The organism is Aquibium sp. ELW1220 (assembly GCF_030398385.1).
Lineage (GTDB): Bacteria > Pseudomonadota > Alphaproteobacteria > Rhizobiales > Rhizobiaceae > Aquibium.
Map to the genome: position 1 here is coordinate 8,525 of NZ_JAOAOQ010000002.1, position 113,075 is coordinate 121,599.

At 66.2% G+C, this 113,075-nt stretch carries 110 protein-coding genes and 2 pseudogenes (1 of these 112 cut by a window edge); 53 read left to right on the forward strand and 59 right to left on the reverse strand.

Annotated features, from left to right (window positions below; translation table 11 throughout):
• Nucleotides 1–635: pseudogene (locus tag N1F91_RS01980) on the reverse strand (hypothetical protein); the annotation flags it as partial.
• Here N1F91_RS01980 and N1F91_RS01985 point away from each other — a divergent pair.
• The gene (locus N1F91_RS01985) at nt 540–2,060 is read left to right on the forward strand and encodes a MobA/MobL family protein (RefSeq protein WP_289989796.1); all 1,521 of its coding nucleotides are present in this window, start codon (nt 540–542) and stop codon (nt 2,058–2,060) included. The pseudogene N1F91_RS01980 and the gene N1F91_RS01985 overlap by 96 nt on opposite strands.
• 49 nt (nt 2,061–2,109) lie before the next feature.
• Here N1F91_RS01985 and N1F91_RS01990 read toward each other — a convergent pair whose 3' ends face one another.
• The 6 genes from N1F91_RS01990 to N1F91_RS02015 all read right to left on the reverse strand — a co-directional run bounded on the left by N1F91_RS01990 (nt 2,110) and on the right by N1F91_RS02015 (nt 7,675).
• Entirely contained in the window at nt 2,110–2,313 is a 204-nt protein-coding gene (locus N1F91_RS01990; RefSeq protein ID WP_289989797.1) for a hypothetical protein, read from the reverse strand.
• A 1,582-nt stretch (nt 2,314–3,895) separates the two neighbouring features.
• Nucleotides 3,896–4,798 (reverse strand): LD-carboxypeptidase, encoded by a 903-nt coding sequence (locus N1F91_RS01995; protein ID WP_289989798.1) that lies wholly within the window; start codon nt 4,796–4,798, stop codon nt 3,896–3,898.
• Nucleotides 4,795–5,631 (reverse strand): M15 family metallopeptidase, encoded by an 837-nt coding sequence (locus N1F91_RS02000; protein WP_354670513.1) that lies wholly within the window; start codon nt 5,629–5,631, stop codon nt 4,795–4,797. The genes N1F91_RS01995 and N1F91_RS02000 overlap by 4 nt, the downstream gene beginning before the upstream one ends.
• A complete protein-coding gene (locus tag N1F91_RS02005) occupies nt 5,516–6,232 on the reverse strand; it encodes a hypothetical protein (protein ID WP_289989802.1) in 717 nt (238 codons plus the stop codon). Before N1F91_RS02005 ends, N1F91_RS02000 begins: the two co-directional genes overlap by 116 nt.
• A gap of 247 nt (nt 6,233–6,479) precedes the next feature.
• Nucleotides 6,480–7,451: a hypothetical protein gene (locus N1F91_RS02010; RefSeq protein ID WP_289989804.1), complete on the reverse strand. Its 972-nt coding sequence runs from the start codon at nt 7,449–7,451 to the stop codon at nt 6,480–6,482.
• Entirely contained in the window at nt 7,448–7,675 is a 228-nt protein-coding gene (locus N1F91_RS02015; protein WP_289989805.1) for a hypothetical protein, read from the reverse strand. The genes N1F91_RS02010 and N1F91_RS02015 overlap by 4 nt, the downstream gene beginning before the upstream one ends.
• Nucleotides 7,676–7,866: 191 nt before the next feature.
• On the opposite strand from N1F91_RS02015, the gene N1F91_RS02020 reads away from it, so the two are divergent.
• Nucleotides 7,867–8,685, forward strand: coding sequence for a hypothetical protein (locus N1F91_RS02020; protein ID WP_289989808.1), 819 nt, complete (start codon nt 7,867–7,869; stop codon nt 8,683–8,685).
• Here N1F91_RS02020 and N1F91_RS02025 read toward each other — a convergent pair.
• The 3 genes from N1F91_RS02025 to N1F91_RS02035 form a co-directional block, all read right to left on the reverse strand.
• Complete coding sequence (locus N1F91_RS02025) at nt 8,671–9,363, reverse strand: hypothetical protein (protein ID WP_289989809.1); 693 nt, start codon at nt 9,361–9,363, stop codon at nt 8,671–8,673. The genes N1F91_RS02020 and N1F91_RS02025 overlap by 15 nt on opposite strands.
• A 336-nt stretch (nt 9,364–9,699) precedes the next feature.
• Nucleotides 9,700–10,533, reverse strand: a complete 834-nt coding sequence (locus tag N1F91_RS02030; RefSeq protein WP_289989811.1) for a DUF3883 domain-containing protein — start codon at nt 10,531–10,533, stop codon at nt 9,700–9,702.
• Between the two features lie 68 nt (nt 10,534–10,601).
• On the reverse strand, nt 10,602–11,516 hold the full coding sequence (locus N1F91_RS02035; protein WP_289989813.1) for a GntR family transcriptional regulator: 915 nt from the start codon (nt 11,514–11,516) through the stop codon (nt 10,602–10,604).
• A gap of 148 nt (nt 11,517–11,664) precedes the next feature.
• Between N1F91_RS02035 and N1F91_RS02040 the strand changes: the two genes are divergently transcribed.
• The 5 genes from N1F91_RS02040 to N1F91_RS02060 are packed head-to-tail and all read left to right on the forward strand — an operon-like array spanning nt 11,665 to nt 16,999.
• A complete protein-coding gene (locus tag N1F91_RS02040) occupies nt 11,665–12,795 on the forward strand; it encodes a C45 family peptidase (protein WP_289989815.1) in 1,131 nt (376 codons plus the stop codon).
• A 19-nt stretch (nt 12,796–12,814) separates the two neighbouring features.
• Entirely contained in the window at nt 12,815–13,756 is a 942-nt protein-coding gene (locus N1F91_RS02045; protein WP_289989817.1) for an ABC transporter permease, read from the forward strand.
• Between the two features lie 17 nt (nt 13,757–13,773).
• Complete coding sequence (locus N1F91_RS02050) at nt 13,774–14,586, forward strand: ABC transporter permease (RefSeq protein ID WP_289990324.1); 813 nt, start codon at nt 13,774–13,776, stop codon at nt 14,584–14,586.
• 27 nt (nt 14,587–14,613) lie between these two features.
• The gene (locus N1F91_RS02055; protein ID WP_289989818.1) at nt 14,614–16,239 is read left to right on the forward strand and encodes an ABC transporter ATP-binding protein; all 1,626 of its coding nucleotides are present in this window, start codon (nt 14,614–14,616) and stop codon (nt 16,237–16,239) included.
• 25 nt (nt 16,240–16,264) lie between these two features.
• Nucleotides 16,265–16,999 carry an MOSC domain-containing protein gene (locus N1F91_RS02060; protein WP_289989821.1) on the forward strand — a complete coding sequence of 245 codons (735 nt, stop codon included), beginning with the start codon at nt 16,265–16,267 and terminating at the stop codon, nt 16,997–16,999.
• A gap of 287 nt (nt 17,000–17,286) precedes the next feature.
• Here N1F91_RS02060 and N1F91_RS02065 read toward each other — a convergent pair whose 3' ends face one another.
• From N1F91_RS02065 to N1F91_RS02105, 9 genes are all read right to left on the reverse strand, one after another.
• Nucleotides 17,287–18,852 (reverse strand): ABC transporter substrate-binding protein, encoded by a 1,566-nt coding sequence (locus N1F91_RS02065; protein ID WP_289989823.1) that lies wholly within the window; start codon nt 18,850–18,852, stop codon nt 17,287–17,289.
• 79 nt (nt 18,853–18,931) lie between these two features.
• A complete protein-coding gene (locus tag N1F91_RS02070; RefSeq protein WP_289989825.1) occupies nt 18,932–19,780 on the reverse strand; it encodes an alpha/beta hydrolase in 849 nt (282 codons plus the stop codon).
• Between the two features lie 369 nt (nt 19,781–20,149).
• A complete protein-coding gene (locus tag N1F91_RS02075; RefSeq protein WP_289989828.1) occupies nt 20,150–20,923 on the reverse strand; it encodes an SDR family oxidoreductase in 774 nt (257 codons plus the stop codon).
• Nucleotides 20,920–21,711: an SDR family oxidoreductase gene (locus N1F91_RS02080; RefSeq protein WP_289989829.1), complete on the reverse strand. Its 792-nt coding sequence runs from the start codon at nt 21,709–21,711 to the stop codon at nt 20,920–20,922. Before N1F91_RS02080 ends, N1F91_RS02075 begins: the two co-directional genes overlap by 4 nt.
• Before the next feature lie 105 nt (nt 21,712–21,816).
• The gene (locus tag N1F91_RS02085) at nt 21,817–23,205 is read right to left on the reverse strand and encodes a transaminase (RefSeq protein WP_289989831.1); all 1,389 of its coding nucleotides are present in this window, start codon (nt 23,203–23,205) and stop codon (nt 21,817–21,819) included.
• On the reverse strand, nt 23,205–24,692 hold the full coding sequence (locus tag N1F91_RS02090) for an aldehyde dehydrogenase (protein WP_289989832.1): 1,488 nt from the start codon (nt 24,690–24,692) through the stop codon (nt 23,205–23,207). The genes N1F91_RS02085 and N1F91_RS02090 overlap by 1 nt, the downstream gene beginning before the upstream one ends.
• Nucleotides 24,685–26,175, reverse strand: a complete 1,491-nt coding sequence (locus N1F91_RS02095; RefSeq protein WP_289989834.1) for a tripartite tricarboxylate transporter permease — start codon at nt 26,173–26,175, stop codon at nt 24,685–24,687. Before N1F91_RS02095 ends, N1F91_RS02090 begins: the two co-directional genes overlap by 8 nt.
• A gap of 7 nt (nt 26,176–26,182) precedes the next feature.
• Entirely contained in the window at nt 26,183–26,722 is a 540-nt protein-coding gene (locus N1F91_RS02100) for a tripartite tricarboxylate transporter TctB family protein (RefSeq protein WP_289989836.1), read from the reverse strand.
• Between the two features lie 58 nt (nt 26,723–26,780).
• Entirely contained in the window at nt 26,781–27,722 is a 942-nt protein-coding gene (locus N1F91_RS02105; RefSeq protein ID WP_289989838.1) for a tripartite tricarboxylate transporter substrate-binding protein, read from the reverse strand.
• Between the two features lie 161 nt (nt 27,723–27,883).
• Between N1F91_RS02105 and N1F91_RS02110 the strand changes: the two genes are divergently transcribed.
• Genes N1F91_RS02110 through N1F91_RS02125 form a run of 4 tightly spaced genes read left to right on the forward strand, consistent with a single transcriptional unit; the run spans nt 27,884 to nt 31,944 of the window.
• Complete coding sequence (locus N1F91_RS02110) at nt 27,884–28,651, forward strand: IclR family transcriptional regulator (protein WP_354670518.1); 768 nt, start codon at nt 27,884–27,886, stop codon at nt 28,649–28,651.
• Nucleotides 28,652–28,668: 17 nt separating this feature from the next.
• Nucleotides 28,669–29,910 carry a Tm-1-like ATP-binding domain-containing protein gene (locus N1F91_RS02115; protein WP_289989841.1) on the forward strand — a complete coding sequence of 414 codons (1,242 nt, stop codon included), beginning with the start codon at nt 28,669–28,671 and terminating at the stop codon, nt 29,908–29,910.
• On the forward strand, nt 29,907–30,602 hold the full coding sequence (locus N1F91_RS02120) for an HAD-IA family hydrolase (RefSeq protein ID WP_289989843.1): 696 nt from the start codon (nt 29,907–29,909) through the stop codon (nt 30,600–30,602). Before N1F91_RS02115 ends, N1F91_RS02120 begins: the two co-directional genes overlap by 4 nt.
• Nucleotides 30,595–31,944: an aspartate aminotransferase family protein gene (locus N1F91_RS02125; RefSeq protein WP_289989845.1), complete on the forward strand. Its 1,350-nt coding sequence runs from the start codon at nt 30,595–30,597 to the stop codon at nt 31,942–31,944. The genes N1F91_RS02120 and N1F91_RS02125 overlap by 8 nt, the downstream gene beginning before the upstream one ends.
• A 158-nt stretch (nt 31,945–32,102) precedes the next feature.
• Here the strand turns inward: N1F91_RS02125 and N1F91_RS02130 are convergent, their stop codons facing one another.
• A complete protein-coding gene (locus tag N1F91_RS02130) occupies nt 32,103–32,630 on the reverse strand; it encodes a phosphatidylglycerophosphatase A (protein ID WP_289989847.1) in 528 nt (175 codons plus the stop codon).
• 267 nt (nt 32,631–32,897) lie between these two features.
• On the opposite strand from N1F91_RS02130, the gene N1F91_RS02135 reads away from it, so the two are divergent.
• From N1F91_RS02135 to N1F91_RS02175, 9 genes are all read left to right on the forward strand, one after another.
• Nucleotides 32,898–33,881 (forward strand): TRAP transporter substrate-binding protein, encoded by a 984-nt coding sequence (locus tag N1F91_RS02135; RefSeq protein ID WP_289989848.1) that lies wholly within the window; start codon nt 32,898–32,900, stop codon nt 33,879–33,881.
• Between the two features lie 121 nt (nt 33,882–34,002).
• Complete coding sequence (locus N1F91_RS02140) at nt 34,003–34,563, forward strand: TRAP transporter small permease (protein ID WP_289989850.1); 561 nt, start codon at nt 34,003–34,005, stop codon at nt 34,561–34,563.
• Nucleotides 34,560–35,834, forward strand: coding sequence for a TRAP transporter large permease (locus tag N1F91_RS02145; RefSeq protein WP_289989852.1), 1,275 nt, complete (start codon nt 34,560–34,562; stop codon nt 35,832–35,834). Before N1F91_RS02140 ends, N1F91_RS02145 begins: the two co-directional genes overlap by 4 nt.
• Nucleotides 35,835–35,841: 7 nt before the next feature.
• Nucleotides 35,842–36,612, forward strand: a complete 771-nt coding sequence (locus N1F91_RS02150; protein WP_289989855.1) for an IclR family transcriptional regulator — start codon at nt 35,842–35,844, stop codon at nt 36,610–36,612.
• Nucleotides 36,609–38,681 carry a hydantoinase/oxoprolinase family protein gene (locus N1F91_RS02155; RefSeq protein ID WP_289989857.1) on the forward strand — a complete coding sequence of 691 codons (2,073 nt, stop codon included), beginning with the start codon at nt 36,609–36,611 and terminating at the stop codon, nt 38,679–38,681. The genes N1F91_RS02150 and N1F91_RS02155 overlap by 4 nt, the downstream gene beginning before the upstream one ends.
• 2 nt (nt 38,682–38,683) lie before the next feature.
• A complete protein-coding gene (locus N1F91_RS02160; protein WP_289989858.1) occupies nt 38,684–40,252 on the forward strand; it encodes a hydantoinase B/oxoprolinase family protein in 1,569 nt (522 codons plus the stop codon).
• A gap of 18 nt (nt 40,253–40,270) precedes the next feature.
• Entirely contained in the window at nt 40,271–40,663 is a 393-nt protein-coding gene (locus N1F91_RS02165) for a cupin domain-containing protein (protein WP_289989860.1), read from the forward strand.
• A 143-nt stretch (nt 40,664–40,806) separates the two neighbouring features.
• Nucleotides 40,807–42,345: an AMP-binding protein gene (locus N1F91_RS02170; RefSeq protein WP_289989863.1), complete on the forward strand. Its 1,539-nt coding sequence runs from the start codon at nt 40,807–40,809 to the stop codon at nt 42,343–42,345.
• A gap of 212 nt (nt 42,346–42,557) precedes the next feature.
• Nucleotides 42,558–43,466: an NAD(P)-dependent oxidoreductase gene (locus N1F91_RS02175; protein ID WP_289989865.1), complete on the forward strand. Its 909-nt coding sequence runs from the start codon at nt 42,558–42,560 to the stop codon at nt 43,464–43,466.
• A gap of 73 nt (nt 43,467–43,539) precedes the next feature.
• Here N1F91_RS02175 and N1F91_RS02180 read toward each other — a convergent pair whose 3' ends face one another.
• On the reverse strand, nt 43,540–43,746 hold the full coding sequence (locus N1F91_RS02180) for a DUF1674 domain-containing protein (RefSeq protein WP_289989867.1): 207 nt from the start codon (nt 43,744–43,746) through the stop codon (nt 43,540–43,542).
• 174 nt (nt 43,747–43,920) lie between these two features.
• On the opposite strand from N1F91_RS02180, the gene htpX reads away from it, so the two are divergent.
• From htpX to N1F91_RS02210, 6 genes and pseudogenes are all read left to right on the forward strand, one after another.
• Nucleotides 43,921–44,940: a zinc metalloprotease HtpX gene (gene htpX / locus N1F91_RS02185; RefSeq protein ID WP_289989869.1), complete on the forward strand. Its 1,020-nt coding sequence runs from the start codon at nt 43,921–43,923 to the stop codon at nt 44,938–44,940.
• The gene (locus N1F91_RS02190) at nt 44,931–46,325 is read left to right on the forward strand and encodes an RsmB/NOP family class I SAM-dependent RNA methyltransferase (RefSeq protein WP_289990325.1); all 1,395 of its coding nucleotides are present in this window, start codon (nt 44,931–44,933) and stop codon (nt 46,323–46,325) included. Before htpX ends, N1F91_RS02190 begins: the two co-directional genes overlap by 10 nt.
• A 116-nt stretch (nt 46,326–46,441) precedes the next feature.
• Nucleotides 46,442–48,151: a heparinase II/III family protein gene (locus tag N1F91_RS02195; protein ID WP_289989871.1), complete on the forward strand. Its 1,710-nt coding sequence runs from the start codon at nt 46,442–46,444 to the stop codon at nt 48,149–48,151.
• Between the two features lie 83 nt (nt 48,152–48,234).
• A complete protein-coding gene (gene purH, locus N1F91_RS02200; protein WP_289989872.1) occupies nt 48,235–49,851 on the forward strand; it encodes a bifunctional phosphoribosylaminoimidazolecarboxamide formyltransferase/IMP cyclohydrolase in 1,617 nt (538 codons plus the stop codon).
• Between the two features lie 62 nt (nt 49,852–49,913).
• Nucleotides 49,914–50,238 (forward strand): annotated as a pseudogene (locus N1F91_RS31080) (type II toxin-antitoxin system RelE/ParE family toxin).
• Between the two features lies 1 nt (nt 50,239).
• The gene (locus N1F91_RS02210; RefSeq protein WP_289989876.1) at nt 50,240–50,560 is read left to right on the forward strand and encodes a transcriptional regulator; all 321 of its coding nucleotides are present in this window, start codon (nt 50,240–50,242) and stop codon (nt 50,558–50,560) included.
• 83 nt (nt 50,561–50,643) lie between these two features.
• Here N1F91_RS02210 and N1F91_RS02215 read toward each other — a convergent pair whose 3' ends face one another.
• Both N1F91_RS02215 and N1F91_RS02220 read right to left on the reverse strand, forming a co-directional pair.
• A complete protein-coding gene (locus tag N1F91_RS02215; protein ID WP_289989878.1) occupies nt 50,644–52,020 on the reverse strand; it encodes an MFS transporter in 1,377 nt (458 codons plus the stop codon).
• Between the two features lie 25 nt (nt 52,021–52,045).
• Nucleotides 52,046–56,776 carry an NAD-glutamate dehydrogenase gene (locus N1F91_RS02220; RefSeq protein ID WP_289990326.1) on the reverse strand — a complete coding sequence of 1,577 codons (4,731 nt, stop codon included), beginning with the start codon at nt 56,774–56,776 and terminating at the stop codon, nt 52,046–52,048.
• Nucleotides 56,777–56,904: 128 nt separating this feature from the next.
• Here N1F91_RS02220 and N1F91_RS02225 point away from each other — a divergent pair, with 128 nt between their 5' ends.
• Nucleotides 56,905–57,471 carry a peroxidase-related enzyme gene (locus tag N1F91_RS02225; RefSeq protein ID WP_289989880.1) on the forward strand — a complete coding sequence of 189 codons (567 nt, stop codon included), beginning with the start codon at nt 56,905–56,907 and terminating at the stop codon, nt 57,469–57,471.
• A gap of 52 nt (nt 57,472–57,523) precedes the next feature.
• Nucleotides 57,524–57,730, forward strand: coding sequence for a DUF1737 domain-containing protein (locus N1F91_RS02230; protein ID WP_126701718.1), 207 nt, complete (start codon nt 57,524–57,526; stop codon nt 57,728–57,730).
• A 66-nt stretch (nt 57,731–57,796) separates the two neighbouring features.
• On the opposite strand, the gene N1F91_RS02235 is transcribed toward N1F91_RS02230, so the two are convergent.
• Nucleotides 57,797–58,219, reverse strand: a complete 423-nt coding sequence (locus N1F91_RS02235) for a metallopeptidase family protein (protein WP_289989886.1) — start codon at nt 58,217–58,219, stop codon at nt 57,797–57,799.
• A gap of 179 nt (nt 58,220–58,398) precedes the next feature.
• Between N1F91_RS02235 and N1F91_RS02240 the strand changes: the two genes are divergently transcribed.
• The 3 genes from N1F91_RS02240 to N1F91_RS02250 are packed head-to-tail and all read left to right on the forward strand — an operon-like array spanning nt 58,399 to nt 64,212.
• Nucleotides 58,399–59,391, forward strand: coding sequence for a hypothetical protein (locus N1F91_RS02240; RefSeq protein ID WP_289989888.1), 993 nt, complete (start codon nt 58,399–58,401; stop codon nt 59,389–59,391).
• Nucleotides 59,333–60,835, forward strand: a complete 1,503-nt coding sequence (locus tag N1F91_RS02245; RefSeq protein WP_289990327.1) for a DUF6504 family protein — start codon at nt 59,333–59,335, stop codon at nt 60,833–60,835. The genes N1F91_RS02240 and N1F91_RS02245 overlap by 59 nt, the downstream gene beginning before the upstream one ends.
• The gene (locus tag N1F91_RS02250; protein WP_289989890.1) at nt 60,832–64,212 is read left to right on the forward strand and encodes an error-prone DNA polymerase; all 3,381 of its coding nucleotides are present in this window, start codon (nt 60,832–60,834) and stop codon (nt 64,210–64,212) included. Before N1F91_RS02245 ends, N1F91_RS02250 begins: the two co-directional genes overlap by 4 nt.
• 78 nt (nt 64,213–64,290) lie before the next feature.
• On the opposite strand, the gene N1F91_RS02255 is transcribed toward N1F91_RS02250, so the two are convergent.
• The 9 genes from N1F91_RS02255 to N1F91_RS02295 all read right to left on the reverse strand — a co-directional run bounded on the left by N1F91_RS02255 (nt 64,291) and on the right by N1F91_RS02295 (nt 71,564).
• Nucleotides 64,291–64,500: a Trm112 family protein gene (locus N1F91_RS02255; RefSeq protein ID WP_289989892.1), complete on the reverse strand. Its 210-nt coding sequence runs from the start codon at nt 64,498–64,500 to the stop codon at nt 64,291–64,293.
• 9 nt (nt 64,501–64,509) lie between these two features.
• Nucleotides 64,510–65,181, reverse strand: coding sequence for an LON peptidase substrate-binding domain-containing protein (locus tag N1F91_RS02260; protein ID WP_289989894.1), 672 nt, complete (start codon nt 65,179–65,181; stop codon nt 64,510–64,512).
• An 89-nt stretch (nt 65,182–65,270) separates the two neighbouring features.
• Nucleotides 65,271–66,233 carry a thioredoxin gene (gene trxA, locus N1F91_RS02265; RefSeq protein ID WP_289989896.1) on the reverse strand — a complete coding sequence of 321 codons (963 nt, stop codon included), beginning with the start codon at nt 66,231–66,233 and terminating at the stop codon, nt 65,271–65,273.
• A gap of 19 nt (nt 66,234–66,252) precedes the next feature.
• Nucleotides 66,253–66,777: a prolyl-tRNA synthetase associated domain-containing protein gene (locus tag N1F91_RS02270; RefSeq protein WP_289989898.1), complete on the reverse strand. Its 525-nt coding sequence runs from the start codon at nt 66,775–66,777 to the stop codon at nt 66,253–66,255.
• 80 nt (nt 66,778–66,857) lie between these two features.
• Nucleotides 66,858–67,661, reverse strand: a complete 804-nt coding sequence (gene hpaH / locus N1F91_RS02275; protein ID WP_289989900.1) for a 2-oxo-hept-4-ene-1,7-dioate hydratase — start codon at nt 67,659–67,661, stop codon at nt 66,858–66,860.
• Complete coding sequence (locus tag N1F91_RS02280; RefSeq protein ID WP_289989901.1) at nt 67,661–68,536, reverse strand: fumarylacetoacetate hydrolase family protein; 876 nt, start codon at nt 68,534–68,536, stop codon at nt 67,661–67,663. Before N1F91_RS02280 ends, hpaH begins: the two co-directional genes overlap by 1 nt.
• Nucleotides 68,537–68,582: 46 nt before the next feature.
• A complete protein-coding gene (hpaD, locus tag N1F91_RS02285; RefSeq protein WP_289989904.1) occupies nt 68,583–69,563 on the reverse strand; it encodes a 3,4-dihydroxyphenylacetate 2,3-dioxygenase in 981 nt (326 codons plus the stop codon).
• A gap of 76 nt (nt 69,564–69,639) precedes the next feature.
• Complete coding sequence (hpaE, locus tag N1F91_RS02290) at nt 69,640–71,163, reverse strand: 5-carboxymethyl-2-hydroxymuconate semialdehyde dehydrogenase (RefSeq protein WP_289989905.1); 1,524 nt, start codon at nt 71,161–71,163, stop codon at nt 69,640–69,642.
• Between the two features lie 8 nt (nt 71,164–71,171).
• Nucleotides 71,172–71,564, reverse strand: coding sequence for a 5-carboxymethyl-2-hydroxymuconate Delta-isomerase (locus tag N1F91_RS02295; RefSeq protein WP_289989906.1), 393 nt, complete (start codon nt 71,562–71,564; stop codon nt 71,172–71,174).
• Nucleotides 71,565–71,718: 154 nt separating this feature from the next.
• On the opposite strand from N1F91_RS02295, the gene holA reads away from it, so the two are divergent.
• A complete protein-coding gene (gene holA / locus N1F91_RS02300) occupies nt 71,719–72,759 on the forward strand; it encodes a DNA polymerase III subunit delta (protein ID WP_289989908.1) in 1,041 nt (346 codons plus the stop codon).
• 135 nt (nt 72,760–72,894) lie between these two features.
• On the opposite strand, the gene N1F91_RS02305 is transcribed toward holA, so the two are convergent.
• The 8 genes from N1F91_RS02305 to hemE all read right to left on the reverse strand — a co-directional run bounded on the left by N1F91_RS02305 (nt 72,895) and on the right by hemE (nt 81,607).
• Complete coding sequence (locus N1F91_RS02305; RefSeq protein ID WP_289989927.1) at nt 72,895–73,779, reverse strand: ParB/RepB/Spo0J family partition protein; 885 nt, start codon at nt 73,777–73,779, stop codon at nt 72,895–72,897.
• 34 nt (nt 73,780–73,813) lie between these two features.
• The gene (locus N1F91_RS02310) at nt 73,814–74,611 is read right to left on the reverse strand and encodes a ParA family protein (RefSeq protein ID WP_289989929.1); all 798 of its coding nucleotides are present in this window, start codon (nt 74,609–74,611) and stop codon (nt 73,814–73,816) included.
• Nucleotides 74,612–74,633: 22 nt separating this feature from the next.
• The gene (gene rsmG / locus N1F91_RS02315) at nt 74,634–75,260 is read right to left on the reverse strand and encodes a 16S rRNA (guanine(527)-N(7))-methyltransferase RsmG (RefSeq protein WP_289989930.1); all 627 of its coding nucleotides are present in this window, start codon (nt 75,258–75,260) and stop codon (nt 74,634–74,636) included.
• Nucleotide 75,261: 1 nt separating this feature from the next.
• The gene (gene mnmG / locus N1F91_RS02320; RefSeq protein ID WP_289989931.1) at nt 75,262–77,130 is read right to left on the reverse strand and encodes a tRNA uridine-5-carboxymethylaminomethyl(34) synthesis enzyme MnmG; all 1,869 of its coding nucleotides are present in this window, start codon (nt 77,128–77,130) and stop codon (nt 75,262–75,264) included.
• A gap of 72 nt (nt 77,131–77,202) precedes the next feature.
• Nucleotides 77,203–78,537 (reverse strand): tRNA uridine-5-carboxymethylaminomethyl(34) synthesis GTPase MnmE, encoded by a 1,335-nt coding sequence (mnmE, locus tag N1F91_RS02325; RefSeq protein ID WP_289989933.1) that lies wholly within the window; start codon nt 78,535–78,537, stop codon nt 77,203–77,205.
• A gap of 92 nt (nt 78,538–78,629) precedes the next feature.
• Nucleotides 78,630–79,895, reverse strand: coding sequence for a transcription termination factor Rho (gene rho / locus N1F91_RS02330; RefSeq protein WP_289989936.1), 1,266 nt, complete (start codon nt 79,893–79,895; stop codon nt 78,630–78,632).
• Nucleotides 79,896–80,042: 147 nt separating this feature from the next.
• Nucleotides 80,043–80,579 (reverse strand): protoporphyrinogen oxidase HemJ, encoded by a 537-nt coding sequence (gene hemJ / locus N1F91_RS02335; protein WP_289989937.1) that lies wholly within the window; start codon nt 80,577–80,579, stop codon nt 80,043–80,045.
• Between the two features lie 2 nt (nt 80,580–80,581).
• Complete coding sequence (hemE, locus tag N1F91_RS02340) at nt 80,582–81,607, reverse strand: uroporphyrinogen decarboxylase (RefSeq protein ID WP_289989939.1); 1,026 nt, start codon at nt 81,605–81,607, stop codon at nt 80,582–80,584.
• 401 nt (nt 81,608–82,008) lie between these two features.
• Here hemE and N1F91_RS02345 point away from each other — a divergent pair, with 401 nt between their 5' ends.
• The 5 genes from N1F91_RS02345 to dnaQ are packed head-to-tail and all read left to right on the forward strand — an operon-like array spanning nt 82,009 to nt 85,674.
• Nucleotides 82,009–82,830 carry a pyruvate, water dikinase regulatory protein gene (locus tag N1F91_RS02345; protein ID WP_289989941.1) on the forward strand — a complete coding sequence of 274 codons (822 nt, stop codon included), beginning with the start codon at nt 82,009–82,011 and terminating at the stop codon, nt 82,828–82,830.
• 30 nt (nt 82,831–82,860) lie between these two features.
• Nucleotides 82,861–83,460 (forward strand): Maf-like protein, encoded by a 600-nt coding sequence (locus N1F91_RS02350; protein ID WP_289989944.1) that lies wholly within the window; start codon nt 82,861–82,863, stop codon nt 83,458–83,460.
• A complete protein-coding gene (locus tag N1F91_RS02355; protein ID WP_289989945.1) occupies nt 83,453–84,298 on the forward strand; it encodes a shikimate dehydrogenase in 846 nt (281 codons plus the stop codon). Before N1F91_RS02350 ends, N1F91_RS02355 begins: the two co-directional genes overlap by 8 nt.
• Entirely contained in the window at nt 84,295–84,888 is a 594-nt protein-coding gene (coaE, locus tag N1F91_RS02360) for a dephospho-CoA kinase (RefSeq protein ID WP_289989947.1), read from the forward strand. The genes N1F91_RS02355 and coaE overlap by 4 nt, the downstream gene beginning before the upstream one ends.
• A gap of 60 nt (nt 84,889–84,948) precedes the next feature.
• Nucleotides 84,949–85,674 carry a DNA polymerase III subunit epsilon gene (dnaQ, locus tag N1F91_RS02365; RefSeq protein ID WP_289989949.1) on the forward strand — a complete coding sequence of 242 codons (726 nt, stop codon included), beginning with the start codon at nt 84,949–84,951 and terminating at the stop codon, nt 85,672–85,674.
• 62 nt (nt 85,675–85,736) lie between these two features.
• Here dnaQ and secB read toward each other — a convergent pair whose 3' ends face one another.
• On the reverse strand, nt 85,737–86,237 hold the full coding sequence (gene secB, locus N1F91_RS02370) for a protein-export chaperone SecB (RefSeq protein ID WP_289989951.1): 501 nt from the start codon (nt 86,235–86,237) through the stop codon (nt 85,737–85,739).
• A 133-nt stretch (nt 86,238–86,370) separates the two neighbouring features.
• Nucleotides 86,371–86,868: an FxsA family protein gene (locus tag N1F91_RS02375; RefSeq protein WP_289989954.1), complete on the reverse strand. Its 498-nt coding sequence runs from the start codon at nt 86,866–86,868 to the stop codon at nt 86,371–86,373.
• Nucleotides 86,869–87,052: 184 nt separating this feature from the next.
• Between N1F91_RS02375 and N1F91_RS02380 the strand changes: the two genes are divergently transcribed.
• From N1F91_RS02380 to N1F91_RS02395, 4 genes are read left to right on the forward strand one after another with little or no spacing between them, the layout of a single operon-like run.
• Nucleotides 87,053–87,760, forward strand: coding sequence for a Tim44/TimA family putative adaptor protein (locus N1F91_RS02380; protein WP_289989955.1), 708 nt, complete (start codon nt 87,053–87,055; stop codon nt 87,758–87,760).
• A gap of 15 nt (nt 87,761–87,775) precedes the next feature.
• A complete protein-coding gene (locus N1F91_RS02385) occupies nt 87,776–88,876 on the forward strand; it encodes a murein transglycosylase A (protein ID WP_289989958.1) in 1,101 nt (366 codons plus the stop codon).
• Nucleotides 88,873–89,433, forward strand: a complete 561-nt coding sequence (locus N1F91_RS02390) for a Smr/MutS family protein (RefSeq protein WP_289989960.1) — start codon at nt 88,873–88,875, stop codon at nt 89,431–89,433. Before N1F91_RS02385 ends, N1F91_RS02390 begins: the two co-directional genes overlap by 4 nt.
• Nucleotides 89,430–89,789: a helix-turn-helix transcriptional regulator gene (locus tag N1F91_RS02395; RefSeq protein ID WP_289989961.1), complete on the forward strand. Its 360-nt coding sequence runs from the start codon at nt 89,430–89,432 to the stop codon at nt 89,787–89,789. The genes N1F91_RS02390 and N1F91_RS02395 overlap by 4 nt, the downstream gene beginning before the upstream one ends.
• Before the next feature lie 18 nt (nt 89,790–89,807).
• Here the strand turns inward: N1F91_RS02395 and N1F91_RS02400 are convergent, their stop codons facing one another.
• From N1F91_RS02400 to hslV, 6 genes are all read right to left on the reverse strand, one after another.
• On the reverse strand, nt 89,808–90,776 hold the full coding sequence (locus N1F91_RS02400) for a DUF1402 family protein (protein WP_289989963.1): 969 nt from the start codon (nt 90,774–90,776) through the stop codon (nt 89,808–89,810).
• Nucleotides 90,777–90,905: 129 nt separating this feature from the next.
• Entirely contained in the window at nt 90,906–92,207 is a 1,302-nt protein-coding gene (hslU, locus tag N1F91_RS02405; RefSeq protein ID WP_289989965.1) for an ATP-dependent protease ATPase subunit HslU, read from the reverse strand.
• 94 nt (nt 92,208–92,301) lie between these two features.
• A complete protein-coding gene (locus N1F91_RS02410; protein ID WP_289989968.1) occupies nt 92,302–93,105 on the reverse strand; it encodes a hypothetical protein in 804 nt (267 codons plus the stop codon).
• Nucleotides 93,106–93,451: 346 nt separating this feature from the next.
• Nucleotides 93,452–94,603, reverse strand: a complete 1,152-nt coding sequence (locus tag N1F91_RS02415; protein ID WP_289989969.1) for a hypothetical protein — start codon at nt 94,601–94,603, stop codon at nt 93,452–93,454.
• 93 nt (nt 94,604–94,696) lie between these two features.
• Nucleotides 94,697–95,221, reverse strand: a complete 525-nt coding sequence (locus N1F91_RS02420; protein WP_289989972.1) for a GNAT family N-acetyltransferase — start codon at nt 95,219–95,221, stop codon at nt 94,697–94,699.
• On the reverse strand, nt 95,211–95,759 hold the full coding sequence (hslV, locus tag N1F91_RS02425; RefSeq protein ID WP_289989975.1) for an ATP-dependent protease subunit HslV: 549 nt from the start codon (nt 95,757–95,759) through the stop codon (nt 95,211–95,213). The genes N1F91_RS02420 and hslV overlap by 11 nt, the downstream gene beginning before the upstream one ends.
• Before the next feature lie 186 nt (nt 95,760–95,945).
• On the opposite strand from hslV, the gene hisB reads away from it, so the two are divergent.
• The 9 genes from hisB to coaA are packed head-to-tail and all read left to right on the forward strand — an operon-like array spanning nt 95,946 to nt 101,435.
• A complete protein-coding gene (hisB, locus tag N1F91_RS02430; RefSeq protein WP_289989977.1) occupies nt 95,946–96,557 on the forward strand; it encodes an imidazoleglycerol-phosphate dehydratase HisB in 612 nt (203 codons plus the stop codon).
• Nucleotides 96,558–96,566: 9 nt separating this feature from the next.
• Complete coding sequence (locus tag N1F91_RS02435) at nt 96,567–97,052, forward strand: DUF2628 domain-containing protein (RefSeq protein WP_289989979.1); 486 nt, start codon at nt 96,567–96,569, stop codon at nt 97,050–97,052.
• 3 nt (nt 97,053–97,055) lie between these two features.
• Entirely contained in the window at nt 97,056–97,706 is a 651-nt protein-coding gene (hisH, locus tag N1F91_RS02440; RefSeq protein ID WP_289989981.1) for an imidazole glycerol phosphate synthase subunit HisH, read from the forward strand.
• The gene (locus N1F91_RS02445) at nt 97,706–97,993 is read left to right on the forward strand and encodes a DUF1330 domain-containing protein (RefSeq protein ID WP_289989983.1); all 288 of its coding nucleotides are present in this window, start codon (nt 97,706–97,708) and stop codon (nt 97,991–97,993) included. The genes hisH and N1F91_RS02445 overlap by 1 nt, the downstream gene beginning before the upstream one ends.
• 4 nt (nt 97,994–97,997) lie before the next feature.
• Nucleotides 97,998–98,753 carry a 1-(5-phosphoribosyl)-5-[(5-phosphoribosylamino)methylideneamino]imidazole-4-carboxamide isomerase gene (gene hisA / locus N1F91_RS02450; protein ID WP_289989984.1) on the forward strand — a complete coding sequence of 252 codons (756 nt, stop codon included), beginning with the start codon at nt 97,998–98,000 and terminating at the stop codon, nt 98,751–98,753.
• Between the two features lie 4 nt (nt 98,754–98,757).
• Nucleotides 98,758–99,315, forward strand: coding sequence for a Uma2 family endonuclease (locus N1F91_RS02455; RefSeq protein ID WP_289989986.1), 558 nt, complete (start codon nt 98,758–98,760; stop codon nt 99,313–99,315).
• Entirely contained in the window at nt 99,312–100,106 is a 795-nt protein-coding gene (hisF, locus tag N1F91_RS02460; protein ID WP_289989988.1) for an imidazole glycerol phosphate synthase subunit HisF, read from the forward strand. Before N1F91_RS02455 ends, hisF begins: the two co-directional genes overlap by 4 nt.
• A 9-nt stretch (nt 100,107–100,115) precedes the next feature.
• On the forward strand, nt 100,116–100,439 hold the full coding sequence (locus N1F91_RS02465; protein ID WP_289989990.1) for a phosphoribosyl-ATP diphosphatase: 324 nt from the start codon (nt 100,116–100,118) through the stop codon (nt 100,437–100,439).
• A gap of 36 nt (nt 100,440–100,475) precedes the next feature.
• Entirely contained in the window at nt 100,476–101,435 is a 960-nt protein-coding gene (gene coaA, locus N1F91_RS02470) for a type I pantothenate kinase (RefSeq protein ID WP_289989992.1), read from the forward strand.
• 121 nt (nt 101,436–101,556) lie between these two features.
• On the opposite strand, the gene N1F91_RS02475 is transcribed toward coaA, so the two are convergent.
• The 5 genes from N1F91_RS02475 to N1F91_RS02495 form a co-directional block, all read right to left on the reverse strand.
• Nucleotides 101,557–101,958, reverse strand: coding sequence for a hypothetical protein (locus N1F91_RS02475; protein ID WP_289989993.1), 402 nt, complete (start codon nt 101,956–101,958; stop codon nt 101,557–101,559).
• A gap of 193 nt (nt 101,959–102,151) precedes the next feature.
• Nucleotides 102,152–102,796: an alpha-ketoglutarate-dependent dioxygenase AlkB gene (locus N1F91_RS02480; RefSeq protein WP_289989995.1), complete on the reverse strand. Its 645-nt coding sequence runs from the start codon at nt 102,794–102,796 to the stop codon at nt 102,152–102,154.
• A gap of 20 nt (nt 102,797–102,816) precedes the next feature.
• Nucleotides 102,817–103,140, reverse strand: a complete 324-nt coding sequence (locus N1F91_RS02485; protein WP_354670519.1) for a type II toxin-antitoxin system RelE/ParE family toxin — start codon at nt 103,138–103,140, stop codon at nt 102,817–102,819.
• On the reverse strand, nt 103,106–103,360 hold the full coding sequence (locus N1F91_RS02490) for a type II toxin-antitoxin system ParD family antitoxin (protein ID WP_289989999.1): 255 nt from the start codon (nt 103,358–103,360) through the stop codon (nt 103,106–103,108). The genes N1F91_RS02485 and N1F91_RS02490 overlap by 35 nt, the downstream gene beginning before the upstream one ends.
• 103 nt (nt 103,361–103,463) lie before the next feature.
• Nucleotides 103,464–104,597 carry a 5-methyltetrahydropteroyltriglutamate--homocysteine S-methyltransferase gene (locus N1F91_RS02495; RefSeq protein ID WP_289990001.1) on the reverse strand — a complete coding sequence of 378 codons (1,134 nt, stop codon included), beginning with the start codon at nt 104,595–104,597 and terminating at the stop codon, nt 103,464–103,466.
• A 192-nt stretch (nt 104,598–104,789) separates the two neighbouring features.
• Here N1F91_RS02495 and N1F91_RS02500 point away from each other — a divergent pair, with 192 nt between their 5' ends.
• From N1F91_RS02500 to N1F91_RS02510, 3 genes are all read left to right on the forward strand, one after another.
• Entirely contained in the window at nt 104,790–105,821 is a 1,032-nt protein-coding gene (locus N1F91_RS02500) for a TRAP transporter substrate-binding protein (protein WP_354670514.1), read from the forward strand.
• A gap of 124 nt (nt 105,822–105,945) precedes the next feature.
• A complete protein-coding gene (locus tag N1F91_RS02505) occupies nt 105,946–106,566 on the forward strand; it encodes a nucleoside triphosphate hydrolase (RefSeq protein WP_289990003.1) in 621 nt (206 codons plus the stop codon).
• Nucleotides 106,567–106,623: 57 nt separating this feature from the next.
• On the forward strand, nt 106,624–107,586 hold the full coding sequence (locus N1F91_RS02510; protein ID WP_289990004.1) for an NAD(P)-dependent oxidoreductase: 963 nt from the start codon (nt 106,624–106,626) through the stop codon (nt 107,584–107,586).
• Nucleotides 107,587–107,624: 38 nt separating this feature from the next.
• Here the strand turns inward: N1F91_RS02510 and N1F91_RS02515 are convergent, their stop codons facing one another.
• The 5 genes from N1F91_RS02515 to N1F91_RS02535 all read right to left on the reverse strand — a co-directional run.
• A complete protein-coding gene (locus N1F91_RS02515) occupies nt 107,625–108,857 on the reverse strand; it encodes an FAD-dependent oxidoreductase (RefSeq protein WP_289990006.1) in 1,233 nt (410 codons plus the stop codon).
• A 331-nt stretch (nt 108,858–109,188) separates the two neighbouring features.
• Complete coding sequence (locus N1F91_RS02520; protein ID WP_289990007.1) at nt 109,189–110,559, reverse strand: aspartate aminotransferase family protein; 1,371 nt, start codon at nt 110,557–110,559, stop codon at nt 109,189–109,191.
• A 55-nt stretch (nt 110,560–110,614) separates the two neighbouring features.
• A complete protein-coding gene (locus N1F91_RS02525; RefSeq protein ID WP_289990009.1) occupies nt 110,615–112,099 on the reverse strand; it encodes an NAD-dependent succinate-semialdehyde dehydrogenase in 1,485 nt (494 codons plus the stop codon).
• Between the two features lie 113 nt (nt 112,100–112,212).
• The gene (locus N1F91_RS02530) at nt 112,213–112,698 is read right to left on the reverse strand and encodes an Lrp/AsnC family transcriptional regulator (protein ID WP_289990011.1); all 486 of its coding nucleotides are present in this window, start codon (nt 112,696–112,698) and stop codon (nt 112,213–112,215) included.
• Between the two features lie 224 nt (nt 112,699–112,922).
• Nucleotides 112,923–113,075: the 3' end of a cyclodeaminase gene (locus N1F91_RS02535; protein WP_289990013.1), read on the reverse strand. The gene runs 840 nt beyond the window's last position; the window shows 153 of its 993 coding nt (coding positions 841–993); its start codon lies beyond the right edge, outside the window; the stop codon is at nt 112,923–112,925.

The window sequence follows — 113,075 nt, forward strand, 5'->3', positions numbered from 1 at the left end:
TCGCGGGTCTCGATCTCGCTCGAGGGAATGCTCCAGACCGTGGTCGGCCAGTTCTCGAAACCCTCGCGGTTGACACGCGGCTTGTGGCCCGACCGCCAGCCAAACAGGCAGGGCTCGTGCGCCCACAACATGATCGAGCGCGTCAGCACCGGCCGGCTCTTGGCCCAGATGATCTGCTGGTGATGCAGCACGTCGAACTTGGTCCAGCACGCCTCCAGCATCGCCTGGCGGCGCGAGGCATGCCAGCAATACCAGGCCGCGTCTGGCTTGATGGCGCAGTCGATGGCAACCTGCATGAAGGCCTCGTAGAACTGCGGCCCCTGAGAGGAGTCGTCCCAGTGCTTCTGCTCGATGTAGTCCTCGGACCAGTTCTTGTTCGCAATCTTCCGGGCCCGCGCCGTGGCGTTCTTTTTCGTCGGATGGTTGGTGCCGTCGTAGTCGACGAGATACGGTGGATCGGTCGCAAACAGCGCCGCGCGTTCGCCGTTCATCAGACGGGTGACGTCGTCGGGACTGGTGGAGTCGCCGCAAAGCAGGCGATGATTGCCGAGGATCCACAGATCGCCACGGCGCGTCACCGCCCTGGCAGGCGCCTCGGGAACATCGTTCTCGTCGGTCAGACCCTCGCTCGGCACGNCGTTTCGCGGGCCGAAGACCACTCCGCCGCGAAACGATCAGCCTATCAATCCTGTAGCAGGATCGTGGACCACGAGGGCCAGGCGTTCGATTTCTCTCGCAAGGCCGCCGAGCATGTCCGGACCATCATGCTCGCGCCTGATGCGGCGCCCGAATGGACACGCGATCCGGAGAAGCTGTGGCAGCGCGCGGCGGCGGTCGAGAAGCGCATGGATGCCCAGGAAGCGCGCATCATCGATTTCTCCTTGCCGCGCGCCGTGCCGGCAGAATTGTGGGAGCCCTGCATCAGTCATGTGTATGAACCCTTCCTTCGTATGGGCATGGTGATGCAGATCGACATCCACGATACGCTCGCGAGTGACGGCGGTCGGAACGCGAACGTGCATGGACTGGCCACGCTGAGGGTGATCGAGGGCAACGAATTCTCCTCGCGTAAGAGCCGGGCTTGGAACGACATCTTTCGGCAGCGCAACGGGCGCGAGGTTCGCGAGCAGTTCGCCGCGCGGCTGACTAGGTTCTGCCAGGATCACGGCATCAACTACCAAGCCGACGCCCGCCCGAATGTGGAGCGTGACCGGCCAGCCCCGGAGCCGAACCTACCGAGATGGAATTTCGAGGCTTTCGAAAGAACAGGCGAGATGCCCGAGGCGCTGGCGGCGCTTCAGGAACATCGAAGACGGCGTCGGGCATGGGAGGCAAGCCGGTCCGAGGAAATCGAAGCCGCGCTGGACTTGACGACCGTAGAAGGCTATCTCCGTCAGCGTCGGCGGCGCCGCCTCTCTCCAGCCGATCCGGCACAAGGGCTGCCAGCAAGGGGAGATCGCCGCGCCGCCATCCTGAGGGCTTGGCATCATGGCGGCTGGATCGGCGCCGATACCATTCCGTCAATCAGCGCCGTCCGCTTCGATGATTCCCGAGGCGTCCTCTGGATCGACCTGAAGGACGGCAGCACGCTCCTTGACCTGGGCGACTCCATCGCCCTTCGCGGCCGGCTCACCTGGAGCGCTGCGCTGGAAACGGCCGCCGCCGCCGAGCGTCACGGCTGGACCGAGGTCCGCGTTCACGGCGACCAAGCCTACAAGGACGCCGCGAGCGTGGCAGCCATGCTGCGCGGCATTACCATACTCAATCATGAACTTTCGCCACATGCTCAGGCGCAGCTTGAGCGTCTGCTTGCCGAGCGTGCCGCATCGGCAGGGCAATCGCAGAACCCGCAACCGTCACAAAAAGCCGATGACAGTTATGAAAGCCGATTTCGCTCGCCCAACAGCCAAGAGGTCCACCGGGCAATCACGAAACGAGCTTTCGTAGCCGAACCGTCTCCGCTTTTGCATGCAGACGCCGAAGCCGCTGCGCTTAACTTGAAGCCTAGCTCCCACAAAACCTGCCTACGCCGGAAAGACGCTTGTCGCCTTCAGAACTAGCCAGCGTTCCCCAAAAGAAAGCAAAAAGGCGGCTAGCGCCGCCTTTTCATCAGAGAGCTACGAGAGCTTCAACTTTCTTGTCGATTTTGGCCTGCAAGCGAGCGGCTGCTTCTGGAGGCAGGTGGCCGTGTTCAATCGCCCGTGCCAGCTTCTTCCGATACATCGTCTTGACTGACGCTACAGTGCGCAAATTCTTCTTCTTCGGTTCGGTAAGGACCTCCACCCGAAGCTGCTTCGATATCAAGGCTGACATATCATATCCCCTTACATCCTCATCACGCGGTGAGCGCAAAGCAGGAGTGCGGTGCACACTACGAACGTTCGATCGTACCCGTCAAGTTGGCAGCAAGGTGGCCATCTTCGCCACTGTGGACTACCAATCGGTAAACGACACAACGAAAAAACGTGAGTGGAGTTCCTCTGGCCTGCTGTTGGTAGAGTGTCAAGTCCGTTGCAATCCACCATGCTGCCGCTAGAAGGCTATATGGGACGGCTTGGAAGCAGAAACAATCAATGCTCGAAGAAACTCTGAGGCTCACGGTGGGCGACACAATCGCGCACATTCTCCCCATGGGCTCTATGGGGTTGGAAGGAGACGAAGATCCTGAGGATGAACCCACCGATGATCAGGACGACCGAAGTTCATGGCGTGAGCTGCCAATATGGCCGACCGACCTATTTGTGGCTGTAGCCCATCTCGTTCACGTCTCGGGGCTCCTCACCTACTTCGATCCGGATCCTGATGCCCTATTCAGGCCAAATGATCGTCCACTGTGTTTCACCCTCACACATAAGGAACGAGTTGAAGCGCAGGCGGCGGGAAAACAATGGGCTAAGGATCCCACGCCATCCCAAACGGTAAACCGTCTTTGGGCTAAGGTGGTAGGAGCTTGGGAGGAACGGATACGTGCTTCCGCGCACTTTCAAAACGCTAGACGGCGCAGCGTCCCAACTTGGTGGAAGGCGGCGCTACAGCTGCTAATAATCGCTGACGAGGCATGCGTCGGGCTAGGCGCTCCACCAACCTCAGAATACCCTGAGCGTTGGCTCGTTGAAATCTTCGAAACAATCCAAGCGAAGCCGTTCGCAGGCGACAAGAAACTAGCGGCGGACGCCTACCAGGCGCGTCGACAACGTAGCAGTTTCGGAGTTGATAGCGATCCAGACGTTGCCTGCGTCCAGCCAAAAAGTCGCATAGCATCTGTGGGGTGTAGCCTCAGAAACCTTACGAAACATGTGGCCTATATCCCTCACGTCGGGAACGTACGCTGCCATTGGCATCAACCGATCGGATCCGACCTGCCTGAGGATCGCGACACTCTCGATATCTTGCTGGTCCCGCTTCCGCTCACGATTGAAGACGCGTCCTTCCACCCAAAAGCTAAAGCAGATCCAGATCCGTCAAAACGCCCCCGGGGTTTTGACACTGACTTCAGTGGCCTTGGTGGAAAGGTCAATCCGCAAGTACGGAGGTCCGCGAGTAATAGCCTTTTGGAAAGACGAGGCAGGGAATCGGAAGGAATTGACACTGGAAGACCATTCGGCGTCGCTCCTGCTCCGGCTAGAAGCGAAGCGGACGGAGGACCAAACTCTGGACGGCAGGCCAAGCGAGAACACTTGGGCTTGGCTATTTCGGGAAGCCATCAGTCTCTAGTCTGGGCGAGGCGCCAGCATGGCATGACGCGGCCATGTTGCTCCTGCGACGATCGCTCGCACTATGCAATGCAAAGACACAGCGCAGCGTATTCTCGGTTTGCCCGCTAGCAGGGTACAACCGATGCCGAAGCGAATACAAAATTCGTTCAAACGGGCGCAAAATATCAACAAATCGAGCACTATGACATCTTGTCCGTCGGATATATTCTGATCACGCTCGGCTCGCAGCTGAGTTCAACTAGGGTGCCCAGCCTAAGGGAGAGGTTGACCTTGCCATGACCACTTCGGAACCCATAGGCGATCGGGAAAGAATAGTCGCCAAGCAGGTCTTGAATGACTGATCTGAGGTCATTGTAGGGATCGGTGCAGTTCGTCATCGCGCCGAATACGACGGCCCGCGCAGACTCAAACACTCCAGCGCTCCTAAGCTGCGTAAGCATTCGGTCGATTCGGTACGGCGGTTCACCAGTGTCTTCCAAAAACACGATGCTCTCAGAGAAGTGGGGGGCATAATTCGTTCCCAATGCGGCGGCAACCAAGGACAAACAGCCGCCAATCATCAGGCCACGCGCGCGTCCGGCCCGGAGAAACTCAATTGGTTCTACTACAGGTTCTTCGCAGAAAATTGCGGTGTGTAGAGACCGGCGGTTCAGCTCGCATTCCCGCGTGTCATCCAATAGTTGCCGCGTTGCAATATTCGGCCCATGTATCGAGATAATATTCGGCCAGAAAGAGGCGGCAGCAAGGTGCAAAGTGGTAATATCGCTATGTCCAACAAGCAGCTTGCGGGCAGGACTCAAATCTGAATCCAAATGCCGAAGCAACCGTGCACTCCCATAACCGCCCCGCGTGCAGAATATTGCCCGAATCCGGTCGTCCACCAAGGCCGAATTGAGGTGAGAAGCCCTGATCCCGTCCGGCCCGGCTAGGTAGAAATGGTGAGTATCGTCAACGCGAACATCCACTTGCAGATGCCAGCTCTGGAGCAGCGATACTGCTGCGGAAAGCAGATCACTATCCGCACCGCGAAACTGCGAAGCGGGCGCTACGATGCAAACGAGATCTCCGGGCTTGAGCCTCATAGCATCGCCACCTTGCCTTGTGGCCAGGTCGCGATCCCACCATACTTAGCCGCCGGAAGTCCAAAAAATGCTGCGGCCCGTCGCGTGCCGAGTTCAAAATGCCAGTACTCGTCCGGGTATGGTGCAAAACCAGCGCGAACCATGGTCCAATAAAGTAATCTCCGCATATCTCGTCTAGTTCGGTCGTTGGCGGATTTGATTCGTCGGAACGTCCCCTCGTAATAGGCGGTAGCCGCGACGTCATCGAACTGATCGAACTCGGCGCCGAGATCTATAAGCGTTCCCTCGACGGTGGCGAGTCCGACGTCCACGGCGGCGCCTGTGCAGTGTGGCGGTGGAGCTAGATGGTACTCCGCCTCGGACCCGGGTAGCGGACTCACGAAGCGAGATATCGTAGCCGCGCGGAGCTCATTCGACAGTGGACAATCCAGCAAATCAGCGGCGAAACGATCAGCTATTTCCTTCTGTGTCTCTAACGACCTGAAACCATCGTATATCAGGATACATAAGTTATCGGGAAGCGTGCGTGTAGCAGCATGCAATACCTCGACAACCCCCGTCCGCAAGTAAACCGATGACCCGGCCGTTGCGAACCCGCGCGCGAAATACGCTGGGCAGACCTTAAGTCTATCTACCGGATCGACTTTGATCATTGGCTCGCCGCATTCATGGATTATCACGTCTCGGTTATCTAAGTCGGACAACGTGGGTATAGGCCTAGTTTGATGCATACCGCACCTCCCATATGTCTGGCTCGTCGCGAACGATGAATGCGGAGTTGGCGTAACTCTCGCAGAGCTCGTCAAACGAGATTCCAGCAGCGAGTGCCGCATCGCAGGCGATCGAACTCTCAAGCAAGCCCGGTATGCCGTTCATCTCGAGTACGCATAGTTCGCCGTTCCCAAGGAGGAGCAAATCAGTGCGGGTTAACCCTACGCAGCCGACCTCCTCATGTAGCCGCAAAACCACTTTCTTGATCCGGGCGGAAGTCTCAGCATCGATGCGGGCAGGGATGACATGCCGATCCCGACCCTCCTTTCCGAATTTCTGTTCCTTTCCCATCACCAGCGCGTCGTCGCGCCGGAGCTCGACTATTGGCAGAAACATTGGTCCGTCCAGGTAGTCGATGACCGTACAGCTTATTTCGGCAACGGCTTGTTCCAGGTGCTGCACCAAGACTCTCCCCTCTCGATCCAACATGCTCGTTGCTGCCGCTATGGCTTCATGATGCGTGTCGAAAATTTCTAAACCTTCGCTTGAACCGGAGAAGTTTGGTTTTACAAGCAGCGGTGGAGCGACCTGCCCAACGCGTCGCTCCTTCTCGGCGTCCGAGAGCTGGCGTGTAAGCACGCATCCGCGTGGGGCGCGGACGGCAGCCTCGACCGGAAAGATCCGGTCGACTACATTCGCGAGGGCGGCCTTGTCCTGCATCATGGACCCCGACCTCGGAGTCGGTCCTGCACACGGAACGCCTAGGACTCTGGCCAATGCAAAAACATGACCGTCCTCACAAGGAGGACCGAATCCCACGGGAACCACCAAGTCGGGTCTGTCGCTCAGCAGATACTCAACCAATTCCATCCCCTCGCGCGAGTGAATCACATGCGTCTTCCAACCGCGTTTGAGCAGTGATTCATTCACCCGGTGGCCGGATATCACACCGTATGGGTCTTCTTCAGTCCTAGAGCCGATCACCACTAGCGCTTTCATCATCATTCTCCATTGCGTCGAGAAGCCTTCTCCCGAGATTGAAGCCGTTGACGCGGGCAAAGCGCATTGCTCTCTCTGTGCTCAAAGCGGCCTCGATCAGGTCCGCAACTCCCTCCTCGTCGACGAGCCGGATTGCTGCTCGGGCTTCCCGCCTAAGCGCGCCATTTCCTCCCCTGGCCGGATTTGCAGCCGTAGAAAGACCTTTGATGGCTTCTGCGGGCCGGAGCGCTGCCAAGAGAGATGGCTCATAACTTGTCGGCTGGTACCACGGCACTCGCAGCGCCTTGATGATCACCCCGACAGCTGGTGCAATACGCAAGCCCCGAGTTGCAGCCGCAGAGCGCACCTGCATGCGCACCGCCCAAAACCTAGCCTCGGTCGCACCCCCGACCGTAATTCGCACCGGAGTGTCATCGGAATCAGCAATGTCAGCGAACATCGAGGGGGAAGCGTGTTCTAAAGCGTAGCGGAGAGACGGTGGTTTACCGGGTCTGTGTCGCGAATCCCGACTCAGCACCCATTCGAGAAGGTCCGGACCAAGGTCAATATCCAGGTCCGGCGGAATTTCGGGATCGCGCCGCGCGAAATCTAGGTAAATCGGACTGTCAACACCCGCGATGCGCAGAGCGCCTGCCAATGTTACCAAGGACATTAGTGCACGCCCGCGATGGAAGCCCTCCGTTTTCGGGGCCGACGTAAACAGCCTAATCTTCGGTATCGATGGTTCAATGAGCAGGCGGACATCGCTTCGGATCGCCTCCGCGACGCAGCCGGCATATCCGAGAACCCGAAAAGGAACATCGGTGCTCAGTGGGCCGACGCCAATCATAAGTTCAATTGGTAATCTGCCTGCTCTCGCGTCATCGATCGCACAGACACTCGCCTCGAGTTCACTGGTTGCTATCGGTGACGCTAACGCTACAGCCTCGCTGAAGACCTTCATGATCGCCCCCCCGCATCGGAAGTGGCCTCAAGAATCTCGCCCGAACTGTTGACGATAAACCGGGCGATGAGGCCGAAAGGGGTTTTCATGTTCGGCCTGAGGATGATCGGTGAATTCGGCGTCTCCCTCTGTTCCGTGCTGTCGCGACGGGACTGAAGGGCTTTGTCGCCTATGAACTGGATGACCGGGGTCCGAATCGAGGCTTCGTTTCCAATACCGCCCATGGCAATTCCTCCTGGCCCTCAAAATCGCCGCAAACGGACGGCTTGTCAACCTCATTTATGCTAAGTGTGTATCTCATTTTATGCACCCGTAAACCGCACTTATATGCGAGCGCGAATAGAGTGCTTTGCGAAGAGTAGTAAGCTAGATTTGATTCGCGTCAGCACGTATCACGGCGGCGAGGGGACCACATATGACAGTCCGGGCATTCGTCGTTTCAGATACTAAATTCGCACAGGAGCTTATCTCGGCGGCGGGAGACGCTGATTCCATCGTGGTCATGCTGGGTTCCCCGACGGGATCAATCGCTACCCATGGCTTAGAATTGATCCGGCAACCTTCCATGACAACGCTGATGCAGATCTTTGCTGCACGCGAAGTACGCGAGGTCACCTTCGCAGCCAGCCTCCTCGCTTCGCCAAACTTGTGGCTTCAAGCAATTTTTCGGAGGCCTGCCGAAGTGTTTGGCCACATTGCCACAGACTGGTTTTCCGCCACGGGACTCGTGAAGCTCCTAATCGCCGAACTTTCTCAATCCCACATTGAGATAGTTGGGCCAAAGGACATTGCAGCCGAACGTTTCTATCTTACGCAAGCTGATGCGCAACGAACGGGGGCAACCCGCGCGACCCCTAACGGTCTCAGAACGCTGGTGGCGCAGAATGCCAAGTTCCGCAGCATTGCAACGACCACCGAGGCTTACATCGTAGGGCGGTTGTTCAACGGGTCTCTTGAGTTTTTGAAGGCTGAGAGCCGAACCACCGACGCACTAATCAGATCTGTCAGCCCTCGCGATCATGAGAGGTTCAGATCGATCATCTTGGTAAAAAGAATCCACAGCGATCATGAAGTTCAAAAGCTAGTCTATCCGGTGATAGGAGAAAGGACCATCGAGCTGGCCCATGAATACGGGATAGATGAAATATATGTAGATGAATTCTGCGCTATACAGGGAAAAGAGAACGTAATCGAAATGTGTCAGATGTGGAATATAAAACTAGCGAGGCTGTAATTCTCTCACCAACCCAATTCTGTTTGCAACAACCTGCTCAATATACTTAACGATATACCTGCTATTGTTTCTCCCAATTTGCTTGAATTTATTATCTTCGAAAAAATAGACAGAGTGAGATACTCCCTTCTTTCCGCAGACGGCAAAAGGAAGCACAGCTATAACGTCACACACGAACGTCTTCGAAATAGACAGCAGCTTGTCATCATCGAGCCAACTGATTAGAGACGCTGTTGCATAATTCTTAGAAGATGCATCGGAGAATGCAAACACAATTTTCGAGACGGAACCTTCAACAGCGCCGTTTTTCATGAATGCCCGCAGCATCGAGAAATTATCCTCCGCCCCTCGAAGTCTATAGTAAGATAAGAATTTATTACAAATAACGTATATCGTCCCCTCTAAAGATATATCCAGCTCGCTAGCTGCGATCAGCTCTGAAAGATCGCTGTTGGTAGAAGGATAGAATCTTTCGATCAGCTCCGATATGAGACGCGTATCAATATCGTACCGCTCCGGAAGGATTTTTCCGAGCGTCGTTAGCTTCTCCGCATCGAAATAATCATGCTCTTTGCTCAGCCCCCTACTAACCGCTTGTCTGGACACAGCAAGAGCTTTGGCAATGTCACTGTTTGTAACGGAGAGGTTGCTTACAAAGTCGATATCACGCTTGCTCATTCGCAGTACGAATCCGATCCGCCGACAGGTTGTGGCTAAAGATTGACGGGGATTAGAATAGCGGTTGACGGTGGTGACATCAAGGCGATCCTTGCCGCCCTAACAGCTCGAAAGTGATGGCTTCCGACGTTCAGAAAGTGGGCCGTAATCTCGAGAGCTTTATTGGGGTTTCCATTCTTGGCAAGGCTGGAACTTGGGACGCCGGACTGGTATACAAGGGACCGTAATATGGGTTACAAATCCTTTGTTTCTCAGTGTTTTGGAACGTTGGTCGGAGAGTCCCCCCCCTCTCCGCCACATCGCACTGGTCCCGCAAACGATGAATGCCGTACCTGTTCAGTGAAACGACGCGCGGAAGCTGGTCGGGGTCAGCGCGACATGCGCCTGAAGCGGGGGATACAGTTCGAAGGCCTTCGGGGTACGGGCGAAGTCCCACAGGCGAAGCAAACACCATTCGCTGCGACGGTCATCCGCGACCGCGAGTTCGTTCGCGGTGATGTGGAAGGGCGTCCGCTCCCAGCCGTTCGTCGTCTTCACCTCGATCAGCCGTTCCCTGCCATTGGGGTGGAACGAGGCGATGTCGAATCCGGCGCCGTCGCCCATCTCCTCCGAGGTCCACTGGACGCGCTCTGCAAGATCGCTCCGACCCGCGATCGTCAGCACTTCGCGCTCGTGCCGCAGCACGAGTTCCTCGCCGGCGCGTCCCAGCGCGCGGTTGCGTTCGTCGCGTTCAGCGACATTGTAACGGCGGGCGATCGCCATCGCCTGCTCGATCTCGTTCGGTTCGGGCGCATTCGACAGCGTCGGCGCCGGACCGATCCACAGCGCCGGGTTCTCGGCCAGCTGATTCATCGCAGCCACCGAGGGTGTTCGCATCGTGCAGTCGGGACGTGCCGCCAGCCAGCGCAGGACCGCGTCTTCCAGGGCGCGCTGAAAATTGAAGGCTGGCCTGTAGCCGACGATCCAGGTTTCGCCGAGGCCCATCAGCACCGCGCTGATGTTCTGGTGCTTGTACTCGATCGATCCCTCACTGCGGCCAATCCGGTCCTGGAGCGCTCGCCTGTGCGCTGTCTTGCTGAACGGCTCGCCCGCCAGTTCCTTAGCCAGCATGGCGAAGTAATCCGCGACGATCGCGTCGTTTTCGTCGTCCTGCCAGTTTCCCGCTGCCATCCCGCGAGCCTAGCGAGGTCCGTGCAGACTGTCACCTTGGCTGTACCGGGTGGACATGCGCCACCCCCTCACCGCCTCGGCAGGCTGAAGTCCGCGGCCTGGCGCAGGTGCTGGCGCAGCAGGGCTTCGGCCCATTCCACGTCGCCGGCCTCCACTGCGTCGAGGATCGCCATGTGCTCGTGGCAGGACTGCTCGATGCGGCCGGGCGGAAGCTCCTCGTAGCCGGCCGATTCCTGCATCCGGCGCAGATTGTTCTGCTGGCGGACGGCGTCGGCGAGGAAGCGGTTGCCCGAGCAGGCCGCCAGCGTCTCGTGGAAGGCGGAGTTGATGCGGAACCACTCGTCGGCGCCGGTGCTGCGGCCGCTGTCGGCGAGCACGCGCTCGTGGGCGCGGCGGATCGGCGCGAGCTGCGCCGGATCGGCGTGGAAGCCGGGCGCCCTGAGCCCCGCGCATTCCACGACCATGCGGAACTCGTAGCTCTCCCTGAAGGCGTCCTCGCCTTCGATCGATTCGGCGAAGCGCCAGCCATGGCCGGGCAGACGCTGCGCCAGCCCCTCGGCCGCAAAGCGCAGCAGGAGCTTGCGCACGGCGCCGCGCGGCAGGTTGTAGCGCGGCATCAGCTCGGCCTCCGACACCTCCTGCGGCAGCTCGCCCCGTGCGCGCTCGCGCATCATCTGCCGGTAGAGCGCCTCGTGCGGCGATGTCGGCAGGACGGCCTCGGGATCGATCGCGGCGAGGTCCTGCGCCACCTGGATGCCGCGCGTTTCCATCGGCTCGAGCACGCCCCGGGCCACCAGAAGGTCGAGCGCTGCGCTGACCGGCGAGCGCGAGACGCCGAAGCTGCGCGCGAGTTCGGGCGCCGAAACGCGCGCGCCGACCGTGGCGCCGCCGTCGCGCAGGCGCTGCAGGATGCGGCGGGCGAGATCGATCTGCAGCGGGCTGGCGCCGTCGGTGCCGGGCTCCTCCTCCGTTTCGCTGTCCATCGATCCTCCTGCTTCGGCCCGCGCCAGTCGCCGGCCCGCCACTATAGAGGCATCGCAAGGCATTGCCTAAGCGTCTTCTGCCCAAAATAATGCTTTTCATGCGCTCATAATGCATTATGGTGTGCACAAACGCAGTCGGAAGCCGCCCATGACCGTCACCCCGTTTCCCCTCGTCGAGATCTCCGGCGCACCGCGCGCACGCGGTCGGCTCTATGGCGAGCAGGCGCGGCAGCGGATCGCCGCCTCGGTGGACCTCTATGCGGGCAGCCTCGGCCGGCTGGGCTTTGCCGCGACCGACGTCGAACGCTTCACGGCGGCCTTCCGGCCGCGGCTCGCCGCTTTCGCGCCCGACCTGGTCGAGGAGATAGAGGGCATTGCCGAGGGCGCCGGCGTCGATTTCGCCGCCATCATGCTGGTCAACGCCCGCACCGAGGTGCTGCAGCTCGCCCGCCGCGAGAAGGGCATCGCCGACGACGAGCCCGACGGCTGCACCGGCGCCGTGGTGCTGCCCGGCGAGACGCGCGACGGCCACCTGATCCACGGCCAGAACTGGGACTGGAGGGCGGAGTGCGCCGAGACCTCGGTGGTGGTGCGCATCCTGCGCGACGACGGGCCGGACCTCCTGACCTTCACCGAAGCCGGCGGGCTCGCCCGCAGCGGCTTCAATTCGGCCGGCATCGCCATCACCGCCAACTACCTGGAATCCGACCGCGACTACCGCGAGCTCGGCATACCGCTGCCCTTCATCCGCCGCCGCGCGCTGGAGGCGCAGCACTTCGCGCTGGCACTGAAGGTGGTGGCGACGACGCCGAAATCGGGCTCCAACAACATGATGCTGAGCACCGCCGAAGGCTATGCCGTCGATCTCGAATGCGCGCCCGACGAGGCCTTCGCGATCCATCCCGACGGCGGCATGATCGTCCATGCCAACCACTGGCAGAGCGCGGTCGCGCTGTCGAAGCTGCGCGAGACCGGGCTCGCCGACGTGCCCGACAGCCTCTACCGCGACAAGCGCGTGGAGATGCTAATGCGGGCGCGCCGGGGCGACATCGTGGCGGACGACCTGAAGGCGGCGCTGTTCGACGATTTCGGCTCGCCCTTCTGCGTCTGCCGGCCGCCGCTGCGCAAGGAGGGCGGCAATCTCTCGGCCACCGTGGCGATGATCGTGATGACCCCGGCGCAGGGCGTCATGGAGATCGCGCCACTGCCGGCGGTGAACCGCAGCTTCACCCGCTACGACCTGACCATGGACGCGCGGGCGAGCGAACGCGCCGCCTGAGGAAGGGCAGGGCCTGCCGATGGGACGCTTCATCCTCACACGCATCCTGAGCGCGATCCCGACGCTGCTGATCGTGTCGCTCACCGTCTTTTCGCTGATGCGGATGATCCCGGGCGATCCGGCCGCGCTGATGCTGGGCGACCTCGCCCAGCCCGGCCAGGTGGAGGCGCTGCGCGAGGAAATGGGCCTCGATCGGCCGGTCGCCGTGCAGTACCTTCTGTGGCTCGGCAATGTGGTGACCGGCGATTTCGGCCTGTCGATCGCCACGGGCGATCCGGTGCTGCCGGAGCTCTGGGACCGCTTCACCGTCTCGGCCACGATCGTCTTCGCCGCCATCCTGCTCGCGACGCTGATTGCCGTTCCGGCCGGGATGATCGCCGCCTGGCGGCAGAACAAGGGCACCGACTTCGCCGTCATCGGCGTCGCGACCGTGCTCCTGTCGATCCCGAGCTTCTGGCTCGGCCTCATGCTGCTGCTGGTCTTCGGGCTCTGGCTCGGCTGGCTGCCGATCGTCGGCTACGTGCCCTTCAGCCGCGATCCGGGGCTGGCGGCGCTCGCGCTGATCCTGCCGGTCGCCACGCTCGTGCTCGCCGAATCCGGCTCCATCGCCCGCATGGCGCGGGCCTCGACCATCGAGGTGGCGCGGCTCGAATACATCACCCACGCCCGCGCCAAGGGCCTGTCTGAGGCCGCCGTGATGTGGCGCCATGCCTTCCGCAACGCGTTCGCGCCGACCTGGACGCTGATCGGGCTGATCCTCGGCAGCCTGCTCGCCAACATTGCCGTCATCGAGACGGTCTTCACCATCCCCGGCCTCGGCCGCATGCTGGTGGACGGCATCTATGCGCGCGACTATCCCGTGGTGCAGGGCTGCATGCTCTACATCGCCTTCATGTACGTGCTGGTGAACCTCGCGGTCGACCTCGTCTACCCGCTGCTCGACCCGCGGGTGACGGCATGATCGCCCGCGCCCGCCGCCTGCCGCGCCTGCGCCTCAACGCGCTGTTGGGCGTCACGGTCGTGGTTCTGCTGGCGCTGCTTGCCCTGTTCGGGCCTTTCATCGCGCCCTACGATCCGCTGAAGCTCGACCTGCCGGCGCGGATGAGCGGCTTCACCGCGCAGCACTGGCTCGGCGCCGACGAGTTCGGCCGCGACGTGGCGAGCCGCCTGATCGTCGGCGCCCGCACCAGCGCCTGGATCGCGCTCGCCACCGTCGCCTTCGCGCTGGCGACGGGCACGGCCATCGGCGTCGCCGCCGGCTATCTGCGCGGCTGGACCGACCGCATCCTGATGATGGTCAACGACGCCTTCCTGGCCTTTCCGGGCCTGCTTCTGGCGCTCGGCTTCATGGCGGTGTTCGGCGCCAGCCGCAACGGCATCATCGTGGCGCTCGGCCTCGCCTACATGCCGGTGGTGGTGCGCGTGGTGCGCTCGACCGTGCTCTCCGTGCGCGAGCGCGAGTTCGTCGAGGCCTCACGGGTGACCGGCAATTCCGAAATCGTGACCATGCTGCGGCACGTCCTGCCCAACTGCGTGGCGCCTGTCACCGTGCTCGCCACGACCATGTTCGGCTGGATCATCCTGTCGGAGAGCGCGCTCTCCTTCCTCGGCCTCGGCGTGCCCCCGCCGGCGCCGAGCTGGGGCAACATGCTGGCAACCGCACGGCCCTACATCAACCAGGCGCCGCATTTGATCGTTCTGCCGGGCCTGTGCATCTCGATCACGCTGCTCGGCGTCAACATGCTGGGCGACGCGGTGCGCGACTGGCTCGACCCGAAGATGAAGACGTAGGAGGCGAGGCTGGCCGAGGCGGGACCCATGCTGGACGTCAAAGACCTCTCGGTCGAGGTCGGCCCCGGCGGCGCCCGCGTCGTCGACGGGCTGGGGTTCCGGCTCGACGCCGGCGACATGCTGGCGCTGGTCGGCGAATCCGGCTCCGGCAAGACCATGGCCGCGCGCGCCGTGCTCGGCCTGCTGCCGCCGCCGCTCGTAACCGCGCCGCAGAGCGTCATCGCCTTCGACGGCCGTGACCTGACACGGCTCGGGGCACCGGCGCTCAGGGCGGTGCGCGGCGGCGAGATCGGCATGGTGTTCCAGGAGCCGATGGTGTCGCTGAACCCGGCCATGACCATCGGCGAGCAGATGGCCGAGGGCCTGCGGCTGCACCGCGCGATCAGCGCGGGCGAGATCCGCGACCGGTCGCTGGCCATGCTGGAACGCATCCGCATCCAGCATCCCGCGCGCTGCCTTGCTGCCCATCCGCACGAATTCTCCGGCGGCATGCGCCAGCGCATCATGCTCGCCTCGGTCATGCTGCTCGAGCCGAAGCTGCTCATCGCCGACGAGCCGACCACGGCGCTCGACACGCTGGTGCAGCGCGACGTGCTCGACCTGATGGTGGAGCTGACCCGCGAGAAGGGCACCGCCGTGCTCTTGATCAGCCACGATCTCGGCATGGTCTCGCACTATGTCCGCGACGTCGTCGTGATGCGCGAGGGCAAGGCGGTGGAAAAGGGCCCGAGCCGCGAGGTGCTGCGCAGCCCGCGCCACGACTACACGCGCAAGCTGGTCGATGCGCTGCCGCGCCGCTCCGCCGGCGGCGCGCGCGGCGCCGTCTCGCCCGAGCCGCTGGTCGAGCTCGAAGGCGTTGTCATCGACTATCCCGGCCGCGCGCGCCTGTTTGGCCGCACCGACGCCAAGCGCGCCGTGCATGGCGTCGACCTCGTGGTGCGGCGCGGCGAGACGCTGGCGCTGGTCGGCGCTTCCGGCTCGGGCAAGACGACGCTCGGCCGCGCCATCGTCGGCCTCGTGCAGCCTTCGGCGGGCACGATCCGCTTTCGCGGCGAGCCGATCGACACGGGCCATGGCGCGACGGCGCGGCGCCAGCGGCGCGACATGCAGATCGTCTTCCAGGACCCCTATTCCTCGCTCGACCCGCGCCAGCGCGTCGGTTCGATCGTCGAGGAACCCCTGAAGCTCGACCGCGGCCTGACGCGCGCCGCGCGGCGCGCCCGCGTGGAGGAGGTGTTCGGCGAGGTCGGGCTGCCGCTGGCCTTCCTCGACCGGCTGCCGCACCAGCTCTCCGGCGGCCAGCGCCAGCGCGTAGCGATCGCCCGCGCCATCGTGCGCCGCCCGGCCTTCGTGGTGGCCGACGAGCCGGTTTCGGCGCTCGACATGACGGTGCAGAAGCAGATCCTGCTGCTCATCCGCTCGCTGCAGGCGCGCTACGGTTTCGCCTGCCTCTTCGTCTCGCACGATCTCGGCGCGGTCGAGCAGGTCGCCGACCGCGTCGCGGTGATGGAGGACGGCCGCATCGTCGAGCTCGGCGAGCGCGACGCGGTGTTCGACGCGCCCGCCCATCCCTACACCCGCCAGCTGCTCGACGCGGCGATGCTGCTCGACCGCAGCTTCGCGGGCGAGGGCCAGGCCGCGCAGCAGGCTTGATCGCCCCCAGCCAGGAGGGACAGGCATGACCGTGATCGGCGAAATCAGCGAGCTCTGGCGCTATCCGGTGAGCTCGACCGGCGGCGAGCGGCTCGCCGAGGCACGGATTGCGGAAGGCGGCATGGCCGGCGACCGGCTCTGGGGCATCGTCGACCTGCGCGACGGCACCGTGGCCGGCCCGGAGACGCGGCGCCACTGGCGCCCGGTGCCCAACCTCGCCTCGCGCCTCGGCCCGGACGGGCCGCAGATCGGCCGCGGCGACGAATCCTGGCTCGATGCCGGCAGCGCAAAGGCCGATGCGCTGGTCAGCGGTTTCCTCGGCTTTCCCGCCGCGCTGCGCCCGCACGTGCCCTTCGGCACGAAGCGCGACGACCACGTGACGCCGCGCTACGGACGCGCCGACCTGCACGTGCTGACGACCGCCTCGATGCGGGCGCTCGGCGACCTGCTCGAAGACCCGGCGCAGATCGACCCGCGCCGCTTCCGGCCCAATCTCGTCATCGACACCACGCCCGCGCTTTCAGGCTTCGTCGAGCATGGCTGGGTGGGCAGGCGCCTCGCCATCGGCGACCTCACGATTTCGGTCGCCGAGCCCTGCGCACGCTGCACCTTCACCGCGCTCGCGCAGGGCGAGCTGGCCTTCGAGCCGGCGGTGCTGCACCAGATCGCACGCCATGGCGAGGGCGGCTTCGGCGTGCTGTGCAAGGTGGAGGCCGCGGCCTCGATCCGGATCGGCGACGCCGTCCGGCTGATCGGCTGAGACGGCCGGCTCTGACGGCTGACTGTCGCCGCAGCTCCAGCGTCGTCATCGTCGGGCTTGTCCCGAGGATCTGCTTGCGTCCTGGCGATCTTGCCGTTGCAAGGAGCGTTCCGAAGCGCCAACCGCGCGGCTGTCGCAGATCCTCGGGACAAGCCCAAGGATGACGGCGGTGCGATGTCGCACGTACCTTCTGGCCGGCAGGAGGCAAAGGAGGTGCGGCCGGACAGACGTCGGAGCCGCAGGCATGATCCCTGCGGCCCCTGCCTTCGACTGCCGTCCCGGACGGACTACTTCGTCTTCCACACGCCCCAGGCGCGGGTCTTGTCGGCGGGCCAGGCGGAATAGCCCTCGACGCCCGGCGCGACCGCGTCGATGACCGGCTCGTAGTAGAGGCCGAGGATCGGCACGTCCGCCGCCATCAGCGCATGGATCTGCTTGAACAACGCCTTGCGCGCCTCGACGTCGGTCGTCTTCGTCGTCTCGAGGTAGAGCTTGTAGGCCTCGTCGTTCTGCCACTGCCGCGTCGGCGTCCTGGACTTGTCGCCGATCAGGATGCCGTAGAGCTGCGACGGGTCGAGCCGCGCCGAATAGCCGAAGGACTGGATCTGGAACTTGCCGGCGAGATAGTTGTCGAGCTGTGCGGCCCAGTCGAGCACCTCGAGTTCGGCATTGATGCCGGCCGCCTGAAGCATGGCCTGCAGCAGGATCGAGTTCTCGTACATGCCCTGGTAGCGCGTGTTGGTCTGGATCTTGATCGGCTCGCCCTTGTAGCCGGCTTCCGTGAGCAGTGCCTTGGTCTTCTCGGGGTCGTAGTCCGGCCAGGCGAGGAAGTCCTCGTCGAAGAAGGCGCTGGCCTGCGCGACCGCCGAAGGATTGGCTTCCGACAGCCCGCTGGTGCGCACCGTGGCGATCTGGCCGAAGTCGACCGCATGCGCGAGCGCCTGGCGCATCTTCACGTTCGACAGCAGCGGATCGTTGGTCTGCAGCAGGATCGGCGTCCAGGAGAGGCCCGGCGTCGACGACACCGTGATGCCGCGGCTCCTGGCCTCCTCGATGCGGCTCGATTCGAGCCCCGGCAGAACGTCGACCTCGCCAGCAAAGAGTGCGGTCTCGGCGGCCGCCGTGTCGGGGATGATGAGGAAGTTGACCGCATCGACATGGGCCGTGCGATCACCGGCGAGCCCGCTCGCGGCTTCCGCCAGCGGCTTGTAGTCGCCGTAGCGCTCCAGCGTGACGAACTGGCCCTTTTCCCAGGTGCCGAGCCTGAAGGAACCGCTGCCGATCGCGGAACCGGCGATCCAGGTGCCGTCCGCGCCGATGTTCTTCGGGCTGGCGATCCAGCCATTGCACTGGACGTTGGCGAGCTGTGCCAGAAACAGCGCGTTGGGCTCGTTGATGCGGAACACCACCGTGCGATCGTCCGGCGTCTCCACCGCCTCGACCTTCAGCCCCTGGCTGCCGTCGAAGAAGGGATTGCAGAACCATTCCTTGCCCTTGGAGACCCGCCAGTCCCAGATCGTCCTGACGTCGGCCGACGTCACCGGCGACCCGTCATGGTAGGTCGCGCCCTCGCGCAGCGTGAAGGAGTAGGCGCGGCCGTCGTCCGACACCGTCCAGGACTGCGCCAGCACGGGTCCGATCGACAGATCGTCGCGAAATCCGACCAGCGTCTCGAAGATGTGGTGCAGCACCGTGTCGGTGTTGGCGTCGCGGTTGAGGCCGTCGGTGCCGCGGATGTCGGCATTCATGCGCACCGTGAGCGTGCCGCCCTTGGCCGGCTCCTGCGCCAGGACCGGAGCGGCGACCAGCAGCGCGGCGCCGGCCAGAAAGGATGAAATCGTCAGTCTTCCCATCGTCTGAAGTTCCCTTGTCTCGTGTTCCCGTTCATGGTCAGGCCGTGCCGGGCTCGTCTGGCGGAGCCCGTGCGATGGTTCAGGCGGGGCGCGCCGCAGCCAGCGTCTCGGCGAAGAAGGCCTTGACGTGCTTGAGCAGCGTGCGGTCGTCGTGGGCGACGCCGGGCTCGACGTCGAGCCGCACGGCGATGCCCTGCGCCTCGAGGCTCTGCTTGAGCGCGCCGATGCGGTCGTTGCGGTTGGCGCCGGCCAGGTCGGCACCCGGCATCCACCAGGGATCGTCGGGCGTGATGGTGATCTCCCAGGTCTCGGTATCGGCGCCGCCGATGACGGCCTGCACCGCGACCTTGCGCATGGCATCGACATCGACCGGCTTGCCGAACAGCGCCTCGAAATTGCGCAGACCGACCCACCAGTCGTGCTCGAAGTCGAGCAGCGTCACCACGCCCGGCGCGCCGATGGAGGCCGCGAGCAGGCGCTCGGGATGCAGATAGAGAAAGCGGTGGGTGAAGTGGCCGCCGCCGGAGAAGCCGTACATCATCACCCGATCGCCTTCGATGCGGTAGCGCTCGCGCATCTCCTCGACCATGTCGAGCAGCACCGCGTCGTAGTGCAGGTCGCCGTGCCGCAGCGCCTTGTAGGTCGACAGGTCGCCGGGAAAGCAGATGTTGGTGGGGAACAGCGGGCACAGCACGATGACGCCGTGCTGCTCGGCGAAATCGGCGAAGGCATCGCGGTAGCGCTGCATGCCGCGCTCGGTGCCGTGCACGATGACCGCCAGCGGGTAGGTCCGGTCGCCGTCTTCCTCGTAGTCCTGCGGGACGTAGGCGCAGTAGGCGAAGCGCTGGTCGAAGCGCGACGCATAGACCGTGGTGTGGCCGAAATCATAGTAGGACAGCGTCTTGCCGTGCCCCGGCACCTTGCGCATGCAACCGCACTCCTTCTGATACGGGAGCACTATTTCATGATTTTGTGATCATGAAAAGCATCTGATTTCGCGGTCGATCGCATTCCATGGCCTTTTGAGCACACAATGAGGATGCGGCCGCACCGGCCTGCAATCGCCTCGCTGCCTCGATGACGTAGCGAATGCCGCGGGGCCGGCGGGGTCGGTGGTGGACTTGGGAAGGGGCCCCTCTCCGCCGGCTTCGAACAAGGCGAGCGGGCGCAGGCGGCCGCTTGCGAACGGCGCCAGGTTTTCTGGCAGGCGTGTCCGGCACGGTCCGCCAGACCGGACTTGCCGCAGTGGGGTGCTGCGGGGTCGCCTGGAAGCGCGCGCCTGCTGCAGGCGGGGCCGTCAGACCGCGCGGTTGTGTGTCGGGGCGCGCCCGCCGCCGTCCGCCACGAGCACTGCGCCCGTGACGAAAGAGGCGTCGTCGGAGGCGAGGAACAGGCAGCAGGCGGCGATCTCCCGCGGTTGCGCCACCCGCCTCAGAGCGATGCGGCTCTCGAGGGCGGCGAACTCTTCCTGGACACTCGTGCCGTTCGCCCGCGCGGCCGCCTCCATCTCCCACTCGCTCATCGGCGTGCGCACCCAGCCGGGTGCGACCGCGTTGACGCGGATGCCGTCCGGGCCGTGCGCGTAGGCGAGGGTACGCGAGTAGGAGACGAGTGCCGCCTTGCTGGCGGAATAGGCGGCGTTGACCGGGCTTGCGTTGAACGCCCCGACGGAGGCGATGTTGACGATCGCGCCGCCGGCGCGCTTGAGCAGCGGCAGGGATGCGCGGCAGACCTTCATGGTGCCGGTGGTGTTGACCGCGAAGCTGCGTTCCCAGACCTCGTCGGCGAGGGTCTCCGGCTCGTCGAGCAGGATGATGCCTGCCGCATTGACCAGAATGTCCAGCCGGCCGCGGCAGGCGTCGATCGCGCGGGCGATTGCCGTCTCGTCCGTCACGCTGCCGTGGACGGCCACGCCTTCGGTCGCGGCGGCTGCGTCGTCGAGCGCCTCTCCGCCGAGACCGAACAGCACCAGCGACGCGCCTTCCTGCGCGAACAGGTCCGCCGTCGCCCGGCCCATGCCGGTCGCGGCGCCGGTGACCAGCGCGATACGGCCGCTCAGTCGTCCGGTCATGAAAGCCCCCAGCGGTCCTCGACGGCGTAGCCGGTCTCCGGAAGCGTCGATCCGCCGTCGACGACGATCGTCTGTCCGGTGACGTATCTGGCCTCGGCAGATGCCAGATAGAGCATGGCGAAGGCGATGTCGTCGGCCTCGCCCATCCGGCCCATCGGGATGTGGCGACCGATGGCGGCCTGCTTCTCGGCCGTCGACAGGGTGCCCCGCCCCGGCTTGGCGATGAAGCCCGGTTCGACACCGTTCACCGTGATCCCATCGCGGGCCAGTTCGAAGGCCGCGCCGCGAACGAAGGCGTTCACGCCGGCCTTGGCCGCCGAATAATGCGCGCCGCCGCCCATCGCCACGCGCGCCGACACCGACGAGGTCACCAGGAGACGGCCGAAGCCGCGGGCGCGCATGTGCGGCGCGCAGGCCTGCACCAGCCAGACGAAGGCGGAGAGGTTGATATCGAGCGCCTCGCCCAACTGCCCCTCGTCGAGCGCATCGATCGACGCCCAGGGACAGCCGCCGGCATTGTGGACGGCGATGTCGAGACGGCCTTCTTCGCCGACGAGGCCGTCGACCATGGCGCGCAACCCGGCCCGGCCGGTCCCGGGCCAGGCGACGGTCCGCACCGAAAGACCGCGTGCCGAAAGGCGGCCGGCGAGGTCCGCGGCCGGATCGGGCGTCCGGTTGCAGATCGCGACGCAGGCGCCTGCCTCGGCCAGCCGCGTGACCGCGGCTGCCCCGATGCCGCGGCCGCCGCCGGTCACAAGCGCCACGCGCCCGGTAAGGTCGAAGGCCATCGGCTCAGAGCGCGTTAATCAATCGAGGATGCGAAAGAATGCCCATCGAAATCCTTGGGATTTTTGGCTTAAGCTGCGCGGAAACGGGCATTCTTTCACATCCTCTCAGGCCGCGCCGTGCGCGACGACCATGTCGGCGAAGCGGGCGAAGGCTTCGGTGTGACGGTCGACATCGGCGTCTGCGGTGGCCGGGCACATCAGGAACATGGTGTGGAACGGCGTCACGAGGATGCCCTCGTTCATGTAGACGGCGTGAAGCAGCGTCTCGAGGTCGCCGCGCCGCGTCGCCGCCACCTCCGCGCCGTTGCGTGGCGGCGCCGGGATGAACATGATTTCAGCCCGCGCGCCGATCTGGGTGACGTGCCACGGCAGGCGGCGCTGCGCGATCACCGCGCGCGCGGCATCGGCCAGCCGGGCGGCGCGGGCGAGCATGACGGCGTAGTTCGCGGGCGTCAGCACCTCCTCCAGCACGGCGCGCATGGTGGCCACGGTCAGGGCATTGCCGGCGAGCGTGCCGCCGATGCCGAAATGCGCCGACTGGCGCTGCCGCGGGTTGACGAAGGGCACGACCTGCCAGAGCCGCTCCGCGACCGTTGCCGAAACGCCGAAGATGCCGGCCGGAATGCCGCCGGCGATCGCCTTGCCCGCAACGAAGATGTCGGGCTCGAGCCCGTTCAGGGCCGTATAGCCGCCCGGCCCGCAGGACAGCGTGTGGGTCTCGTCGATGACCAGCACCGTTCCCGTGCGCCGCGAGAGTTCCCGGACGGCGGCGTGGAAGCCCTCTGCGACCGGGATCATGCCGAAGTTGGTCATCAGCGGCTCCATGACCACGCAGGCCACGTCGCCCGGAGCCAGCGCCTCCTCGAGGGCCGCGACGTCGTTGAACTGCACGACCTTGGAGACGCGCGAATGGTCGACGCCGTTCGGGTGGATCATGTTGCGCATCCGCAGCCGCCCGTCATGCAGCTCGACATGCGCCTCATCGATGCCGCCGTGGTAGCATCCCGAAAACACCAGCACCTTGTCGCGGCCGGTGATCATGCGGGCGATGCGGATCGCGCCGCGGTTGGCATCGGTGGCGGAGGTCGTCAGGGTCCAGTAGGGCAGGCCGAAGCGGCGCGCCAGTTCCTCGCCCACCCACAGGCTGTCCTCCGTCGGCATCATGTGGGTGGTGCCGCGTTCCAGCTGCCTCACCGCCGCCCGCGTCACCGCCGCCGGCGCGTGACCGCACATGCCGCCGGTGTCGCCCAGGCAGAAGTCGACATAGTCGTGTCCGTCGATGTCGCGGACGTGGCAGCCGCGGGCCTCCTCGACATAGACCGGAAAACCGCCCGCCCAGCGCCGCATCCAGTGCGACGGGCCGCCATAGAGGAAATGCTCGCGCCCCCTCGCCCAGGCCTCGGCCGAGCGCGGATGCGTTTCGGCGAAGCGCGCCTGCTCGGCGTCGATGAGCCCGTCGATCGTTCCGGACATCCGGCGGGTGGGAGAGTTCATCACAACGATATCCATGCGGTCTTGAGGTCGGTGAATTTGTCGAGCGCGTGCAGCGACTTGTCGTGGCCGTTGCCGGACTGCCCGATGCCGCCGAGCGGCACGGTCAGATCGGCACCGCCATAGGTGTTGACGTGCACCACGCCGGCCCGGACCGCCCGCACCATCCGGTGGGCGCGCGACAGGTTCGACGTCCAGACGGCCGAGGCGAGGCCATAGGGCGTGGAGTTGGCCAGCGCCACGGCCTCGGCCTCGCCCCTGAAGGACATGACGCCCAGCACGGGTCCGAAGACCTCCTCCTGCGCCAGATGCATGGACGGCTCGATGCCGGCGAAGACCGTCGGTTGCATGTAGAAACCGCCGGTCTCGGTCAGGATCCGGCCGCCGCCGGTCACGAGCCGGCCACCCTCTGCCTCGGCGCGGCGGACGAAATCGAGGTTCTTCGACAGCTGGTCCTCGCTTGCCACGGCGCCCGCTTCGGTGGCGAGGTCGAGCGGGTCACCGACCCGCATCGCGGCGGCGATCGAGGCCACCCTGGCGACGAAATCGTCGTGGACCTGCTCCTCCACCAGCAGGCGCGAGCCGGCGACGCAGACCTGGCCCGAATTGCGGAAGATGCCGTAGGCGGAGACCTTCGCCGCCTGTTCGAGGTCGGGCGCATCGGCGAACACGATGTTGGGCGACTTGCCGCCGAGTTCGAGATAGCAGCGCTTCAGGTTCGACCGGGCAGAGTATTCCAGCAGCCTGCGCCCGACCGGACCCGAGCCGGTGAAGGCCATGACGTCCACGTCCATGTGGAGGCCCAGCGCCTCGCCGCAGACGGACCCCTTGCCGGTGACGACGTTGAGCACGCCCTCGGGCAGGCCGGCCTCGGCACAGAGCTCGGCCAGCCGCAGCAGCGACAGCGAGGCGATCTCGGCCGGCTTGAGCACCACGGAATTGCCGGCGGCAAGCGCCGGCGCGATCTTCCACGCCCCGATCATCATCGGGAAATTCCACGGCACGATGGCCGCGACGACGCCGACCGGCTGGCGGTGCACGAGGCCGAGGACGTTCGGCGCCGTCGGCGCGATCTCCCCATACACCTTGTCGATCGCCTCGGCGTAATAGCGGAAGGTGGCCGCGGCGCTGCCCGGCTCCGCCTTCAGTGCCATGGCGATCTCGGTGCCGTTGTCGCGCACGCCCAGCACGGCAAGCTCCAGCGCGTGCCTGTCGATGAGTTCGGCGATGCGCAGCATGACCTTCCTGCGGTCGGAGGGTGCTGCCCGGGACCATCTCCCGGCCTCGAAGGCGCGACGCGCCGCTGCGACGGCGAGGTCGACGTCCTCGCGGCGGGCCTCGGCGATGGTCGTCAGGAGACGCCCGTCGATCGGCGAGATCACGTCGCGCCGTGCGCCGCCGACGGGCTCGCGGAACCGCCCGTCGATGAACAGGCCCCGCGCCGCGACCTCGGTGAGCCGGAGCGAATCGATGCGTGTCTGGTCAGACATTGCCGGTCCCCTTCCTGCGGTCCCGCACCACGCTCACGACGTGCAGCACGATGGCGATGACGATCATCGAGAACAGCACGAAGGCGATGGGTCGGTTGATGAAGTCCCACGGCGTCTCGACCCTCGCCATGGCCGTGCGGAGCTTGGCTTCCATCAGGCCGCCCAGCACCATGCCCAGAATGATCGGCGATGTCGGCCAGTTCAGGCGTTTCAGGATGAACCCGAAGACCCCGAACGCGGCGGCGATGGCGCAGTCCTTCAGCGAGTTGCGCAGCGAGTAGACGCCGATCAGACTGAAGGTGAGGATCATCATGCCGAGGAACCGGTTGGGGATCAGCATCACCTTCATCAGCGAATTGGTGGAGACCAGAAGGAAGAGCACGACGAGCACGTTGAGGATGAACAGCGCGATGTAGAGCGCGACGACGAAGTCGAGCTGGTTCTGGAACAGCTGCGGCCCCGGGATGACGTTGTGGACGTAGAACACCGCGAGCATCATCGCCGTCAGCTCCTCGCCGGGTATTCCGAGCGCGAGCAGCGGGATCATCGCGGCGGCCGGCACCGAATTGTTGGCGGCCTCCGAGGCAACGATACCCTCCGGGTTGCCCTTGCCGAACAGTTCCGGCGTCTTCGACGTCTTCTGCGCGTAGCCGTAGGACATGAACTGCGACATGAACTCGCCGACGCCCGGGATCATCCCGCAGATCACGCCGAAGCTCGACGCCACCGTCGCGACCCGCTTGAAGCGCAGGATCTCCGACATCGACGAGAAGAACCCGGATTTGGCCAGCGGCGGCAGTTCGTATTTCTGGTCCTTGCCGGACAGAAGGATGAAGGCCTGGCTCAGGGCGAACAGGCCGAGCACGACGACGATCAGGTCGATCCCCGAGGCAAGCCAGGTCTGCCCGAACGTGTAGCGCTGCGTATAGCCAGCCCCTTCGAGACCGACGGTCTTGAGGAAGATTCCGTAGCAGACCAGCATGCCGGCGGCGAGAACCTGGCCGCGATGCGTCACCACCACCAGGACGATGCCGAGGAGGGCCGCAAGGAAGATCTCGCGGGCCCCGAACATCGGCGCGATGCGGGCGAGCACCGGGGCGAGCAGGATCAGGCAGACGATGGAAAAGATGCCGCCGAAGAAGGACGAGGAATAGGCAAGGCCGAGAGCACGCCGCGCCTCGCCGCGCCTGGTCATCGGGTAGCCGTCATAGGTCGTCAGCGCGTTGACCGGCGTTCCCGGCGTGTTGATGAGGATCGCGGGGATGGCGCCGCCGAACATGGAGGAACCATAGATCCCCAGAAGGGCGGTGAGACCGACGATCGGCTCCAGCGAGAAGGTGGCGGGCAGCATGATGGCGATCGCCACCGCGGCGCCCACGCCGGGCATCGCGCCGACCATCACCCCGCCGATCGATCCGATCAGGAGGGCCGCGATCACGTCCCAGCGGGCAATGATTTCCAGTCCCGACAGAAAGACGTCCATGGAACCCTCAGAAGTAGCGGATCATGATGTAGCGGAGGGTGTCGGGCAGGTATTCGTAGACTGCGCCGCCCGGGATCTTCACGTTGAACAGGGACTTGAACAGCAGCACCACGAACAGCGCGAACGACGCCGCGGCGGCGAATGCGAGGCCGGACCGGTAGCCCGCACGCCAGGTCATGAAGAGGCAGAAGGCCAGCGTCGCCCCCAGATATCCGACAGCCGGTATCGCCGCGACGTAGAGCAGGTACCAACCGACATGTTCGAGCGAGCGGATCCAGACGACGACTTCCCTCCAGCGTCCCGGCGTCCGCGCCGAACGGCTCGTCGCCACGAGGTTGGCGAAGGCGAAGAGCGTCATGCCGACGAGGCTGATCAGAGGCCAGGTACGGGGTTGCGCGGCGAACCCCTTCCCCGGCAGCACGCTCGTCTGCCAGAAGATCATGGACAGCAGTGCGAGTGCGGTTGCCAGGAAGATCAGGGAGTAAAAGAGTTCGCCGGGCCTGCGCGCTTCGGGGAAGACGTGCGGCGTTGCGTTGTCGTGTTCCATCGAAGCCGGCTCCGTAGACCCGAAGCGCCGGAACGTTTTCCCGGCGCTCCGTTTCGGTTCAGTTGCCGATCATCGCGTTGATCTTTGCGATCGTCGCCTTGTCGGTTTCGATCTGGCGCGCGGCCGCCTCGGCATCCTTCCAGTAGACGACGGCGCCGGTGTCGGCCGAAAGCTTCCTGACGCGGTCGGAGGCCATGGTTTCCTTCGCCACCGCGATGATCTTCTCGCGGACATCGGCCGGCGTGTCCTTGTGCACGAACAGGCCGTTCCAAAGCGACACGTTGAGTTCCGGCGCGATCGAAGCGAGCGTCGGAGCGTCCGGAACGACGCTGATCGGGCCGTCGGTGATGGTCGCCAGGATCTTCACCTGATCGAGGCAGGGAAGGATCTGCTGGATCGTCGTGTTGATCACGTCGAAATCGCCGGAGGCCAGCGAGTTGCAGTCCAGCGCATCGTTCGAGGCTTCCGTGCCCCACTCGAAACCAAGCTGCTTGGCCGCGGCGAAGGTCGCCTGCGTGGGAAGGAGGAACGACCCGAAGTGACCGAGCGCGACCTTGTTGTCCTTGGCGTGGGCGGCCAGTTCCTGCATCGTGGCATAGGGTGCGTCCGCCGAGGTCGCGATCACGAAGGGATAGGTCAGGAAGATCCCGAGCGGTTCGAATGGATCCGGGTTGAGTGCCGGAATGCCGACGTCCGGTCCGACCACAGGCACGTCGACGACGAACGAACCGATCGTGTAGCCATCCGCCGGTGCGGCGGCCGCCTCGGCGGCACCGGGGAACGGACCGCCGTCGCTCGGCTTGTTGATGACGGCAGCGGCGACCCCGTACTTCGCCTGGAAATCCTCCGCGATCATCCGCGTCAGCACGTCCTCCAGATCCCCGGGTGGGAAGGGGACGACGAAGCCCACCGGCTTTTCCGGATATTCGGCCTTCGCGACGCCGACGGACATCAAGGCCATGACGGCACCCGTCAGCAGGGCACCTCGCAATGCGCTCATCTGTTCTCTCCTCGTTGGTGGGCCGGCTGCCCACGATCCCCTTGTTGTCGGTTCATTATTTGAACCATTATTTCAAATATAGACTTGCAAACCGGCGGCGGTCCTGTCAACCTCTTTTCTGACGGTACGGAAGGACGGGTCGGAGGAAGCATTTGAGCACGGTGGACAAGGCGATATCGCTGCTCGACCTGTTCAGCATCGACACGCCGGAACTCGGTCTTTCGGAGATCGCGCGCCGCGCCGGCTACGACAAGGCGACGACGCGGCGGCTGTTGCTGTCGCTGTCGCGCCACGGCTTCGTCGAGCAGGATGCCGAGACGCGTCACTACCGGCTGGGGGCCGGGCTGACCCGGCTCGCCCGCATCCGCGAGGCGCGCCTTCCCCTGCTGCAGACCGCGCTGCCGTTTCTTCGCGACCTGGCGATCGCGACGTCGGAGACGGTGCATCTGTCCGAAGCCGGCAACGCATCCCTTCTCACGGTGCTGGTCGAGCATCCCGCCCGGGCGAACCGGGTCAACGTCAACGTCGGCGAATACCTTCCCCTGCACTCGACCGCGTCGGGCCTCGCCTATCTCGCCCATGCGCGCCCCGATGCGGTGAAGGCGGCGCTCGGCAATCCGCTCACGGCTTTCACGTCGCACACCGTCACCGAGCCGGGAGCCATCCTCGCGGAGGTCGAAGCCACGCGGGCGCGAGGCTACTCCATCATGGACCAGGGCTTCGAGGACGGCGTCTTCAGCGTCGCCGCCGCGATTCTCGGTTCCGGCGGCTACGCCATCGGGACGCTGGCCATCGCGGCGCCGGTGGTGCGCACGACCAAGGCGCTGGCGGCCGAACGCGGACAGGCCGTCGCGGCCGCCGCGCGCCAGATCAGCGAACGCCTCAGCGGCGAGGGGTTCGGTGCCCTGAGGAAAAGGGCTTCCGCATGACGGGGGAGAATCAACGGATGCAGCCAAGGATCCTGATCATCGGAACCGGCGACACCAAGGCCGACGAACTCGAATTCATGCGCATGAAGATCGCGGAAGCCGGGGGGCTGCCGCTGATGCTCGACGTCAGCGTGCTGGGCGACCCGCCCTACCGACCCGATTTCGACAAGGACGCCGTGGCGGCCGCAGGCGGCTCGACCATTCCGGAAATCATCGCGATGGGCGACGAGAACAGCGCCATGACGGTGATGGCCGCCGGTGCGTCGGCCCTGACGAGACGGCTCCACGACGAGGGCCGCATCGACGGCGTGATTGCCCTCGGCGGCACGATGGGCACCGACCTCGCGCTCGACGTCGCACTCGCGCTGCCTCTGGGCGTCCCGAAATTCGTCGTCTCGACCATCGCCTATTCGCACCTCGTACCGCCGGAGCGCATCGCCACCGATCTGATGATGATCCTGTGGGCGGGCGGGCTCTACGGATTGAACTCGACCTGCAGGGCGGTGCTGTCCCAGGCCTGCGGTGCCGTCGTCGGCGCCGCGCGCGCGGCAGAACGCCCCGACCTTCGGCGCCCCATCGTCGCGATCAGCTCGCTCGGCAAGAGCTGCCTCACCTACATGGTTCCGCTGAAACCGGAGCTCGAGAGGCGCGGCTACGAGGTGGTGATCTTCCACACCACGGGAATGGGCGGCCGCGCGCTGGAAGCGATCGCCGCGCAGCGCGGTTTCGCCGCCGTGCTGGACTTCAGTCTCCAGGAACTGGCCAACCATCTGTCCGGCTCGGTGGTCACGTCCGGCGCCGACCGGCTCGAAAATGCCGGCCGGGCCGGCGTGCCGCAGATCGTCGCGCCCGGCGCCATCGACATGGTCGACTTCCCGACATGGCAGCCGGTGCCCCGGCAGTTCGACGGGCGCCCTTACCATGCGCACAACCGGCTGCTCTCGTCGGTGACCAGCGACGGCGAGGGACGTCGCGCCATCGCCCGCGCCATCGGCGCCAAGCTCGCGACGGCCGCCGGCCCGACCGCCTTCATCCTGCCGGCCGGCGGCATCCAGCAGTGGGACCAGGAGGGAGAGCCGCTGCACGAACCGGCCGCGACGGCCGCGTTCGTCGACGAGATGCGCGGTTGCGTGCCCGGCAACGTCGTCTTTCGCGAAATACCCGGACACATCAACGGCAGCGCGTTCGTCGCGGCCGCGCTGGACATCTTCGATCGCTGGGCGGCCGAAGGCATCATCGCCCCCGGGGTGCCCTCGTGAACCCGCCGTCGGCCCTCGTGCTCGATTTCGGCGGCGTGGTGACCCGCACGCTGTTCGAGACGCATCGGCTTTCCGAGGCGGCCCTCGGTCTGCCGCCCGGCAGCCTGACCTGGCGCGGCCCCTTCGCGCCCGAGACGGACGTCCTCTGGCGCCGCATGCAGGACGACGAGATCAGCGAGCGCGACTACTGGATGGAGCGCACCCGAGAGGTGGGACGGCTGGTGGGCGAGGAATGGTCCGCCATGGAGACCTTCGTCCGGCGCGCCCGGGGCGCTGATCCGGAGGCCATCGTCCGGCCGGAGGCGCACGCGGCGATCCGCGTCGCCCATGCGGCCGGCATCCGCCTCGCCGTCCTGTCGAACGAGCTCGATCTTTTCTACGGTGCCGATTTCCGGCAGCGGCTGCCGCTGCTGTCGCTGTTCGATCCGATCGTCGACGCGACCCATACGGGTATTCTCAAGCCCGATCCGCGCGCCTACGCCGCGGTGGCGGATGCCCTCGGTGTGCCGGCCTCGTCATGCGTCTTCGTCGACGACCAGGCCCGGAACGTCGCCGGTGCGGGACGAGCCGGAATGCGGGCCGTTCATTTCGAGGTGCGCGATCCGCACCGTTCCTTCAGCGAGGCGCTCGCCCATTTCGGGCTTGCCCTCGACCTGCCCGAAAGCGTCGCCGAGAGGACAGACAATGCGTGACACGAACTTCCTCGCCGAGAATAATGCCCGGCAGATCTGGCACCCGATGGCGCATCCCGCAGAGATGCGCAGCCAGCCGCCGCGCGTCATCATGAAGGGCGAAGGCGCCCATGTCACCGATCTGGAGGGCCGCACGGTGCTCGACGCGGTCGGCGGCCTCTGGAACGTCAATCTCGGCTACAGCTGCGATCCCATCAAGCAGGCGATCGCTGCCCAGCTCGATGCGCTGCCCTACTACTCCGGCTTCCGCGGAACCTCCACAGGTCCGTCGATCGAACTCGCCTGGGAACTGACGCAGTGGTTCGAACCGGAGGGGATGACGCGCGCCTTCTTCACGTCCGGCGGGTCGGATTCCGTCGAGACCGCGCTGCGCCTCGCACGCCAGTACTGGAAGATCCGCGGCCAGGCCGACCGCACGAAATTCATGGCCCTCAAGAAGGGGTATCACGGCACGCATTTCGGCGGCGCCTCGGTCAACGGCAACGCCAATTTCCGCCGCAACTACGAACCGCTGATGCCCGGCGTCTTCCATATCCCAGCACCCTACGCCTACCGCAATCCCTTCGACGAGTCGGATCCCGAGACCCTGGCCAGGCTGTGCATCCGGGCGCTGGAAGACGAGATCGCCTTCCAGGGCGGCGACACGATCGCCGCCTTCATCATGGAGCCGGTGCTCGGTGCGGGCGGTGTGATCGTGCCGCACGAGAGCTTCATGCCGCAGGTGCGCGAGGTCTGCGACCGCCACGAGATCCTGCTGATCGCGGACGAAGTCGTCACCGGCTTCGGCCGGACCGGCGCCTGGTCCGGTTCGAGGCTCTCCGGGGTGAAGCCGGACATGATGACCATCGCCAAGGCCATCACCTCCGGCTACTTCCCGCTCGGCGCGACGATGATCGGCGGCAAGGTCGCCGAAGTGTTCGAAGCCGACAGCACCAGCTTCGGCGCCATCGGCCACGGCTATACCTATTCCGGCCATCCGGTCGGCTGTGCCGCGGGCCTCGCAGCGCTTTCAGAGACGCGTCGGCTGAAGCTGGACGAGAACGCCGCAGCCCGGGGCCTGGAACTCGCCGAGGCGCTGGAAGGCCTCAAGGGCAGACACGACATCGTCGGCGACGTCCGCTGCAAGGGCCTGATGGCCGCATTGGAGCTGGTTTCCGACCGTGCCTCCCGCAAGCCGGCCGACAAGGGCGTCATGAAGCGCGTGGCGGACGCCGCCTATGATGCGGGGGTCATGCTGCGCGTGTCCGGTTCCAACATCATCCTGTCACCGCCGCTGGTCCTGACGGCCGAACAGGTGCGGACCATCACCGCGGCCCTCGACGTCGGTCTCGCGGCCGCCTGAGACGGTCGGCCGGCCCGGACGATCCCGGGCCACCCGCGCCGCTCTCCTCCCTGGCAAACGGGTGCCGCGTCGCGATGTTGCCATTGCGGAACTGCCTGGCCGCCAGGCACGAGGCAGACCGCTGCGACATCATGCCCGCGGACGCTGCCGCCTCGGCTTCACCCTGAACGACGTTCGAACCGGCCGATCCGGCGTCCTGCCGCCGCGATCAGCAGCACGGCGGCTGCGAGCGGCACCGCCACCGCCAGATCGTCCAGCATGACGCCCACGCCCCCATGGAAGCCCTCGATCTGGTCGAAGGGCCATGGCTTGGCGTGATCGAGGGCGAGGAACGCGGCTGCAAAACAACCGCCGGCCAGCCAGCCTGTCCGTCCGATCAGCGCCATGCCCGCCAGATAGCCCGCAACCTCGTCGACCACGATGCGGCGGTCGTCCTTGAGAGAGACCAGCGCTTCCCACGCATGTGCCGCCCACATGCCAGTGACACCGACCAGAAGCGCCGCGACGACGAGCAGCAGGGGCGACCGGCCGGAGAGAAGGACGGCCAGCGGAACGACGCTGGCGACTGCCAGACCGGCGCGCAGCGGCTCGACCAGGCCCATGCCGAACCAGCTGCCGACGACGATCGCCGGATGGAGCAGGAAGACGCTCTCCGGAAGGACGGCGATGTGGAAAGACGCAAACATGTCCTGCTCGCTGCGGTGGGTGCGCCCGTCCATATGGTGAGCGAACGGCCGAATCCAATGCACCCGGTGCCGGACCGGGATCGGCAACGGCTTCCCCGCGCGTCCCGCCCGCGCTTCTTGTCGACGGCATGTTTCGGTGCGAGGGCGCTGGTGCCGCGCGCGGCAGGGATGATCGCCGAGCCTTCCGCCACCGGATTGACCGGACGGCAGGTGTATCGTATAGTGTAATGGTGTTTCTATATAAGAAACAAAAGGGAGGAATGCAACATGAATATCCGCAGCGGCCTTCTCGCCGCACTTGTTCTGCTCGCGCCGGGCGCCGCACTCGCGCAGGACGTCACGCTGAAGTTCGGGCACGCGGCATCGTCGAGCCACCTGTTCCAGGACGGGCTGGTCATGTTCGCCGACAAGGTCGCCGAAAAGACCGGCGGCAAGGTCAAGGTCGAGGTCTTCGGCGATCGGCAACTGGGCGACGACAAGCAGCTTCTCGAGGGCATCCAGCTCGGAACCATCGACGGGGCGCTGGTCTCGGTGCCGACGATTCCGCTGACGCTGAACGCCCCCGCCTTCGACGCGCTCCAGCTGCCGTTCCTGGTGCCGAGCTACGACAGGATGGCCGAAGTGCTCTCCTCCGACGTGGGCCAGCAGATGCTGGATACGCTGGGGGCGACGGGCATCAAGGGTCTCGGTTACATCGAGGCCGGCCAGCGCCACTTCCTGTCCCGCACGAAGCCGGTGCGATCGGTTGCGGACTTCGCGGGACTGAAGACGCGCATCGTTCCCACGCCGCTCCACAAGGCGATCTGGGAAGCCGTCGGCACGAACCCGATCGGCATGGCCTATGGCGAGGTCTTCTCGGCGCTGGAGACCGGCACCATCGACGCGGTGGAGATCAACCTCTCCTCCGCCTTCGCCGAGAGCTTCTACGAGGCCGCCAAGAACGCGACGCTGACCGGCCACTATTTCTGGCCCGGCGTGCTGATGATGGGCGGGCCCCGGTTCGACGGTCTGCCGGATGACGTGAAGACAGCCATCGTCGAGGCCGGGCACGAGGTCATCGCAGAGCATTATGCGCTCGCGCGGGACCAGGAGGCCGAAATCGCCAGGAAGCTGGAAGAGAAGGGCGTCATCATCTCGAAGCTCGACGATCTTGACGTGATGCAGGCACGAATGAAGCCGGTCTTCGATTCCTGGGTCGCCAAGGATCCGCTGATCCAGACCTTCGTGGACGCGGTGCGTCAGTCGAACTGAGCGAAACCGGGCGGCGCGCCGGACCGGCCGCCGCCCCTCTCCAGTCATCCATCAGGTGCGGGCGCCTTGCGACGGTCGTGTTGCCGTCACGGTGGAGGCATGCCCGCGAGGAGGCCGATCGATGCTCGCATTGCGACGCGCTTTCGACGCGGTGGTATCCACGGTCGTCGTCTGGATGCTGATCGTTCTGCTCGTGGTGATGACCACGCAGGTCGTCCTTCGCTACGGCTTCTCGGCCTCGCTGATCTGGGCCGAGGAGACCTCGCGCTACCTCCTGATCTGGGTCACATTCCTGTCGATCGTGCTGGCCTACGAGCGCGGCGAGATCGCCAGCGTCCCGATGCTGCGGGACGCGCTCCCGCGCAAGGCCGGGCTCGTGCTGGCGATGTTCGCCAATGTCTGCGGGATCGTCCTGCTTGCGGTTCTGGTCTGGTACGGCCTGGTCTATGCCAACCGGCTCGGCTCCGCCCCGATCCCGGCCATGAAGTTCCTTCTCGGCGACCTCTTCGGCCCCGGTTTCCCGACGCCCGCCATGTACTGGGTCTACGTCTCCCTGCCGATCGGCCTGTCCATCCTCGCCCTGCGGCTGGCCGTGGACATCATCCTCTACGGGCGGATGATGGCAACGGGGGAGAGTGCGGCCGACCTTCGCGACGGCGGCGTCCCGGAGGGACATCCATGATCCTCTATCTGGGCATCTTCTTCCTCGCCCTGCTCATCGGCATGCCGGTGGCCCTCGGTCTCGGCGCGGCGTCGCTCGTCTACCTGCTGATCGAAGGCCACGGCCACCTGCTCGTCGCCTTCCCGCAGCGGATGATCGCCGGCATCGACAGCTTCCTGCTGCTGACGATCCCCTTCTTCATCCTGGCCGGCAACCTGATGGGCGCCGCCAACCTGACCGGTCACATCGTTCGTGCCGCGCAGTTTGCGGTCGGCCGGATCAAGGGGGGCCTGGCCGTCGTCAACGTCCTGTCGAGCTTCCTCCTCTCGGGTTCGAGCGGCGCGGCGACTTCGGAGGCGGCCGCCGTCGGCGGCATCATGATCCCGCCGATGAAGCGGGACGGCTACCCGCCGGCCTATGCAGCGGCGCTGACGGCGGTGGGCTCGCTGCTCGGGCCGATGATTCCCCCGTCGCTGCCGCTGATTCTCTTCGGCGTCCTCACGGGCACGTCGATCGGCGACCTGTTCCTGGCCGGCATCCTACCCGGTCTGCTGCTGGGCAGCCTCCTGATGGCCTACGCCCTGTGGAAGGGCCGGCGCGAAAACCATCCCGTCGCCGCCCCCATCCCGCGCGAGGAACGCCGCGGCATCCTGATCGCGACGCTCCCGGCCGTCGTCCTGCCGATCTTCATCGTGGTCGGCATCCGCAGCGGCATCTTCACCCCGACGGAGGCAGCCGGTGTCGCCTGCATCTATGCGCTGGCGATCGGCTTCCTGGTCTATCGTTCGCTCACCTGGGAGAAGCTCAGGACGAGCTTCTACGACACCGCCACGATGTCGGCAGGCGTGATGCTCGTCGTCGCGATGGCCAGCATGACGGGCTTCGTGCTCGGCATCGAGAGCCTGCCGCAGAAGGTCGCCGCCCTCATCCTGGGGCTGACGGACTCGCCGGTGCTGCTTGTCGTCCTGCTCAATGTCATCCTGCTGGTCCTGGGCCTGTTCCTGGAGCCTCTAGCGGCGATGGTCCTGATCATTCCCGTCCTGAACGCCCTGTCGCCGTCGATCGGGATGGATCCGGTGCAGATGGGCGTAATGGTGGTGCTCAACCTGATGATCGGCATGTGCACGCCGCCGGTGGGCCTCGTGCTGTTCATCGTCGGTTCGATCGCCCGGACGCCGATCCAGGCGGTGGCACGGGCGGCCCTGCCGATGCTCGGCCTGTGCATCATCGTGCTGGTGCTGGTCGCGACCCTGCCCGGGCTGTCGCTGTTCATTCCAGACCTGTTCCGGTGAGGCCGTCATGAGCGTCGAACTCGACAAGTCGGTCAACCAGTCCACCCAGATGGCCTTCATGATCATCGAGGTGATGGCCGAGATCGGGCATCCGGTCGGGCTCTCCGACCTGGCGCGCCGGATCGGCGTGTCCAAGGTCCGGGTCTTCCGCTTCCTGCGCACGCTCCTTTCGCTCGGCTATGTCCTCCAGGATCCGACGACCGAGAAGTATCGGCTGTCCTACAAGCTCTACCACCTCGGCCAGGCGCTGGCCGATTCGACCGACATCCTGCGCGAAGCCCGGCCCGTGATGGTCGAGCTGCGCGATGCGACCGGCTTCACCGTGTCCTTCTCGCAGATGGAGGCGACGGGCATGCGCATCCTCGACATGGTGCGCACCGAGCAACCGGTCGCCATCGTGACCCGGCCCGGCGCGCTGCTCGACTTCCATGCGTCGGCACAGGGCAAGATCGCGCTGGCATTCGGCGGCGCACAGCTCGCCAGAACGGCGTTGCGGCAATGGACCAGCGAGACGCCGACCGATCGCAGCCTCGTCGAGGGCGAGGTCGATGCCGTCAAGGTGCGCGGCTGGGCCGATGCACCCAACCAGACGCTGCAGGGGGTTACCGCCGTCTCCGCGCCGATCTTCGACATGAAGGGCGGGTTCGTGGCGACGCTGACGATCGCCGGCCCCACCAACACCATCGGGACGCCGCCCGCCGAACGCTTCATCGAGGCGCTGACCGGGGCTGCCCGCAAGATCTCCACGAATCTGGGAAATACGGACCAACGCGCATGACAAGATACTCGCTAGCGGTGGACATCGGCGGCACCTTCACCGATGCCGTCCTCCTGGCCGACGACGGCCGCACCTTCGTCGACAAGACGCTGACGACGCATGGCAACCTGCTCGAGGGCTTCTTCCGCGGCGTCGATCTGGTGATGGGGCGGGCAGGCATCGCGCCGTCCGACGTCAACGATGTGGTCGTTCATGCCACCACGGTGGTCACCAATGCCCTCATCGAGCGGAAGGGGCCGCCCGTCGGACTGATCCTGACGAAGGGTTTCACCGACATCCTCTACATCCGCGATGAACATCGCTACGACATGTACGATCCCCAGATCGAGTTCGCCGAGCCGCTGATCCCGCGCGAGCGGACATGGCCGCTCGACGAGCGCGTCCTGGCGGACGGCACGGTCGAGAAGGGCGCAAGCGAGGCCGAGATCGCCACCATCGCGCGGGAATGCCGGTCGCGCGGCATCCAGTCCGTCGCCGTCAGCCTCATCAACGCCTATCGCAACGGCGAGAACGAAGCGCTGGTAGCCGAGATCTTCGCGCGCGAGACGCCGGAAATCTTCGTCTCGCTGTCGTCGGTGATCGCGCCGCAGATGCGGGAATACCTGCGCACTTCCACGGTCGCCATCAACGCCTATACCGTGCCCATCACCCGCCCCTATCTCGAAGCGCTGATCGCCGAGCTGGAGCGGCGCGGCTTCACGCAGCAGCCGCTGATCATGCTGTCGAACGGCGGCGTGATCGGCGCGGCGCGTGCAGGGACGCTGCCGGTCAGGATGATCGAGAGCGGCCCGGCCGCAGGCGCGCTGGTCGCCTGCTACTTTTCCCGCATGTTCGGTCTGCCAGACCTGATCTCCTTCGACATGGGCGGGACCACGGCCAAGGCCTGCATGATCCAGAACCACGAGCCGCTGGTGACCAGCACGTTCGAGGTAGATCGCCGCTACCGGTTCAAGCCGGGTTCGGGCATGCCGATCACCGTGCCGTCGATCGACATGATCGAGATCGGTGCCGGCGGCGGCTCCATCGCCTGGGTGGACGAGCTCGGCCTGCTGCGGACGGGACCCGAAAGCGCGGGATCTATCCCCGGCCCGGTCTGCTATGGCCGCGGCGGAACGGAGCCCTGCGTGACCGACGCCGACGTGGTGCTCGGCATCCTCGATCCCGACCGTTTCCTGGGCGGCGACATGAAGCTCGACGCGGACGGCGCACGGGCCGCCATCGCCACGCTCGGCGCGCGGATCGGCCTCACGTCCGAGCAGGCCGCCTGGGGAATGTACGAGGTCGTGTGCGAGCAGATGGCCGCCGCCGCGCGCACCCACGCCACCGACCGCGGCGTCGACTATCGCGGCCTGCCGATGCTGGCCTTCGGCGGCGCCGGCCCGGTGCATGCCTGCCTGGTGGCCGACCTGATCGAGTCGACGCAGGTCATCTATCCGCCGCTGGCTTCGGTGCTCTCGGCCTTCGGAACGCTGGTGACGCCGGCGCAGATCGATCTCGTCCGCAGCCAGCTCGGACTGATCGACCGGTTCGATACGGCGACCGCCCGCGACTTCGTCAGCCAGATGACGGAGGAGGGAACCGCGGCCCTGACCGAGGCGGGGCTCGCGCCCGCCGACATCGGCTTCGTCTTCGGTGCCGACCTGCGCTACTTCGGCCAGCAGTCCGAACTGCGGATCGAACTTCCCTTCGACCCCCGCGCAGGCCTCGACACCGCTGCCATGCGCGCGATCTTCGACAGGGAATACGTCGCGCAGTACGGGCTGAAGCTCGACATGCCGATCGAACTGGTCAACTGGCACGTCACCGCGCGCGGCAGCCTGCCCGATCGCGCAGCCGCCCATGTGGCGAAAGGAAACAGCCGCCCGACGCCGCGCAGCCGCATCGTCCACATCCGCGGCAAGCCGGTCGAGACGGCGGTCTATTCCCGCACCGAGTTGATGGAGGACGATCCCATTGCCGGCCCGGTGATCGTGGAAGAGCGCGAGACGACGATCTTCGTCCTGCCCGGCTGGACGATCCGCCTGCACCCCAACGGCAGCCTCGTTGCCGACAAGATCACGGAGCGCTGAACATGGACGGTGTCGAACTTCAGATCCTCTGGTCCAACGTGATCGGGATCGTTTCCGAGCAGGCCCGCGCGCTGCAGCGCATCGCCTTCTCGCCCATCGTGCGCGAGGCGGGCGACCTGGCCAACGGCATCTTCGACGCCCGCGCCCGCATGGTGGCGCAGGCGGTGACGGGGACGCCCGGCCACATCAACTCGCTGGCCGCCGCGGCCGCCAACCTGCTCAGGCATGTCGATGCCGACAGCCTGAAGCCCGGCGACGTGCTGATCACCAACGATCCCTGGATGTCGGCCGGCCACTTCTTCGACATCACCGTCCTGTCGCCGATCTTCCGGGGAGACAGGATCATCGGCTATGCCGGCTCGACGATCCACCACACCGACATCGGCGGCTACGGCATCGGATCCGGCGCGCGCGACATCCACGAAGAGGGACTGTGGATCCCCGTCCTCAAGCTCTACGAGGCGGGGGTGCGCAACGAGACCCTGTTTTCGATCATCACGCGCAATGTCCGCACGCCCGACGCCCTGCTCGGCGATCTCGGCGCGCAGGTGTCCTCCGGCATGATCGCCTCCCAGCGCCTCAACGCGCTGTGCGACCGCTACGGCCTGGACGACATCGAGACGCTGGCCGACGAGATCATCGCGCGGTCCGACAAGGCGACGCGCGAATCGATCCGGGCCCTCCCCGGCGGGACCTTCCATGGCGAATCCACCTTCGACGTCCCCGGCGGTGACCGGATCACGCTGAAGACGGCCGTGACCATCGACAACGAGGCCGGCGAGATCACCGTCGACTTCGCGGGATCGTCCGGCCGCAGCCCGCGCGGCATCAACGTCGTGCCCGCATACACGCAGGCCTACGCGACCTTCGCGATCCGCTCCACGCTCAATCCGGACCTGCCGAACAACGCGGGATCGCTGGCGCCGATCAGGATGAAGCTGCCGGACGACTGCATCGTCAACGCCACCTATCCGTCTCCGGTGAATGCCCGGCACGTGGTCGGCATGTACGTGCCCTTCCCGATCCTCAACGCCCTGGCGCAGGTGGTCCCCGACAAGGTCGTTGCCGAAGGCTCCGGCGCTGTGTGGACGGTGCAGATCCAGGGGCAGGACAGCGAAGGCCGGGCCTTCACCTCGTCGATGTTCAACTATTCCGGCGGCATGGGCGCGCGCGCAGGCAAGCCGGGCATTTCGGCCGTCTGCTATCCGACCGGCGTCTCCGCCGTTCCGGTCGAGGTGCTCGAGGCCGCCTACCCGATCGTCTTCACCTGCAAGGAACTGGAACGCGGCTCGGGCGGAGGCGGCCTGCAGCGGGGTGGTGACGGCCAGCGGATCGGCTTCCGGATGCGGACGACCCAGCCCTGGCTGCTGAACACCGTCCCCAGCCGCCTGCTCGAGGCGCCACAGGGGCTCGCCGGCGGCGAACCCGGACGGGCCGGACAGTTTCTCGTGAACGGCAAGGCGACCGTGCTGTCGGGCAAGACGGACATGAAGGCCGGCGACGAGGTGATGATGATCACGCCGGGCGGCGGCGGCTTCGGTGCGCCGGCGGCAGCCGGAGCCGATGGCTAACCGATGGAGGAGAGACGGATGAGCGAGCTTCAACCCTTTCGCATGCCCGTGAAATGGGAGGACCTGCCGCGCTTCACCGTGCGCGAGCACGTCAGCCGGGCAGGCTTCCGCGGCGAGGACGTGCTCCTGGTCATGAACTGGCTGGAGCCGGGCATGACCATCGGCATGCACAAGCATCCCTTCGAGCAGATAGCCGTCGTCCTGACCGGCCGGATGCGCTGGACCGTCGGCGACGAGACCTTCGAGGTCGGCGCAGGAGAAGTGCTGCGCGTGCCGCCGGACGTAATGCATGGCGGCATTCCGATCTCGGACGAGGTGGTCATGAACCTCGACATCTTCTGCCCGATCCGGAAGGACTATCTCGAGATCGTCGACCATCAGGCCGCGGATTTTCCGCCCGCGGACGACTGAGATGATCGCCCCGGCAGCCAGCCATCACCTTGCCACACCCCTCGCGGCAGGGCAGATTCCGGGTCCGTGGACCGGGTGCGCGAAAGGGAGGCAAGCATGGGCGACGCATCGGCGCGATCCCGCCCGTCAGGGGAGGTCGTGACGTGAATCCCGCACGCTGGCTGGAGCGGGCGGCCCTGCTCTGGCCGCAGCGCCCGGCGCTGTTCAGGGGAGCCGAACAGGTGGCCGACTATGCCGGCTTCGAGGCGCGCGCCGGTTCCCTGGCCGCCGGACTGAAGGCCGCGGGCATCGCCCCCGGCGACCGGGTCGCGCTCTTTCTCGCGAACCGCACCGACTATCTGGTCGCGATGCAGGCGATCTGGCGGATCGGCGCGGTGGCCGTGCCGATCAACGCCAAGCTGCACGAGAAGGAAGCGGCCTTCATCCTCGACCATTCCGGCACGCGGCTCGCCTTCACCGATGCCGCGCATGCGGGAGGACTGGCTGCGCTCGCGCCGGCCACCCGCATCGTCGATATGGACGGGCCGGGTTTCGACGCGCTGCTGTCAGGCCCGCCGCCGCCGCTTCACCCCACGAAGCAGGACGATCTGGTCTGGCTCTTCTACACCTCCGGTACCACCGGGCGTCCGAAAGGGGCGATGCTCACGCCGGCGAACCTCCAGGCCATGGCGATGAGCTATTTCGCCGATGTCGACGCGGCCGAGGCGGCCGACGCCAAGGTTTACGCGGCGCCGATCTCGCACGGGGCAGGGCTCTATCAGTTCATCTACCTGATCGTCGGCGCGCGCCACGTCGTTCCGGCGTCGGGCGCTTTCGACAGCGACGAGATCCTCGATCTGGCGGAAACCCTGGATCGGCTGTGCTTCTTCGCCGCTCCCACGATGATCCGGCGTCTCATCGGCGCCGCGCGGGCGCGGGGCAGCCGTGGGGACGGCATACGCACCATCGTCTATGGCGGTGGTCCCATGTATCTGGCCGACATCCGCGACGCGATGGACCAGTTCGGCACCCGCTTCGTCCAGATCTACGGACAGGGCGAGACGCCGATGACGATCACCGCCCTGCACCGCCAGGCGCACGCGGAAGCGCTCGTGGCCGACCAGGGCGATCCGATCCAGGCGCATCGGCTGGCCTCGGTCGGCGTCGCGCAGGCGGCATGCGAGGTGGCGGTCCTGGGCGAGGACGACCAGCCCCTGCCCCATGGCGAGATCGGTGAAGTCGCCGTCCGCGGCCCTTCGGTGATGAAGGGCTACTGGAACGATCCGGCCGCCACGGAAGCGGCGATCCGCGGCGGCTGGCTTCACACCGGCGACATGGGCGCGCTGGACGATGCGGGCTTCCTCACCCTCCACGACCGGTCGAAGGACGTCATCATCTCGGGCGGGACCAACATCTACCCGCGCGAGGTCGAGGAGGCGCTGCTCGACCATCCGGCTGTGGCGGAGGTTTCCGTGATCGGGCGACCCGATCCGGAATGGGGAGAGATCGTGGTCGCATGCCTGGTGCGGGAGCCCGGCGCGACGGTCGACGAGGTGACGCTCGACGCCCATTGCACCGCCCGGATCGCCCGGTTCAAGCGGCCGAAGGCCTATGTGTGGCTGCCGGATCTGCCGAAGAACGCCTACGGCAAGGTGCTGAAGACCGAGTTGCGCAGGCTGCACGCGTCGGACCGACCGGCATAAGGTGAAGCCCCGACCGCTCCGATCGCTGCTCCGGCACCATCGCTTTGACCGGACGTTGGACCAGGCCAACCGAAAAGATCGCCCGGCGACGATTTTCCGATCGCCCCGTCTGGACTTTGCCGACCGGACGGGTTTTGCCTCGCCAGGAACGGACAGGCCCCGCCCGAAGGGTTCGGCGGCGTGCGGATCACTCGGCGGAACCGCACGCACACTTGCGGCCCTGCCGACCCAAAGCAGGAGGACGAGCCATGCAGGCTGACATCATCGGGATCATCGGCGTCGGCCTGATGGGCCACGGAATCGCTTCGAGCATCCAGCGCGCCGGGCGTCGGATCGCCTTCGTCGACCATCCCGGCAACCAGCCGACGCAGGATCTCGTCGCCGCCGGCGCCGAGGCGTTCTCCACTCCGGCGGACCTCGCCGCGCGCTGCGACACGATCGTGCTCTGCGTCACCGGCTCGCCGCAGGTCGAAGCCGTTCTGACCGGTGCGGGCGGGGTGATCGAGGGCCTGCGACCCGGAGCGGTGGTCATCGACTGTTCGACGGCGCTCCCCGATTCGACGCGCCGCATGGCAGCGCTCGTGCATGAAGCCGGCGGACGCATGCTCGACGCGCCGATGACCCGGACGCCGAAGGAGGCTGCGGAAGGGCGCCTCAATCTTCTCGTCGGAGGAGACGAGGCGCTGTACGAGGCGTGTCTTCCGCTCCTGCGCTGCTTCGCCGAGAACGTCACCCATGCCGGACCCGTCGGATCCGGCCACATCATGAAGCTCGTGCACAACTACGTATCGCTCGGCTTCTCTGCCGTGCTCTGCGAGGCGGCGGCCGCGGCCGCCAGGGCCGGCATCGAGCCCGCCACCCTCCAGGCCGTGCTGGCGCAGGGCGGCGGCAAGGGCGTCGTCCTCGACCGGCTCACGCCGTTCATCCTCGACGGCGATACGGGCAATTTCCGCTTTTCCATCGCGAATGCGGCGAAGGACATCGGCTATTATGCCGCCATGGCGGAGGTGCTGGGCAGCAAGGCTTCCATCGCCGCAGCGGTCGCCGGCGCCTACGCCGGTCAGGTGGAGGCGGGACAGGGCGACCGCTTCGTGCCGGAGATGATCGAACTCCTGTCCTGATCTCGGACCTGAACGGAGATGTCGGACGCCGGGGGCGAGGCTGGCAGCGACCGGGACCCGACGCGACCGGCCGTCAGAAGTCGGTCGCGATGCCCTTCACTTCCCAGTCGCCGTAGCGGCCGGGCTCCTTGCCGCCGCGGCCGCCGAGTTCCCTGGGCAGCGCGGCGACCTGCGCCTCATAGGCAAGCCGGCGTGCTTCGGCCTCCTCCAGCGCGCGCTGGGCTGCGGCACTCAGCGCCTTCGGCGCCGGGACGGCGGTTTCCGCAGGTGATCCGGCCATTCCCGCATCCCGCTGCTGCGTCGCGTCTCCCGCGCTCGTCCCGATTTCGCCCTTGTCGCTCATCGTTCTCGACCCGTTGCACAATATTGAAGTAGCACCCCGCGCTTACCATCATATAGAGCGGTCTGGACACCCTGCGAGCCCTCGCTCGCCGGCAGCACGGAGGTTCCATCGATGAACATGATACGCACCGCGATGCTGCTTGCCGCCATGACGGCGCTGTTCATGGGCGTCGGCTACCTGATCGGCGGCTCGGGCGGCATGATGATCGCCTTCTTCATCGCCGCCGCGATGAACCTCTTCGGCTACTGGAACGCCGACAAGATGGTGCTGCGGATGCACCATGCGGTCGAAGTCGACGAGCGCAATGCGCCGGAATATTACGAGATCGTGCGCGGCCTGGTGCGCAACGCCGGCATGCCGATGCCGAAGGTCTACCTGATCCAGAACGACCAGCCGAACGCCTTCGCCACCGGCCGCAATCCGCAGAACGCGGCCGTGGCGGCGACCACGGGCCTGCTGCAGCGGCTCTCCTACGAGGAGGTGGCGGGCGTCATGGCGCACGAACTGGCGCACATCCAGAACCGCGACACGCTGATCATGACCATCACGGCGACCCTTGCCGGTGCGATCTCCATGCTCGGCAACTTCGCCTTCTTCTTCGGCGGCAACCGCGACAACAACAATCCGCTCGGCTTCGTCGGCGTTCTGGTGGCGATGATCGTCGCGCCTCTGGCCGCAATGCTGGTGCAGATGGCGATCAGCCGCACCCGGGAATACTCGGCCGACCGGCTGGGCGCCGAGATCTGCGGCAATCCGCTCTGGCTGGCATCGGCGCTCGACAAGATCGCCAATGCGGCCAAGCGCATCCGCAATCCGGATGCCGAGCACAATCCGGCCACCGCCCACATGTTCATCATCAATCCGCTGTCGGGCGAGAAGATGGACAACCTCTTCTCGACGCACCCGAACACCGACAACCGCATCGCGGCGCTGGAGGATCTGGCGCGCAACGGCCTCTCCGGCAGCGGCGCCCGGCGCGAGGGACCCGTCGTCGAAGAGACGAGCCCCTGGGGGCGCGGACGCGAAGACCGGACGGAGCAGGCCCGCAGCGCCCCGCGCCCCGGACGCGGCTCGGTTCCCCGAACGGGTCGCCCGGGCAATGATCGCGGCCCGAAGGGACCCTGGTCTTGAGCGGCGCACAGCGGCATCGCTCCCATGCGGGATCGCGACACGTCGTTGACGACGGCGCCGGCACGCCGGGGCTGCCGGCGCGCCGTGCCGCAGCCAGGTTGCTGGCCGCCGTCGTCGACAAGAAGACGCCGCTCGATGGTCTGACCGACGACGAGCACGGTCACCCCGACTACCGGGCGCTCGACCAGCGCGACCGCGGGCTGGTGCGCGCCATCCTCGCCACCGCCCTGCGCTTTCGCATGACGATCGCTGCCCTGATCGAGCGTCGGCTCGACCGGCCGCTGCCCGCCAACGCCACCGCGCTTGCCCATATCCTGCATGTCGGCGCCGCACAGATCCTGTTCCTCGACATCCCCGACAGCGCGGCCGTCAATCTCGCAGTCGTCCATGCGAAGTCCGATCCCCGCACCGAACGGTTTTCGGGCGTCGTCAACGGCGTGCTGCGCGAACTCGTGCGCCGGAAGGCGCGCGCCCTGCCCGCTGCACTGGCTGAATCGACGGACGCTCCCGCCTGGTTCATCGAACGCCTGGAGGCCGCCTACGGAAAAGACGGGGCCGCTGCGAACCTGGCGATGCATCGCGTCGAGGCGCCGACCGATTTCACGGTCAGGTCCGACCCGGACCGCTGGGCCGAAGCCTTCGGCGGCTTCGTCCTCCCGACGGGCTCCGTCCGCGTGCCGCACCTCGACCGGGCCGTTCCCGATCTGCCCGGCTTCGAGGATGGTCAGTGGTGGGTCCAGGATGCGGCAGCAGCCCTCCCGGCGCGCCTTCTGGGCGAAGTCGCGGGTCGACGCGTCGCCGACCTCTGCGCTGCGCCGGGCGGCAAGACCGCCCAGCTCGCCGTAGCGGGCGCGAAAGTCACCGCTGTCGAAGCATCCGCGAACCGCCTCCGGCGACTGTCGGGGAACCTTGCCCGGCTTGGCCTCGACGTCGAGATCGTCGAAGCGGACCTGACGAAATATGCGCCGGCCACTCCGTTCGACGCTGTCCTTCTCGATGCCCCGTGTTCCTCGACCGGTACCGTGCGGCGACATCCCGACGTGCCGTGGACCAAGTCACCCGAGGACATTCTCAAGCTTGCCAGCGTGCAGGCACGGCTCCTGTCTCACGCCGCTGCAATGGTCGCGCCGGGGGGGCTGCTGGTCTTCTCGAACTGCTCGCTCGACCCCGCCGAAGGCGAAGACATGGTCGCGGAGTTCCTGCAGGGCCGGACCGATTTCAGCCGCGATCCGGTGCGGCCGGGCGAGTTTCCCGGCGTCGATGACTTCATCAACGCCAGGGGCGAACTGAGGACGACCCCTGCCGGTCTCCCCGCCGAAGACCCGTCGCGTGCAGGCCTCGATGGATTTTTCGCGGCGCGGTTCCGGAAATCAGCGCCTGGCTGACGCGGTGCTGGCGGCAGGGAAGAGGACAAGCCTGTTGGTTCGATAAAATTCGGTGTCGCTCTGAATCTTGAATCAGTTACAACAGGTCGCGGGGCGACAGACGAGGACAGCAGGTTTTGGCGAAAGCGGCGGACCATTCCCCGCGCTTGTGGGCATTGTTTGCACGCGAAGCGTGGGCGCGAGCGCGGCGGAAGCTGCGGTCGGGTCCGGCATATCGCTGGCGCTACATCGGCCGCACCCCGGAACGGGTGCTGATCGCCCCGCCCGACCTGCGCCTGCCCGACGCCCAGATCGCCATCGAGATCTACCATGGTCGATTCGCGCTGGCCGGTCGCATCGTCGAGACCGGCGGCAATTCGCCTTTCGGCATGGGCCATCCGCCCCTTCCCTGGCGCCGCTCGCTGAACAGCTTTCGATGGCTGCGTCACATGCGCGAGGCCGGCACCGAACTTGCCGCTGCAAATGCGCGTGCGCTGGTCTCCGACTGGATCACGACCAACAGCGGGCGGCTCACGGGTGTCGCCTGGGAGCCGGATGTCACCGCGCGACGGATCATCGCCTGGCTTCAACATTCCACCGTGGTGCTGCAGGGCGCGGAACTGCCGTTCTACCGCTCGTTCCTGCGCTCGCTCTCCTTCCAGATCCGCTATCTGCGCTCGGTCGCGGGCGAAATGCCGGAGAGCGAGGAAAGGCTTCGCGCCCGCATTGCGATCGCCTTCGCCGCCCTGTCGCTGCCGACGGCTCCGGCCGCGCTGCGCACCGCGACGCGCAATCTCGCCCGCGAGCTCGACAGGCAGATCCTTGCCGACGGCGGCCATATCTCGCGCAGCCCGCTGGCGATCCTCGAGATCCTCGCCGATCTCCTGCCCCTGCGCCAGACCTATGCGAACCAGGCCGAAGCGCCACCGCAGGCCCTCATGGGCGCGATCGACCGCATGCTGCCGGCACTGCGGTTCTTCCGCCACCAGGACGGCAATCTCGCCCGCTTCAACGGCATGGGCGCCACCATTCCCGATCGCATCGTGGCGATCCTGCGCCATGACGATGCCGCGGGCCAGCCGCTGCTGCATGCGCCGCATTCCGGCTTCGAGCGGCTGTGCCTGGGCGAAACGACGGTGATCGCCGATACCGGACCGGCGCCGCCCTTCGACGCGTCGGCGACGGCCCACGCCGGCTGCCTGTCCTTCGAGATGTCCTCGCAGCGCCGGCTGTTCGTCGTCAACGCCGGCGTCGACAACCACGGTCCCGCCGATTTCCTGACGGTTGCCCGCGCCACGGCCGCGCACAGCACCGCCTGCATCAACGACACCTCGTCCTGCGGCTTCCTCACCGGCGCCCGGCCGGTCGAACTCATGGGCCGCCGCATCACTTCGGGTCCCCGGCACGTGGAATCGAGACGGATCGACGAGCGCGGGATGCAGGGCTTCGTGGCGCACCACGACGGCTACCTCCCGGCCTTCGGCCTGGTGCACGAACGCATGCTGATCCTGGCCGACGACGGAGCGACGCTCGTGGGACGCGACCGCTTCTTCGACGCGGACGGCAATGAGCCGCGCTACCATGGCGATCATGTCGTCGTCCGTTTCCACATCCATCCCAGCGTCGAGATCCTGCGCGACGACCATGACCGGATAGCCCTGTCGACCGGCGCCGCGGAGGCCTGGATCTTCTCCTGCGCGGAGGCGAAACCCGCGATCGAGGAATCGATCTATTTCGCCGGTCTCTCGGGACCGCGCCGCAACATGCAGATCGTCCTCTCGTTCGACGCGTCGGAGACGGATGTCGTGCGCTGGCGCTTCAAGCGCATGGCGATCGGCAACGCCTGAGGGTCATCGGGTCCGATTTGTTTTCCGCGCGTCCTGTGGTAGGGCGCGATCTCCCTGACAATGCTCGGAGACAGACAAGCGCCATGGCCGTCGCATCCAAGAACGTTTCCGCGCCCGATCGCATCCAGGTCCGGCGCGCGCTGATCTCGGTGTCCGACAAGACGGGCCTGACCGAGTTCGCGGCCGATCTCTTCCATCGCGGCGTCCAGCTGGTCTCCACCGGCGGGACGGCGAAGGCGCTGGCGGCCGCAGGCCTGACCGTCACCGACGTCTCGGAGGTCACCGGATTCCCGGAGATCATGGACGGCCGCGTCAAGACGCTGCATCCGCTGGTGCATGGCGGCCTGCTCGGCGTGCGCGACGATCCCGAGCACGCCGAGGCGATGGAAACCCACGGTATTGCGCCCTTCGATCTGCTGGTGATCAATCTCTATCCCTTCGAGGAGGTTCGCTTCTCGGGCGCGGACTACCCGAACACGGTCGAGAACATCGACATCGGCGGCCCGGCCATGGTTCGTGCCGGGGCGAAGAACCATGCCTATGTCGCGGTGGTGACAGATCCGCACGACTACGAGGTGGTGATGGCCGCACTGGAGGCCGATGCCGGACACCTGTCGCTCGAGTTCCGCAAGAAGCTCGCCGCCAAGGCCTTTGCGCGCACGGCGGCCTATGACGCCGCCATCTCGAACTGGTTCGCCGAGACACTGGGCATCGAGCATCCGGGCTGGCGCAGCTTCGGCGGCAAGCTGGCCGAGGTGACCCGCTACGGCGAGAACCCGCATCAGCAGGCGGCCTTCTACGTGACCGGCGAGAAGCGCCCCGGCGTGGCGACCGCCCGCCAGGTTCAGGGCAAGCAGCTCTCCTACAACAACATCAACGACACCGACGCCGCCTTCGAACTGGTCGCCGAGTTCGACCCGGCGCGCACGGCCGCAGTGGCGATCATCAAGCACGCCAACCCCTGCGGTGTGGCCGAAGGCGCGACGCTGAAGGAGGCCTATCTGAAGGCACTGGCCTGCGATCCGGTTTCCGCCTTCGGCGGCATCGTGGCGCTGAACCGGCCGCTCGATGCCGAAGCGGCGGAAGAGATCGCGAAAGTCTTCACCGAGGTGATCATCGCGCCGGGTGCGTCGCCTCAGGCCGAGGCGATCATCGCCGGCAAGAAGAACCTGCGCCTCCTGCTCACCGAAGGCACCCCCGATCCGCGTGCTCCGGGGATCACGGCCAGGACCGTCTCGGGCGGGCTGCTCGTCCAGTCGCGCGACAACGGCTGCGTCGACGATCTCGAGCTCCAGGTGGTGACGAAGCGCGCGCCGAGCGAGGCCGAACTCGCCGACATGACCTTCGCCTTCCGGGTGGCCAAGCACGTCAAGTCCAATGCCATCGTCTATGCCCGCGGCGCGGCCACGGTGGGCATCGGCGCCGGCCAGATGAGCCGGGTGGACTCCTCCCGTATCGCCGCCCGCAAGGCCGAGGACGCCGCGCAGGCAGCCGGAGCGGCCGAGCCGGCGACGAAGGGATCGGTCGTCGCCTCCGACGCCTTCTTCCCCTTCGCCGACGGCCTGCTCTCGGCCGTCGAGGCCGGCGCCACCGCAGTCATCCAGCCCGGCGGCTCGATGCGCGACCAGGACGTGATCGACGCCGCCGACGCGGCCGGCATCGCCATGGTGTTCACGGGGATGCGCCATTTCCGGCACTGAGGGTGGGGGGCTCCGGCAGCGGTGCACTGCATGCTGGTAGCGTTTACGTTACCATGCAAGGGATGCAAGTCATCGAGTATCTCGATCGGCACGGCCGAAGCCCGTTCGCCTCGTGGTTCGAGGCTCTGGATGCGCGCGCGGCGGCAAAGGTAACGGTCGCGCTGACGCGGGTGTCTGCCGGAAATCTCGCGCACCCCAAGGCGGTCGGAGGGCGGCGTGTCGGAGATCCGCATCGATTGGGGTCCGGGATACCGCATCTATTTCGGCCGCGAGGGAAATGAGATCGTCATCCTGCTCGCAGGCGGGACCAAGCAGCGGCAGCAGGACGACGTCGCAGTGGCGCAAGCGCGCTGGCGCGAATACCTGCGCCGGAAGAAGGAGGCGTGACATGGCATTGACACGTGCATTCAAGGAGACTGTCAAGGCCCGCGCGGACGTGGATGCCGCGTTCCGGGCAGCGCTCCTGTCCGAGGCGGTCGAACTGCTGCTGACCGGCGACCTGGAAGGCGGGAAACTTGTCCTGCGAGACACCATCAACGCCACGATCGGCTTCGAGGATCTGGCGGCACAACTCGGCAAGTCGCCGAAGAGCCTGATGCGGATGGTCGGACCGGCGGGCAACCCGACGGCGGAGAACCTGTTCGCCGTGATCAGCCACCTGCAGGACGCGATGGGAGTTCAGCTCTCCGTGCATTCCGCCGCCGCTTGAATCGGTTCACCAGGGCATCGGGGCAATCGCCCGGATATCCAGGCAGCACGATCGATCCGCGAGGGATCAGCGGAAAGCCGCGCCTACCGCGCCGGCCTGTGCGCCGGATAGGGCGTCACCGCCAGCAGGACCATGCCGGCGAGGAAGAACAGGATGATCACCGCCATGCCGAGCCTGGGCGAGCCGCTCAGCGCGGTGATCGTGGCGACGAGGAACGGCGCGAGGAAGCTCGTCGCGCGACCGGCCAGGGCATAGATGCCGAAATAGCGGCCGGCCTCTTCGGGCGACACGCTGCGGGCCATGTAGGAGCGCGACGAGGCCTGCACCGGCCCGAAGGCGATGCCGATGAGGAGGCCGAAGGCGATATACGCCTTCTCGGCCGGCGTCCCGAACAGACCGCCGCTGTCCTCGCCCGGCATCATCCAGGCACCGAACAGCGTGTAGCCCGGGCCGGTCGAGACGATGCCGATGGTCGCGATGGTGAGAAGGACGAGCGCGATCAGCACCAGCGTTTTGGAGCCCAGCGCCGTGTCGAGCCGGCTGGCGGCGAGACAGCCGAAGATCGCGACGACGTTGAGGATGATACCGAAAATGCCGATCTCGGTGATCGACCAGCCGAACATCGCCGCCGCGAAGGCGCCGCCAAGGGCCAGGAGCGCGTTGACACCGTCCTGATAGATCATCCGCGCGATCAGGAACCGCAGGATTCCGGCGCGTTGTCTGACCTCGGCCAGCGTCGACCGCAGTTCGGCCATACCCTCGCGCACCGCAGTCCCGATGCGCTTCCCCGTCCTTGTATCGGGCGTGTACAGGAACATCGGCAGGATGAAGACGAAATACCAGAGCGCCGAGATCGGGCCGGTGGCGCGGGCATCCTCGCCGAGCGCCGGGTCGAGACCGAGGATCGGCGACACGCCGATGATCGTCCTGCCAGTCTCGGGTGAGCCGGCCATGAAGGCGACGACGAAGATCAGCACGATCATCCCGCCGAGATAGCCAAGGCCCCAGGCCACGTTGGAGATGCGGCCGATGTCCTCCTTCGGCACGAGCCTCGGCATCATCGAATCGTTGAAGACGGTCGAGAACTCCGCCGCGACGGACGCCAGCGAAAACAGGAGGACGACGAGGAACAGGCTCGAGCCCGGCGCCGCGAACCACAGAAGGCTGACGGTGACGATCTTGATGGCCGCGAAGAAGGCGATCCACCGCTTGCGCGCGCCGGTCTGGTCGGCGATCGATCCGAGCACCGGCGACAGGATCGCGATGACGAAGCCGGCCGCCGCGATGCCATAGCCCCATGCCGCCTGCCCTGCCGCAGGATCGCTTGCCATGCGCGACACGAAATAGGGTCCGAAGATGAAGGTCGTGACGACGGTGAAGAACGGCTGCGCTGCCCAGTCGAACAGCATCCATCCCCAGATGCCGCGCTTCGATGCACGGGGTTCCGCCAGGTCGCTCATGTCCGCTCCGTCCCCCCGCGCCGGGTCACTGCCCGGCCAGATCCGTCATGATGCCGGCGGCGACCGTCAGGCGCGACACGCTGATGTCGCCGCTTTCGGTCAGCGCCTGCAGCCGCTCGCGCGCCCGAGCCATCTGCTGGCCGCCGGCTTCGAGCCAGGCGGCGACCGGATCCTCGGCATCGCGGTTGCTTGCCAGAACCGAGACGGCCATGCCGCGCCGGGCCGCGCCGATCATGTCATTGGCGCGCGAAAGCGCAAGACCGTCATAATAGTCCGTCGCCACCACGGACCGCGCCGCATCCTCGATGCGCCCGATCCGGAACGCCTCGGTGATGCCGAGGAACGTTCTTGCGGCCAGCGGGAGATCGGCTTGGGCGGTCCGGGCCACGAGGTCGATGTCCGGCACGATCTCGGCAACGTCCAGGAAGGCGAGACGCGCCGCGAGATCCGCAGGCGCTCCGCTCTCCTCGAAGGCAGAGACACGTCCATCGAGGCGCGAGCGAAGGAAGGCCGGCAGCAGGTCCACCAGGATCGGCTCCAGCACGCCGCGGGCACGCCGCAGTTCCGCCGCCCGCTGGCCGACGGACATCGAGCGGTCGCCGTTCTTGAGGTCCCAGTGGGTGGCCGCATTGATCAGCCGCACGACCGCCTGGTAGAAGCGGAGCTGCGCCTGACCGTCGACCGCGTTGTCCAGTGCGTCGATGGCGCCGAACAGGCCCGGCATGTCGAAACCGTCCCGCACGACCGAATAGGACGCCACCACCTCGGCCGCGCCGCAGGCTGACACGTCCTGCAATCGGCTGACGAAGGACGGGCCGCCCCGGTTGATGACGTCGTTGGCCAGTTCCGTGGCGATGATTTCACGGCGCAGCCTGTGGCCTTCGATCTCCGCCCGGTACGCGCTTGCCATCCGGTCGGGGAAGTAGCCGAGCAGGTCTTCCTCGAAATGCGCCTCGTCCGGCAGGGCGCTTTCGACGATGTCGGTGAAGAGCGCGATCTTGGCGTAGGCCAGCAGCACACCCAGTTCCGCGCGGGTCAGCGGCTGGTCCCTGGCCGCGCGCTCGGCCAGCGCCGCGTCGGACGGAAGCGTCTCGACGACACGGTCGAGCTGTCCCCGGGCTTCGAGCATGGCCATGAAACGCTGCTGGTGCGGCAGTTCCGACAGCCCCCGCCGCTCGGCGAGCGACAGGGCGAGCGTCTGGTCGTAATTGTTGGACAGCACGAGGGCCGCCACCTCGTCGGTCATCTCGGCCAGGAAGACGTTCCGATCGGGCCGCGACAGCGTTCCCTTCCGCATTGCCGCCGCCAGAGCGATCTTGATGTTGACCTCGACGTCGGACGAGTTCACGCCGCCGGAATTGTCGATCGCATCCGAATTGCAGCGGCCGCCGTTGAGGCCGTATTCGATCCGGGCGCGCTGCGTCATGCCGAGATTGGCGCCTTCGCCGACCACCCTGGCTCCGACGTCCGGAGCCGCGACCCGGATGGCGTCGTTGGCCCGGTCGCCGACGTCCGGATTGCTCTCGGTGGTCGCACGGACATAGGTGCCGATGCCGCCGAACCAGAGGAGATCGACGGAGGCCTTCAGGATGGCGTTCATGATCTCGGTCGGCGAAGCGATGGTCTTGCCGAGGCCGATCGCCCGGGCGGCGGCCTCCGACAGCGTGATCGCCTTCTGTGACCGCGAAAAGACGCCGCCGCCGGCCGAGATCGCCGAGCGGTCGTAGTCCTGCCAGCTCGAACGCGGCAGCGCGAACATGCGCTCGCGCTCGGCGAAGGAGACGGCAGCGTCCGGATCCGGATCGATGAAGATGTCGCGGTGGTCGAAGGCGGCGATCAGCCGGATCTCGGTCGAGAGCAGCATGCCGTTGCCGAACACGTCGCCCGACATGTCGCCGACGCCGACGACCGTGAAGGGTTCCGTCTGGATGTCGCGGTTCATCTCGCGGAAATGCCGCTTGACCGCTTCCCAGGCGCCGCGCGCGGTGATGCCCATCTTCTTGTGGTCGTAGCCGGCCGAACCGCCGGAGGCGAAGGCATCGTCGAGCCAGAAGCCATGCGCCTGGCTGATGGCGTTGGCCGTGTCCGAAAAGGTCGCCGTTCCCTTGTCGGCCGCGACCACGAAGTAGGGGTCGTCGCCGTCGTGCCGGATCACGCCCTCCGGCGGGAGGACCCGGTCGATGTCCAGATTGTCGGTGATCGACAGCAGCGACGAAACGAAATTGACGTAGGCGGCCTTGCCTGCCTCGAAGATCTCGTCGCGCGACCCGCCCGCCGGAAGCTGCTTCGGATAGAAGCCGCCCTTGGCGCCGACCGGAACGATGACCGCGTTCTTGACCTGCTGCGCCTTGACAAGCCCCAGCACCTCGGTGCGGTAGTCCTGCGCCCGGTCAGACCAGCGCAGCCCGCCGCGGGCGACCGGTCCGAAGCGGAGATGCACGCCTTCGACCTCGGGTCCGTAGACGAAGATCTCCCGCCAGGGCTTGGGCTCGGGAAGGCCGATGATCTTTGCCGAATCGAGCTTGAAGGCGAGCGAGCGGGCCTTTCCAGGCTCCTGCGGCTTGAACGCATTGCTGCGCAGCGTGCTCTGGATCAGGTTGAGGAAGCGCCGGATGATCGTGTCGTCGTCGAGGACCGGAACGCCTTCCAGCGCGTCGCCGATGCGGCGTTCGGTCTCCTGCTGGTCGTGGGCCGAGGTGCCCTTGGGCATGGCGAGATCGAAACGGGCGGTGAACAGCGAAAACAGGTCGCGCGCGATGGCCGGATAGCGGTTGAGCACGGCGGCCACGAAGTCCTGGCTCTGCGGAATGCCCGCCTGCTGGAGATAGCGCCCATAGGCGCGCAGGATGACGATCTCGCGCGCCTTCAGGCCGGCGGTCTGGACGAGACCGTTGTAGCCGTCATTGTCCGCCTGGCCGCTCCAGACCGACAGGAACACGTCCTCGAACAGGACCCCGTCGGTCGCCAGTTCGACCGATCGTCCATAGGCGCTTTCGAGTTCCATGTCGTGGATGAAGACGGGGTCCTTTCCGCCGGTCTCGAATGTCCGTTCGGAGATGACGCGGAAACCCATGTTCTCGAGCAGCGGAACGCGTTTCGACAGGGAGACCGCCGCGCCGTGGTGGTAGATCCTGAGCGCCACATGCTCGGCCGGCTGGTCGGCCCGGCGATAGAAGTCGATGGCGATCGGGCTTTCCTGCGAAAGCCGGGCGACGCGCCTGGCATCGGCGATCGCTTCGTGCGGCGCGAAGGAATTGCGGTAGGCGTCCGGAAAATGCTGGGCCATGTCGGCCAGCGCAGGCGCTTCGCCGGCCTCGGCAACCGCCTCGCGCAGGGCATCGTCCCAGGTGCGGATGATGTCGCGGATGGTGTCCTCGATCCGCTGGGCGGAAACGGCCGGTGTTTTTCCGCCCGAGCGGCCGATGATGAAGTGGACGCGGGCGAGCGACCCTTCCGGGAAGGCCGGGTAATAGGCGGAGAGGCGCCCCTGGAAGACCGTCTTGAGATGGTCGCCGATCTCCTGCCGCACCCGCGAATCGTAGCGGTCGCGCGGCACGAAGACGATGACCGAGACGAACCGGTCGAACTGGTCGATGCGCACCAGGACGCGCACGCGCGGACGTTCGCCGAGCGCCAGCACGGCCATCGCATGCTTCCTCAGCAGCGTGGCATCGATCTGGAACAGCTCGTCGCGCGGATAGGATTCCAGCACGTTGATCAGCGCCTTGCCGGAATGGTCGCTCTTGTCGAAGCCGGACTTCGTGATGACCGTTTCGGCCTTGGAACGCAGGTAGGGGATGTTGAGAACGGAGCGGGTGTAGGCCGTCGAGGTGAACAGGCCGACGATTCGCAATTCTCCCGACAGCTTGCCCTCGGCGTCGAAGGTCTTGACGCCGACATAGTCGAGATAGGCGCGGCGGTGCACGAGCGAGCGGGCATTGGCCTTGGTGACGATCAGCGGCTCGGGTCCGTTGAGGAACTCGAGGATCTCTGGCGTGGTGATGGAGGTCTGGGTGCTGCCGCGCAGCACCCGCAGATCCGGATCGGACAGGATGCCGAGGCCGCGCTGGTCGGTGCGCTCGAGTTCCGCCGCCTCGCCCTCTCCGACGGTGCGGTAGCTGCGCATGCCGAGGAAGGTGAAGTTGTTGTCGCGCAGCCATTCGAGGAAGGCGATCGCTTCGGTGACGGCGCCCTTTTCGAGCGGGACGGGGAGGTAGCGATAATCCGAGATCGTGTGCTCGAGCCGGGCCAGCATGGGCTTCCAGTCCTGGACCGCGTCGCGCACATGCGCGAGCACGCGCTCGAGCCGCGCGCGCAGGCCGTCCGCCTCCTCGCTCGTCATCGGCGGCACGTGGACCTGGATCACGCTGAGCCGGTTGCCTTGCGAATGGCCGGAATCGCCCGCGATCAGGTTGGCGCCGTCCTCGCGATGCGAGACGACCATCACCGGATGGGTGACGAAGAGCAGTTCGGTTCCGCCCTCGGCGATCTCCCCCATCACCGAATCGAACAGGAAGGGCATGTTGTCGTTGACGACGGTGACGACGCAGACCGGGCGGTCTCCGCGCACCACGCCGCTGTCGGTGACGATCGAGATCAGGCTCTCGCCCTTGCGGTGGCGCAGGACCGCTTCATGGGCGAGCGCCGCCGCCTTGCGCAGCATGGCGTCGTCGTAGCCGTCGAGATCTTCGGCCGAAGCGCGCGACAGGAGAAGCTTCGTGAACGCCGGTTCGGCCTCGCCATCGGCGGTCCGCATGCTGCTCGTCCCTTCGGCCATTCTTCCCTCCCTCGGGTTTTTTCCGTTATCGTATCAGGATCGGTAACGTTTACGACCCCGCCGACGATCCGGTCGGGGTGACATTGACCGGGAGGAGTGAAATCATCATGACGAACGAGATCACCGCGCTGGACCTTTCCCCGGCCGAGGACCTGAGCGAACCGACCCGGGCCTATTTCGCCAAGTGCGAGGAAAAGCTGGGCATGGTGCCGAACGTGCTCCAGGCCTATGCCTTCGACGAGAAGAAGCTGCGCGCCTTCACCGACATGTACAATGACCTGATGCTCGGTCAGTCAGGACTGACCAAGCTCGAGCGCGAGATGATCGCCGTGGCGGTTTCCTCGGTCAACCACTGCTACTACTGCCTGACCGCCCACGGCGCCGCCGTGCGGCAACTGTCGGGCGATCCGAAGCTCGGCGAGATGATGGTGATGAACTACCGCGCCGCAAACCTGTCGCCGCGCCAGAAGGCCATGCTCGATTTCGCGGTCAAGCTGACGGAGACGCCGGACAGGATCGAGGACGTCGACCGCCGGGGCCTGCGCGCGGCGGGCTTCTCCGACCGCGACATCTGGGACGTCGCTTCCACCGCCGCCTTCTTCAACATGTCCAATCGCATGGCTGCCGCCGTCGACATGCGCCCCAACGACGAATATCACGCCATGGCGCGGTGAAACGACCGATGCGCTCACTTTTCGCCCGGACTCCAGCAGGACCAAGCTTTCGATGAAACTCTACCGCTTCCTCACCGGACCCGACGATTCGAGCTTCTGCCACAAGGTCACGGCGGCCCTGAACAAGGGCTGGCTGCTCCAGGGCGGACCGACCTATGCCTATGATGCCGAAACGAAGACCATGCGCTGCGGCCAGGCCGTGGTGAAGGAGGTCGAGGGCGTCGACTACGAGCCGGGCATCAAGCTCGGCGAGTACTAAGCCGAGCGAACGGGTTCTGCAGCTCTGCGGGCAGGATGCGCGCCGAGGGCCGCAGCCTGCGCCCGCTCACGGCGCGGCTTCCTCGATGCGCGCCATGTCCTCGTCCGACAGGCCGAAATGGTGGCCGATCTCGTGGATCAGCACGTGGGTGACGATGTCGCCCAGCGTTTCCTCGTTCTCGGCCCAGTAGTCGAGGATGGCGCGGCGATAGAGCGTCACGCGGTTGGGTCCCTCGCCGGTGGCGGGGTTCCAGCGCTCGGCGATGCCGCGCCCCTCGAAGAGGCCGAGCAGGTCGAACGGCGTCTCCAGCGACAGGTCGTCCATGATCTCCTCGTCGGGAAATTCGGCGATCTGGATGACGATCTCGCCGGTGAGGGCACGAAAATCCTCCGGCAGGTGAGCATAGGCTTCGAGCGCGAGCAGTTCCATCTCGTCGACCGAGGGCGAGAGCTGATCGTGCCATGAGCGGGTCTGGTAGATGCGGGCCATGTCTTGTCCTTTGGCCGGGCATATAGCCGTTCGTCGCCCGTCTTGCGAGGGGCGGACCGCAAGAGGCGAAACGCAGGGTAAACCCTCATAGGAATAAATTCAGCCGCTGCGTGCTTGACTCTTTCTCGACCCTCTGGAATCCATAGGAACATAACAGGAACAGATTGCGGGAGCAGGCCATGGCGACCATCGCCACGGCGCGGGAAACCCTTTTTGCCTTGCGTCGACAGATCGCCCGGATCCAGGGAACAGCCGCCGAAAGGCTGGAGGTCGTGCCGGCCGACCCGCCGCCGGAAGAAGGGACGGTGCTGCGCGAGGGGGGCGTGGCGCTGCGCCAGGGCCTCCATGCCGCAGGCCTTCTGGCCACGGGCGCGGACGCCTTCGACACCGCGCTCGGCGGCGGCCTGCCGCGCGCCGCGCTGACGGAGATTCACGGCGCGGAAATGCGCAACGCGGGCGCGGTGGCGGGCTTTGCCCTTGGCCTGGCGGCGCTGACGCTCTCCGACGGCCTGCCCTTCCTGTGGATCGCCACGGCCGACACCCATCGGGAAGCCGGCACGCCCCACGCGCCCGGACTCTGGTTCCGCTTCGGCATTGCGCCCGAGCGCATGCTCTTCTGCGAGACGGCAAGGCTCGACGATGCGCTCTGGGTGGCCGACGAAGCCGCCCGGCTCTCATGCGTCGGCCTCGTGATCCTCGAACTGCGCGGCACGGCACGGCGCCTCGACCTGACCGCGACCAGGCGGCTGCATTTTCGCGCCCGCGACGCTGGCAGACCGGTGCTGCTCATTCGCCATTCCACCCTGGCGGAGGCGACCGCGGCGCCCGTGCGCCTCCTCGTTTCACCGGCAGCGGCGGGGCTGCGCTCCACCGTGTCGGGTCCGCTCGTCGGCTCCATCGGGCCGCCCGCCTTCTGCGTCGACCTCGACAAGAGCCGGACGGGCGCGTCCGGCAGGTTCGAACTGGAATGGAACGCCCATGACCGCACTTTCCGGCACAGACGGCCAGAGGATCCTGTCGCTCTGGTTCCCCTATCTCCCGATCGAGAGCGTCTGGCGGCGTCGGCTCGGCCGGACCTGGCGAGCCACGCCGGCGGCCGGGCGGCCGCCGCTGGTGGTCAGCCGGCGCGAGAGGAGCGCCCAGCGGATCGCCGCCCTCGACGAGCAGGCTGAGGCCCTCGGGCTGAAGCGCGGCATGGGCATCGCCGACGCCCGCGCCATGCATCCTTCTCTGGAGGTGGTCGAGGCCGATCCTGCAGCCGAGGAACGGCTCCTCGACGGCCTGGCCGACTGGTGCGACCGCTATACGCCGCTGGTCGCGCTCGACGGGTCCGACGGGCTCCATCTCGACGTCACCGGCTGCGCCCATCTCTTCGGCGGCGAGCGGGCGATGCTGGACGATCTCCTGAAGCGCTTGCGCGAACAGGGATTCAGTGCCCGGGCGGCGATTGCCTCGACGGCCGGAGCGGCCTGGGCGGCGGCGCGCTTCGCCCGCGGCGTCATCCTCGAGGCCGGCGCGGAAGCGGCCTTCCTGCGTGACCTGCCGCTGCCCGCGCTCCGGCTCGACTCCAGCGTCTGCGCCGGGCTCGAAAGCGTCGGCCTGCGCACGGTGGGGGCCATTCTCGAAGCCCCGCGCGCGCCGCTGGCCCGGCGTTTCGGTCGCCTCCCGCTCACCCGGCTCGACCAGGCCCTGGGCCATGCCGAGGAGGCGCTCTCGCCACGCCTTCCGGTGGCGACCCTGTCCGTCGAGCGCGCCCTGGCCGAACCCGTGCAGCGGATGGAGGATATCGAGGAGCTCGTCCTCATGCTGGCGACCACCGCGCGCGCCAGCCTGGAAGCCCGCGGCGAGGGCGCCAAGGCCATCGAACTGGCGCTCTTCAGGGTCGACGGTGCGGTCAGCCGGGTTGGCGTCGGCGCCTCGCGGCCGATGCGCGACCCGCGCCTGATCCAGCGTCTGTTTCGCGAGCGGCTGGCCGTCACCACCATCGATGCCGGCTTCGGCTTCGATCTCGTGCGGCTGAACATGCGCGAGAGCGCCCGCTTCGAGGCCAGGCAGGGCGATCTCACCGGGAACGGCCGAGCCGCCGACGAGGAGGATCTGGCGCTCTTCGCCGACCGCATCTGCGCCCGCCTCGGCCGCGCGGCGATCAGCCGCCCGATGCTCCGGGAAAGCCACCTGCCCGAGCGGGCCGTGTCGCTCGTCCCCTTCGCCGACGCGCCGCCTCCCGACGGCCGTGGCGGGCCCGTTCCGCGCAAGGGCACCACCGGCCTGCCCGGTCTCGTCCCTGCGGCCTCGGCTGCACAGGCCTCCCGGACCGACGGGCGCGAGCAGCCGATCCGCCTTTTGCGCCGGCCCGAACCGGTCGAGGCCTCCGCCGAGGTCCCCGACGGACCGCCCTTCTCCTTCCGCTGGCGCCGCACGCTCTATCGCGTCGCGCGTGCCGAGGGGCCGGAACGAATCGCTCCCGAATGGTGGCATGCGAGCCCCGAAGCGCGTACCCGCGACTACTTCCGCGTCGAGGACACCGCCGGACGACGCTTCTGGCTCTGCCGCGAGGGTCTCTACGACGGAACGCCGGCCGTCCCGCGCTGGTTCATGCACGGGCTATTCGCATGACTGTCGCGAAGGATGCGACGAAGGCCGGTCCGGCCTATGCCGAGTTCGCCGTGCAGTCGAACTTCTCCTTCCTGCGCGGTGCCTCCGCGCCCGAAGAGCAGGTGGTCATGGCCAGGCGCCTCGGCATCGCGGCCTTCGGGCTGGCCGACCGCAACACCGTGGCGGGCGTCGTGCGGGCGTGGAAGATGGCGCAGAAGGAGAGCCTGCCCTATCACCCCGGCGCCCGGCTGGTCTTTTCCGACGGCACGCCCGACATGCTCGCCTATCCGCGGGACCGCGCGGGCTGGGGTCATCTCTGCCGCATGCTGACGGAAGCCAACGAAGCGGGCGAGAAGGGCGCGCCCGACCTGAGGCTGGAGGGTCTGATGGCCTGGGGCGATGCCATGTCGCTCGCCGTGCTGCCGTCGCTCGACGAGGACGGCAAAGACGAGCTCGATCTCCTGCGCCGGCTGGCGCGGCGTTTCGGCCGCGCCGTTCGCGTCGCCGTCGCACCCGCCTTCAACGGCAACGACCGCTGGCGGCTGGAGCAGGCGGAGCGACTGGCCGACGCGGCCGGCCTGCCGCTGATGGCGGTGGGCGAGGTGCTGTACCACGAGCCGGGCCGTCGTCCGCTGCAGGACGTCGTCACCGCCATCCGGCTCGGAACGCCGGTGGCGCAGGCCGGGTTCGAGCTGCGCGCCCATGCCGAGCGGCACCTGAAACCGCCGCGCGAGATGGGTCGGCTCTTCCGCCGCCATCCGCAGGCGCTGGCCGAGACGCTTCGCTTCGCCGGCGAGCTTGCCTTCTCGCTGTCCGAACTGCGCTACAACTACCCCGACGAGGCGACGCGCGACGGCGCCACCCCGCAGGAAGAGCTTGCCCGGCTGACTTGGGAGGGCGCGGCGCGGCGCTATCCCGCAGGCGTGCCGGAAAAGGTGTCCGCCATGATCCGCCACGAACTCGCCGTGGTCGAGCAGCTGACCTACGCGCGCTACTTCCTCACCGTCCACGACATCGTTCAGTTCGCGCGCAGGGAGGGAATCCTCTGCCAGGGGCGGGGATCGGCCGCGAACTCCATCATCTGCTTCTGCATCGGCATCACAGACGTGGGGCCGGAGATCATGGACCTTCTGTTCGAGCGCTTTATCTCGCCCGAGCGCAACGAGCCGCCCGACATCGACGTCGACTTCGAGCACGACCGCCGCGACGAGGTGATCGCCTACATCTACGAGAAGTACAGCGCCAGGCGCACGGCCCTCGCCGCCTCGGTGGTCACCTATCGCAGCCGTTCGGCGCTGCGCGAGACGGCAGGCGCGCTGGGCCTGTCGCAGGACGTGATGGCGGCGCTGTCGGGCTCGATCTGGGGCTGGTCGAGCGCCGGTCTCGGCGGCGAGGAGGCGAAGGCCGCAGGCCTCGACATGGCCGAACCCCTGACGCGCCATCTGGTCGACCGCGCCAACGAGATCCTCGGCTTCCCGCGCCATCTCTCCCAGCATGTCGGCGGCTTCGTCATCACCCGCGACCGGCTGGACGAGATCGTGCCCATCGTCAGGACGGCGATGGAGGAGCGCCGGATGGTGGAATGGGACAAGGACGATCTCGATGCCGTCGGCATCCTCAAGGTCGACATCCTGGCGCTCGGCATGCTGTCGTGCCTGCGCCGCGCCTTCGATCTCCTGGCGCAGCACTACCCGGACGACCATCCGCAGCGTCTGACGCTGGCGACGATCCCGAAGGAGGATAGCCGCGTCTACGACATGATCTGCCGGGCCGACACGATCGGCGTCTTCCAGATCGAAAGCCGCGCGCAGATGACGATGCTGCCGAGGCTGCGGCCCCGCGCCTTCTACGACCTCGTCATCGAGGTGGCGATCGTGCGGCCGGGGCCGATCCAGGGCGACATGGTGCATCCCTATCTGCGCCGGCGACAGGGGCTCGAGGAGCCGGAATATCCGCGTCCGGAGCTGAAGGCCGTGCTGGAGCGTACGCTGGGCGTACCGCTGTTCCAGGAACAGGCGATGAAGATCGCCATCGTCGCCGGCGGCTTCACGCCCGGCGAGGCCGACCAGCTGCGCCGCGCCATGGCGACCTTCCGAAGGGTCGGCACCATCGGCACGCTGCGCCAGAAGATGATCGACGGCATGGTCTCGCGCGGCTACGAACGCGATTTCGCCGAACGCTGTTTCAAGCAGATCGAGGGTTTCGGCGAATACGGCTTTCCGGAGAGCCATGCCGCCTCCTTCGCCCTGCTGGTCTATGCTTCCTGCTGGTTCAAGACCTTCTATCCGGATGTCTTCTGCGCCGCGCTCCTGAACTCCCAGCCGATGGGCTTCTATGCGCCCTCGCAGCTGGTCCGCGACGCGCGCGAGCACGGGGTCGAGGTGCTGGAGCCCGACGTCAACCACTCGACCTGGGACGGCACGCTGGAGGAAGCGCCCTTCGACAGGTTCCGGATCATGGCCCGTCACCGCGAGATGCGGGACGTGATCCGCACCCGCCATGCGGTGCGGCTCGGGCTCCGGCAGATCAAGGGACTGCGGCAGGACGAGATGCAGCGGCTGGTGGAGCGGCGGGAAGCGGGCTACGATTCGGTGCGCGACCTGTGGCTGCGGACGGGCCTGCCCCGCTCGACGCTGGAGCGGCTGGCGCGGGCGGATGCCTTCCGCTCCCTCGGGCTCGACCGGCGCGACGCCCTCTGGGCGGTGCAGGGCCTGGACGACACCAGGGCCAGCGGTTTCCTGCCGCTGCTCGACGACCCGGCGCTGAAACTCGCCGACCATGAGCCGGAGATGCGGCTGCCCGCCATGCCGCTCGGCGAGCATGTCATTCACGACTACCGCACGCTGTCCCTGTCGCTGAAGGCCCATCCCGTCTCGTTCCTGCGCCGGCGCCTTGAGGTCGAGAAGGTGGTGGAGAACGCCTCGCTCGAGACCGTGCGCAGCGGCATGCGCGTCTCGGTCTGCGGTCTCGTGCTGGTGCGGCAGCGGCCCGGCTCGGCCAAGGGCGTCATCTTCATGACCATCGAGGACGAGACCGGGGTAGCCAACGTCATCGTCTGGCCGAAGATCTTCGAGCGCTTTCGCGCCATCGTCATCGGTTCGCGCCTCGTGCGGGTGCGAGGGCGGGTTCAATCGGAATCGGGGGTCATCCATGTCGTGGCCGAAACGGTGGAGGACATGACCGCGCGTCTCGGCGAACTGTCGGAAGAGGCCTGCCTGATCGATGCGCTCGCCAACGCGGACGAGGTCCGGCGGCCGGTCGTGGAGCAGCGGGAAAAGGCGACGAAGGGCTCGCGGCTCGCCGCCCTCATGGAGGAGATTCCGGGCCTGCGGGAAGACTATCAGGCGCTGGCCAGGCGGTCAGGCGCGGTGATGCCGAAGGGCCGCAACTTCCACTGAACGGGTCCGGGGACCGGACCGTCCCGCGCTCCCCTGGCCGCCGGAAGCCGCGGTCGGCCTCGACTGAAGGGAGCCCGGCTAGCGCTCCGGCGGATCGTCGCGCAGGGAGCGCGCTTCCGACGGCAGCATGATGGGGATGCCGTCCCTGACCGGATAGGCGAGCCGCGCGCTTTTCGAGACGAGTTCGCAGCGGGCGGCGTCGTAGACGAGCGGACCCTTGCTGATCGGACAGGCGATCAGTTCGAGGAGCCTGGTATCGATCACCGCGACGCGTTCGCCCTCGGTCATGCCTGTCCCCTACTGCAGGCTGGCGCCGGCGCCGTCACCGCCGCGCGCCAGCGCCATCTCGGTGATGGCGATCAGCGTTTCCGCCCGGGTCCTGAGATCGGGCGCCTCGAGCAGCGCCTGCTTTTCCACCGCACCATAGGGCGCCATCATCGACAGCGCGTTCACGAGCATGGCGTTCTCCGCGCGGCTGATCGATTCCCAGTCGGCCTCCAGCTCATTGGCCTTGAGATAGGACCGGAACGCCTTCAGGAGCGCATCCCGGTCGACCTCGGCAGCCTCACGGTCGAGATCGAGGTCACCCGCAAAGACCATCGCCTTGCAGCGCCGGAACGGTTCGCGGGTGGCAACCTCCTCGACGACACGGAAGCGACAGACACCCTGCAGCGAGACGAGATAGCGACCATCGCCGGTCTCCGTGAAGGAGGTGAGCCGGCCCATGCAGCCGACCTCGCAGAGTTCCGGCTCTCCGTCAGGCCGCATGCCGCCGTCGAGCCGGGGTTGGACCATGCCGATGAGTCGATCGGACGACAGCGCCGCGTCCACCATCTCGATGTAGCGCGGCTCGAAGATGTTGAGCGGCATCCGCCCGCCCGGCAGAAGAAGCGCGGCCGACAGGGGGAAGACCGGCACGATGGACGGAAAGTCGGTCGGGCTTCGATAATTCGCGTTTCCAGCTTGCAACGGGATGGACCTCCTGCGGGACTACCCTGGAATCTGGAACATCAGATCCGGACGGCAATGCCACCATCCGGATTGTCGCACGTTCAGGCTCAGGAAAACAGGACGGACGACAGCCGCCGCCGGGCGGACAACGTCGCCGGATCGGTCATGCCCCACGCTTCGAAGAATTTCAGCAGCTGAGCCCGCGCGCCATCCTCGCGCCAGCTGCGATCCGCCTTGATGATGTGCAGCAGGCCGTCGGCCGCTTCGGCGCGCAGACCCTGTGCATTCTGGATCAGCGCGAGATCGAAGCGGGCGTCGTGGTCGTCCGGATCCTGTCCCAGCCGGTGCAGCAGCTCGCGCGGATCGCCGAGCGCGGCCACCTCCTCCGCCAGCGCGAGGCGCGTGCGGGCGCTGGCGAGTTCCGCCGGTTCCTTGTCCTTGACCACGGCCTCCGCCAGCACGGTCCTGGCGGATTCCAGATCGCCGAGATCGACCAGCAGGCCGGCGAGGGCGCCGGATGCGATCGGATGGCCCGGGACCGCCTGGAGAATGCTGCCGTAGATGGCGCCCGCAGCTTCGAGGTCGCCGGCCTGGAGGGCGGCGGCGGCTTCGGCCAGCGCTTCCTCGACGGGATCTGCCGGCTCGCCGCCCACCTTCTTGATGAAGGCCTTCACCTGGCTTTCCGGCAGCGCACCCATGAAGCCGTCGAGCGGACGCCCGTCGCGAAACGCGATGACGGCCGGGATCGACTGGATGCCGAGCTGGCCGGCGATCGAGGGATGGTCGTCGATGTTCATCTTCACCAGCTTGACCGCGCCGCCGGCCTCGCGCACGGCCTTTTCGAGGACCGGCGTCAGCTGCTTGCAAGGTCCGCACCACGGCGCCCAGAAATCGACCAGCACGGTCTGCTTGCGGGATTCCTGGATGACGTCGGCCGCGAAACCGGCGGTGGTCGTGTCCTTGATCAGGTCCCCCGCGGGCCTGGCCGCAGCAGGCGGTTCCATTCCGAAGCTGATTTCGGTGTCGTATCCGCCGGTCGGTCCGGCGAAGGGGTTGTCCCTGGTGCTCATGTCTCAGGCTTTCCGATTCTCAGGCGAGGTTGCCGTCATGTGGCGATGCGGTGGCGAGGTTCAAGACCAGAGGCGCGTGACCCGTCGCCTCGGCAAAGCGGACGAGATCGCGGCTGGCGATGGTGGTCGTCGCCTCGTTCGTCAACGGATGACAGTTCACGACGACATTCTGCATCAAGGCGGCATCGAGGACCAGCGTCACCTGTGCGCCAGCGTCGTTGATGACGCCGAACGCCGTGACCGCCCCCGGCTGCACGCCGAGCAGGTCCCACAGTGCATCCGGCCTGCCGAAGGAGACGCGTCCGGACGCGCCGATCGTCTGGTGGACGGTCTTCAGGTCGACCTCGGCGTCCTCTCCGACCGTCAGCAGGAAATAGCGGCCCTTCTTGTCCTTCACGAAGAGGTTCTTGGTATGCGCACCCGCGATTTCGCCCCGCAGGGCCTGCGACTGCTCGACGGTGAAGAGCGGCGGGTGGTCGACCGTCTTCGTCTCGATCCCGAGCCCATCGAGATAGGCCATCAGCTCCGCACGCGTCCTCGCCATTCGTTGCCGCCTCTTTCAGTATCGGCATTCCCTCTAGGAGAATGCCGGCGGCTCGGCAAGCGGCGCTGCCGGTCGCACCCTCACCTGAAGTGGCAGCTCACGCTGCCCTGCGGACCGAAATCCGCGACGATCGTGTCGCCATGGCGCGCTTCCACGGGTCTGATGAACGATCCGGCAAGCACGATCTGGCCGGCCTCGATCCGGTCGCTATAGCGCGCAAGGCGATTCGCCAGCCAGGCAATGCCCCGCGCCGGGTTGTTGAGCACGCCTGCACCGAGGCCCGTCTCTTCCACCTCGGCATTGCGGGAGACGATGGCACCCATCCAGCGCATGTCGACCTGGTCCGGCGGCATGGCGCGTCCGCCGAGCACCAGGCCGGCATTGGCCGCATTGTCGGAGATCGTGTCGACGATCGTCCGCGCCCGTCCGGTCGCCGGATCGGTGCGCAGGATGCGGGTGTCGAGAATTTCCAGCGAAGGGGTGACGTAGGCGGTCGCTGCCAGCACGTCGAAGACGGTGACCCCCGGCCCCGCGAGAGGCGCCTTCATGATGAAGGCCACCTCGGCCTCGATTCGCGGCTGGATGAACCGGTCCGGCGCGATCGCGGCGCCGTCCTCGAACAGCATGTCGTCGAGGAGAACGCCCGAATCGGGCGTATCGATCGCCAGCGCCTGCTGCATGGCCTTGGAGGTGAGGCCGATCTTCCAGCCGATCACGCGCCGCCCCGCGGCCCGCTTGCGAGCGACGAAGGCGGCCTGCACCGCATAGGCGTCGTCCATGGTCATGCCCGGATGAGCGAGCGACAGCAGCCCCGTCTGCACCCGCGTCCGCTCCGCTTCGTCCAGCCTCTCGGCAGCCGCGGCGATCTGTGCCTGGGAAAGCATCACGCCACCTCGTCCCGCACCCCGTTGTGCAGGATGCCGAGCCCTTCGGCCTCGACCTCCACCACGTCGCCGGGCGCGAGCCACACCGGCGGATCGAGCCTTGCGCCGGCACCGGTGGGTGTTCCCGTCACGATCACGTCTCCGGGCACGAGCGTCGTGAAGGTCGAGACGTAGGCGATGATCCGGCGGAAGGAAAAGATCATGCGGCTCGTCCGGTCGTGCTGCCGGACTTCCCCGTTGACCCGCGTCTCGAGCACGATGTCGGCGATCTGCGCCTCGTCTGCATAGGGAACCAGCCAGGGGCCGATCGAGCCCGTCCCGTCGAAATTCTTGCCCTGGGTGACGTTGAACTTGGCATGGCGCACCCAGTCGCGGATCGTGCCTTCGTTGCAGAGCGTGAGACCGGCGACATGGTCCAGCGCCTGCGCCTCGGGGATTCGCCGCCCTGACGTGCCGATGACCAGCGCGATCTCTCCTTCATAGTCGAGCTGGGAGGATTCCGGCGGTCGATTCAGCGGATGTCCGTGGCCGACGAACGAGGTCGGAAAGCGCACGAAAAGCGACGGGTTGCCGGGCGCGGCCTGCCCGTCCTTGTACTCTTCGTTGCGGTCGGGATAGTTCACCCCCACGCAGATGATCTTCTCAGGCCGCGGAATAGGAATCCCGTAGCTGACCTCGCTTGCGGGAAAATCGGCCGCGAGACCGGCGCTTTCCTCCGCCAGCCCTGCCATGGCGCGGGCGGCCACGACCTCGCGGAGGCTCGGCCAGCGGTGACCATGGCGCCTCGACAGGTCGACGATGCCGGCTTCGGTCTCGATCCCCCAGCCCGGGCGATCCTGGTACGTGAAACTGACGAACCGAGTCCGTACGCTCATCCCCTGATCCTCCCCGCCGCCATGCGACACGCAGCTGCGCCCGTCGTCAAGGCGCCACGATCGGCTGTGCCGTCAGGCTGGGTTCTCCGATTGCCGTGTCTACGAAGGGCGAGCCTTCCTCGAACCAGCTCTTCGGCGCCGGCGCCCCCCACAACGTCTGCCGCTGCGGATCCTTCAGGTCCCACCGGATCGGCTCGTGGTCGGGATCGATGGTGAGGTAGTCCGAGCAGTAGATCTCGACGCGATGGCCGTCGGGATCGCGGATGTAGAGGAAAAAGGCGTTGGAGATGCCGTGGCGGCCGGGCCCGCGCTCGATGTTGGCGAGATAGCCCGTGGTCGACATCAGATCGAGAAGGTCGATGATGTTGAGCGGTGTGGGCACCCAGAAGGCCACGTGGTGCAGCCGCGGACCCCGGCCATTGGTGAAGGCCATGTCGTGGACCCCGCCCTTGCGGTGCATCCAGGCCGCCCAGAGACGTTTCGTCTCCTCGTCCTCGGTGTACTCGCTGACCCGGAAACCGATGTCGTTGTAGAACCCGACCGAGGCGTCGACATCGGTGGAGAAGCAGTTGAAGTGGTCGATCCGCAGCGGCTTGACGCCCGTGTAGAGCGCGTATTTCTGGTGGATCGGCGGGAGCCGTTCCATCGTCGCGTAGAATTCGAGCGGAATGCCCTGCGGGTCGCGGGTGCGCAGCGTGCGGTCCTGCCAAGGCCGCTCGACCCACTCCACCGTGTGACCACGCGCCGACAGCCAGGCATGCGCCTTGTCGAGATCCTCTTCCGCATAGACCTTGAAAGCGAGATGGCCGGCGGAGGGTCGATCCGACTTGCGCAGGATGACGCAGTGGTGATTGCGCTCCTCCATCGCCCGCATCGTGATAAGCTCGTCGTCCTCATGCGTCACCCGGAGTCCGAGCGTGTCGACCCAGAAGGCACGGGACCGGGCGAGGTCCGTGACGTTGAGTTCGACATGGCTCAGCCTGACGATGTGGAATGGCGGATAGAGGTTCGGGGTCGGCAGGGGCATGGCATTCCTCCCAATATGTCGCGGTGAAGCCTAGGCGGCTGCAACGCCGCCGAAATTGATCTCGATCAGCCCGCTCTCAGCCGCCGAGCCTGGCGATGGCGTGTGCGCCGGTGGCGAAGGCGACGTTCTTGGTCTCCATGTAGAAATCGAACGACCAGTCGCCGCCGTCCCGGCCGATCCCCGAGTTCTTGATGCCGCCGAAGGGTGTGGGCAGGTGCCGCACGTTCTCGGAGTTCACCCAGATCATTCCGGCCTGAAGGGCATCGGTGAAACGGAAGGCGCGCGTGACGTCGGAGGTCCAGAGATAGCCGGTCAGGCCGTAGTGAACGTCGTTTGCCAGCGCCAGCGCCTCCGCCTCGTCGCGGAAGGGGATGGCGGTCAGCACCGGGCCGAAAATCTCTTCCTGGGCAATTCGCATGTCGTTGCGCGCGTTCGTGAAAAGCGTCGGCTCGACATAGCATCCCCGCCCGAGGTCTCCGGTGGTGACCTTCGCGCCGCCTGCCGCGATGGTGGCGCCCTCGCGTCGCGCTGCGTCGACATAGGAAAGGACCTTCTTCTCGTGATCGGGATGGATCAGCGGACCGATCACGGTCTTCGGATCGAGCGGATGTCCGATCGGGATGCGCCTTGCCTTTTCCGCCACGGTGGCGGTGAAGGCGTCATGGATGCTCTCTTCGACCAGCAGGCGCGACGACGACGTGCAGCGTTCGCCATTGAGGGAGTAGATCATGAAGACGGCAGCGTCTGCCGCGCGCTCCAGATCGGCATCTGCGAAGACGATGACCGGGTTCTTGCCGCCCAGTTCGAAATGGACGCGCTTCAGCGTATCGGCGCCCTGCCTCATGATCATCGACCCGGTGCGGCTCTCGCCCACGAAGCCGATTGCCTTGATGTCGGGATGTTCGGTCAGCGCCCGCCCGGCATCTTCACCGAAGCCGTTGACGAGATTCCAGACCCCCTTCGGCAAGCCCGCCTCCTCGGCGATCTCGACGAGCAGGCGCGCCGAAAGCGGGGACAGCTCGGCCGGCTTGTGAACCACCGTGCAGCCTGCGGCGAGCGCAGGCGCGATCTTCCAGGTCGACAGCATGAACGGCGTGTTCCACGGCGTGATGATCCCGACGGGCCCGATCGGAACCCGCGTCGTCATGTTCACCTGGTCCGGCGCCCGCAGCGTCCGTCCATCGCGGGCCTCGGGTGCCCGATCGGCGAAGAAACGGAAGTTTTCCGCGCCCCGGAGCGCCGCCTTCGACATGAACTTGAGCGCCTGTCCGGTATCCATGCATTCGACGAAGGCGATCTCCTCTGCGCGCCTGACGATCGCATCGGCGATCCGGTGCAGGAGCGCCTTTCGCGCCTCGCCGCTCATCGCCGCCCAGGCGGGGAAGGCGGCCTTGGCCGCCTTGGCCGCGCGGTCGATATCGGCGGCCGTTCCGCGGGCAACGGTCGCCAGCGGCTCCATGTCGACGGGCGACACGCTCTGGAACGTCAAGCCGTCGGCAGCGGCGACACTCTCGCCCCCGATGTGGTTCATCACCCCGTCCTGGTGAAACCGGGCGAGATAGGATTTTGCTCGGGCGATATTGGCGGCGAGATCGGACATGGGCTTCCCTACTGCGTTGCGGCGCGAAGCCGGGGGTGCATGGCGTTGCGCTTCCAGCTGAGCACGGGGTCGATCTCCCTGATCTCCAGTGAAAGCGCGAAATGAGGATCGTCCAGCAGGGGCCGGAGGAAGGCCGCTGCAGCGTCGAAGATCGCCTGACCGGCGCGCTCGCGATCCTGAGCGTTGCGGCCAGCGCCCATGCGCAGGCTCATGTCGACGAAAGCGTTCTGCGGCAGGCGATCGGCGATCGCATAGGCGTCGCAGCGAAATGCGCGGACGCGCAGGGCACCGAGTTCGAAGAGCCCGCACTCCGACAGGGCCTCGTGAACGACGTCGCAGAGGCGCTGAATGTCGACCCGGCCGTCCAGGTTCGACGAGTATTCGATCGTGAAGTGCGGCATGGGTCACCTTCAGACGTTGATTAACACGTTAAATAGTTCGGCTGGTCCTGTCAAGATACCGTCCACGCAGGCTGCTTCACGTGAAACCGCAGGGCATGACTTTCGCGCGCAACGTCGGCTCTGGCCAGAACCGTGGGTCGTGATATGGAGAAGCATGGCACAGAAGAAGTCTCACGAGGTCGACGCCTGGCTGGCTCGACCGGATCCGGCAACGGTGATCGTGCTGGTCTACGGACCGGACAGAGGACTGGTTTCGGAGCGCGCCAAACAGTTCGCCGGCAAGACCGGCCTTGATCTCGACGATCCCTTCTCCGTCGTGAAATTGGACGCGGGCGAGGTCGAGAGCGATCCGGGGCGGTTGATCGACGAAGCCTCGACGGTCTCCATGTTCGGCGGCAAGCGGCTGATCTGGCTACGCAATGCGGGGACGCACAAGGGAACCGCGGAGGCGGTCAAGGCTCTGGCCGAACGGCCGCCTCAGGACGCTATCGTTCTGGTCGAAGCGGGAGACCTGAAGAAGAATGCACCGCTGCGAACGGTGGCCGAGAATGCCAGGTGTGCGATGGCGCTGCCCTGCTACGCCGATGAGAGCCGCTCCATCGACCAGCTTCTGGATCAGGAGTTGCAGGCGGCGAACATGATGATCACGCTCGAGGCGCGTCAGCTGCTGAAATCGCAGGTCGGGGGAGATCGCCTCGCCAGCCGCGGCGAGATTCAGAAACTCCTGCTCTACACGGCAGGCCGCACGACGATCGAGGTCGAGGACGTCGCGGCGTCGCTCGGAGACGTCGCCGGTGTCTCGGCCGATCAGGTCATCGACGCCATGCTCCAGGGCAGGCTCGCCGACATGGATGAAAAGATGCAGCGCGCCCTGTCGGCCGGCACCGCGCCCTTCCTGCTCCTGTCCACGACGATGCGCCAGTTTCAGTCGCTTTCGGCCCTGCGCGCGGAGATGGACGCCTCGGGCCGAAATGCCTCCAGCGCCGTCGCGAGCGCCCGCCCGCCTGTCTTTTTCGCCAGGCGGACCATCGTCGAGAATGCGCTGGCGCGATGGACCAGCGAGGCGCTGGCCCAGGGCCTGGACCGGCTGCAGCAGACCGTTCTCCTCACCCGTCGCCGGCCGGAACTGGCCGTCGAGGCGACGCGCCAGACCTTGCTGGCGCTGGGCGTGCAGTCGGCCCGCCGCGGCTCCTGAACGGCTGCAGGGCGGGGCGGATGACCGCGTCCGGCCGTGCGGAGAAACGGTATCGGGACGAGACACGGCGCGAAACGGACGGACAGAGGCTCGCGCTCCGACTCTGGTCGGGCGCTCCGTCGCGAAGATGATCGGTCAGTGCGCCTGCAGGCGGCGGCACAAATCGTCGAGCTGCTCCAGCGAGGCGTAGTTGATCCGCAGTTCGCCGCCGCCGCTCTTGTGATTGATGGTCACGGCGAGCCCGATCGCGTCCGAAAGCAGCTTCTCGAGCGCCATCGTGTCGGAATCCTTCTCGCGCGGCCCCTCCTTCGGCTTACGCTCACGGTCCTGGCCGGCCTTCGCATCCGGTGTCTGCGCAAGGGCTTCAGCCTGGCGGACCGACAGGCCTTCGGACACGATGCGCTGAGCCAGCGCCATCGGATGGTCGACGGTGACGAGCGTGCGGGCATGACCAGCCGATAGTGCACCGTCGGTGAGCATCTGGCGCACGTCCGGCGGCAGCTTCAGCAGCCGCAGCGTGTTCGCGACGTGGCTGCGCGATTTTCCGATGACCTGGGCAAGGTCCGCCTGCGTGTAGTGATGCTCGTCGATCAGGCTCTGGTAGCCCGCCGCCTCTTCGACCGGATTCAGGTCGCTTCGCTGGACGTTCTCAATGATTGCGATCTCGAGCGCCACACGGTCATCGACTTCGCGCACGATGACCGGAACATCCGCCACGCCTGCCTGCTGTGCCGCACGCCACCGACGCTCGCCGGCGATGATCTCGTACCGTCCGCCCGGGGACGGCCGGACCACGATCGGCTGCACGATCCCGTGCTCCTTGATCGAGGCGGCGAGGTCGGCCAGCTCCGCTTCCGCAAATCGCCGCCGCGGATTGCGCGGATTGGGCGAGATGAATTCGATCGGCACCTTGCGGTCGGATGGAGCAGGCTGCTGCGCCGCGTTGGCAGGCTTGTCCATCTCTCCGATCAGCGCTGCGAGGCCGCGTCCGAGCCGCTTGCGTGAAAGATCTTCGCTCATTCGTCCACCTTGCTGGGTTGATTCGGCGCCTGTCTCACGCGGCCCGAAGCCGCCGTTCGCGACGGATCACTTCCGAAGCGAGCTGCAGATAGGCCTGGCTGCCGGAGCACTTCAGGTCGTAAAGGATCGCCGGTTTGCCATAGGAGGGCGCCTCCGACACGCGCACGTTCCGGGGAATGACGGTCTGATACACCTTATCGCCCATATGCTGGCGAACATCGTCGACCACCTGATTGGCGAGATTGTTTCGGCCGTCATACATCGTCAGCACGATACCCTGGATCTCTAGGGCCGGATTGATCGAGGCGCGCACCCCGCCGATGGTCTCGAGAAGCTGGCTCAGTCCTTCGAGCGCAAAGAACTCGCACTGCAACGGAACGAGCACCGAATCGGCAGCGGCCATCGCGTTGATCGTCAGGAGGTTGAGAGACGGCGGGCAGTCGATCAGGACGTAATCGAAATCGCCCGAGACGGCGACGGGTCCGCGCAGCGCCTTGCGCAACCGCAGTGCGCGATCCGGCGAACCGGCGATCTCCATCTCGACACCCAGGAGATCCAGCGTGGAGGGGACGATCCAGAGTTCAGGCACTGCCGTCGATGTCGCAGCGTCAAGAACCGACGCATTCCCCACCATGACGTCATAGGAGGAAAGGTCGCGGTCCTTCCTGTCGATCCCGAGGCCGGTACTGGCGTTTCCCTGCGGGTCGAGGTCGACGATAAGGACCTTCTCCCCGATCGCGGCGAGCGCCGTTGCCAGGTTGATGGCGGTCGTGGTCTTGCCGACACCACCCTTCTGGTTTGCGACAGTGATGATCCGGGCGCCGTTGAGCATGATATCCCGCTTTCGCTGTTCGTCACACGCGCCGGATTCGACCGATCTCCAGAATGACGCTTTGCAGGTCGACGGCGCTTTGGTGTTCTATCAAATCGAGATTCCAGGTGTCACCAGCTGTTTTCACTTCAGCACGGTAATCCCGGCCTTTGTGGAACAGGGTGCGCGTGCCGGCAGCGAGCCATGGCTCCGTCAGCGCAAGGAGATCGTGGAGCGACGCCACGGCCCTCGCAGTGACGATCTCAGGCGCTGGTTGCGCCGACATGACGGCCTCGGCCCTCTCAGCGGCAATCCGCGCCCGCGGTGCGAGTTCCGCCAGGGCGCTGCGAAGAAAGGCGGCCTTCTTGCCGTTCGATTCGATCAGGATGATCGAAGAATCCGGTTGTTCATCGAGCAGGATCGCCATGACCGCTCCCGGAAATCCGCCGCCGGATCCGATATCTGCCCAGCTTCTGGCACCGGGAGCAAGGGGCAGCAGCTGCGCGCTGTCGAGTATGTGGCGTGACCACAGATCGGCCAGGGTCGAGGGAGCGGCAAGATTCATCCGAGCCGCCCATTTGAGGAAAACAGTTTCGAAGGCACGCAACCTGTCGAAAGTTTCACGTGAAACAGGTCCAGCCACCGAGCAAAGAGAGTCGTAGCGCGACACGCTAGCCGATGCTCCGATTGCGACCACCGCTGAACTTCACCTGCGCGAGAACCAGCGCCAGGGCAGCAGGTGTCATACCGTCGATCTTCTGCGCTTCCGCAATGCTGCCCGGACGCCGCGCGGCCAATTTCTGTGAAAGCTCGCGGGAGAGTCCCACCATCGACGCGTAGTCGACGCTCTCGGGAATAAGCGTCTCCTCCTCGCGAAGAACACGCGCTATGTCAGTGGATTGCCGGTCGAGATAAACGGCATATTTCGCTTCAATTTCAAGGACCTCACCGACGGAAGGGTCAATACGCCTCAGATCCGGCCATATTGTTTGCAGGTCTGCCAGCGACACTTCCGTCCGAGACAGCAGTTCGTAGGCCGTCCGCCGAATGCCGTCCGCGTTCACCGCCAAGCCATGGCGGTTCGCTTCGTTCGGTGTGATGCTCACATTCTGGCACCAGGCTCTTGCCTCGGCGAGAGCACTCCGCTTCGCGGTGAACGCGGCAGTCCGCTCGCTGCCGGCGATCCCGATCGCCATTGCCAGCGGCGTCAGCCGAATGTCCGCATTGTCCGCTCGAAGAGAAAGACGGAACTCCGCGCGGGAGGTGAACATCCTGTACGGCTCGGAGACACCCCGACTGACCAGATCGTCAACCAGGACGCCGATATAGGACTCTGCCCGACTGAAGAGGACCGGATCGAGACCGCCCGATCGACGAGCCGCATTCAGGCCGGCCACCAGTCCCTGCGCGGCAGCTTCCTCGTACCCTGTCGTCCCGTTGATCTGGCCCGCGAGGTACAAACCGCCCATGCGGCGTGTCTCGAGGCTGGGATAAAGTGCCCTCGGATCGAGATAGTCATACTCGATCGCATAGCCCGGTTGCAGGATCTGTGCGCCTTCAAGACCGGGGATGGTGTCGAGGATGGCGCGCTGCACGTCCTCCGGCATCGATGTCGATATGCCGTTCGGATAGACGGTGTCGTCGTCCAGCCCCTCGGGCTCCAGAAAGATCTGGTGTTGCTCGCGGTCTGCAAACTTGACGATCTTGTCCTCGATGGAGGGGCAGTAGCGGGGTCCGATTCCTTCTATGTTTCCCGAATACATCGCCGAGCGCTTGAGATTGGCCTGGATGACGGCATGCGTCTCCCGCGTCGTATGCGTTACCCCGCATTCGATCTGCGGGTTGCGGACGCGTGTGGTCAGGAACGAGAACGCGACCGGTTCTTCATCGGCCGCCTGTCTGCCGAGCCGACTCCAGTCGATCGTCCTGCCGGAGAGACGTGGCGGCGTGCCGGTCTTGAGACGTCCGACGCCGAAACCGCAGGACCGGAACCAGTCGCTGAGACCCTTGCTCGCCTTTTCGTTCATGCGGCCGGCCGGGAAGTTTTTCTCGCCGATATGGATAAGGCCGCCCAGAAAAGTCCCCGTCGTGATGACCGCAGCACCGCAGGAAATCGTCCGGCCGTCCGCCAGTCTAACGGCGGTAACCTGGCCATCAGCTTCGAGGATGGCTTCGATCTCACCTTCGATGACGTCCAGCCCGGCTTGAGCGTGAATCTCCGCCTGCATCGCCAGTCGGTAGAGTTTGCGATCGGCCTGGGTCCGGGGTCCCCGCACTGCAGGACCCTTCCGGCGATTGAGAAGCCGGAACTGGATGCCGGCCGCGTCGGCGACGCGACCCATCAAGCCGTCGAGAGCATCGATTTCCCGTACGAGGTGCCCTTTTCCGAGACCGCCGATGGCGGGATTGCAGGACATGACACCGATCGTAGCGCTGGAAAGAGTAATCAGCGCGGTGCGCGCACCCGCGCGTGCGGAGGCCGAAGCGGCCTCGCAACCGGCATGCCCACCTCCAACGACGACGACGTCATACGCAGTCATGTCTGTTCTCCAGCCGTGGCCCTGCTACAGCATTGTTCCACGTGAGTCACGCCCGGCGGGTCGGGCAACACTCTATTTGCCGATGCAGAATCGCGAAAACACCACATCGAGCAGATCCTCGACATCAATCGATCCGACAATTCTCGCGAGATGATCGGACGCAAGCCGCAACTGCTCCGCTGCGAGTTCCAGCGGATCGTCACGCAGGTCGAGGAACTGCTGCAGCGCCGCCAGCGCGGCCTTCAGCTCGATCACATGCCGTTCCCGAAACGGCATCGGATCGGTGATAGCCCCCACCGCTGTCTCGGCCCTGGCGCCGATGAGATGAACGAGCACTTCCAGCCCTTCGCCTGTCACGGTCGATACCGCGACGCCAGTCGATGTTTCACGTGAATCCGCCAACGCCGGCAGATCGATCTTGGAGCGGACGAGGATGACCGGTTTCGTCTCCGGCAGGAAGTCGGCCAGGCCCGGCGTCCGCGGCCCTTCCTCAACCAGCAGGATGAGATCAGCGCGCTTCGCCGCTTCACGCGCGCGCGCAATTCCCTGCTGCTCCACAATGCCGGCGCCGTCGCGAACGCCTGCAGTGTCGGTCACGATGACCTTGATTCCCGCGAGGTTGAGCTCGACGGTCACGAGATCGCGTGTCGTACCCGGTTCCGATGAGACGATCGCGACGTCCCTCCGGGCGAGCGCGTTGAGGAGGCTCGACTTTCCGGCGTTCGGCGCGCCGACGATCGTCACCCGGAATCCGTCACGGATGATCTCGCCGCGGTGATACGTCTCGATATGCGAGCGGATCTCCCCGGCCATCTCCTCGATCATGCGCCATACCTGACCCGACACCGAGCCCGGCACGTCATCCTCGTCGGGGAAGTCCAGTTCCGCCTCGATCAGCGCGCGCCCGTGCAGAAGCTTTTCCCGCCAACTGCCGTAGAGGATAGCGTTGCGGCCAGCAGCATTGTCGATGGCGAAGCGTCGTTGCGCTTCTGTCTCGGCCTCGATCAGGTCCCCGAGCGCTTCGGCAGCAGTCAGGTCGAACTTCCCGTTCCGAAAGGCCCGCTGCGAGAACTCGCCTGCTTCCGCCTGCCGGACGCCAGCTGTCGAGCCCAGCTCCTGCGCGAAAGCCGCCACGACCGCGCGACTTCCATGAAGATGAAACTCGACACTGTCTTCGCCCGTGAAACTATGCGGCGAGGGAAAGACGACCACCATGCCGCGATCGATCGTTTCACCGGAACGGATACGAATCGATCGCATTGACATCTGTCGCGGCGGCGGCAAAGTCCCGACCAGCCCGCGCGCGACGGTAAACGCCGCCGGTCCCGACAGGCGCACGACCGCTATGCCTGCCGGCAGCCGTCCGCTCGACAGCGCAAAAATGGTATCGTCGATCAACGGCTTCATCGGCGCTTCCGGATGCGGCCGGTGCCTGTCAACAGCGTTCACAGCCGCAAGGATCAGCTGCGGAGTTCATTCCGCAGGCGAATCGAAACGGCTTACGTGTTCATCGAGTCGAAGAAATCGGCGTTGCTCTTCGTCTGCTTCAGCTTGTCAATGAGGAACTCGATCGCATCGGTCGTCCCCATCGGCGAAAGAATGCGACGCAGGACGAAGATCTTCTGAAGGTCCTGACGGGGGACCAGGAGGTCCTCCTTGCGGGTACCCGATTTCAGGATGTCCATTGCCGGGAAGATGCGCTTGTCGGCCACCTTGCGGTCAAGCACGATCTCCGAGTTGCCCGTGCCCTTGAACTCTTCGAAGATGACCTCGTCCATGCGGCTGCCGGTGTCGATCAGGGCCGTCGCGATGATCGTGAGCGAACCGCCTTCCTCGATGTTGCGCGCAGCGCCGAAGAAGCGCTTCGGCCGCTGCAGGGCATTGGCGTCGACACCGCCGGTGAGGACCTTGCCGGATGACGGCACTACCGTGTTGTACGCCCGGCCGAGACGGGTGATGGAATCGAGCAGGATCACGACGTCGCGGCCGTGCTCCACCAACCGCTTCGCCTTCTCGATCACGATTTCGGCCACCTGCACATGGCGTACCGCCGGTTCGTCGAAGGTCGAGGAGACGACTTCGCCCTTCACCGAACGCTGCATGTCGGTGACTTCCTCGGGCCGCTCGTCGATGAGCAGCACGATCAGGAAGCATTCCGGATGATTCGAGGTGATCGAATGCGCGATGTTCTGAAGCAGCACGGTCTTGCCGGTGCGAGGCGGCGCGACGATCAGGCCGCGCTGGCCCTTGCCCAGTGGCGCCACGAGGTCGATGACACGCGAGGAGATGTCCTTCGTCGTCGGGTTCTCCACCTCCATCTTCAGCCTCTCGTTGGGGTAGAGAGGCGTCAGATTGTCGAAGTGGATCTTGTGGCGGATCTTCTCGGGATCGTCGAAGTTGATCGTGTTGACCTTCAGCAACGCGAAATAGCGCTCGCCCTCCTTGGGGCTGCGGATCGGCCCCTCCACCGTATCCCCGGTTTTCAGCGAGAACCGGCGAATCTGCGAGGGAGATATGTAGATGTCGTCCGGGCCGGGAAGATAATTCGCGTTCGCCGAGCGCAGGAAGCCGAAGCCGTCCTGGAGAACCTCGACCACGCCGTCACCGATGATCTCGATGTCCTGGGCCGCCAGCTTCTTCAGGATGGCGAACATCAGTTCCTGCTTGCGCATGACGCTCGCATTCTCGACTTCGAGCGATTCGGCAAACGCGATCAGGTCTGTGGGCTTCTTGTTCTTGAAGTCCTGGAGTTTCATTTCCTGCATGGAGAACGGCTCTGATGGTGTGAGGCGAGATACAGCGGATGCGGCGAAGGCCGGCGGCGGAGGGAGAGATTCTGCTGCGCTGTAAAGGAAGGAAGGTCGTCTTTTAGCGCCGTGCTGCGCCAAGCGCAAGCAGGCTTCTCCATTCGCTCAGAATGGCTTCACGATCACGAGTACCACGATCAGGATCATCAGGATCGTCGGCCCCTCGTTCATGATCCGCCAGTGTCGTGCCGGCCTGGTGTTCCGGTCTTCGGCGAAGCGTCGCACCGCACCGGCGAAATAGCCGTGGATTCCCGAGAGGGCGAGCACCAGCGCGATCTTGGCGTGGAGCCACCCCGGCTGGAACGAGAAGCCCTCCCAGGCGAGCCAGAGACCGAAGATCCAGGTGACCGTCATGGCGGGGTTGATGATGGCCCTGAGCAGCCGCTGCTCCATGACCTTGAACGTTTCCGACTGCACCGAGCCCGGCTCGGCGTCGCAGTGGTAGATGAACAGGCGCGGCAGATAGAGCATGCCCGCCATCCAGGAGATCACCGCAATCACGTGGATCGCCTTGGCCCAGAGGTAGAAATTCTCCGGATCGAGCAGAAACAGGCCGGCCGTCAGTGCCAGGAAGACTGCGAGCGCGATGGCCGCGCGGCGCGCCGCCTTCGCGCCGCTCGACGAGGGTCCGGCAGAGGTCATCGTCACTGTCCGCGCACGCGCGCGACCATGGCGGCCACGTGTTCGACGGGCGTCTCGGGGGTGACGCCATGGCCCAGGTTGAAGACGAAGGGGCCGCCGCCGAGGCTCTGCAGGATCCGGTCTATGCCTTCCTCCAGTGCCGTTCCGCCAGCCACCAGGCGCATCGGATCGAGATTGCCCTGGACGGCACCCTGCCGCTGAAGCCTTGCCGCCGTCGTCAGTGGCACCGACCAGTCGAGCGCGAGCACGTCCACGCCCGTGTTTTCCCTGTAGCCCTCGTAGCGAGACCCGGCGCCCTTCGGAAATCCGATCACGGGTGCATGCGGATGCCGCAGCTTGATCCGCTCGACCATCCGGCGCACCGGCGCCTCGCAATAGGCGGCGAAAGAAGCTTCGTCGAGGACGCCCGACCAGCTGTCGAATATCTGTACCGCGTCCGCCCCTTGGTCGAGCTGGCGAATCAGATACTCGGCCGACATGTCGGCCAGCAGGTCGATCAGCTTGGCGAAAGCCTTTGGATGCCGATAGGAAAACAGGCGGGCGGGCGCCTGATCGGGCGTTCCCTTCCCGGCAATCATGTAGGTAGCCACCGTCCAGGGGGCACCGCAGAAACCGAGCAGTGTCGTTTCACCCGGCAGTTCTGCACGCAGCCTCCTGACGGTCTCGTAGACCGGTCCCAGTCTCTCGTGGAAGCCCGTCGTCGCAAGCGTCGCGATCTCTTCCTCCGCGATCGGCGTCATGAGAGGGCCGCGCCCTTCCTCGAAGCGAAGGTCCCTGCCCAGGGCATGCGGCACGACGAGGATGTCGGAAAACAGGATGGAAGCGTCGAAGCCGTAGCGGCGGATGGGCTGGAGCGTCACTTCGACAGCGAAATCCGGAGAATAGCAAAGGTCGAGAAAACTCCCGGCCTCCTGGCGCGTCGCTCGGTACTCCGGCAGGTACCGGCCTGCCTGGCGCATCATCCAGATCGGCGGAGGCGACAGCGTTTCGCCCTTCAGCACCCTCATCATGCGACGATCGTCGGCCATTCGCTCCATCCCTTCCTGCCCTTCTTAAAGAAGAGAATCTTTTTTTAACGACTCTGATTCTACTATGACTCTGTTCGTACCGGGGATATCGGCTTTTCCCCAATCGGGCCAGTCGCCGCGACGCTTCCGTCCGGACGACAGATAGCGCCACCGGCCCTGTCAACAACGGGGACCATGTGGAATCTCGCATGGAAATCAATCGCGTGGCAATGTCCTGATTCGTGCATCGCATTGGACGGTGCTTGAATGGTCTGAACCGTCCCTGCAGTTCTCCCATGCCCGTTGGCGCGGTCCACAGCGCTGCGGATTGTGGATGAATCGGCTTCTGATACAGTCCGCGGCGAGGGAGGCCTGCCGGTCGGCTCCCTGTCCCGCGTTTCCCACAGGATGCCCGCCAGGCTGTGAACAAACCGCAGAGCTACTTCCATCTCCATCTCATCTCCGATGCGACGGGCGAGACGCTGCTGGCGGCCGGCCGCGCCGCGTCGGCGCAGTACAAGGACGCCCGCGCGATCGAGCACATCTATCCGCTGATCCGCACGGAGCGGCAGATTGCCGCCGTTCTCGAGGAAATCGACGCCGAACCCGGCATCGTCCTCTACACCATCGTCGACCAGAGCCTCGCCCGCATCGTGGACGAACGGTGCACGGCGATGGGGCTGCCCTGCGTATCGGTGCTCGAGCCGGTCCTCGCCGTCTTTCAGTCCTATCTCGGCGAACCGGCCGGCCGTCGGGTCGGCGCACAGCACGTCCTCGACGCCGACTATTTCCGCCGCATCGACGCGCTGAATTTCACCATGGAGCACGATGACGGCCAGCTTCCGGCAGACGTCGAGGAGGCGGACATCATCCTCGTCGGCATCTCGCGCACCTCCAAGACGCCGACCAGCATCTATCTCGCAAACAGGGGCATCAAGACCGCCAACGTCCCGATCGTCTTCGGCCTCGACATTCCCGAAAGCCTGAAGACGGCGAAGAAACCGCTGATCGTCGGGCTGATCGCGACCGCCGAACGGATCTCGCACGTTCGCCAGAACCGCATTCTCGGCAGCAGCGTGGGGTATCAGGCCGAAAGCTATGCCGACCGGTCGATCATTGCCGAGGAACTCGCGCACGCCCGGAAGATCTGCACCCGCCATGGCTGGCCGATGATCGACGTCTCCCGGCGATCCATCGAGGAGACGGCCGCTGCCATCCTTGCCTTGCGTTCGCGCAGCAGATAGCCAGTCGCCGCGTCAGGAGAAGCACTCGTCATGGCCGTTCCCATCATTCTCGCCTCCTCGAGCCCCTATCGCCGGAAACTGCTCGAGGACGCCGGCGTGGAGTTTTCCGTCCTGAAGCCCGATCTGGACGAGCGCGCCATCGAGGCCCCGCTCGCCCGGACGGGGGTGACGCCCGAAGAGGTTGCTCTGGTGCTGGCCGAAGCCAAGGCGACGGCCGTCAGCGAGGCACGCCCCGGCGCACTGGTGATCGGCTCCGACCAGACGCTGTCGCTGGGCGACGAGATGTTCCACAAGCCGGCCGACATGAAAGGCGCGCGGCGCCACCTGCTGAAGCTCTCCGGCCGCACCCATCACCTGAACAGCGCCGTCGTGCTGGCAAGGAACGGCGAAGCGGTCTGGCGCCATGTTTCCGTGGCGCGCATGACGATGCGCGACCTCGAACCCGGCTTCATCGGCCGTCATCTGGCGGCGGTCGGGGAGGTCGCGCTGACCAGCGTCGGCGCCTACCAGATCGAGGGTCGCGGCATCCAGCTGTTCGAAAAGATCGACGGCGACCATTTCACCATCGTCGGGTTGCCGTTGCTGCCGCTTCTGGCCGCGCTCAGGAGCTTCGGGGCGATCGATGGTTGAGGCATCGGTCAAGGCCTTCGTCTGCGGCCATCCCATCGCGCATTCGCGGTCGCCGCTGATCCACGGCCACTGGCTGGGCAGCCTCGGCATCGCCGGTCGCTACGAGGCGATCGACGTGGCGCCCGAGGCTTTCGGCGATTTCCTCCGCGGCATCGGGCCGGCCGGATACGGTGGCGGCAACATCACCATTCCACACAAGGAAGCGGCTTTCGCGATCGTCGACGCGCATGACGACGCTTCCGAACTGATCGGCGCGATCAACACCGTCTGGCTCGACGATGGCCGCCTTCTGGCCACGAACACCGACTGGTCCGGCTTTTCGGCCAATCTGGACGAGAGGGCGCCGGGCTGGGCGACCGGCCGACGCGCGGTGGTGCTGGGGGCAGGCGGCAGCGCCCGGGCAATCCTGTTTGCACTGCTGGAAAGAGGCTATCGCGAGATCCGCGTGGTCAACAGGTCGATCGAACGGGCCCGCGACCTCGCCGACCGCTTCGGTGACAGGGTGACGGCGCATGGGTGGGCCGCGGTTTGCGAAGTGCTTGCCGATGCCGATCTCCTCGTCAACACCACGCCGATCGGCATGGCCGGCCGGCAGGACGGTCAGCTTCCCGACCTGGCGCCGCTTCCGTCGTCGGCCATCGTCACCGACATCGTCTATGTCCCGCTGGAGACCCCGCTGCTTTCCAGCGCCAGGGCGCGGGGACTGGCGACGGTCGACGGCCTCGGCATGCTTCTGCATCAGGCGGTCCCCGGTTTCGCCCGGTGGTTCGGGCGGACGCCCGTGGTGACTCCCGAGCTCCGTGCGCTCGTGATCGCCGACATGGAGCACCATCGATGATCATTCTCGGTCTGACCGGCTCGATCGGCATGGGCAAGTCCACCACGGCCGCCATGTTCGCCGCCGAGGGCGTGCCGGTCAACGACGCCGATGCCGTCGTGCACGAACTCTACCGTGGCAAGGCGGTCGCCCTCGTCGGTGCTGCATTTCCGCAGGCGATCGTCGACGGCATCGTGGACCGCAATCGGCTGTCGGCCGCAGTGCTCGGAGATCCGGTCGCGTTGAAGCGGCTGGAAGCGATCGTCCATCCGCTTGTCCGGGAGGCCGAGACAGAATTCCTGGCCCGGCACCGCGCGGCCGGCACGCCGCTCGTCGTCCTCGACATCCCCCTCCTGTTCGAGGTCGGCGCCGAAGGCCGCGTCGACCGCATCGCCGTGGTCAGCGTGCCCGCCGACGTCCAGCGTGCACGCGTGCTGGCGCGTCCGGGCATGACGGTGGAGAAGTTCGAAACGATTCTGGCAAAGCAGGTCCCGGATGCCGAGAAGCGCGCCCGTGCGGATTTCGTCATCGATACCGCACGGGGGCTAGAGCCGGCCCGTCGGGACGTGGTGCGGATTATCGGTGAATTGACGGGCGACGGTCCCGCCTAGGCCGGTTCGCGCCTTCATCGATGCGATAGGATGGACCGACCGAATCGGGAGAGGATGACCATGCGCGAGATCATATTCGACACCGAAACGACAGGGCTCGATTCCCGCGAGGATCGAATCATCGAGATCGGCGGAGTGGAGCTCGTGAACCGCTTCCCATCGGGCCGCTTCATCCACTTCTACATCCACCCGGGGGATCGCCAGATTCATCCCGAGGCGCAGGCGGTGCACGGGATCAGCATCGCCGATCTCCAGGGCAAGCCCCGCTTCGCCGAGATCGCCGAGGAGTTCCTCGCCTTCACCGACGGCGCGAAGCTGATCGCCCACAATGCCGGGTTCGACATGGGTTTCGTCAACCAGGAACTCGCGCGCCTGGGCATGGATCCGATCGCTCCGGACCGCGTCATCGACACGCTTGCGATCGCCCGGCGCAAGCATCCGATGGGACCGAATTCGCTGGATGCGCTGTGCAGGCGCTATGGCGTCGACAACTCGCGGCGCACCAAGCACGGCGCCCTGCTCGATTCGGAACTTCTCGCCGAAGTCTACATCGAACTGGTCGGCGGCAAGCAGGCGGCGCTGGGGCTGGAAATCGTCGAGGCCGTCGTCGAGACGACGACGGAAGTCGACGTCACGATCGTCCTGTCCCAACGGCCAAAGCCGCTGGCCCCGCGCCTCAGGGACACGGAACGCGCTGCGCATGCGCGGATGATCGAGTCGCTGGGCGATGCGGCGATCTGGAAACGGGTCCTGGCCCAACCGGCCGAGACACTGCCGGCCGAATAGCGGAACGGGCGCCGCTTGCCGCGCCGCCCGTTCTCGATATCAGCCTTGGCGAGCGCGCTGGCTCAGCTCATCTGCACCTTGGCCTTCGCCTGGTCCTCGGCGAGCTTGCGCTGGAACATCTGCGCGAAGTCGATCGGATCGAGCATGAGCGGCGGGAAGCCGCCATTGCGGGTGGCTTCGGCGACGATCTGGCGGGCGAAGGGAAACAGCAGGCGGGGGCACTCGATGAAGAGCACCGGCAGGACGTGCTCCTTCGGGAAGCCGGCGATGCGGAAGACGCCGCCGTAGACCAGCTCGACGTTGAAGAGCACTTCCTTGTCGACATTGGCCTTCGCCGTCAGCGTCAGGTTCACGTCGAAGTCGTTCTCCGACATCGGATTCGCATTGACGTTGACGTTGATGTTGATGCTCGGAGCCTTGTCGCGACCGCGCAGGGAATTCGGCGCGCCGGGGCTTTCGAAGGACAGGTCCTTGACGTACTGGGCCATGATGTTCAGCGTCGGCTGCGCGCCGTTGCCATTGCTCGCTGCGCCACCGGCGTTGCTGTCCTGCGATTCGGCCATCTCACTCGATCCTTGTAAAGTCGCCGCGCGCAGGCGGCCGGGTCGGGCGGTTGGCTAACATGGGCGGCAGGGCGTTACAAGCATACAGCATGCGCCCGAAGACCGGAAATCGGTCCGGAACCGCGGCGCTTCCTCAACGATCGCGGTCTATCCGGCGCCACGGAGACGTCTCGTCGGCGTCGCCGGTGCCCTCCCGGGTGCGGCTGAATTCATCCTCCTCGAGATCGATGGTCCGTGGATCGCGGCGGTACCGCATGCCGGCGAGGTCGACCTTCACCAACACGCGCTTGGCCAGGGCACGCCACATCCAGTCGCGGAATGCCGGCACGAAGAGAAGAAATCCCACGGCGTCGGTGACGAAGCCCGGCAGTAGCAGGAGAAAGCCGGCAAGCAGGATCATTCCACCATGCACCAGCTCCCGTCCCGGAACCCGGCCGGCGTCCGTTTCGGCCTGGATGCGCCGCAGTAGTCCGAAACCCTGCACGCGCAGCAGCACCGAGCCGACCACGGCCGTGAACAGGACCATTCCGAGCGTCGCCAGCACGCCGATCCGGCTGCCGACGAGCACGAAGGCCGCGATCTCGAGCAGCGGGACGATCAGGAAGATCAGGAAGAGGAAGGGAAATCGCACGTTGCTGCCATCCGCGGTGGAGGGACGGCCATTGCCGCCCCGTATGGGGCCTCCATATACATATGGTGTGCCCACGCGGGATTTGAATGATTGAGGCACCCGTTCTATATGCATTCCATGGGTGCGTGCCTGCGACAGGCCCGGAAGCGCAGCCGCGGCTCTAAACGATCACTCGGCGGACCATATGGAATTTTTTGATTTCGGCACATTGTTCTTCATCGTCGCTGCAGTGGTCATCTTCATGCAGCTGCGAAACGTGCTCGGCCGCCGCACCGGCAGCGAGAAGCCGCCCTTCGACCCCTATACCGCCGCCCGTACGCGGGAGAAGGAACCCGCGACTGCCGCGCAGGACAATGTCGTGTCGCTGCCGCGGCGCAAGGGCGCGCCCGACAACGAGGCGGGCTACGCCGTGATCGACAAGGTGGCGGCGCCCGGCACGGATCTGAACAAGGGTCTTCGCGCGATCCGCGACGCGGATGCGAGCTTCGAGCCGAAGGGCTTCGTCGAAGGCGCCAAGATGGCCTACGAGATGATCGTCATGGCCTATGCCGACGGTGATCGGAAGACGCTGAAGAATCTTCTGTCGCGCGACGTCTATGAGGGCTTCGTGGCGGCCATCTCCGAGCGCGAGACCCGCTCGGAGAAGGTCCAGTCCTCCTTCGTCGGCATCGACAAGGCCGACATCGTCGGCGCCGAGATGAAGGGATCGGAAGCGCACGTGACTCTGAGGATCGTCAGCGAACTGATCTCCGCGACGCGGGACAGCGCCGGCGTGGTCATCGACGGCGACCCGGAGACCGTGGCCGAGGTCAAGGACGTCTGGACGTTCGCGCGCGACACCCGTTCGCGCGATCCCAACTGGAAGCTGGTCGCGACCGAAGCCGAAGACTGACTACGGCCGATCGAGGTGGCGCTCTCTCCACTCCTGCATCCGGTTGCCTTCGACGATCTGCCCGGATGGCGCTCGGACAAGATGTCGAGCGCGTTCGACGCTTTCCGGCGGAGTGCAGCTCACACCAGGACCAAGCCCTACCGGACCGGATCCCTCGGCATAGGCGCGGACGGTTTCGAGCCGGCCTTCGAGGCCGCGCTGACGGTTTCTTCTGCTGGCGATGCTGCGGCCCGCGATTTCTTCGAAACCTGGTTCTCGCCCTTTCGAATCCAGCCCGACGACCGGGAAAGGGGTTTCGTCACCGGCTTCTACGAGCCAGAGGCGGATGCATCGCCCGTGCGTACCGCGCGGTATCGCTTTCCGATCCTGTCCCGCCCGCCTGACCTCGTGGACATCGACGACGGCAACCGTCCGGCCGGGCTCGATCGCTACCTCGCCTTCGGAAGGGTGAAGCACGGGGAACTCGTCGAGTATTTCGACCGATCGGCCATCGAACAGGGTGCCCTTGCGGATCTCGGTCTCGAGATCGCCTGGCTGGAGGATCCGGTCGACGTGTTCTTCATCCACGTCCAGGGAGCTGCCCGGCTGCGCATGCCGCAGGGGCTGCGCCGGATCACCTATGCCGCCAAGTCCGGTCAGCGTTTCACCGGGCCCGGCCATGTGCTCGCCGCCATGGGCGAGATACCGCGCGAACAGGTCACAATGCAGTCGATCCGCGCCTGGCTCCGGGCGCATCCCGGCCGGGTCGACGAGATCCTGTGGCAGAACCGCTCCTTCATCTTCTTTCGCGATGCGCCGGTGGAAGATGCCGCGCTCGGCCCCGTCGCCGCCGCGAAAGTACCGCTCACGCCGCGCCGTTCGATGGCGGTCGACCGGCTGCTCCACACCTTCGGCACGCCCTTCTTCGTGCACGCACCGGACCTCGCGGCATTCGGCGGGGCACCGTTCGCGCAGCTGATGATCGCTCAGGACACCGGCTCGGCGATCGTCGGTGCCGCACGCGGCGATCTCTTTGCGGGTTCCGGCGATGCGGCCGGCGAGATCGCAGGCGTCGTCAAGCATGATGCCGACTTCTTCGCGCTCGTGCCGCGCCGGGCGCCGGGCGACCGGTCATGAAGTCCCGTCTCGTCGCCGGTCTGACGGACGAGGATCGGATTCTCTGGAATCAGGTGGCAAGAAGCGCGACGCCGCTGAAGGGCAGGGCGCTCCCGGAAGACCTGTTCGACGTTCCCGATCCGCTGCCCCACCCCCAGCAGGACATGGCGGCCGCAGCCGATGCCGCACCGCCGCCGGCAAGGCCCCGCGACGGCGAGAAACCGCCGCACGGACCACGCACGCTCGACCGCCCGACGCGCGACAAGCTCGCCAAGGGCCGGCTCCAGATCGAGGCGCGGGTGGACCTGCACGGCATGACCCAGAGCGAGGCCCACTCGCTTCTGCTCGGCTTTCTCCACCGGGCCTATGCCATGGGCATTCGGCATGTCCTGATCATCACGGGCAAGGGCTCATCGATGGGCAGCGACGGCGTCCTGCGCAAGGCGGTGCCGGCCTGGTTCGCCACGCCCTCGTTCAGGCCGCTGGTCGGAAGCTACGAGGCGGCCGCGCGCCATCACGGCGGCGGCGGCGCGCTCTACGTCCGCCTGCGCCGGCAGACCGAGGTGAAGGCGCGGTGACACCCTTCGGACAGCGCATGCGCGCCATGCGGCGCGAGCGGAACGTAACTCAAAAGGACATGGCGCACGCCATCGGCGTCAGCGCCGCCTATCTTTCGGCGCTGGAGGGCGGTCGGCGCGGCCGGCCGACATGGGCGCTGATCCAGAAGATCATAGGCTATTTCAACATCATCTGGGACGATGCTGAGGATCTGATCCGGCTCGCCGAACGATCCCATCCAAAAGTGGTCATCGATACCGGCGGCCTCTCGCCGGCCGCGACCGAACTCGCCAACCTCCTGGCCTCGCGCATCGCCAGCCTGTCGGACGAGGAGATGGCGAGCCTCGCGGAGCGGCTGCGCCCTGCCGGCCGATGACCGCCGGGCGAGCCGACGTCAGCTCGACGGGAACAGTTCACGCAGCTCCGGCAGCTTTTCGTTGACGAGCCACCCGTAGTAGTTTTCCTCGGGCAGCTTCGGCGCTTCTCCCCGACGCGTCCGCGCGGTGTTTTCGACCTTCAGCGCCCGCGCCCGACCCTCCGGGTCGCCGACATTGTAGAGGGTCGCCGTGACGCCCGGATTGTTCGATATGTCGAACCCGGCAATCGCCTCGTAGGCGTCGATCGACTTCCGCAGCGTCGCCGCCACGTAGGTCAGGGTCCTGTCCGGATCCATGATCGTGCGGTAGACCTCCTGCGCGTCCGTGTGATCGAGGCGGGGCAGCCCCGTCTTGTCGTGCACGAAGTCGCTCATCGTCAAAGCCGTCAGCGGGTTCAGCTGCCCGATGCCGAAGGTCTGGCCGGCGTAGAACGGCTGGAAGAACACGGCGCTGAACCGGTTGTTCGGAAACGCCGTGCCATTCACCGTCTTGCCGCGAAACCGCGTGTCCCACACCGTCTCACGGCAGATCCACTGGTCATAGCTGCCGGACAGACCGAGGCATTTCTCGAACTGCGGCCGCTGGATGAAGGTGTCGACGCTCTCGCCGTCATAAGCGAAGGCGAAATTCGAATTGAGATAGGCGATGGCCTTAACATAGTAGGCCTGAAGCCGGTCATACGCGTCGACATTGTAGGTATGCTCACCCACGATCGCCCCGGCGACGTGGATCGGATCGATGCCGAACTGGCTGGCGGCCGCGCGGATCTTGGACCGCAGCTCCTGATCGCGCTGAAGCAGGCCGTACACCTTGCGATACTTCGCTTCGTAGGTCGTCTTGAGGGCCCGGGTCCGGGACGCCGAACCGAAAGGAACGTCGGGCTGTTCCGCATTGCGGTTGCCGGGCGGCACCGCGACGCCCGCCCAGGCCGGGAGGAGGGCGGAGGTCGCGACGATTGCCGCTGCGACGACGATCCATTTTCTCATGAATGGTTGCCTGTAATGTCCGCCCCGGACCAAACTATTCAAACCTGCATGGAGAGTCGACCCGGCAGAAGTCCGACGATGCGGAGCGGTCTCATGCCGACTGCTCCGTAACGTCGCAGCAAGGAAGCCCTACAGGATGAATCGGGACAAATCCGTGTTCTTCGCCAGATCGCCGACGTTCTTGGCTACATAGTCAGCGTCGATCGTGACGCTGGAGCCGGAACGGTCCGGTGCGTTGAACGAGATCTCGTCGAGCACGCGCTCCATGACCGTCTGCAGGCGTCGCGCGCCGATGTTCTCGACCGATGAATTGAGGTCCACGGCAACGCCGGCCAGGGCATCGATCGCCTCTTCGGTGAACTCGAGCTCCACGCCCTCGGTGCGCATGAGCGCGATGTACTGCTTGATGAGGCTCGCCTCCGTCTCGGTGAGGATACGGACGAAGTCTTCCTTGCCCAGCGCCCGCAGTTCGACGCGGATCGGCAGGCGCCCCTGCAGTTCGGGCAGGAGGTCCGACGGCTTGGCGACGTGGAAGGCGCCGGAGGCGATGAACAGGATGTGATCGGTCTTCACCGGCCCGTACTTGGTCGCCACCGTGGTCCCCTCGACGAGCGGAAGCAGGTCCCGCTGGACGCCTTCGCGGCTGACGCCGGCGCCCACGCCGCCCTCGCGGGTGGCGATCTTGTCGATCTCGTCGATGAAGACGATGCCGTCGTTCTCGGTCGACGACAGCGCGCGCTGAACGACTTCGTCCTGGTCGAGCAGCTTGTCGGATTCGTCGTTGATGAGATGGCCGTATGATTCCTTGACGGTGGTCTTGCGCATCTTGGTGCGCCCGCCCATCGCCTTCGACAGCATCTCGTTGATGTTGAGCACGCCGATGTTGGCGCCGGGCATGCCGGGAAGCTCGAAGCCGGCCGGCGCCGTGTCGGCGACTTCCACTTCGATCTCCTTGTCGTCCATCTCGCCAGCGCGCAGCTTCTTGCGGAAGCTGTCACGGGTCGCGGGACTGGCCGTCTTGCCGACCAGTGCATCCAGCACGCGCTCCTCGGCATTGATGTGGGCCCGCGCCTTGACGTCCTCGCGCATCTTGTCCTTCACCAGCGCGATGGCCACCTCCATCAGGTCCCGGATGATCTGTTCGACGTCGCGGCCGACATAGCCGACCTCGGTGAACTTGGTGGCTTCCACCTTGGTGAAGGGCGCCCCTGCCAGCCTGGCGAGCCGACGCGAGATCTCCGTCTTGCCGACCCCCGTCGGTCCGATCATCAGGATGTTCTTCGGCATCACCTCCTCGCGCATGTCGCCTTCGAGCTGCTGCCGGCGCCAGCGATTGCGCAGCGCGATGGCCACGGCGCGCTTGGCGTCCTTCTGGCCGATGATGAAGCGATCGAGCTCGGAGACGATCTCGCGCGGGGAGAAATTGGTCATGTCTTACTCCGTGAAGCGGGCCGCCCGCGCGGGCGGGGCGGCACCGACACTACATAGGGATCGTCGTCTCCAGCACAATGCTGCCTGCAGCAGGTCATCCGCGCAGGACGAGGAAGACCAGCACGAGCGTCTGCAATGCCGACAGAAGCGCCAGGCCCGCGAGCCAGAGGCGCTGCCGGCGCCGCGTTTGTTTAAGGCCTTCCGCGATCTGGTCGCGATAGAGCCCGGCCGAGCGGCTGGCCCAGGCGGTCAGGTTCTGCTCCACCGCATCGACGTCCTGATGCCACTGTCTCTTGACCTCCCGGTACTCCGCGTCGCTCAGGTGCGCGGTCCACAGGTCTTCCAGCGGGGCGAGCGCATGGTCGCGCGGGTGGGAAGGGCCGTCGACCCAGGGCTTTCCCGGCGTGAAATGAAGAATCCGCAGATGTCTATCCTGCGCCAGTGCACGAACCAGCGCCTGGCTGCGCAGGAAGTTCAGCCCGAGCGGCAACTGCCGCCACTCCTCGAAGAAGGCATTCAGCACACTCTGGTCTCCGTCGGCGACGGACAGCTCCGGCAGGCGTTCGAAGAGACGCCTCCGCAGGTCGGCGGAAGGCGTGAAGGAAAACACCCCCGTATTGAAGGCGCGCAGCCTGTAGTGGAGGAGCAGGTCCGGCGCGGCGGCGAACCCATCGCCATCGAGGAGCCCTTTGATCGGGCGCAGGATGAGGCAGTCGGCGTCGATATACGCGATCCGCTTCGGTGTCGTGATCGAAAACGCCCAGAGCTTGCTGAGCGTGACGATCAGGTGCGGCAGGTCCGGTCGCGTTTCGACGCCGGAGCGCCGAAGCGGCGGCACTTCGATCGCGGCGACTTGCGGCGCCTCGTGCTCGAACCGCCATGACCCGATCTTCAGCACCAGGACGGGTATATCGGAGACCTTTCGCAGCGATCGGATCATGACGAGAAGACCGGCCGCGAAATCATGACTCGCGAGCGTCACGATCAGCCGGCCGTCGCCGCCGCATCGAGCAAGCCAGTCGCCAACGACGTCATCGATTCCCTCCGCCACGGCGAACAGGGACGCGCGGTCGTCGTCCGCGACGTTCTCGACGGCAAGGTGCGCGGGGAGCCGGAGGTTTTCGACCAAGGGGAAAGGACTTCTCGGCGTGGTTTCCTTTGGGCGAACCAGAACACCAAACTTCGGGCGGCGGCAAGGTGCCGAGACGCAGGCCCGCCGCCGCCTTCGGTCCGACGCCGGGTGCCTATGCCCTGATGGGAGGGAGCCTGTCGAGGATGAATGCGGGAAGGGTGGGCCGGACGATCAGGCGCCTGATAGACTGCCAGCCTGCCCCGAAGGTGATGATCAGCGCTCCGACCACCAGGAGGATGAGCGCGAAGGGCGGGATCCCGGTGGTGTTTGCCGCCGAGTTCACCAGGTAGTAGATGCCGAGCGTCCCGAAATAGGCGAGGGTCGGGACCAGCAGAGATCGCCTGTCGATCGCGAGGGCGACATAGACAAAGCCCGCGATGAGCGCCGTGAGCATGATCGAGGCGCTGGAATCCGGCTCGATCTGCCCGAACGCCACGTCCTGTCCCGTCGCCATGATGAACAGCGGGTGCACCAGCATGGGCGCCGAGACGACATGCAGCCAGAAGGCGCAATCCGACCAAACCGTCCGTCGTTCGCGGTCATGCAGATCGAGCGCCACGGCGACAACGAAGACGACGAGCCCGCAGGCCAGCGGCATGTAGAGGGAGGCGCGCAGCAGTTCGGGCACATCCTCCAGCCGAGGTGCTGCCACCTGCCCGGCGGCGACTCCGTCATAGAGCAGGATGGCGGTCTGCAGGAAGGCGAGAAGCGTTGCCGCGATGGCGATCACGCCCGCCATGATCGGCACGCGGAAACGCCAGAAATGCAGTGCGGCCGCCATGATCGTCCCGCCAAGGACCAGATAGCCGGCCGGCAAGACGGACTGGCGAAGCGCGAGGACCTGCCACAGCGAAGTCGGCTGGGCAAAGTCGTATCGGACCTGAGCGACAAGGACGAGCGCAGAAAGCGCCGCGCCCGCGAAAATCAGCGCGAGCACCGTCGAGGAGAGTTTCATGCGGTGTTGCCGCGTGACGAATTCGGCCACGAGCCAGGAGAAGACCACCAGCAGCCCGGCGATCCAGATCCATCGACTGTCCGTCAACGTCGTCAGTATGAAAAAGAAGCCCGCGGTCAGGAGCGCTATTCCGACCGTCACGAAGAGGTCGTTGCCGCCGCCGACGAGACGCAGGTTCTCCTCGACCGCTTCGCCATCGACCCCCGCCGTCGGCGTGGCGGCAGTCTCCATTGCCCGCAGGCGATCGCGCTGCTCGGCGGTGATCAGTCCGGTCGCGACCGCGTTGTCGAGCGTCTTTGGGCTGATCACTAGTGGATCCTGTGTTCGGGAGCGCGGCGGAAGACCGGCATGGCTGGCTGCCTTCTCGCCCGCTTCTTCTTGTCCTTCAAGCCGTCGCTCATATCAGCAACCTTCATGCCGCATGATCAGGCTGTCGCCACTGCGGCCTAGAAGTTCCGGAACCGGCCGGAAGCCGGCCTTCTCGTAGGCCCGCACCGCCCGCAGGTTCTCCGGGTCCGGATCGATGATGATCTCCGAGAAGCCCGTCTCGCGCAGCATGGTGACGAAGGCCACCAGAGCGGCCGTGCCGAGACCCTTCGACAGCCGGTCCGCCGGCCCGATCGACAGGTCGACGCCGATGGTCTCCGGCGGCAGCACACCGAGCCACGGGTTGTCGGCCAGCCAGCTGTCGTTCTGGTGATGCCCGATGAACCAGTACTGGATGTAGCCGACATCCTCACCGTCGGCGGTGAAGACGAAAGGCCGCGTCGTGTCGCGGCCCTCGATCATGTCGTGCACGAAGCGGATTTCCTCGTCGGAATCGCCCCACCACTCGCGCCAGTGCGGCTGGCGCATCCAGCGGTCGAGGAGAGGCAGGTCCGCCGGGCCGACCGGACGGAAGCCGATGATCGGGCGTTCAGGCGGCATCGAGCGTTTCAACGACGAAACTGCCGTTGGTATAGACGCAGATCTCGGCGGCGATCTGCATCGCCTTGCGGGCGATCTCCTCGGCGTCCTTGTCGGTGTCCATCAGCGCCCGCGCCGCGGCCAGCGCATAGTTGCCGCCCGAGCCGATCGCCATGACGCCGTGCTCGGGCTCCAGCACGTCGCCGGTGCCCGTCAGCGCCAGGGTCACCGACTTGTCGGCCACCAGCATCATGGCCTCCAGCCGCCGCAGGTAGCGGTCGGTGCGCCAGTCCTTGGCCAGTTCCACGCAGGCGCGGGTAAGCTGGTCGGGATACTGCTCGAGCTTGGTTTCGAGCCGCTCCAGAAGCGTGAAGGCGTCGGCGGTCGCCCCGGCGAAGCCGGCGATCACGTTGCCCTTGCCGAGGCGGCGCACCTTGCGGGCATTGCCCTTCATGATGGTCTGGCCGAGGCTGACCTGGCCGTCGCCGGCGATCACCACCTTGCCGCCCTTGCGGACCGTGACGATCGTCGTTGCGTGCATGGTGATTTCGCTGGACATGGGGCGCTCCGGAAGGTCTGCGACAGGGGCCGGGCCGTTGGCATCTCCGGTCCGCTGAACGTTATCTATGCGTCGCGGCGCGGATTGCAAATCGCCCCACCGGACGCGCATGCCGCAAGCCGGCAACTGGAATTTGTCCGGTCGCGCTGCTAAAGCAGCCGCCACTGGCATCGAAAGGACGAGGGAATGAATGCTCCCGCCACCGGCCGCAAGGCTTCGGTCAGCCGCAAGACCAACGAGACGGCGATCAGCGCGTCGGTCGATCTCGACGGATCGGGCAAGTACGCGGTGTCGACCGGCGTCGGCTTCTTCGATCACATGCTCGAGCAGCTGTCGCGTCATTCGCTGATCGACCTGACGCTCGAGGCCAAGGGCGATCTCCATATCGACGACCATCACTCGGTCGAGGATGCCGGCATCGCCATCGGCCAGGCGATCGCGAAGGCGCTCGGCGACCGGCGCGGCATCACCCGCTACGCCTCGATCGACCTCGCCATGGACGAGACCCTGACCCGCGCCGCCATCGACGTGTCGGGCCGGCCGTTCCTCGTCTGGCACGTCGCCTTCTCCGCGCCGAAGATCGGCACTTTCGACACCGAACTCGTGAGGGAGTTCTTCCAGGCGCTGGCGCAGAATGCCGGCATCACGCTGCACGTGACGAACCACTATGGCGCCAACAATCACCACATCGCCGAGACCTGCTTCAAGGCGGTCGCGCGCGCGCTGCGGGCGGCGATCGAACCCGACGCGCGGCAGGCGGGCATCGTGCCGTCCACCAAAGGCACGTTGAACGGATAGGAGCAGCCGATGGCGATCTATGTCGTGATGGAGCCGCCGCGTCATGGCGCGGCCGCCGACGAAGTCTACGTTCGCGACGGCTTCCACTGGCTCGGCTTCCTGTTGCCGGTGGTCTGGCTGCTGTGGAACCGCCTCTGGATCGAGACGGTGGTGCTGCTGGCGGTCATGCTCGGCCTCGGTGTGCTGGGTGAGACCTCGGGGTCTGCCGAGATGCTGGTCGGCGGCATGACGCTCCTGGTCTCGATCTATGTCGGCCTCGAGGGCTCGGCCCTGCGGATCTGGGCGCTGCGCCGCAGGGGATATGCGGAATGGGGCGTGGTGGAGGCCGGGAGCCGCGCTGATGCCGAACTCCGCTACCTGTCCGGGCGATCCGAGGACGAGGCGGTGGATCAGCGTCCACTGCCGCCGATCAGGCAGGGTTCTGCTCCGTCGCAATCCTCGTCTGCCGGGAACGAGCCGGAACTCGGCCTGTTCGGCTATCCCGGAAGGACCTGAGACATGCGCGTCGCGATCATCGACTACGGGTCGGGGAATCTGCGCTCGGCCACCAAGGCCTTCGAGCGCGCCTCCCGCGAGAGTGGGGGGGATGCAACGATCGAACTGACGGCCGATGCCGAGCGGGTGCGGACGGCGGACAGGATCGTCCTGCCGGGCGTCGGCGCCTATGCCGACTGCGCGGCCGGCCTGCACGCCGTTCCGGGAATGTGGGAAGCAATCGAGGAATCCACATTGAGAGTGGGACGGCCCTTTCTCGGCATCTGCGTCGGCATGCAGCTGATGTCGCAGCGCGGGCTGGAGAAGACCACGACCCGCGGCTTCGGCTGGATCGAAGGCGACGTCAAGGAGATCGAGCCCGCCGATCCGTCGCTGAAGATCCCGCAGATCGGCTGGAACACGATTCACGTGAAACATCCGCACCCGCTCTTCGAGGGAATTCCCACCGGCGACGAAGGCCTGCACGCCTATTTCGTGCACTCCTATCATCTCGCGGCGACAAATCCCGACCAGGTTCTGGCAACGACCGACTATGGCGGCGAGGTTACCGCCGCGGTGGCGCGCGACAACATGATCGGCACCCAGTTCCACCCCGAGAAGAGCCAGGCGTTCGGGCTGGCCCTGATTGCGAATTTCCTGAAGTGGAGACCTTGATGAAGAAGGGCTACTGGATGGCGATGGTCGACATCACCGATCCTGAAAACTATCCGCGCTACGTCGCCGCCAACAAGGCAGCCTTCGACAAGTACGGAGCGAAGTTCCTCGTTCGCGGCGGCCAGGGCGAGGTGCTCGAAGGTCCGAAGGCCACGCGGCTCGTCATCATCGAGTTCGAGAGCTACCAGACCGCGCTCGACTGTTTCCACTCGCCGGAATACCAGGCCGCCCTGAAGCTGCGCGAGGCCGCGTCGACCGCTCACATGGCCGTCGTTGAAGGCATCTGATCCGATGATCCTCTTTCCGGCGATCGACCTCAAGGACGGCCAGTGCGTCCGCCTCAAGCTCGGCGACATGGCGACGGCAACGGTATACAACACCGACCCCGGCGCGCAGGCGAAGTCCTTTCAGGACCAGGGCTTCGAGTGGCTGCATGTGGTCGACCTGAATGGCGCCTTCGAAGGCGCGAGCGTCAACGGCGCAGCCGTCGAGGCGATCCTGAAAGCGACCACCAACCCCGTCCAGCTCGGCGGCGGCATCCGTACGCTCGCCCACATCGAAAGCTGGCTCGACAAGGGTCTCGCCCGCGTCATCCTGGGGACGGTCGCGGTGCGCGACCCCGATCTGGTGAAGGAGGCCTGCCGGCTCTTCCCCGGCAAGGTGGCCGTCGGGATCGACGCCAAGGGCGGCAAGGTGGCGGTCGAAGGCTGGGCGGAGGCCTCGACCCTCGGCGTCATCGAACTGGCGAAGAAGTTCGAAGGTGCCGGCGTCGCGGCAATCATCTTTACCGATATCGATCGCGACGGCGTGCTCGCCGGCATAAACTGGGATTCGACCATCGACCTGGCGGATGCGGTTTCCATTCCCGTCATCGCCTCGGGCGGACTCGCGTCGATCGCCGACATCGTTCGCATGACCATGCCGGACGCAAGCAAGCTTGAAGGCGCGATCTCGGGCCGCGCCCTTTACGACGGGCGCATCGATCCCGCCGAGGCGCTGGCGATCCTGCGCGGCGATTATCAGCCGCCCGAGGGCGTGCTAGATTGACGCCATGAACATCCAGTCGAGACTGCCGACCACACCGGACGAATTCCTGCGCTGGAACGAAGGGCGCGAGGGGAGCTGGGATTTTGTCGATGGAAGGATCGTCGAAATGATGGTCAGAGTGTCGAAAGCGCACGCCATCATTTCCGGCAACCTTCAGTTTCTCCTGCGGTCGGCCCTGGCCTCCCCGCCTCACGTGGTCAGCAGCGCCGATTTCGGCGTCAGGACGTCGACCAGCGTCAGATATCCGGACGTGATGGTCGACGGGGCGATGGGAAATCCATCGGACCTTGCTGCCGCCATGCCGCTGTTGATCGCCGAAGTGTTGTCTCCGTCGACGGAACCGATCGATTTCGGCCCGAAAGCCGACGAATACCGGACCATCGACAGCCTTCGCTACTACCTCGTCCTTTCCCAAGAAGTCCGACGCGCCTGGCTGTGGGCTCGCGGGACGGACGATCGTTGGTCCGACCCGAAGCTCATCGAAGCAGACGAATCGGTTGATCTGCCGGACCTCGTTATTTCGTTCAACATCGACGAACTCTATTCCGGTCTTCCCTCATGACCCTCAAATCCCGCGTCATCCCCTGCCTCGACGTCAAGGACGGTCGGGTCGTCAAGGGCGTCAACTTCGTCGACCTGATCGATGCCGGCGATCCGGTCGAGGCCGCCCGCGCCTATGACGCGGCCGGTGCCGACGAGCTCTGCTTTCTCGACATCACCGCCTCGTCGGACAACCGCGAAACCATCTTCGACGTGGTGGCCCGTACGGCCGAGCAGTGCTTCATGCCGCTGACCGTGGGCGGAGGAGTGCGCACGGTGGCGGACATCCGCAGGCTGCTGCTGGCCGGCGCCGACAAGGTGTCGATCAACACGGCGGCGGTGAAGAACCCCGACTTCGTCGCCGAGGCGGCCGACAAGTTCGGCAACCAGTGCATCGTCGTGGCGATCGATGCCAAGAAGGTGTCGCAGCAAGGCGAGACGGACCGCTGGGAGATCTTCACCCATGGCGGCCGCACGCCGACCGGCATCGACGCGATCGACTTCGCCCGGCTGGTGGTCGACAAGGGAGCGGGAGAGATCCTGCTGACGTCGATGGACCGCGACGGCACCAAGGCTGGCTACGACCTGCCCGTCACCCGCGCCATCGCCGACGCGGTGCGTGTCCCGGTGATCGCATCGGGCGGCGTCGGCACGCTGGATCACCTGGTCGAAGGCATCCGCGACGGCCACGCGACCGCGGTGCTGGCGGCCTCGATCTTCCACTTCGGCACCTTCACGATCGCCGAGGCCAAGGCGCACATGGCGGCGGCGGGGCTCGCGATGCGACTCGACTCCGGCGTGCATCCGCACTAGACGCCGCTCATGAGCGATTTCACCCTCGACGACCTCCAGCGGATCGTGGCCGAGCGCGCCCGGTCCGGCGATCCGGATTCCTGGACGGCGAAGCTCTTCGCCTCCGGCATGGACCGTGCCGCCAAGAAACTGGGCGAGGAGGCGGTCGAAACGGTCATTGCCGCCGTGCGAAAGGATGAGTCCGAACTCGTATCCGAAAGTGCGGATCTTCTGTATCACTGGCTGGTGGTGCTCGCGCTTGCAGACATCCCGCTGTCGCGGGTGATGGCCGAGCTGGAGCGACGGACCGCGCAGTCGGGCGTTGCGGAAAAGGCGTCCCGCGCGGGACGCTGACGGAAACGGATGGTGTCTTCCGGGACGAATACGGCGATGGACCAGCTTGCACCCGAAGTGAAGTATTCGCCCTACCGGGTCTTTTCGGCGGAGCGATGGGCGGAGTTCCGCGCCGACACCCCGCTCACGCTCGCCGAGGACGAGGTCCAGCGGCTGAGTTCGCTCAACGACCCGATCGACCTCGACGAGGTGCGGCGCATCTACCTGTCGCTGTCGCGGCTGCTCTCGGCCCATGTCGAAGCCACGCAACTCCTGTTTCGCCAGCGCCAGGCCTTCTTCAACGCTTCGGAGACGAAGAAGACCCCCTTCATCATCGGCATTGCCGGATCGGTGGCGGTGGGCAAGTCGGCCACGGCCCGCATCCTGAAGGAACTGCTGGCGCGCTGGCCGTCGAGCCCCAAGGTCGATCTCGTGACGACCGACGGGTTCCTCTATCCCAACGAGGTGCTGCGTCGCGAGAACCTTATGGAGCGCAAGGGCTTTCCCGACAGCTACGACGTCGGCGCCCTGCTGCGCTTCCTGTCGGCCATCAAGTCGGGCGAGCCAAACGTGCCGGCACCGCTCTATTCGCACTTCACTTATGACGTGCTGCCCGGCCAGTACACGGCCATCGACCGGCCGGACATCCTGATCTTCGAGGGCATCAATGTCCTGCAGACGCGGGACCTGCCGAAGGATGGTCGCGCGGTCCCCGTGGTGTCCGACTTCTTCGATTTCTCGATCTACATCGACGCCGACGAGACCCTGATCCACAAGTGGTACATCAACCGCTTCATGCGGCTGCGGGAAACGGCCTTCCGCAATCCGGACTCCTTCTTCCACCGCTATTCGACCCTCTCGGAGGATTCGGCACGCGCCATCGCCGAGGGGCTGTGGACCAACATCAACCTGAAGAACCTGCGCGAGAACATCCTGCCGACCCGCCCGCGCGCCGACCTGATCCTGCGCAAGGGCACGAACCACCGCGTCGAGGAAGTGGCGCTGCGCCGGCTCTGAGGGGCTCCTCCGGGGGGGTGTCTTCGCAAGGCATGCGCCGACGCCCTCCGGCCGCGGGTTCGCGGGGAGGGTCGCTGAGGCAAGTCGGGAGTGGGGCTCGCGGCGGCCGCGATGGCAATCGCTACGACGTATCGGATGCGCGCGGCGTCATCGCCCGACAACCGGATGCGGATCCGGGCACGCCTGATTGCTGCAAGGAACTGGCCTGGCGGGCGATGTCGCAGGTGGCAAAGCGCGCCCGGCGCCTCGCCAGCGCCAGATAGGCCCGCAGCATCCGCGCCAGCATCCGGAAGTCGGCGGCGAGCCGCGCGGCGCGATCACCGGAGCGCGAGGTCGCGAGCAGGGCAGGCGCGCCGGCCGGCAGGCCGATGAGATAGTTCCGCGCAACCGACTCGGCGTGCGCCAGGCCGGCGAGCACGGGGAGCGCGATGGCGAGCGGCCGGCTGGCGGCGCGGTCGGCGAGACCGGCGAAAAGGACGAGCAGCGCCAGGATGTCTTCCAGCACCTCCTCCCTCCAGCTCATGGTCCTCGTCCTCCGTTGGTCTCGGGCACAGTATCTGACCGACGTCGGGGGGTGTGGATAGATTTTCGGCAAGCGGTTGATTTGGATAAGGTCGGACGTCGTATCGCCGACCCGAACAGCCGAGAGAAATGCGGGGACAGTTTACTTAATTCGGGTGATCCCGCAGCGCCGACCGACAGGCTGAGATCCCGAATTAAGTAAACTGTCCCCGTATTTCCCGCATCTCCGGCCGCGTCACCCGGCGCAGCGTCAGGTTGATGCGGCCGCCGCTCTTCAGCAGCGCCGACGTCGAGGGATAGATCCGGTCGACGCCGTGGAAGGCGAGGCGACCTTCGCCGCCGAGGACGACGACGTCGCCGCTTTCGAGACGGATCGATGTGGTGCGTCCGCCGCGGGTCGTCTCGCCGACCCGGAACAGGCAGGAATCGCCGAGCGAGATCGAGACCACGGGCGCGGTCAGGTCCTGCTCGTCGCGGTCCTGGTGCAGGCCCATCTTCGCATCGTCGGTGTAGAAATTGACGAGGCAGGCTTCCGGCGGGGTCGGATGGCCGGAGACCGCGTTCCAGAGGTCGATCAGCCGCGGCGGGATCGCCGGCCAGGGTGCGCCGGTGACGGGATGCGTGGCCTGGTAGCGATAGCCGCGGTCGCGATCGGTGACCCAGCCGAGCACGCCGCAATTGGTCATGCGCACGCTCATCGGCTTGCCGGTGCGCGGCATCTCGGGCCGGTAGAGCGGGGCGGCCGCGACCACCGCGCGGATCTCCTCGACCAGCGCGCGCTGCGCCTCGACGTCGAGATGGCCGGGAATGTGCTTCACGCCGCGCGGCAGGACGATCATGGGTGTACTTCCGGCCTTCCTCAGTCTTGGTCAAGCCAGTGCTGGGGATCCCGCATGCCATGGACGATTGCGATGACATCGAGGCCGTCCCGCGAAGGCTCATAGATCACGATGTATCGGCCCGCGACCAGAAGTCGAGCTTCGGAGCCGAGTTCGGGCCGGGCCACGCCCATGGAAGGTTGCGTGGCTGCGAGTTCCAACTCTTCGATGATGCGGAGTATCAGACGGTCTGCCGCCGTCACGCTGTCCATGGCGATGGTGCGCCAGATATCCCCAAGGTCCCGTTCTGCCCTTGGAGAATAGCGGATGCTACCCACGATTGAGGAACTGCGCCTTGAGATCACCAAGGAAGCCGTCGGGGTCGATCTCGCGGGGCGTGCCGCTCTGCTTGCCTTCGATGTAGGCCTGCTTCAACCGGGCCAGGTCGTCCGCGCGTCCGCGTTCCCGCAACTCCCAGAGCTGCAGGGCATCCTGGACCACGTCGTCGTCCGAAGCATATGCGCCGGATTCTACAGCGTTGCGCACGCGCTCATCCTGTTCGGGCGAGAGCGAAATCGTGACCATCCGGCTCGTACGAGGCTTTGACATGATCCGACAATAGCATGTCGGACGGCCCTGGACAAAGAGGGCCGCCCGTGGAGGATGGCGTCGAACCGGTCGGCCGGGCCTATTTGTCGACGCCGCCCCAGATCGCCTCGGCGGTCTTCACCACCAGCTCGAGCTTGCGCTTCTGGTCGTCGGCGGTGATCTTGTTGCCTTCCTCGGTCGAGGCGAAGCCGCATTGCGGGGCGATGCCGAGCTGGTCGAGATCGGCGTACTTCGATGCCGCGTCGAACTTGCGCTTCAGGTCCTCGATGGTTTCGAGGTCGCCCGTCTTCGTGGTGATGAAGCCCGGCAGGACGCGCTTGTTGCCCTTCGGCAGCAGACGCAGCGGCTCCAGCCCGCCGGCGCGCTCGCTGTCGTACTCCATGAAGTAGATGTCGACGCCCGTCTTGTTGAAGATCGCGTCGGCGGCCGGGTCGTAGGCGCCTTCGGCGGCATAGGTCGAGACGAAGTTGCCGCGGCACATGTGCATGCCGATGACCATGTCGGCCGGCCGGTCCTTGATCGCCTCGTGCATCATCCAGGCGTAGCGGTCGATCAGCCAGTCGGGATCCATGCCCTCGGCCTGCTTGGCCGCCCGGTGCTTGGGATCGCAGAGATAGGCGAAGAAGATGTCGTCCATCTGCAGGTAGCGGCAGCCGGCGTCGTAGAAGGCCTGCACCGCCTTGGCGTAGGTCGCGGCGAGGTCGGCAAACAGCGCCTCCGGATCGTCCTGGTATTCCTTCGGCCGGATGTCGGCCTTGGCGGTGCGGAAATGGCAGCAGCTCGGGCCGGGGATCGATATTTTCGGCGTCGCCTTCGTGTTGGCGGCGACGAACCGGAAATGCTCGATCATCGGATGGTCGGACGGAAAATCGAGCTTGCCTGTGATGGTGGGGAAGATCGGCCGCAGCTTGACGCCGTGGAACTGCACGCCCTCGTCGCGCTGCTCGAGGTCGAGGCCGGTGAGGTCGCCCATGAAGTCGTAGTGCCAGAAGGAGCGCCGGATCTCGCCATCGGTGATCGCGGGGATTCCGACGTCTTCCTGCAGCTTGATGACGTGGCGGATCGCCTCGTCCTCGACCGCCTTGAGTTCGGCGGCGTCGATGGACTTGTCGTCGAAGAACTTCCGGCGTGCTGCCTTGACCGAATCCGGCCTGAGGAGGCTGCCGACGTGATCGGCGCGGTAGGGCGGCTTGGGGGCTGTGGCTGACGACACGGTTCATCTCCCTTCAGGATTGATCTCGCGTGCGGCTTACGCCACTTGGCGCGCGGCTGTCGAGGCCCCGGATCGGGCGGCCGAAGCGTTCTTTACCATCGGGCGTATCGGTGATCACTTCCGCACAACCGCCCACTTTTCATCGAAAAGGTTTTACCTTATAACAAAGGGATACCAAAGGGAGGTGCTTCAATGAACATGCTGAAATGCTCCATCGCCGCGGCCCTCGCGCTCGGCGCCATGACGGTCTCCGGCTTCGCGCAGGACGTCTCGCTGCGCCTGCACCAGATGCTGCCGCCGCAGGCCACGATCCCGGCCAAGGCGCTCAAGCCCTGGGCCGAGAAGGTCATGAAGGAATCGGGCGGTCGCATCAAGATCGACCAGTTCGACGCCATGGCGCTGGGCGGCAAGCCGCCGGAGCTGTACGACCAGGCGAAGGACGGCGCGGTCGACATCATCTGGACCGTCATCGGCTACACGCCCGGCCGCTTCCCGACCACGGAAGCCTTCGAGCTTCCCTTCATGATGACGACGGGCGAGGCCACGTCGAAGGCGCTGCAGGAATATTGCGAGAAGCACTGCATGGACGAGTTCGCCGACGTGAAGGTGATCGCCTGGCACGCGCACGGCCCCGGCCTGATCCATTCGAAGAACCCCGTCAACAAGCTCGAGGACATGAACGGCCTCAAGATCCGCGGCGGTTCGCGCACCATCAACCTGATGCTCGAGAAGCTGGGTTCCACCCCGGTCGGCATGCCCGTTCCGGCCGTGTCGGAAGCACTGTCCAAGGGTGTGATCGACGCGACCACCATCCCGTGGGAGGTGACGCCGTCGCTCAAGGTTTCGGAACTGGTGAAGAACCACACCACCTTCTCCGGCAAGAACGGCCTCTACACCCAGACCTTCGTGGTGGCGATGAACAAGTCGGCCTATGACGCGCTGCCGGACGACCTGAAGAAGGTCATCGACGACAATTCGGGCATCGAGACCGCTGCCTTCTTCGGCCGCGTGATGGACGAGGGCGACGTCGCCGGCAAGTCGATCGCCGAGAAGCTCGGCAACAACATCATCGTGCTCGACGATGCCGAGACCCAGCGCTGGAAGGACACCGCCACGCCGCTGATCGAGGCCTGGGAAGCCGAGATGACGGGCAAGGGCAAGGACGGCAAGGCTCTCGTCGAGGAGGCCAAGGCGCTCGTGGAGAAGCATTCGACCGGCATGTGATCCGCCGTCGGACGCTGCGAACTTCGAACGGCCGCGGGCAACCGCGGCCGTTTCGCATTTCCGGCTCTTCAAGCCGGCGCTGCGGCGCGGTATCCTGCCGGGTGCGGCAGGAGGAGGCCCCACCATGTCCGAACTCGCGCATCTCGTGGCGACCATGTTCCGCAAGGCTGCGGGCCGAAGCCGCTTCATCGTCGCGATCGCCGGCCCGCCTGGAGCGGGCAAGTCGACGCTGGCCGAAAAGCTGCTGCCGCTCTTCCCGGAGGGAACTGCCGCCATCGTGCCGATGGACGGATTCCACTACGACAACGCCGTCCTCGACCGGCGCGGCCTGCTGCCGCGCAAGGGCGCACCGGAGACCTTCGATGTCGCCGGACTGACCGCGGCTCTGCAGCGCGTCCGTGCCGGCGACGAGGACGTCGCCGTGCCGCTGTTCGATCGCGCGGCCGATCTCGCGCGGGCAGGCGCGGCCATCGTGCCGCGCGACGTCCGCTTCGTGCTGGTGGAGGGCAACTACCTCCTGTCCGACGAGGCGCCATGGAACGGTCTCGCGCCGCTCTTCGACTTCGCGGTGTTCCTCGACGTCGCCGAACCCGAGCTGGAGCGTCGCCTTGTCGAGCGCTGGCGGCAGCACGGACATTCGCCCGAGGATGCGATCGCGCGCGCATTTTCCAACGATATCCCAAATGCGCGTCGCGTTCTGGCGCGCCGCCGCCCCGCCGATGTGGAATGGGGAGGGGACCTATAGGGCTCCGGGGTGCCCGGGGCCATCGTACCAGAGCTGCAAACAGGCGGGGAAAAACACATGAAACTGGGCTTCATCGGCCTCGGCAATGTCGGCGGAAAGCTTGCGGGCTCGCTGCTGCGCAACGGCTTCGACCTGACCGTGCGCGACCTCGACCGCAAGGCGGGCGAACGGTTCCTGGCTGCGGGTGCTGCGTGGGGCGACAGCCCGCGCGCGATGGCGCAGAGCTGCGACATGGTCATCACCTGCCTGCCGTCGCCGGCCGCCTCCGCGGCGGTGGTCGAGGGCGAGGACGGCATACTCGCCGGCCTGAGCGCGGGCAAGATCTGGTCGGAGATGTCGACGACGGACGCGGCCGAGATCACGCGGCTGGCGGCCAGGGTGGAGGCGCTCGGCGCCTTTGCGGTCGACTGCCCGGTCTCCGGCGGCGTGCATCGCGCCGCGACCGGCAACATCTCGATCTTCGCCGGCTGCGACCGTGCCGTCTTCGAGCGCGTGCTGCCAGTGCTGAGGGTGCTCGGCCGCCGCGTGCTGCACACCGGGCCGATCGGCACCGCCTCGACGCTGAAGGTGATGACCAACTATCTCGCCACAGCCAACCTGCTCACGCTCTGCGAGGCGCTGGTGACCATGAAGGCCGCCGGCATGGACCTCGCGACCACCTACGAGGCGATCAAGATCTCGTCGGGCACCTCCTTCGTGCACGAGACCGAGAGCCAGCTGATCCTGTCCGGCTCGCGCGACGTCGACTTCTCGATGGACCTCGTGATGAAGGACATCGGCCTGTTCCAGACCATCGCCGAACGCAGCGGCGTGCCGCTGGAAATCTCGCCGCTGATGATCGACATCTTCCGCGACGGCCAGCGCCGCTATGGCCAGCGCGCCAATTCCGACGACATCATCCGCCGGCTCGAGGAGGCGACCGGCCTGTCGATCCTGGCGCCGGGATTCCCGCAGGAACTGGTCGACGACGAGCCGGAAGAGCCGGGCTACGAGGTGGTGCCGCCCGGGCGGCAGGGGTGAGTTAGCCGGCTAACCGGCTCCTGCCGTCGGGCGTCGCCTCAAGCAGAGACGGCCGCGAACACCGCCTTGAGGTCGTAGCCGGCGGCTTCGACCGTCTCCAGCGTCGGGGGCGTGGCGAGCGCGAGCAGCTTGCGGGCCATCATGTGGTCGCCCGGCGCGTTGACGGTCTCGACGCCGATAAGCGCGCCGTGGCGGAAGCAGTGCACCGTCAGCTTCGCGCCGTCGTCGGAAGGCCGGGCGACCTGGTGGTCGGCGCCCGCCGTCAGCCCGGCGATCTGCAGCTTGAAGGCTGCCTGGTCGCTCCAGAACCACGGCACCTTGTCGTAGGGCTCCGGCCGGCCGAGCAGCCGCTGCACGACGCATTTGGCCTGGTCGATCGCGTTCTGCACCGATTCGAGCCGGATCAGCGTGCCGTCATGGCCGAACGGGAACGAGGCGCAATCGCCGATGGCCGAGATCTCGGCGGCCGAGGTCTCCATCAGGTCGTTCACCCGGATGCCATCCTGCACGTAGAGCCCCGCGGCCTCGGCGATCTCGACGTTCGGCACGATGCCGGCCGACACGAGCACGAGGTCGGCATCGACCGCACCGCCCTCGATCTCGACCGCCGCCGCCCGGCCGCGGCCGTTGTCCCTGATCCCACGGGCCATGGTGCCGAGACGGATATCGACCCCCGATGCGCGGTGCATGGCGAGGAAATGCGCCGAGATGGCCGGCGAGACGACGCGCGACATCAGCCGGTCGGTGGCTTCGAGCACGGTCACCTTTGCGCCGGCCGCGGCCGCGGTCGCTGCGATCTCCAGCCCGATGAAGCCACCGCCGATGACAACGAGCGACAGGCCGGGTGCGATGGCGGTGCGGATGCGTTCGGCGTCGGCGAGCGTTCGCAGCTGCATCACGCCCTCGAGCTCCATGCCGGCGATCGGCAGGCGCCGGTTGCGCGCGCCGAGGGCCAGCACGAGATGGTCGAAGCCGTGGACCTGGCCGTCGTCGAGCTCGACGGTCGCGTCCGCGCGATGGATCGCGGCCAGGCGGCGGCCGTCGAGATAGCGGATGGCGTTCTTTTCGAAGAAGTCGGCGTTGCGGAACAGAAGCCGGTCGGCATTGCCGGTCTTGATGTACTCCTTCGACAGCGGCGGCCGCTGGTAGGGCAGGCCCGGCTCGTCGCCGACGAGCAGGACCTCGCCGTCGAACCCGTCCTGGCGCAGGCTGGCGGCGACCTGGAAGCCGCCCTGGCCGGCTCCGGCGATGACGACGCGCTTCGGGGTCATGGACGGATCTCCCGGATGAAGTTGGGCCGGACACGGCTGGGCGCGCCGCCTGCATTCGACCCGGATCTTGCCATCGGCATCAGGCTCATTGATCGGTCCCCGTCCACACCGCCGGCTCCACCGGTTTCATGGGTCAGGGATTGGCGCTTTCGCGACCGCTGGTCAAGGCTGAGGCGTCGGTGGCCGAGCGGATCGGCACCGCTGGTCCGGCGACCAGGCGGAGGCCGCCCGGTCGTGCGCTCGTTTCAGCCGTCGCTGCCCCCTCTCCGTCGCCGCTCCGCGGCGCCACCTCTACCCCCGTTCCGGGTAGAGAGGACGGGCGCTCGTTCCGTCAGCCGAGCACCTCGGCGACGGCTTCCGCCGCCTTGCCCACCACCTCGTCGGCCTCGGCGCGGGTCAGGCAGAGGGGCGGGGCGAAGCCCAGGATGTCGCCTTGCGGCATGGCGCGGCCGATGACACCGCGCTTGAGCAACGCCGCCGCGACCGCGGGGCCGATCTTACGCGACGGGTCGAAGAAGCGGCGCGTCTCCCGGTCCTCGACGAACTCGACGGCGCAGAGCATGCCCTCGCCGCGCACGTCGCCGACATGGGCGTGGTCGCCGAGTGATGCCTTCATCTGCGCGTTGAGGTAGGCGCCGGTCTCGCCGGCGTTCTTCACCAGGCCGAGCGAATCGATCAGCTTCAGGTTGGCGACGCCGGCCGCAGCCCCGATCGGATGCGCCGAATAGGTCCAGCCATGGCCGATCGGGCCGTTCTCGTCGGTGCCGCGCTCGAGCACGTCCCAGACCTTCTCCGAGAAGATCGAGCCCGACAGCGGCGCGTAGGCCGAGGTCAGGCCCTTGGCGATGGTGATGATATCGGGTTCGATGCGGTAGTGGTCCGACCCGAACATCGTGCCGAGACGGCCGAAGCCGGTCACCACCTCGTCGGCGATGAGCAGGATGTCGTGCTTCTTCAGCACGGGCTGAATCGCCGCCCAATAGCCCGCCGGCGGCGGCACGATGCCGCCGGTGCCGAGGATCGGCTCGCCGATGAAGGCGGCGATGGTGTCGGCGCCCTCGCGCGCAATCAGCGCCTCGAGCTCGGCGACGCAATGGGCGATGAAATCGGCTTCGCTCATCGCGAGGTCGGCGCGGCGGAAATAGTCCGGCGCCACGGTGTGCAGCACCTGCGGCAGCGGCAGGTCGAACTTGTCGTGGAAGGGCTTCAGCCCGGTGAGCGAGCCGGTGACGAGACCCGAGCCGTGATAGCCGCGCCAGCGCGAGACGATCTTCTTTTTCTGCGGCCGGCCAAGGATGTTGTTGTAGTACCAGACCAGCTTGACGTTGGTCTCGTTGGCGTCGGAGCCGCCGAGGCCGAAATAGACCTTCGACATGTTCTTCGGCGCGCGCTCCAGCACCATCTTCGCCAGTGTAATGGAGGCCTCCGTGCCGTGGCCGACATAGGCGTGGTAGTAGGCGAGCTCCTTTGCCTGCGCCGCGATCGCCTCGGCGATCTCGGGCCGGCCGTAGCCGACATTGACGCAGTACAGCCCGGCGAAGGCGTCGAGCAGGCGGTTGCCGTCGCGGTCCTCGATGTGGACGCCCTTGCCGCCGGTGACGATGCGGTTGGGGCTCTCGCCGCGCGCATGCTGGGCCAGATGGGTCGAGGGGTGGAAGAAGTGCTGGCGGTCCCACTGGTCGAGCAGATCGTTCTTCAGCATGGCGGGTCTCCTGTCGTTGCGGCCTTGCGGGCCTTTCGTTCGAGGCGCTGTAGCCTCACGCCGCGTCGCGGCAGATGTACTTCACGTCGGTATAGGCTTCCATGCCGTGGCGCGACCCCTCGCGGCCGAGCCCGGCCTGCTTGACGCCGCCGAACGGCACCGGCGCGCCGGTGATCCTGGTGCGGTTCACCGCCACCATGCCGAATTCGAGCGCATGGCTCATCCGGGCGATGCGCGCCGGGTCCGACGTGTGCAGATAGGCGACGAGGCCGGTTTCGGTGGCGTTGGCCTTCGCCAGCACCTCGTGCTCGCGATCGAAAGGCGCGAAGGCGGCGACCGGACCGAAGGTCTCCTCGGTAAAGATCGCGGCGTCGTCGGGCACGTCGGCGAGCACCGTCGGCTCGAAGAACAGCGGCCCGGCCGCATGGCGCTTGCCGCCGCAGACGAGCCGTGCGCCGCGGGCCAGAGCGTCGGCGACATGCGCCTCCTGCTTGGCGACCGCGCGGTCGTTCATCAGCGGCCCGATGTCGGGATCGGTCAGGCCGGGACCGACGGTGAGCGCGGCGGTGCGCGCGGTGAAGGCCTCGACGAAGCGCGCGTAGAGCGGACGCTCGACATAGAAGCGGTTGGCGGCGAGGCAGTCCTGCCCGGAGGTGGCGAACTTGGCCGCGATCGCCCGGTCGACGGCGCGGTCGACGTCGCAGTCGGCGAAGGCGATGAAGGGGGCGTGGCCGCCGAGCTCCAGCACCAGCCGCTTGATGGTATGCGCGGACTGACCGTAGAGCAGGCGGCCGACCCCGGTCGAGCCGGTGAAGGACAGCGCCCGCACCTTGGGCGAGGCGGTCAGGGCGCCGACCACCTCCGGCGCATGGCCGGTGACGACGTTGAAGACGCCGACAGGCAGGCCGGCGCGTTCGGCGAGTTCCGCCAGCGCCAGCGCCGAGAACGGCGTCTCGGACGAGGGATGCGCGACGACGGTGCAGCCGGCGGCGAGTGCGGCGGCCGCCTTGCGCGTCAGCATGGCGGCGGGGAAGTTCCAGGGCGTGACGAGGCCGGCGACGCCGACAGGCTGGCGGATCACGCTCATCTCGGCGTCCGGCAGGTGCGAGGCGATGCCCTCGACCGTCAGCCGCTTCGCCTCCTCGGCGTAGAATTCGACGAAGGAGGCGGCGTAGTCGATCTCGCCCAGCGCCTCCGACAGCGGCTTGCCCTGCTCCCTGACCATCAGCCGGGCGAGGTCGTCGCGATGGGCGAGGATCAGTTCGAACCAGCGCCGCAGCAAAGCCGCGCGCGCCTGCGGCAGGCGTGCTGCCCAGGCCGGGAAGGCGGCGTGGGCTGTGGCGATGGCGGCATCGGTGTCCGCCGCGGTGAGCGCAGGCACCGCTCCGACGCGCGTGCCATGGGCGGGATCGACGACGTCGATGAAGGCGCGGCCCGTGCCGGCCGTCCAGGCGCCGCCGACATAGGCATATTCGCGAAACAGGCGCGGATCGACGAGATCGGTCAGCGCGGCTTTCTGCAGGAAGGCGAGGTTGGGCATGGCAGGCTCCCTTTGCATGGTGAGCCGCCAGTGTGGCGCCGCTCTGCCCGAAGGATCGTCGCTTCGGGCACCCGCCCGCCGACGATCCTTCGGAATCCCCTCCGCCCGGCCGATCATTCCTTCGGACGAGCGATCAGCTCGAGCGGCAGCGCCGCCGCCTGCTTCACCGGCTTGGTCACGACATAGGTGAAGTAGCGCGCGAGCCCCAGCCGGGCTTCCAGCAGGTGGTCGACGAGGCGCTGGTAGCTGTCGATGTCGCGGGTGACGATCTGCAGGATGTAGTCGAAGCCGCCGCCGACGGCGTAGCAGGCGACGATCTCGTCATGGCGCTCCATCGCGCGCTCGAAGAGCTGGAAATCCTCCGCCCGGTGCTGCTCGAGTTCGACCGCCATGAAGACGACGATGTGCGGCCCGAGCTTCTTCAGCGCCACCTCGGCATGGTAGCCGGTGATGATGCCGGCCTTCTCCAGCCGCTGCAGCCGCTCCCAGCAGGGTGCGGCCGACAGGTTCACCCGCCGAGCAAGGTCGGCCTTCGAGATGCGGCCTTCGGCGCGCAGGATGGCGAGGATCTTCAGGTCGCGGTCGTCGAGCTTCAGCATGGGGCCGCGCCCGCGCAACCGGACAAGCCCGCGCTCTGTCGCGCCCCCCACTGGCCTGCCGGCCATCTCCCCCACGAGGGGGGAGATCGGCTGTCACCGCCGCCGTGCCCGATTGTCAGGGTTTTCGCGAGGCCGCAGCGCGGAAGCTGCCGATCTCCCCCCTCGTGGGGGAGATGGCCGGCAGGCCAGTGGGGGGCGCGACAGAGCGCGGCGTTGGGCATGGCTCAGGTCGAAATCACCGACCCCGCACCCGCCGCCTGCGCGCGCTGCGCGGCGAAGGTGGCGATGGCGGTGTCCTGGGCGCCGGTCCCGGTGAGGTCGCAGATGGTGACCTGGTCGTCGCGCGTGCGGCCGGGCGAAGCGCCCGTGACGATCGC

Coding starts and splice junctions, on each gene's coding strand:
- N1F91_RS02125 (WP_289989845.1), top strand. CDS start 30,595: ATGCGTGACACGAACTTCCTCGCCGAGAATAATGCCCGGCAGATCTGG.
- N1F91_RS02115 (WP_289989841.1), top strand. CDS start 28,669: ATGCAGCCAAGGATCCTGATCATCGGAACCGGCGACACCAAGGCCGAC.
- N1F91_RS02090 (WP_289989832.1), bottom strand. CDS start 24,692: ATGTCTGACCAGACACGCATCGATTCGCTCCGGCTCACCGAGGTCGCG.
- N1F91_RS02280 (WP_289989901.1), bottom strand. CDS start 68,536: ATGAGCGTACGGACTCGGTTCGTCAGTTTCACGTACCAGGATCGCCCG.
- N1F91_RS02145 (WP_289989852.1), top strand. CDS start 34,560: ATGATCCTCTATCTGGGCATCTTCTTCCTCGCCCTGCTCATCGGCATG.
- N1F91_RS02215 (WP_289989878.1), bottom strand. CDS start 52,020: ATGAGCGACCTGGCGGAACCCCGTGCATCGAAGCGCGGCATCTGGGGA.
- mnmE (WP_289989933.1), bottom strand. CDS start 78,537: ATGAAGCCGTTGATCGACGATACCATTTTTGCGCTGTCGAGCGGACGG.
- N1F91_RS02085 (WP_289989831.1), bottom strand. CDS start 23,205: ATGAACTCTCCCACCCGCCGGATGTCCGGAACGATCGACGGGCTCATC.
- N1F91_RS02525 (WP_289990009.1), bottom strand. CDS start 112,099: ATGCCCAACCTCGCCTTCCTGCAGAAAGCCGCGCTGACCGATCTCGTC.
- trxA (WP_289989896.1), bottom strand. CDS start 66,233: ATGAGCACCAGGGACAACCCCTTCGCCGGACCGACCGGCGGATACGAC.
- N1F91_RS02270 (WP_289989898.1), bottom strand. CDS start 66,777: ATGGCGAGGACGCGTGCGGAGCTGATGGCCTATCTCGATGGGCTCGGG.
- hslV (WP_289989975.1), bottom strand. CDS start 95,759: ATGTCCAGCGAAATCACCATGCACGCAACGACGATCGTCACGGTCCGC.
- N1F91_RS02010 (WP_289989804.1), bottom strand. CDS start 7,451: ATGAAGGTCTTCAGCGAGGCTGTAGCGTTAGCGTCACCGATAGCAACC.
- N1F91_RS02305 (WP_289989927.1), bottom strand. CDS start 73,779: ATGAGCGAAGATCTTTCACGCAAGCGGCTCGGACGCGGCCTCGCAGCG.
- N1F91_RS02045 (WP_289989817.1), top strand. CDS start 12,815: ATGGGACGCTTCATCCTCACACGCATCCTGAGCGCGATCCCGACGCTG.
- mnmG (WP_289989931.1), bottom strand. CDS start 77,130: ATGACTGCGTATGACGTCGTCGTCGTTGGAGGTGGGCATGCCGGTTGC.
- N1F91_RS02435 (WP_289989979.1), top strand. CDS start 96,567: ATGGCGATCTATGTCGTGATGGAGCCGCCGCGTCATGGCGCGGCCGCC.
- N1F91_RS02520 (WP_289990007.1), bottom strand. CDS start 110,559: ATGCTGAAGAACGATCTGCTCGACCAGTGGGACCGCCAGCACTTCTTC.
- N1F91_RS02095 (WP_289989834.1), bottom strand. CDS start 26,175: ATGGACGTCTTTCTGTCGGGACTGGAAATCATTGCCCGCTGGGACGTG.
- N1F91_RS02150 (WP_289989855.1), top strand. CDS start 35,842: ATGAGCGTCGAACTCGACAAGTCGGTCAACCAGTCCACCCAGATGGCC.
- N1F91_RS02040 (WP_289989815.1), top strand. CDS start 11,665: ATGACCGTCACCCCGTTTCCCCTCGTCGAGATCTCCGGCGCACCGCGC.
- N1F91_RS02000 (WP_354670513.1), bottom strand. CDS start 5,631: ATGCGGCACTCGCTGCTGGAATCTCGTTTGACGAGCTCTGCGAGAGTT.
- N1F91_RS02070 (WP_289989825.1), bottom strand. CDS start 19,780: ATGCGCAAGGTGCCGGGGCACGGCAAGACGCTGTCCTACTATGATTTC.
- N1F91_RS02505 (WP_289990003.1), top strand. CDS start 105,946: ATGTCCGAACTCGCGCATCTCGTGGCGACCATGTTCCGCAAGGCTGCG.
- N1F91_RS02390 (WP_289989960.1), top strand. CDS start 88,873: ATGAAGTCCCGTCTCGTCGCCGGTCTGACGGACGAGGATCGGATTCTC.
- N1F91_RS02130 (WP_289989847.1), bottom strand. CDS start 32,630: ATGTTTGCGTCTTTCCACATCGCCGTCCTTCCGGAGAGCGTCTTCCTG.
- N1F91_RS02480 (WP_289989995.1), bottom strand. CDS start 102,796: ATGATCGTCCTGCCGCGCGGCGTGAAGCACATTCCCGGCCATCTCGAC.
- N1F91_RS02055 (WP_289989818.1), top strand. CDS start 14,614: ATGCTGGACGTCAAAGACCTCTCGGTCGAGGTCGGCCCCGGCGGCGCC.
- hemE (WP_289989939.1), bottom strand. CDS start 81,607: ATGGCCGACGATCGTCGCATGATGAGGGTGCTGAAGGGCGAAACGCTG.
- N1F91_RS02455 (WP_289989986.1), top strand. CDS start 98,758: ATGAACATCCAGTCGAGACTGCCGACCACACCGGACGAATTCCTGCGC.
- hpaH (WP_289989900.1), bottom strand. CDS start 67,661: ATGCTTTCCCAGGCACAGATCGCCGCGGCTGCCGAGAGGCTGGACGAA.
- N1F91_RS02310 (WP_289989929.1), bottom strand. CDS start 74,611: ATGCTCAACGGCGCCCGGATCATCACTGTCGCAAACCAGAAGGGTGGT.
- N1F91_RS02515 (WP_289990006.1), bottom strand. CDS start 108,857: ATGACCCCGAAGCGCGTCGTCATCGCCGGAGCCGGCCAGGGCGGCTTC.
- N1F91_RS01990 (WP_289989797.1), bottom strand. CDS start 2,313: ATGTCAGCCTTGATATCGAAGCAGCTTCGGGTGGAGGTCCTTACCGAA.
- N1F91_RS02400 (WP_289989963.1), bottom strand. CDS start 90,776: ATGAGAAAATGGATCGTCGTCGCAGCGGCAATCGTCGCGACCTCCGCC.
- secB (WP_289989951.1), bottom strand. CDS start 86,237: ATGGCCGAATCGCAGGACAGCAACGCCGGTGGCGCAGCGAGCAATGGC.
- hisF (WP_289989988.1), top strand. CDS start 99,312: ATGACCCTCAAATCCCGCGTCATCCCCTGCCTCGACGTCAAGGACGGT.
- N1F91_RS02240 (WP_289989888.1), top strand. CDS start 58,399: ATGGCGACCATCGCCACGGCGCGGGAAACCCTTTTTGCCTTGCGTCGA.
- N1F91_RS02180 (WP_289989867.1), bottom strand. CDS start 43,746: ATGGCCGGATCACCTGCGGAAACCGCCGTCCCGGCGCCGAAGGCGCTG.
- N1F91_RS02020 (WP_289989808.1), top strand. CDS start 7,867: ATGACAGTCCGGGCATTCGTCGTTTCAGATACTAAATTCGCACAGGAG.
- htpX (WP_289989869.1), top strand. CDS start 43,921: ATGAACATGATACGCACCGCGATGCTGCTTGCCGCCATGACGGCGCTG.
- hpaE (WP_289989905.1), bottom strand. CDS start 71,163: ATGTCCGATCTCGCCGCCAATATCGCCCGAGCAAAATCCTATCTCGCC.
- N1F91_RS02015 (WP_289989805.1), bottom strand. CDS start 7,675: ATGGGCGGTATTGGAAACGAAGCCTCGATTCGGACCCCGGTCATCCAG.
- hemJ (WP_289989937.1), bottom strand. CDS start 80,579: ATGACCTCTGCCGGACCCTCGTCGAGCGGCGCGAAGGCGGCGCGCCGC.
- coaA (WP_289989992.1), top strand. CDS start 100,476: ATGGACCAGCTTGCACCCGAAGTGAAGTATTCGCCCTACCGGGTCTTT.
- coaE (WP_289989947.1), top strand. CDS start 84,295: ATGATCATTCTCGGTCTGACCGGCTCGATCGGCATGGGCAAGTCCACC.
- N1F91_RS02255 (WP_289989892.1), bottom strand. CDS start 64,500: ATGACCGAGGGCGAACGCGTCGCGGTGATCGATACCAGGCTCCTCGAA.
- N1F91_RS02025 (WP_289989809.1), bottom strand. CDS start 9,363: ATGAGCAAGCGTGATATCGACTTTGTAAGCAACCTCTCCGTTACAAAC.
- N1F91_RS01995 (WP_289989798.1), bottom strand. CDS start 4,798: ATGAGGCTCAAGCCCGGAGATCTCGTTTGCATCGTAGCGCCCGCTTCG.
- N1F91_RS02035 (WP_289989813.1), bottom strand. CDS start 11,516: ATGGACAGCGAAACGGAGGAGGAGCCCGGCACCGACGGCGCCAGCCCG.
- N1F91_RS02355 (WP_289989945.1), top strand. CDS start 83,453: ATGGTTGAGGCATCGGTCAAGGCCTTCGTCTGCGGCCATCCCATCGCG.
- hisB (WP_289989977.1), top strand. CDS start 95,946: ATGAATGCTCCCGCCACCGGCCGCAAGGCTTCGGTCAGCCGCAAGACC.
- N1F91_RS02465 (WP_289989990.1), top strand. CDS start 100,116: ATGAGCGATTTCACCCTCGACGACCTCCAGCGGATCGTGGCCGAGCGC.
- N1F91_RS02075 (WP_289989828.1), bottom strand. CDS start 20,923: ATGACCGGACGACTGAGCGGCCGTATCGCGCTGGTCACCGGCGCCGCG.
- N1F91_RS02510 (WP_289990004.1), top strand. CDS start 106,624: ATGAAACTGGGCTTCATCGGCCTCGGCAATGTCGGCGGAAAGCTTGCG.
- rho (WP_289989936.1), bottom strand. CDS start 79,895: ATGCAGGAAATGAAACTCCAGGACTTCAAGAACAAGAAGCCCACAGAC.
- N1F91_RS02530 (WP_289990011.1), bottom strand. CDS start 112,698: ATGCTGAAGCTCGACGACCGCGACCTGAAGATCCTCGCCATCCTGCGC.
- N1F91_RS02445 (WP_289989983.1), top strand. CDS start 97,706: ATGAAGAAGGGCTACTGGATGGCGATGGTCGACATCACCGATCCTGAA.
- N1F91_RS02220 (WP_289990326.1), bottom strand. CDS start 56,776: ATGCGGACCGCCGATGGCGAGGCCGAACCGGCGTTCACGAAGCTTCTC.
- N1F91_RS02295 (WP_289989906.1), bottom strand. CDS start 71,564: ATGCCGCACTTCACGATCGAATACTCGTCGAACCTGGACGGCCGGGTC.
- N1F91_RS02225 (WP_289989880.1), top strand. CDS start 56,905: ATGACGAACGAGATCACCGCGCTGGACCTTTCCCCGGCCGAGGACCTG.
- N1F91_RS02160 (WP_289989858.1), top strand. CDS start 38,684: ATGGACGGTGTCGAACTTCAGATCCTCTGGTCCAACGTGATCGGGATC.
- dnaQ (WP_289989949.1), top strand. CDS start 84,949: ATGCGCGAGATCATATTCGACACCGAAACGACAGGGCTCGATTCCCGC.
- N1F91_RS02420 (WP_289989972.1), bottom strand. CDS start 95,221: ATGCCGCCTGAACGCCCGATCATCGGCTTCCGTCCGGTCGGCCCGGCG.
- hisH (WP_289989981.1), top strand. CDS start 97,056: ATGCGCGTCGCGATCATCGACTACGGGTCGGGGAATCTGCGCTCGGCC.
- N1F91_RS02500 (WP_354670514.1), top strand. CDS start 104,790: ATGAACATGCTGAAATGCTCCATCGCCGCGGCCCTCGCGCTCGGCGCC.
- N1F91_RS02005 (WP_289989802.1), bottom strand. CDS start 6,232: ATGATGCAGGACAAGGCCGCCCTCGCGAATGTAGTCGACCGGATCTTT.
- N1F91_RS02065 (WP_289989823.1), bottom strand. CDS start 18,852: ATGGGAAGACTGACGATTTCATCCTTTCTGGCCGGCGCCGCGCTGCTG.
- N1F91_RS02230 (WP_126701718.1), top strand. CDS start 57,524: ATGAAACTCTACCGCTTCCTCACCGGACCCGACGATTCGAGCTTCTGC.
- N1F91_RS02350 (WP_289989944.1), top strand. CDS start 82,861: ATGGCCGTTCCCATCATTCTCGCCTCCTCGAGCCCCTATCGCCGGAAA.
- N1F91_RS02140 (WP_289989850.1), top strand. CDS start 34,003: ATGCTCGCATTGCGACGCGCTTTCGACGCGGTGGTATCCACGGTCGTC.
- hisA (WP_289989984.1), top strand. CDS start 97,998: ATGATCCTCTTTCCGGCGATCGACCTCAAGGACGGCCAGTGCGTCCGC.
- N1F91_RS02165 (WP_289989860.1), top strand. CDS start 40,271: ATGAGCGAGCTTCAACCCTTTCGCATGCCCGTGAAATGGGAGGACCTG.
- hslU (WP_289989965.1), bottom strand. CDS start 92,207: ATGACCAATTTCTCCCCGCGCGAGATCGTCTCCGAGCTCGATCGCTTC.
- purH (WP_289989872.1), top strand. CDS start 48,235: ATGGCCGTCGCATCCAAGAACGTTTCCGCGCCCGATCGCATCCAGGTC.
- N1F91_RS02135 (WP_289989848.1), top strand. CDS start 32,898: ATGAATATCCGCAGCGGCCTTCTCGCCGCACTTGTTCTGCTCGCGCCG.
- N1F91_RS02235 (WP_289989886.1), bottom strand. CDS start 58,219: ATGGCCCGCATCTACCAGACCCGCTCATGGCACGATCAGCTCTCGCCC.
- hpaD (WP_289989904.1), bottom strand. CDS start 69,563: ATGCCCCTGCCGACCCCGAACCTCTATCCGCCATTCCACATCGTCAGG.
- N1F91_RS02210 (WP_289989876.1), top strand. CDS start 50,240: ATGGCATTGACACGTGCATTCAAGGAGACTGTCAAGGCCCGCGCGGAC.
- N1F91_RS02030 (WP_289989811.1), bottom strand. CDS start 10,533: ATGGCAGCGGGAAACTGGCAGGACGACGAAAACGACGCGATCGTCGCG.
- N1F91_RS02250 (WP_289989890.1), top strand. CDS start 60,832: ATGACTGTCGCGAAGGATGCGACGAAGGCCGGTCCGGCCTATGCCGAG.
- N1F91_RS02155 (WP_289989857.1), top strand. CDS start 36,609: ATGACAAGATACTCGCTAGCGGTGGACATCGGCGGCACCTTCACCGAT.
- N1F91_RS02380 (WP_289989955.1), top strand. CDS start 87,053: ATGGAATTTTTTGATTTCGGCACATTGTTCTTCATCGTCGCTGCAGTG.
- N1F91_RS02105 (WP_289989838.1), bottom strand. CDS start 27,722: ATGAGCGCATTGCGAGGTGCCCTGCTGACGGGTGCCGTCATGGCCTTG.
- holA (WP_289989908.1), top strand. CDS start 71,719: ATGGCACAGAAGAAGTCTCACGAGGTCGACGCCTGGCTGGCTCGACCG.
- N1F91_RS02080 (WP_289989829.1), bottom strand. CDS start 21,711: ATGGCCTTCGACCTTACCGGGCGCGTGGCGCTTGTGACCGGCGGCGGC.
- N1F91_RS02475 (WP_289989993.1), bottom strand. CDS start 101,958: ATGAGCTGGAGGGAGGAGGTGCTGGAAGACATCCTGGCGCTGCTCGTC.
- N1F91_RS02490 (WP_289989999.1), bottom strand. CDS start 103,360: ATGGTCACGATTTCGCTCTCGCCCGAACAGGATGAGCGCGTGCGCAAC.
- N1F91_RS02060 (WP_289989821.1), top strand. CDS start 16,265: ATGACCGTGATCGGCGAAATCAGCGAGCTCTGGCGCTATCCGGTGAGC.
- N1F91_RS02100 (WP_289989836.1), bottom strand. CDS start 26,722: ATGGAACACGACAACGCAACGCCGCACGTCTTCCCCGAAGCGCGCAGG.